Origin of the sequence: Pedobacter sp. PLR, from assembly GCF_026239675.1 — a bacterium.
Lineage (GTDB): Bacteria > Bacteroidota > Bacteroidia > Sphingobacteriales > Sphingobacteriaceae > Pedobacter.
This window is the reverse complement of sequence record NZ_JAPIVQ010000008.1, coordinates 57,672-173,014: the sequence shown is the minus strand read 5'-3', so window position 1 is coordinate 173,014 and position 115,343 is coordinate 57,672. Positions and strand designations below refer to the sequence as shown.

Annotated in this window: 108 protein-coding genes and 2 riboswitches (1 of these 110 only partly in view); of the genes, 70 read left to right on the top strand and 38 right to left on the bottom strand. The window is 41.6% G+C overall.

Annotated features, from left to right (window positions below; all coding sequences use genetic code 11):
• The 27 genes from OQX61_RS19970 to OQX61_RS19840 form a co-directional block, all read left to right on the top strand.
• Nucleotides 1-138: the final stretch of a sigma-54 dependent transcriptional regulator gene (locus tag OQX61_RS19970; protein WP_265843573.1), read on the top strand. 1,194 nt of this gene lie to the left of the window's left edge; only the last 138 of its 1,332 coding nucleotides appear in the window; its start codon lies off the left edge, out of view; the stop codon is at nucleotides 136-138.
• Between the two features lie 269 nt (nucleotides 139-407).
• Nucleotides 408-485: a potassium-transporting ATPase subunit F gene (locus OQX61_RS19965; RefSeq protein WP_073235656.1), complete on the top strand. Its 78-nt coding sequence runs from the start codon at nucleotides 408-410 to the stop codon at nucleotides 483-485.
• 8 nt (nucleotides 486-493) lie between these two features.
• On the top strand, nucleotides 494-2,212 hold the full coding sequence (gene kdpA, locus OQX61_RS19960) for a potassium-transporting ATPase subunit KdpA (protein WP_265843571.1): 1,719 nt from the start codon (nucleotides 494-496) through the stop codon (nucleotides 2,210-2,212).
• 143 nt (nucleotides 2,213-2,355) lie between these two features.
• Complete coding sequence (gene kdpB / locus OQX61_RS19955; RefSeq protein WP_265843671.1) at nucleotides 2,356-4,389, top strand: potassium-transporting ATPase subunit KdpB; 2,034 nt, start codon at nucleotides 2,356-2,358, stop codon at nucleotides 4,387-4,389.
• A gap of 49 nt (nucleotides 4,390-4,438) precedes the next feature.
• On the top strand, nucleotides 4,439-5,005 hold the full coding sequence (locus tag OQX61_RS19950; RefSeq protein ID WP_265843570.1) for a K(+)-transporting ATPase subunit C: 567 nt from the start codon (nucleotides 4,439-4,441) through the stop codon (nucleotides 5,003-5,005).
• A gap of 176 nt (nucleotides 5,006-5,181) precedes the next feature.
• A complete protein-coding gene (locus OQX61_RS19945; protein WP_265843569.1) occupies nucleotides 5,182-6,252 on the top strand; it encodes a porin in 1,071 nt (356 codons plus the stop codon).
• 136 nt (nucleotides 6,253-6,388) lie between these two features.
• Nucleotides 6,389-6,511 (top strand): hypothetical protein, encoded by a 123-nt coding sequence (locus OQX61_RS19940; RefSeq protein ID WP_265843568.1) that lies wholly within the window; start codon nucleotides 6,389-6,391, stop codon nucleotides 6,509-6,511.
• 6 nt (nucleotides 6,512-6,517) lie between these two features.
• Nucleotides 6,518-7,645 carry a universal stress protein gene (locus tag OQX61_RS19935; RefSeq protein ID WP_265843567.1) on the top strand — a complete coding sequence of 376 codons (1,128 nt, stop codon included), beginning with the start codon at nucleotides 6,518-6,520 and terminating at the stop codon, nucleotides 7,643-7,645.
• A 96-nt stretch (nucleotides 7,646-7,741) separates the two neighbouring features.
• Nucleotides 7,742-9,496, top strand: a complete 1,755-nt coding sequence (locus OQX61_RS19930; protein ID WP_265843566.1) for an ATP-binding protein — start codon at nucleotides 7,742-7,744, stop codon at nucleotides 9,494-9,496.
• Between the two features lie 59 nt (nucleotides 9,497-9,555).
• A riboswitch (cobalamin riboswitch) is annotated at nucleotides 9,556-9,748 on the top strand.
• A gap of 164 nt (nucleotides 9,749-9,912) precedes the next feature.
• Entirely contained in the window at nucleotides 9,913-12,231 is a 2,319-nt protein-coding gene (metE, locus tag OQX61_RS19925; RefSeq protein WP_265843565.1) for a 5-methyltetrahydropteroyltriglutamate--homocysteine S-methyltransferase, read from the top strand.
• 57 nt (nucleotides 12,232-12,288) lie between these two features.
• Nucleotides 12,289-13,293 (top strand): beta-ketoacyl-ACP synthase III, encoded by a 1,005-nt coding sequence (locus tag OQX61_RS19920; RefSeq protein ID WP_265843564.1) that lies wholly within the window; start codon nucleotides 12,289-12,291, stop codon nucleotides 13,291-13,293.
• Nucleotides 13,294-13,359: 66 nt separating this feature from the next.
• Nucleotides 13,360-13,746, top strand: a complete 387-nt coding sequence (locus OQX61_RS19915; protein WP_182959797.1) for an acyl-CoA thioesterase — start codon at nucleotides 13,360-13,362, stop codon at nucleotides 13,744-13,746.
• 83 nt (nucleotides 13,747-13,829) lie between these two features.
• Nucleotides 13,830-14,204, top strand: coding sequence for a hypothetical protein (locus tag OQX61_RS19910; protein ID WP_265843563.1), 375 nt, complete (start codon nucleotides 13,830-13,832; stop codon nucleotides 14,202-14,204).
• Nucleotides 14,205-14,396: 192 nt separating this feature from the next.
• The gene (locus OQX61_RS19905) at nucleotides 14,397-14,831 is read left to right on the top strand and encodes a hypothetical protein (RefSeq protein WP_265843562.1); all 435 of its coding nucleotides are present in this window, start codon (nucleotides 14,397-14,399) and stop codon (nucleotides 14,829-14,831) included.
• The gene (locus OQX61_RS19900; RefSeq protein ID WP_265843561.1) at nucleotides 14,831-15,469 is read left to right on the top strand and encodes an SCO family protein; all 639 of its coding nucleotides are present in this window, start codon (nucleotides 14,831-14,833) and stop codon (nucleotides 15,467-15,469) included. Before OQX61_RS19905 ends, OQX61_RS19900 begins: the two co-directional genes overlap by 1 nt.
• A gap of 4 nt (nucleotides 15,470-15,473) precedes the next feature.
• A complete protein-coding gene (locus OQX61_RS19895; RefSeq protein ID WP_265843560.1) occupies nucleotides 15,474-15,863 on the top strand; it encodes a hypothetical protein in 390 nt (129 codons plus the stop codon).
• 150 nt (nucleotides 15,864-16,013) lie between these two features.
• Entirely contained in the window at nucleotides 16,014-16,814 is an 801-nt protein-coding gene (locus tag OQX61_RS19890; protein ID WP_265843559.1) for an MbnP family protein, read from the top strand.
• Nucleotides 16,815-16,820: 6 nt separating this feature from the next.
• Entirely contained in the window at nucleotides 16,821-18,005 is a 1,185-nt protein-coding gene (locus OQX61_RS19885; RefSeq protein WP_265843558.1) for a cytochrome c peroxidase, read from the top strand.
• A 7-nt stretch (nucleotides 18,006-18,012) separates the two neighbouring features.
• Nucleotides 18,013-18,864, top strand: coding sequence for an MbnP family protein (locus tag OQX61_RS19880; protein WP_265843557.1), 852 nt, complete (start codon nucleotides 18,013-18,015; stop codon nucleotides 18,862-18,864).
• A 3-nt stretch (nucleotides 18,865-18,867) separates the two neighbouring features.
• The gene (locus OQX61_RS19875) at nucleotides 18,868-19,914 is read left to right on the top strand and encodes a cytochrome c peroxidase (protein ID WP_265843556.1); all 1,047 of its coding nucleotides are present in this window, start codon (nucleotides 18,868-18,870) and stop codon (nucleotides 19,912-19,914) included.
• A 59-nt stretch (nucleotides 19,915-19,973) separates the two neighbouring features.
• On the top strand, nucleotides 19,974-20,900 hold the full coding sequence (locus OQX61_RS19870; RefSeq protein WP_265843555.1) for a transporter: 927 nt from the start codon (nucleotides 19,974-19,976) through the stop codon (nucleotides 20,898-20,900).
• 154 nt (nucleotides 20,901-21,054) lie between these two features.
• Complete coding sequence (locus OQX61_RS19865) at nucleotides 21,055-21,633, top strand: RNA polymerase sigma-70 factor (protein ID WP_265843554.1); 579 nt, start codon at nucleotides 21,055-21,057, stop codon at nucleotides 21,631-21,633.
• A 73-nt stretch (nucleotides 21,634-21,706) separates the two neighbouring features.
• Nucleotides 21,707-22,744, top strand: coding sequence for a FecR family protein (locus OQX61_RS19860; RefSeq protein WP_265843553.1), 1,038 nt, complete (start codon nucleotides 21,707-21,709; stop codon nucleotides 22,742-22,744).
• 219 nt (nucleotides 22,745-22,963) lie between these two features.
• Nucleotides 22,964-26,485 carry a TonB-dependent receptor gene (locus OQX61_RS19855; protein WP_265843552.1) on the top strand — a complete coding sequence of 1,174 codons (3,522 nt, stop codon included), beginning with the start codon at nucleotides 22,964-22,966 and terminating at the stop codon, nucleotides 26,483-26,485.
• Between the two features lie 127 nt (nucleotides 26,486-26,612).
• The gene (locus OQX61_RS19850; protein ID WP_265843551.1) at nucleotides 26,613-28,298 is read left to right on the top strand and encodes a RagB/SusD family nutrient uptake outer membrane protein; all 1,686 of its coding nucleotides are present in this window, start codon (nucleotides 26,613-26,615) and stop codon (nucleotides 28,296-28,298) included.
• A gap of 87 nt (nucleotides 28,299-28,385) precedes the next feature.
• On the top strand, nucleotides 28,386-29,507 hold the full coding sequence (locus OQX61_RS19845; RefSeq protein WP_265843550.1) for a DUF5009 domain-containing protein: 1,122 nt from the start codon (nucleotides 28,386-28,388) through the stop codon (nucleotides 29,505-29,507).
• A gap of 92 nt (nucleotides 29,508-29,599) precedes the next feature.
• On the top strand, nucleotides 29,600-32,113 hold the full coding sequence (locus tag OQX61_RS19840; RefSeq protein WP_265843549.1) for a family 20 glycosylhydrolase: 2,514 nt from the start codon (nucleotides 29,600-29,602) through the stop codon (nucleotides 32,111-32,113).
• Nucleotides 32,114-32,315: 202 nt separating this feature from the next.
• Here the strand turns inward: OQX61_RS19840 and OQX61_RS19835 are convergent, their stop codons facing one another.
• A complete protein-coding gene (locus tag OQX61_RS19835; protein WP_265843548.1) occupies nucleotides 32,316-32,495 on the bottom strand; it encodes a hypothetical protein in 180 nt (59 codons plus the stop codon).
• A 131-nt stretch (nucleotides 32,496-32,626) separates the two neighbouring features.
• Nucleotides 32,627-34,396, bottom strand: coding sequence for a hypothetical protein (locus OQX61_RS19830; protein WP_265843547.1), 1,770 nt, complete (start codon nucleotides 34,394-34,396; stop codon nucleotides 32,627-32,629).
• A gap of 137 nt (nucleotides 34,397-34,533) precedes the next feature.
• On the opposite strand from OQX61_RS19830, the gene OQX61_RS19825 reads away from it, so the two are divergent.
• From OQX61_RS19825 to hemN, 4 genes are all read left to right on the top strand, one after another.
• Entirely contained in the window at nucleotides 34,534-35,718 is a 1,185-nt protein-coding gene (locus tag OQX61_RS19825) for a PAS domain-containing sensor histidine kinase (RefSeq protein ID WP_265843546.1), read from the top strand.
• Nucleotides 35,719-35,726: 8 nt separating this feature from the next.
• Nucleotides 35,727-36,785: a response regulator gene (locus tag OQX61_RS19820; protein ID WP_265843545.1), complete on the top strand. Its 1,059-nt coding sequence runs from the start codon at nucleotides 35,727-35,729 to the stop codon at nucleotides 36,783-36,785.
• Between the two features lie 84 nt (nucleotides 36,786-36,869).
• Nucleotides 36,870-37,340 (top strand): lactate dehydrogenase, encoded by a 471-nt coding sequence (locus tag OQX61_RS19815; RefSeq protein ID WP_265843544.1) that lies wholly within the window; start codon nucleotides 36,870-36,872, stop codon nucleotides 37,338-37,340.
• A 1-nt stretch (nucleotide 37,341) separates the two neighbouring features.
• Complete coding sequence (gene hemN / locus OQX61_RS19810) at nucleotides 37,342-38,700, top strand: oxygen-independent coproporphyrinogen III oxidase (protein ID WP_265843543.1); 1,359 nt, start codon at nucleotides 37,342-37,344, stop codon at nucleotides 38,698-38,700.
• Nucleotides 38,701-38,764: 64 nt separating this feature from the next.
• Here hemN and OQX61_RS19805 read toward each other — a convergent pair whose 3' ends face one another.
• The 9 genes from OQX61_RS19805 to OQX61_RS19765 form a co-directional block, all read right to left on the bottom strand.
• Entirely contained in the window at nucleotides 38,765-39,169 is a 405-nt protein-coding gene (locus OQX61_RS19805) for a group III truncated hemoglobin (RefSeq protein ID WP_265843542.1), read from the bottom strand.
• A 31-nt stretch (nucleotides 39,170-39,200) separates the two neighbouring features.
• Nucleotides 39,201-39,863, bottom strand: a complete 663-nt coding sequence (locus tag OQX61_RS19800) for a sulfite exporter TauE/SafE family protein (RefSeq protein WP_265843541.1) — start codon at nucleotides 39,861-39,863, stop codon at nucleotides 39,201-39,203.
• A gap of 20 nt (nucleotides 39,864-39,883) precedes the next feature.
• Complete coding sequence (locus OQX61_RS19795) at nucleotides 39,884-40,315, bottom strand: FixH family protein (protein ID WP_265843540.1); 432 nt, start codon at nucleotides 40,313-40,315, stop codon at nucleotides 39,884-39,886.
• A 4-nt stretch (nucleotides 40,316-40,319) separates the two neighbouring features.
• Complete coding sequence (ccoG, locus tag OQX61_RS19790; protein WP_265843539.1) at nucleotides 40,320-41,717, bottom strand: cytochrome c oxidase accessory protein CcoG; 1,398 nt, start codon at nucleotides 41,715-41,717, stop codon at nucleotides 40,320-40,322.
• Between the two features lie 2 nt (nucleotides 41,718-41,719).
• Nucleotides 41,720-42,514, bottom strand: a complete 795-nt coding sequence (locus OQX61_RS19785; protein ID WP_265843538.1) for a cbb3-type cytochrome c oxidase N-terminal domain-containing protein — start codon at nucleotides 42,512-42,514, stop codon at nucleotides 41,720-41,722.
• Nucleotides 42,511-42,678 carry a hypothetical protein gene (locus OQX61_RS19780; protein ID WP_265843537.1) on the bottom strand — a complete coding sequence of 56 codons (168 nt, stop codon included), beginning with the start codon at nucleotides 42,676-42,678 and terminating at the stop codon, nucleotides 42,511-42,513. Before OQX61_RS19780 ends, OQX61_RS19785 begins: the two co-directional genes overlap by 4 nt.
• Nucleotides 42,679-42,696: 18 nt before the next feature.
• The gene (gene ccoN, locus OQX61_RS19775) at nucleotides 42,697-44,808 is read right to left on the bottom strand and encodes a cytochrome-c oxidase, cbb3-type subunit I (RefSeq protein ID WP_265843536.1); all 2,112 of its coding nucleotides are present in this window, start codon (nucleotides 44,806-44,808) and stop codon (nucleotides 42,697-42,699) included.
• Nucleotides 44,809-44,884: 76 nt separating this feature from the next.
• The gene (gene ccoS, locus OQX61_RS19770; protein ID WP_265843535.1) at nucleotides 44,885-45,070 is read right to left on the bottom strand and encodes a cbb3-type cytochrome oxidase assembly protein CcoS; all 186 of its coding nucleotides are present in this window, start codon (nucleotides 45,068-45,070) and stop codon (nucleotides 44,885-44,887) included.
• Nucleotides 45,067-47,466, bottom strand: a complete 2,400-nt coding sequence (locus OQX61_RS19765) for a heavy metal translocating P-type ATPase metal-binding domain-containing protein (protein ID WP_265843534.1) — start codon at nucleotides 47,464-47,466, stop codon at nucleotides 45,067-45,069. Before OQX61_RS19765 ends, ccoS begins: the two co-directional genes overlap by 4 nt.
• Nucleotides 47,467-47,675: 209 nt before the next feature.
• Between OQX61_RS19765 and OQX61_RS19760 the strand changes: the two genes are divergently transcribed.
• Genes OQX61_RS19760 through OQX61_RS19740 form a run of 5 tightly spaced genes read left to right on the top strand, consistent with a single transcriptional unit; the run spans nucleotide 47,676 to nucleotide 56,812 of the window.
• Nucleotides 47,676-48,911, top strand: a complete 1,236-nt coding sequence (locus OQX61_RS19760; protein ID WP_265843533.1) for a Pycsar system effector family protein — start codon at nucleotides 47,676-47,678, stop codon at nucleotides 48,909-48,911.
• A gap of 6 nt (nucleotides 48,912-48,917) precedes the next feature.
• Entirely contained in the window at nucleotides 48,918-50,915 is a 1,998-nt protein-coding gene (gene ppk1, locus OQX61_RS19755; RefSeq protein ID WP_265843532.1) for a polyphosphate kinase 1, read from the top strand.
• A 14-nt stretch (nucleotides 50,916-50,929) separates the two neighbouring features.
• Nucleotides 50,930-51,811 (top strand): SdiA-regulated domain-containing protein, encoded by an 882-nt coding sequence (locus tag OQX61_RS19750; RefSeq protein WP_265843531.1) that lies wholly within the window; start codon nucleotides 50,930-50,932, stop codon nucleotides 51,809-51,811.
• A gap of 20 nt (nucleotides 51,812-51,831) precedes the next feature.
• The gene (locus tag OQX61_RS19745) at nucleotides 51,832-54,192 is read left to right on the top strand and encodes a GAF domain-containing protein (RefSeq protein WP_265843530.1); all 2,361 of its coding nucleotides are present in this window, start codon (nucleotides 51,832-51,834) and stop codon (nucleotides 54,190-54,192) included.
• 7 nt (nucleotides 54,193-54,199) lie between these two features.
• Nucleotides 54,200-56,812 (top strand): BamA/TamA family outer membrane protein, encoded by a 2,613-nt coding sequence (locus OQX61_RS19740; protein WP_265843529.1) that lies wholly within the window; start codon nucleotides 54,200-54,202, stop codon nucleotides 56,810-56,812.
• Between the two features lie 102 nt (nucleotides 56,813-56,914).
• Here OQX61_RS19740 and OQX61_RS19735 read toward each other — a convergent pair whose 3' ends face one another.
• A complete protein-coding gene (locus OQX61_RS19735) occupies nucleotides 56,915-57,760 on the bottom strand; it encodes a S1-like domain-containing RNA-binding protein (RefSeq protein ID WP_265843528.1) in 846 nt (281 codons plus the stop codon).
• Between the two features lie 86 nt (nucleotides 57,761-57,846).
• Here OQX61_RS19735 and OQX61_RS19730 point away from each other — a divergent pair, with 86 nt between their 5' ends.
• Both OQX61_RS19730 and OQX61_RS19725 read left to right on the top strand, forming a co-directional pair.
• Nucleotides 57,847-58,479, top strand: a complete 633-nt coding sequence (locus OQX61_RS19730) for an ATP-binding cassette domain-containing protein (RefSeq protein ID WP_265843527.1) — start codon at nucleotides 57,847-57,849, stop codon at nucleotides 58,477-58,479.
• Nucleotides 58,473-59,564 (top strand): hypothetical protein, encoded by a 1,092-nt coding sequence (locus OQX61_RS19725; RefSeq protein WP_265843526.1) that lies wholly within the window; start codon nucleotides 58,473-58,475, stop codon nucleotides 59,562-59,564. Before OQX61_RS19730 ends, OQX61_RS19725 begins: the two co-directional genes overlap by 7 nt.
• Before the next feature lie 30 nt (nucleotides 59,565-59,594).
• Here OQX61_RS19725 and OQX61_RS19720 read toward each other — a convergent pair whose 3' ends face one another.
• The 9 genes from OQX61_RS19720 to OQX61_RS19680 form a co-directional block, all read right to left on the bottom strand.
• Nucleotides 59,595-60,806 (bottom strand): HesA/MoeB/ThiF family protein, encoded by a 1,212-nt coding sequence (locus OQX61_RS19720; protein ID WP_265843525.1) that lies wholly within the window; start codon nucleotides 60,804-60,806, stop codon nucleotides 59,595-59,597.
• Nucleotides 60,807-60,810: 4 nt separating this feature from the next.
• Nucleotides 60,811-61,923, bottom strand: a complete 1,113-nt coding sequence (gene thiH / locus OQX61_RS19715; RefSeq protein ID WP_265843670.1) for a 2-iminoacetate synthase ThiH — start codon at nucleotides 61,921-61,923, stop codon at nucleotides 60,811-60,813.
• Complete coding sequence (locus OQX61_RS19710) at nucleotides 61,913-62,683, bottom strand: thiazole synthase (RefSeq protein ID WP_265843524.1); 771 nt, start codon at nucleotides 62,681-62,683, stop codon at nucleotides 61,913-61,915. The genes thiH and OQX61_RS19710 overlap by 11 nt, the downstream gene beginning before the upstream one ends.
• Entirely contained in the window at nucleotides 62,677-63,342 is a 666-nt protein-coding gene (locus tag OQX61_RS19705) for a thiamine phosphate synthase (protein ID WP_265843523.1), read from the bottom strand. Before OQX61_RS19705 ends, OQX61_RS19710 begins: the two co-directional genes overlap by 7 nt.
• On the bottom strand, nucleotides 63,339-64,121 hold the full coding sequence (locus OQX61_RS19700; RefSeq protein WP_265843522.1) for a hydroxymethylpyrimidine/phosphomethylpyrimidine kinase: 783 nt from the start codon (nucleotides 64,119-64,121) through the stop codon (nucleotides 63,339-63,341). Before OQX61_RS19700 ends, OQX61_RS19705 begins: the two co-directional genes overlap by 4 nt.
• A complete protein-coding gene (locus OQX61_RS19695; RefSeq protein WP_265843521.1) occupies nucleotides 64,103-64,699 on the bottom strand; it encodes a thiamine phosphate synthase in 597 nt (198 codons plus the stop codon). The genes OQX61_RS19700 and OQX61_RS19695 overlap by 19 nt, the downstream gene beginning before the upstream one ends.
• The gene (gene thiC, locus OQX61_RS19690) at nucleotides 64,700-66,583 is read right to left on the bottom strand and encodes a phosphomethylpyrimidine synthase ThiC (RefSeq protein ID WP_265843520.1); all 1,884 of its coding nucleotides are present in this window, start codon (nucleotides 66,581-66,583) and stop codon (nucleotides 64,700-64,702) included.
• A 78-nt stretch (nucleotides 66,584-66,661) separates the two neighbouring features.
• A complete protein-coding gene (gene thiS / locus OQX61_RS19685) occupies nucleotides 66,662-66,865 on the bottom strand; it encodes a sulfur carrier protein ThiS (protein WP_265843519.1) in 204 nt (67 codons plus the stop codon).
• Between the two features lie 63 nt (nucleotides 66,866-66,928).
• A riboswitch (TPP riboswitch) is annotated at nucleotides 66,929-67,016 on the bottom strand.
• Between the two features lie 113 nt (nucleotides 67,017-67,129).
• Nucleotides 67,130-67,690, bottom strand: a complete 561-nt coding sequence (locus tag OQX61_RS19680) for a ferritin-like domain-containing protein (RefSeq protein WP_265843518.1) — start codon at nucleotides 67,688-67,690, stop codon at nucleotides 67,130-67,132.
• A 307-nt stretch (nucleotides 67,691-67,997) separates the two neighbouring features.
• Here OQX61_RS19680 and OQX61_RS19675 point away from each other — a divergent pair, with 307 nt between their 5' ends.
• Nucleotides 67,998-69,152, top strand: a complete 1,155-nt coding sequence (locus OQX61_RS19675) for an MFS transporter (RefSeq protein ID WP_265843517.1) — start codon at nucleotides 67,998-68,000, stop codon at nucleotides 69,150-69,152.
• Between the two features lie 45 nt (nucleotides 69,153-69,197).
• Nucleotides 69,198-69,743, top strand: coding sequence for a hypothetical protein (locus tag OQX61_RS19670; RefSeq protein WP_265843516.1), 546 nt, complete (start codon nucleotides 69,198-69,200; stop codon nucleotides 69,741-69,743).
• Nucleotides 69,744-70,099: 356 nt separating this feature from the next.
• Here the strand turns inward: OQX61_RS19670 and OQX61_RS19665 are convergent, their stop codons facing one another.
• Entirely contained in the window at nucleotides 70,100-70,498 is a 399-nt protein-coding gene (locus OQX61_RS19665) for a YtxH domain-containing protein (RefSeq protein WP_265843515.1), read from the bottom strand.
• A gap of 186 nt (nucleotides 70,499-70,684) precedes the next feature.
• Here OQX61_RS19665 and OQX61_RS19660 point away from each other — a divergent pair, with 186 nt between their 5' ends.
• From OQX61_RS19660 to OQX61_RS19650, 3 genes are all read left to right on the top strand, one after another.
• The gene (locus OQX61_RS19660; protein ID WP_265843514.1) at nucleotides 70,685-71,845 is read left to right on the top strand and encodes an MFS transporter; all 1,161 of its coding nucleotides are present in this window, start codon (nucleotides 70,685-70,687) and stop codon (nucleotides 71,843-71,845) included.
• Nucleotides 71,846-72,039: 194 nt separating this feature from the next.
• On the top strand, nucleotides 72,040-74,412 hold the full coding sequence (locus OQX61_RS19655) for an ABC transporter permease (RefSeq protein ID WP_265843513.1): 2,373 nt from the start codon (nucleotides 72,040-72,042) through the stop codon (nucleotides 74,410-74,412).
• A 66-nt stretch (nucleotides 74,413-74,478) separates the two neighbouring features.
• Complete coding sequence (locus OQX61_RS19650; protein WP_265843512.1) at nucleotides 74,479-74,694, top strand: hypothetical protein; 216 nt, start codon at nucleotides 74,479-74,481, stop codon at nucleotides 74,692-74,694.
• A 25-nt stretch (nucleotides 74,695-74,719) separates the two neighbouring features.
• Here the strand turns inward: OQX61_RS19650 and OQX61_RS19645 are convergent, their stop codons facing one another.
• Nucleotides 74,720-75,601 (bottom strand): dihydrodipicolinate synthase family protein, encoded by an 882-nt coding sequence (locus tag OQX61_RS19645; protein ID WP_265843511.1) that lies wholly within the window; start codon nucleotides 75,599-75,601, stop codon nucleotides 74,720-74,722.
• Between the two features lie 32 nt (nucleotides 75,602-75,633).
• Nucleotides 75,634-76,104, bottom strand: a complete 471-nt coding sequence (locus tag OQX61_RS19640; protein WP_265843510.1) for a cupin domain-containing protein — start codon at nucleotides 76,102-76,104, stop codon at nucleotides 75,634-75,636.
• Nucleotides 76,105-76,220: 116 nt separating this feature from the next.
• Between OQX61_RS19640 and OQX61_RS19635 the strand changes: the two genes are divergently transcribed.
• Nucleotides 76,221-77,687, top strand: a complete 1,467-nt coding sequence (locus OQX61_RS19635; RefSeq protein WP_265843509.1) for a PLP-dependent aminotransferase family protein — start codon at nucleotides 76,221-76,223, stop codon at nucleotides 77,685-77,687.
• 65 nt (nucleotides 77,688-77,752) lie between these two features.
• Here the strand turns inward: OQX61_RS19635 and OQX61_RS19630 are convergent, their stop codons facing one another.
• Nucleotides 77,753-78,190 (bottom strand): DUF3995 domain-containing protein, encoded by a 438-nt coding sequence (locus tag OQX61_RS19630; protein ID WP_265843508.1) that lies wholly within the window; start codon nucleotides 78,188-78,190, stop codon nucleotides 77,753-77,755.
• A gap of 183 nt (nucleotides 78,191-78,373) precedes the next feature.
• On the opposite strand from OQX61_RS19630, the gene OQX61_RS19625 reads away from it, so the two are divergent.
• The 5 genes from OQX61_RS19625 to OQX61_RS19605 all read left to right on the top strand — a co-directional run bounded on the left by OQX61_RS19625 (nucleotide 78,374) and on the right by OQX61_RS19605 (nucleotide 83,115).
• A complete protein-coding gene (locus tag OQX61_RS19625) occupies nucleotides 78,374-79,081 on the top strand; it encodes a class I SAM-dependent methyltransferase (protein ID WP_265843507.1) in 708 nt (235 codons plus the stop codon).
• Between the two features lie 50 nt (nucleotides 79,082-79,131).
• Nucleotides 79,132-79,926, top strand: a complete 795-nt coding sequence (locus OQX61_RS19620) for a DUF3050 domain-containing protein (protein WP_265843506.1) — start codon at nucleotides 79,132-79,134, stop codon at nucleotides 79,924-79,926.
• A gap of 59 nt (nucleotides 79,927-79,985) precedes the next feature.
• Entirely contained in the window at nucleotides 79,986-80,372 is a 387-nt protein-coding gene (locus OQX61_RS19615; RefSeq protein WP_265843505.1) for a nuclear transport factor 2 family protein, read from the top strand.
• A 188-nt stretch (nucleotides 80,373-80,560) separates the two neighbouring features.
• Nucleotides 80,561-80,974, top strand: a complete 414-nt coding sequence (locus OQX61_RS19610; RefSeq protein ID WP_265843504.1) for a (deoxy)nucleoside triphosphate pyrophosphohydrolase — start codon at nucleotides 80,561-80,563, stop codon at nucleotides 80,972-80,974.
• Nucleotides 80,975-81,018: 44 nt separating this feature from the next.
• A complete protein-coding gene (locus OQX61_RS19605) occupies nucleotides 81,019-83,115 on the top strand; it encodes a prolyl oligopeptidase family serine peptidase (protein WP_265843669.1) in 2,097 nt (698 codons plus the stop codon).
• Between the two features lie 146 nt (nucleotides 83,116-83,261).
• On the opposite strand, the gene OQX61_RS19600 is transcribed toward OQX61_RS19605, so the two are convergent.
• Nucleotides 83,262-83,744, bottom strand: a complete 483-nt coding sequence (locus OQX61_RS19600) for a redoxin domain-containing protein (protein ID WP_265843503.1) — start codon at nucleotides 83,742-83,744, stop codon at nucleotides 83,262-83,264.
• Between the two features lie 106 nt (nucleotides 83,745-83,850).
• Between OQX61_RS19600 and lspA the strand changes: the two genes are divergently transcribed.
• Both lspA and OQX61_RS19590 read left to right on the top strand, forming a co-directional pair.
• Nucleotides 83,851-84,375, top strand: a complete 525-nt coding sequence (lspA, locus tag OQX61_RS19595; protein ID WP_265843502.1) for a signal peptidase II — start codon at nucleotides 83,851-83,853, stop codon at nucleotides 84,373-84,375.
• Between the two features lie 174 nt (nucleotides 84,376-84,549).
• A complete protein-coding gene (locus OQX61_RS19590) occupies nucleotides 84,550-84,984 on the top strand; it encodes a PepSY-like domain-containing protein (protein ID WP_265843501.1) in 435 nt (144 codons plus the stop codon).
• Nucleotides 84,985-85,055: 71 nt separating this feature from the next.
• Here OQX61_RS19590 and OQX61_RS19585 read toward each other — a convergent pair whose 3' ends face one another.
• From OQX61_RS19585 to OQX61_RS19565, 5 genes are all read right to left on the bottom strand, one after another.
• Nucleotides 85,056-86,402 (bottom strand): M56 family metallopeptidase, encoded by a 1,347-nt coding sequence (locus tag OQX61_RS19585; RefSeq protein WP_265843500.1) that lies wholly within the window; start codon nucleotides 86,400-86,402, stop codon nucleotides 85,056-85,058.
• The gene (locus tag OQX61_RS19580; RefSeq protein ID WP_222538354.1) at nucleotides 86,399-86,767 is read right to left on the bottom strand and encodes a BlaI/MecI/CopY family transcriptional regulator; all 369 of its coding nucleotides are present in this window, start codon (nucleotides 86,765-86,767) and stop codon (nucleotides 86,399-86,401) included. Before OQX61_RS19580 ends, OQX61_RS19585 begins: the two co-directional genes overlap by 4 nt.
• Nucleotides 86,768-86,983: 216 nt before the next feature.
• On the bottom strand, nucleotides 86,984-88,300 hold the full coding sequence (locus tag OQX61_RS19575; RefSeq protein WP_265843499.1) for a HAMP domain-containing sensor histidine kinase: 1,317 nt from the start codon (nucleotides 88,298-88,300) through the stop codon (nucleotides 86,984-86,986).
• Nucleotides 88,301-88,975: a response regulator transcription factor gene (locus tag OQX61_RS19570; protein ID WP_265843498.1), complete on the bottom strand. Its 675-nt coding sequence runs from the start codon at nucleotides 88,973-88,975 to the stop codon at nucleotides 88,301-88,303.
• 9 nt (nucleotides 88,976-88,984) lie between these two features.
• On the bottom strand, nucleotides 88,985-89,296 hold the full coding sequence (locus OQX61_RS19565; RefSeq protein ID WP_265843497.1) for a hypothetical protein: 312 nt from the start codon (nucleotides 89,294-89,296) through the stop codon (nucleotides 88,985-88,987).
• Nucleotides 89,297-89,537: 241 nt separating this feature from the next.
• Between OQX61_RS19565 and OQX61_RS19560 the strand changes: the two genes are divergently transcribed.
• Both OQX61_RS19560 and OQX61_RS19555 read left to right on the top strand, forming a co-directional pair.
• Nucleotides 89,538-90,173: a hypothetical protein gene (locus OQX61_RS19560; RefSeq protein ID WP_265843496.1), complete on the top strand. Its 636-nt coding sequence runs from the start codon at nucleotides 89,538-89,540 to the stop codon at nucleotides 90,171-90,173.
• 26 nt (nucleotides 90,174-90,199) lie between these two features.
• Nucleotides 90,200-90,793: a hypothetical protein gene (locus OQX61_RS19555; protein WP_265843495.1), complete on the top strand. Its 594-nt coding sequence runs from the start codon at nucleotides 90,200-90,202 to the stop codon at nucleotides 90,791-90,793.
• Nucleotides 90,794-90,895: 102 nt separating this feature from the next.
• Here the strand turns inward: OQX61_RS19555 and OQX61_RS19550 are convergent, their stop codons facing one another.
• A complete protein-coding gene (locus OQX61_RS19550) occupies nucleotides 90,896-91,606 on the bottom strand; it encodes a DUF4397 domain-containing protein (protein ID WP_265843494.1) in 711 nt (236 codons plus the stop codon).
• Nucleotides 91,607-91,722: 116 nt separating this feature from the next.
• Here OQX61_RS19550 and rpiB point away from each other — a divergent pair, with 116 nt between their 5' ends.
• The 5 genes from rpiB to OQX61_RS19525 all read left to right on the top strand — a co-directional run bounded on the left by rpiB (nucleotide 91,723) and on the right by OQX61_RS19525 (nucleotide 99,474).
• Nucleotides 91,723-92,178, top strand: coding sequence for a ribose 5-phosphate isomerase B (rpiB, locus tag OQX61_RS19545; protein ID WP_265843493.1), 456 nt, complete (start codon nucleotides 91,723-91,725; stop codon nucleotides 92,176-92,178).
• Between the two features lie 674 nt (nucleotides 92,179-92,852).
• Nucleotides 92,853-93,422: an RNA polymerase sigma-70 factor gene (locus OQX61_RS19540; RefSeq protein ID WP_265843492.1), complete on the top strand. Its 570-nt coding sequence runs from the start codon at nucleotides 92,853-92,855 to the stop codon at nucleotides 93,420-93,422.
• Nucleotides 93,423-93,485: 63 nt separating this feature from the next.
• Entirely contained in the window at nucleotides 93,486-94,442 is a 957-nt protein-coding gene (locus OQX61_RS19535) for a FecR domain-containing protein (protein ID WP_265843491.1), read from the top strand.
• A 131-nt stretch (nucleotides 94,443-94,573) separates the two neighbouring features.
• Complete coding sequence (locus OQX61_RS19530; RefSeq protein ID WP_265843490.1) at nucleotides 94,574-97,933, top strand: TonB-dependent receptor; 3,360 nt, start codon at nucleotides 94,574-94,576, stop codon at nucleotides 97,931-97,933.
• Between the two features lie 17 nt (nucleotides 97,934-97,950).
• A complete protein-coding gene (locus OQX61_RS19525) occupies nucleotides 97,951-99,474 on the top strand; it encodes a RagB/SusD family nutrient uptake outer membrane protein (RefSeq protein ID WP_265843489.1) in 1,524 nt (507 codons plus the stop codon).
• 72 nt (nucleotides 99,475-99,546) lie between these two features.
• Here the strand turns inward: OQX61_RS19525 and OQX61_RS19520 are convergent, their stop codons facing one another.
• On the bottom strand, nucleotides 99,547-99,714 hold the full coding sequence (locus OQX61_RS19520; protein WP_265843488.1) for a hypothetical protein: 168 nt from the start codon (nucleotides 99,712-99,714) through the stop codon (nucleotides 99,547-99,549).
• Nucleotides 99,715-99,717: 3 nt separating this feature from the next.
• Here OQX61_RS19520 and OQX61_RS19515 point away from each other — a divergent pair, with 3 nt between their 5' ends.
• Nucleotides 99,718-101,592 (top strand): alkaline phosphatase, encoded by a 1,875-nt coding sequence (locus OQX61_RS19515; RefSeq protein WP_265843487.1) that lies wholly within the window; start codon nucleotides 99,718-99,720, stop codon nucleotides 101,590-101,592.
• A gap of 39 nt (nucleotides 101,593-101,631) precedes the next feature.
• Entirely contained in the window at nucleotides 101,632-102,984 is a 1,353-nt protein-coding gene (locus OQX61_RS19510; RefSeq protein WP_265843486.1) for a PhoH family protein, read from the top strand.
• Between the two features lie 123 nt (nucleotides 102,985-103,107).
• Here the strand turns inward: OQX61_RS19510 and OQX61_RS19505 are convergent, their stop codons facing one another.
• The gene (locus OQX61_RS19505) at nucleotides 103,108-103,647 is read right to left on the bottom strand and encodes a DUF2807 domain-containing protein (protein ID WP_265843485.1); all 540 of its coding nucleotides are present in this window, start codon (nucleotides 103,645-103,647) and stop codon (nucleotides 103,108-103,110) included.
• A 265-nt stretch (nucleotides 103,648-103,912) separates the two neighbouring features.
• Between OQX61_RS19505 and OQX61_RS19500 the strand changes: the two genes are divergently transcribed.
• The 4 genes from OQX61_RS19500 to OQX61_RS19485 all read left to right on the top strand — a co-directional run bounded on the left by OQX61_RS19500 (nucleotide 103,913) and on the right by OQX61_RS19485 (nucleotide 106,686).
• Nucleotides 103,913-104,425, top strand: coding sequence for a hypothetical protein (locus OQX61_RS19500; protein WP_265843484.1), 513 nt, complete (start codon nucleotides 103,913-103,915; stop codon nucleotides 104,423-104,425).
• Nucleotides 104,426-104,483: 58 nt separating this feature from the next.
• Nucleotides 104,484-104,942 (top strand): DinB family protein, encoded by a 459-nt coding sequence (locus tag OQX61_RS19495; protein ID WP_265843483.1) that lies wholly within the window; start codon nucleotides 104,484-104,486, stop codon nucleotides 104,940-104,942.
• Entirely contained in the window at nucleotides 104,939-105,331 is a 393-nt protein-coding gene (locus tag OQX61_RS19490) for an antibiotic biosynthesis monooxygenase (protein WP_265843482.1), read from the top strand. The genes OQX61_RS19495 and OQX61_RS19490 overlap by 4 nt, the downstream gene beginning before the upstream one ends.
• Before the next feature lie 83 nt (nucleotides 105,332-105,414).
• Complete coding sequence (locus tag OQX61_RS19485) at nucleotides 105,415-106,686, top strand: ATP-binding protein (RefSeq protein ID WP_265843481.1); 1,272 nt, start codon at nucleotides 105,415-105,417, stop codon at nucleotides 106,684-106,686.
• 33 nt (nucleotides 106,687-106,719) lie between these two features.
• On the opposite strand, the gene OQX61_RS19480 is transcribed toward OQX61_RS19485, so the two are convergent.
• The gene (locus OQX61_RS19480; protein WP_265843480.1) at nucleotides 106,720-107,577 is read right to left on the bottom strand and encodes a DMT family transporter; all 858 of its coding nucleotides are present in this window, start codon (nucleotides 107,575-107,577) and stop codon (nucleotides 106,720-106,722) included.
• A gap of 132 nt (nucleotides 107,578-107,709) precedes the next feature.
• Between OQX61_RS19480 and OQX61_RS19475 the strand changes: the two genes are divergently transcribed.
• The 6 genes from OQX61_RS19475 (at nucleotide 107,710) to OQX61_RS19450 (ending at nucleotide 113,638) form a co-directional block, all read left to right on the top strand.
• A complete protein-coding gene (locus OQX61_RS19475; protein ID WP_265843479.1) occupies nucleotides 107,710-109,185 on the top strand; it encodes an arylsulfatase in 1,476 nt (491 codons plus the stop codon).
• Nucleotides 109,186-109,247: 62 nt separating this feature from the next.
• Nucleotides 109,248-109,613: a DUF6370 family protein gene (locus OQX61_RS19470; RefSeq protein ID WP_265843478.1), complete on the top strand. Its 366-nt coding sequence runs from the start codon at nucleotides 109,248-109,250 to the stop codon at nucleotides 109,611-109,613.
• Nucleotide 109,614: 1 nt separating this feature from the next.
• Complete coding sequence (locus OQX61_RS19465; protein ID WP_265843477.1) at nucleotides 109,615-109,995, top strand: PH domain-containing protein; 381 nt, start codon at nucleotides 109,615-109,617, stop codon at nucleotides 109,993-109,995.
• A gap of 193 nt (nucleotides 109,996-110,188) precedes the next feature.
• Entirely contained in the window at nucleotides 110,189-111,586 is a 1,398-nt protein-coding gene (locus OQX61_RS19460) for an aminopeptidase P family protein (protein ID WP_265843476.1), read from the top strand.
• Between the two features lie 127 nt (nucleotides 111,587-111,713).
• Nucleotides 111,714-113,123, top strand: coding sequence for a FecR domain-containing protein (locus tag OQX61_RS19455; protein WP_265843474.1), 1,410 nt, complete (start codon nucleotides 111,714-111,716; stop codon nucleotides 113,121-113,123).
• A gap of 29 nt (nucleotides 113,124-113,152) precedes the next feature.
• The gene (locus tag OQX61_RS19450; RefSeq protein ID WP_265843473.1) at nucleotides 113,153-113,638 is read left to right on the top strand and encodes a DUF4112 domain-containing protein; all 486 of its coding nucleotides are present in this window, start codon (nucleotides 113,153-113,155) and stop codon (nucleotides 113,636-113,638) included.
• 76 nt (nucleotides 113,639-113,714) lie between these two features.
• Here the strand turns inward: OQX61_RS19450 and OQX61_RS19445 are convergent, their stop codons facing one another.
• The 3 genes from OQX61_RS19445 to OQX61_RS19435 all read right to left on the bottom strand — a co-directional run bounded on the left by OQX61_RS19445 (nucleotide 113,715) and on the right by OQX61_RS19435 (nucleotide 115,102).
• A complete protein-coding gene (locus OQX61_RS19445; RefSeq protein WP_265843472.1) occupies nucleotides 113,715-113,963 on the bottom strand; it encodes a helix-turn-helix transcriptional regulator in 249 nt (82 codons plus the stop codon).
• 427 nt (nucleotides 113,964-114,390) lie between these two features.
• Nucleotides 114,391-114,582 carry a cold-shock protein gene (locus tag OQX61_RS19440; RefSeq protein WP_265843471.1) on the bottom strand — a complete coding sequence of 64 codons (192 nt, stop codon included), beginning with the start codon at nucleotides 114,580-114,582 and terminating at the stop codon, nucleotides 114,391-114,393.
• A gap of 64 nt (nucleotides 114,583-114,646) precedes the next feature.
• Complete coding sequence (locus OQX61_RS19435) at nucleotides 114,647-115,102, bottom strand: PA2169 family four-helix-bundle protein (protein WP_265843470.1); 456 nt, start codon at nucleotides 115,100-115,102, stop codon at nucleotides 114,647-114,649.
• Nucleotides 115,103-115,343 lie beyond the last annotated feature (241 nt).

Below are 115,343 nucleotides of genomic sequence, written 5' to 3'. Positions count from 1 at the left end.
AAAATGCAGGTGATAGAAAAACAGCACATTAATAAAGTGTTAAAACATACCAGAGGTAATAAAACGGAAGCCGCCAGGCTCCTTGGGATCGGTTTAACCACCCTATACCGTAAAATGGAAGAGTATAAAATCAGCTAAGACTGAAACCAGCAACCATTCATAATGATAAAAAACCCTTCCAAAATGGAAGGGTTTTTTTGTTACTGATTTTTCCAAATCTCTAAAAACACGGTTTGCTGACTGTAAATCAGCGGTTTGTAGAGTTAACTCCGGTTTTGGTATATGGATTGGCATAGGGGTACTAAAACAAACCAACATATGTTAACAATCGAATTACTTCTTGCCCTGCTCCTTATGGTCTGGGTATTCTACAAATCCATCGACTGGTTCGAAAAAATCTAAAAATTATGATCGCATTATTTCTTATCGCAATCGCAGTATTTATCTACATGGTATACGTGCTGATTAAACCCGAAAAATTTTAATTAAAGTTATGAACACTGAATTACTAGGTATTATTGCCACCTACGCCCTAACCTTGCTGATCGGAATACCTTTGGGTATCTATCTGGCAAAGATGTTTGCAGGGGAGAAAGTCTGGACTGACTTTCTAAAACCCCTTGAAAAAGGAATCTATAAATTATCAGGGATTAACCCTGAAGAATCCATGAACTGGAAGCAGCACATGAAAGCGCTGTTAATGATCAATATGGTCTGGTTGGTTTATGGATTTTTTGCACTGATTTATCAGGATAAGCTGCCTTTAAATCCAGATGGTAACCTTGGCCAGTCACCGGATCTTGCCTTTAACAGCATCATTAGTTTTGTGGTGAACTGTAACCTGCAACACTATTCAGGTGAAACCGGCGCAACCTATTTCACACAGCATTTTGTATTTATGTTCTTACAATTTGTGAGTGCTGCAACAGGTATTGCTGCTGCGGTAGTGCTGTTTAAAGCATTCAGAGACAAAACAACCACTAATCTTGGTAACTTCTGGGTATTCTTTACCCGTTCCATTACCCGCTTATTGTTGCCACTTTCTATAGTTGTTGCAACGATCCTTGCTTTTAACGGAACGACTACAAGTTATGAAGGTAAAGACCAGTTTGTCTCACTTCAAGGGGATACGGTGAATGTTTCCCGTGGTCCGGCGGCAGGTTTTGTAGCTATTAAACATTTAGGAACAAATGGTGGAGGTTGGTTTGGGGTCAATGGCGCGCATCCATTGGAAAACCCAAACTATCTCACCAATATGGTAGAAGTGATTTCACAGGTGATCATTCCAATCGCAATGGTCTTCGCTTTCGGATACTTTATCCGCAGAAGGAAAATGGCATGGGTGATCTTCGGAATTATGACTTTGGGGATGATGTTATTGCTCGTTCCAACCGTCATCTCTGAAACGGGAGGTAGTCCAAATATTGCAAAAATGGGGGTCAGTCAGCTCACAGGGGCCATGGAAGGGAAGGAAGTTCGCTTCGGACCAACGGCAACCGCTTACTGGAGTACGGTAACAACCATTATTTCTACCGGTTCGATCAACTCGATGCACGATAGTGCGATGCCTTTAACCGGCATGTATCAATTGATTGCCATGATGATGAACTGCTTCTACGGAGGCTGTGGGGTCGGGATCTTAAACTACTTCATCTTTATCATCATTGCAGTATTCATTTCCGGATTGATGGTGGGTAGAACACCAGAATTCCTGGGACATAAAGTAGAGGCAAGAGAAGTTAAAATTGCTTCCATCATCGCGCTTTTACACCCATTTATTATCCTGGTAGGTACCGCGCTTGCGGCTTATACGGTCACTAATTTTCCGGATGCGGACTGGGTGGTGAAACCGGCAAACTGGCTGAATAATCCTGGTTTCCATGGCTTCTCTGAAATGTTGTATGAAACCACTTCGGCAGCAGCAAACAATGGATCTGGCTTTGAAGGTTTAGGGGATAATAACATCTTCTGGAATGTGATGACAGGTTTTGTGTTACTTCTTGGACGTTTCCTTCCGATCATCGGTCCGGTGGCTATCGCAGGATTACTGGCTTCGAAGAAATATATTCCTGAATCCGCAGGTACCTTAAAAACAGATACGTTAACCTTCGGTGTGATGACTTTTGTGGTGATCGTCATTATCGCTGCACTTGCCTTTTTCCCGGCGCTAACGCTTGGTCCATTGGCTGAACATTTCAGCATGATCAAATAGGTAACAGTATTAGGTAATCCATAAAAAACAAAAATATGGTAATGAAACCATCAACGATAGCTTCATTACCATTGAAAAACAATAAGATCCCAATGAAACCATCAACGATAGCTTCATTACCATTGAAAAACAATAAGATCCCAATGAAAAATAAATCCAACATATTATTTGAACCTGCTTTAGTGAATACTGCATTAAGGCAATCGTTTATCAAACTTGATCCGCGTTTGATGATCCGCAATCCGGTAATGTTTACCGTAGAGATTGGAACATTTGTGATGCTGTGTGTCACCATCTATTCCATCAGTAATTCCAGTCAGGGTTCTTTCGGATATAACTTTGTGGTGTTTATCGTATTGCTGCTAACTGTTCTGTTTGCCAACTTCGCGGAGGCAATTGCCGAAGCAAGAGGTAAGGCTCAGGCCGATAGCTTACGTAAAACCAGGGAAGAAACCCCTGCAAAGGTCGTGTTGAGCGATGGCACTATTGAAATCCGCTCTTCTAATCAATTGAAAAAAGGAGACGTGTTTTTCTGTGAAACCGGAGATACGATCCCAACAGACGGAGAGATTATTTCGGGTATTGCGACTATCGATGAGTCGGCAATTACAGGGGAGTCTGCTCCGGTAATCAGGGAATCCGGTGGCGATAAGTCTTCGGTAACCGGTGGGACTAAAGTACTGTCTGACCATATTAAAGTACAGGTGAGTACCGCTCCGGGCGAAAGCTTTCTCGATAAAATGATCGCTTTGGTGGAAGGTGCTTCCCGTCAGAAAACCCCGAATGAAATCGCATTGACAATTTTATTAGCCGGTTTTACCCTGGTGTTTATCATTGTATGTATCACGCTGAAACCATTCGCTGATTACTCGAATACACCGATTACTATTGCATCGTTCATTGCACTTTTTGTATGCCTGATTCCAACTACGATTGGCGGTTTATTGTCGGCCATCGGTATTGCCGGAATGGACAGGGCTTTAAGAGCCAATGTGATCACTAAATCAGGAAAAGCAGTAGAGACAGCAGGTGATATTGACGTATTGTTGTTAGATAAAACAGGAACGATCACTATCGGTAACCGTAAAGCAACGCACTTTTATCCAACCGCCGGGATCATCATTAAAAGATTTACTGATGCCTGCGTATTGAGTTCTCTTGCGGATGAAACGCCGGAAGGAAAGTCGATTATTGAACTGGCTGCTGCACAGGATGCCAAACTGATCAGTACTGCCCCTGAAGGTTCAAAGTTCATCAAATTTACCGCAGAAACCAGGTCCAGTGGTTTAGATACTCAGGATGGCAGACGCATCAGAAAAGGTGCTTTTGACTCGATTAGAAACATTGTGCTTGCTGCGGGAAATCCTTTCCCAATGGACATTGAAGAACAGGTGAAAAGAATTGCCAGTAATGGCGGTACGCCGCTTGTCGTTTCAGAAAATGAGCAGGCATTGGGGGTGATTGAGTTGCAGGATATCATTAAACCAGGCATCAGCGAGCGTTTCGAACGTCTTCGTAAGATGGGCGTGAAAACTGTAATGGTGACCGGTGATAATCCATTAACCGCTAAGTTTATTGCACAAAAAGCAGGTGTAGATGATTTTATTGCGGAGGCGAAGCCTGAAGATAAAATGAACTATATCAAAGAAGAACAAGCGCTTGGTAAGCTGGTTGCGATGATGGGTGACGGTACCAACGATGCGCCGGCACTGGCACAAGCCGATGTGGGTGTGGCCATGAACAGTGGTACTCAGGCTGCAAAAGAGGCTGGTAACATGGTGGATCTGGACAACGACCCGACCAAACTGATCGAGATCGTAGAAATTGGTAAGCAATTGCTGATCACCAGAGGTACTTTAACCACTTTCTCTATTGCCAATGATGTGGCGAAATATTTTGCCATCGTACCGGCTTTGTTTATCGTGTCGATTCCTGCTTTACGTAGTCTGAACATCATGAACCTGCACAGTCCGGAAACGGCCATCTTATCAGCCGTGATATTTAATGCAATCGTAATTCCTTTGCTGATACCGGTAGCCCTGCGTGGGGTGTCTTATAAGCCGATTGGAGCCAGTGCATTACTACGTCGCAACTTGCTGATTTACGGAATAGGTGGGGTCATTGCTCCATTTATCGGAATAAAATTAATCGATATGGTGATCTCCTTAATGGCTTAACCGTCGCTTTTAAAGGATCGCAAAAAAAATAATATAAATATAAATTGTCATGAAAAAATACATCATACAATCACTAAGATTAACCGGCGTACTGATGGTACTGCTGTGTATCATTTATCCGGTTACCGTTGCTTTTATCGGGAAATTCAGTCCTGGTGAAGGAAGTGGAGAAAAAGTCACTAAAAACGGTAAAGTAGTGGGTTATGCTTTAATCGGTCAGTCCTTTACTAAACCAGAATATTTCTGGGGCCGTCCATCGGCAGTAGCCTACAATGCGGCAGGTTCCGGAGGTTCCAATAAAGGAGCAACGAATGCGGATTACTTAAAACAGGTGTCAGAAAGAATCGATACCCTGTTAAAATACCACCCTTATTTGAAAAAAGCAGATATCCCTGCGGATATGGTTACCGCTTCCGGAAGTGGATTAGACCCTGATATCTCGGAAACTGCGGCCATTATGCAGATCAAAAGAGTAGCGGCTTACCGCAAACTTAGCGACAGAGTTGTTGCGGAGTTGGTGGTGAAAAATACAGAAGGGCCTTTGTTCGGTCTGTTTGGTCCCTCAAAAGTTAATGTGCTCAAATTAAATGTTGCCCTTGATGAGTTAAAGAAATAAGTATCCCGCCCGATTGTGCTGCCTAAACGAATCGCGTTTGCCAAACCAGAAGGTTTGGCAGCATGAGAGGGAAGAAAAATTCAATTAAAAATGAAAGCATCATCAGCATACTACTCACAAACATGATGAATAGACTGATGATCGCTTCAAAACAGATAAAAAACAAATATATTTCAATGAAAAAATTTTTAACATTATCAGCTGTATTAGGCACTGCCCTTTGTACTTACGGTCAGGAAGAATCAAAGATTAAGGTCACAGGTTATGTAGAAACTTCTTATGGTTATGATTTCAATAAGCCATCAAACAACAACAGACCTGGTTTTATTTATTCCCATAACCGGAGCAATGAAGTGAATCTGAATTTAGGCTTTATTAAAGCAAATTACGACAATGGTGCAGTTCGTGCGAATATGGCCATTATGGCCGGCTCTTATGCCAATGCCAATTTAGCCGCCGAACCAGGTGTATTGAAGAATATTTATGAAGCAAATGCCGGTATTAAACTTTCAAAAACTCAGAACTTATGGATCGATGCAGGTGTGTTTTCTTCACATATTGGTTTTGAAAGTGCCGTATCAAAAGATTGCTGGGTACTCACCAGGAATATCTCTTCTGAAAATACACCGTATTTTGAGACAGGTGCTAAAATCAGTTACGGAACAGCAGATGGGAAGTTCAGTGCATCAGTGCTTTATCTGAATGGATGGCAGAGGATTACCCGTCAGGATGCAAATTCTCAGCCTGCCGGTGGTGTACAGTTAACCTGGAAGCCTACGGAAAAAATCACGGTAAATTATAGCAATTATTTAGGAACAGAAGGTGCAGATTCGGTACGTGTACGTCGTTTTTACCACAATGTTTATGGCATTTTTCAGGTAACAGAACATTTTGGTTTAACACTTGGATTAGACTATGGGACACAACAAAAAGAGAAAGGGAAATCCGCGAAAAATGAAGTGCTTTCTCCGGTAGCTATCGCTCAGTACCGCTTCAACTCAAATTGGGCAGTAGCTGGAAGGGTAGAGTATTATGAGGATAGAAACGGAATGTTAATCGCTACAGGAACATCAGAAGGATTTAAAACGACCGGTTATTCTTTAAATCTTGATTATGCACCGGTAACGAATGCAGTAGTTAGATTGGAAGGAAAACTTTACGACAGCAAAGACAAGATATTTATGCGTAAAGCAAGTGCTGTGAATTACAATGCAGCAGTAACAGCAAGTATTGCGGTTGCTTTCTAAATCATTCTAAATAAAAAGAACACTTTCATCATTTTGTTTCCCAAAAGCGCCGGATTTCCCCTGTCCGGAGATTTGTGGTGATTTCAAAATGATGAATGTGTTTTAAGAAAAAAAAGCGTAATTAATACGGATATTCATGAAAAAAAGAAATTACAATACCACTACTGTTAAACTTATACCAGTGCTAAGTGTTGCTTTGCTACTGGTGATGGTATTGTGGTATTTGATAGATCAGGCGTACGTGATTATTAAATGGTAAGCAAAGATGGACGATAACAAGTCGAGCACAGTAAAAGATTTTATAGACCTGGTAAAGCGTTCCCGCAGGGGGAAATTTAAGGTTTACATCGGCATGAGTGCAGGGGTAGGAAAAACCTATCGGATGCTACAAGAAGCTCATGCTTTGTTAAAAAATGGATTGGACCTGCAGATCGGCTATATCGAAACACACAATCGGGCTGAAACACATGCTCTCCTGGAGGGGATTCCTATCATTCCCAGACGCAAAATCTTTTATAAAGGCAAAGAACTGGAAGAGATGGACCTTCAGTCGATCTTAAATATTCATCCGGAAGTGGTCATTGTTGATGAACTCGCACATACCAATGTAGAGGGCAGTAAAAATACCAAGCGCTGGCAGGATGTGGTCGATATTTTAGAAGCAGGAATTAGTGTAATCTCGGCAGTAAATATCCAGCATCTGGAAAGTATGAATGCCGAAATTGAAAAGATAACCGGTGTAGCTATTAACGAACGGATTCCGGATAAAATTTTAGAGTTTGCAGACGAGGTTGTTAATATCGATTTGACAGCGGATGAATTGATTGATCGTTTAAAATCAGGAAAAATATATGATGAGACGAAGATTGCCAGAGCTTTAGGGAACTTCTTTCAGTCGGATAAGATCTTGCAGTTGCGGGAAATGGCCTTGAAAGAGGTAGCGCATCGTCTGGAAAGAAAAATAAGTATAGAAATTCCTAAGCAAATAAAATTAAGACCGGAGCGCTTTTTGGCCTGTATATCGAGTAACCATGAGACAGCGAAAACAGTGATTCGAAAAACGGCAAGGTTGGCTTCTTATTATAATTCCCCCTGGATTGTATTGTACGTACAGAATAGCAGCGAAAGTGGTAACAGAATTAAGTTAGATTTGCAGCGACATTTGATTAATAACCTAAAGCTAGCCACAGAACTGGGTGCAGAGGTGATCAAGGTGAAGAGTGATGAGGTTACCCAAACGATTATGAGAATTGCAGATGAAAAAGAAGTGACGACGATCTGTATCGGAAAACCGCATTTGAACCTTTTCCAAATCGTATGGCGAACGGCAATATTTAATCAACTTTTAAAGCATATCTCTACTACGGAAACCGATCTTGTCATTTTGTCTTAAATGGAGAAAAGACGAATCGATTTCAGCGCAGAAGACCAATAAAATACATCAGGATAACCTAATCAGCACACCATTCTTAAATAACAAAATAAAGTCATGAAAATAAAAACCAAACTTCGCCTCGGATTCGGATTCCTATTCGTTGTGGTGATCTTTTTTGGAGCAATTTCATTGTTTTACATGAATCAGATTTCCTTGAGCTCAAAGGTGATTCTGAAGGATAATTATGAGACCTTAAACTATACGAGTAATATGCGTGCGGTGTTGGATCAACACCCTTTGCCATTGTATGGCGCTGCAAAAGAGCAGTTTGATCGCTACATGGCAATGGAAGGTGAAAATGTGACGGAGAAAGGAGAAGGCGCTGCGGTTTCCAGTTTGCGTAAAGCATATCAGGCAATGCTGCTGCCGGGGGCTACTGAGGAACAGGTGCACAAGGCTGTGACAGCATTACGTGCGGAATTAAAGGAGATTGACCAATTGAACATGGCGGCCATTGTCCGTAAAAATGATGTAGCCCAAAAGGCGGTAGAAAAAGCAGCGATGTATGTGATCTTTGCAGCTTCTATTTGTTTCTTAATCCTGTTTTCTTTCATTGTAAATTTCCCTGGTTTCGTGGCCAACCCTTTAAGAGAATTCTCCGAAGCCATCCGGGAAATTAGTCGCAAAAACTATAAACAACGGCTGGAATTTAACGGTACAGATGAGTTTTCTGAACTGGCGGCTTCTTTTAATGCCATGACTCAGGAATTGAATAAATGGGAAAACAGTAACCTCTCCAAAATTCAATCTGAAAAGCGAAGAATTGAGGCGATTATTGAACAGATGCAGGATGCAATTATCGGATTGAATGAGAAAAAGGAAATCCTGTTTTTTAATAAAGTAGCAGCTGAGCTATTAAACCTGAACGGTCAGGAAGTGATCGGTAAAAATGCACAGGAATTAATGAAAAGAAATGACTTGCTGAACCGCATTCTCCAGGATAAACCAACGGAAAAACCGATGAAGATTTATGCCGATCAGAAAGAGTCTTATTTTCAATTGGAAAGAAGAGAAATTACAGTTCCTTCCTACGATGGGGAAGGTGATGTGGCCATGTCACAAACCGCAAAAGCAGCAGGTGAGGTGTATATTCTGAAAAATATCACGAAGTTTAAAGAACTGGATGAAGCTAAAACAAATTTCATCGCAACGGTGTCTCATGAGCTGAAAACTCCGATATCGTCTATAAAAATGAGCTTGAAACTAATGGACGATGAGCGGGTGGGGCCAATGAATGTGGAGCAGAAAGAACTGGTACAGCACATCAAAGAAGATTGTGGCCGCTTATTGAAAATTACCTCCGAACTTTTAGACCTGGCGCAGGTGGAAACAGGAAATCTGCAGCTGAATTTCGTGAAGTCTGACCCCCGTAAGATTGCCATTTATGCGATGGATTCCGTGCGTTTTCAGGCAGAACAGAAATCAATTGAACTGGAGCTGATCAGCAGGAATAATTTGCCTAAAATCTATGTAGATGTAGAGAAGACAGCCTGGGTATTGGTCAATTTCCTTTCCAATGCACTTCGTTATAGCGCTGAAAAATCTAAGGTGGTGATTCAGGTCATAGAAAATGCAGATCATATTGAGTTTTCAGTCCGTGATTTCGGAAAAGGAATTGAAGAAGTATACCAAAAAAGGTTGTTTGATAAGTATTTTCAGGTGCCTACAGATGGCAATAATAAATCTGGATCTGGTTTAGGACTAGCGATTTCCAAAGATTTTATAGAAGCTGAAAGCGGGCAGATTTGGGTGGAAAGTGCCTTAGGTGAAGGCAGTAAATTCTGTTTTTCATTGCCTATTGCCCCATAATATATACCAGGAGAGAGATTTTTCGCTACATTTGTTTTTAATAAGTTCTTTAATTTTTTCAATCATCAACCGGAAGAGGTTTTACTTAGCTGTAGATTAATAGGGAATCGTGTGTAAATCACGAACTGTCGCGCAACTGTAAGTAACACAAAAAGGTTTTTACCCATGGATGTCCACTGTTCCAGAAATGGAATGGGAAGGATGGTAAAAATGTTACAAGTCAGGAGACCTGCCTTTACCGAATTGACAATGCTTTCGCGAGATGAAGCATGGGTCAGGTAGGTGTATACCCCATACATACCTTTATGGTATGCCTGTGCCTATACATTTGTTTTTCCATATTCTTCTTTCGTCAGCATTGTGATTTCAGCACAAGAACTTTTAACTGATCTTTTCATCAATTAAAAAGCAAGACAATGCTAACAAACAATCCAGGCTACCCGCGAATAGGTAGTAACAGAGAACTCAAAAAAGCCTGTGAGCAATTTTGGGCAGGGAAGAGTACGCTTCAAAACCTCGTACAAGTAGGAAAAAACATTCGCCAGCAGAACTGGGAATTGCAAAAAGAACAGGGAATTGACCTGATTCCTTCTAATGATTTCTCCTTCTATGATCAGGTATTAGACCTGTCGCTAACCGTAGGAGCGATTCCGAAACGTTACCATGAGGTGATTTTGAATTCTAAAAATTCAGAATTGGACCTGTATTTCGCAATGGCCAGAGGCTATCAGAAAGACGGTCTGGACATTACGGCCATGGAAATGACCAAATGGTTTGATACCAATTACCATTATATCGTTCCTGAATTCACCAAAGACCAGCAGTTTAAATTATTCTCTACAAAATTATTAGATGAGTATAATGAGAGTAAAAGACTAGGGATTAAAACCAAACCGGTAATCATTGGTCCGGTGACTTATTTACTGCTTGGAAAAGAAAAAGAGAGTGGTTTTGAGAGAATTGACCTGATTAAAAACCTGTTACCGGTCTATATCGACCTGCTTAAAAAGCTGGAAGAACAACAGGTAGAATGGGTACAGTTTGATGAGCCATTCCTATCCTTAGATTTAACGGAAAAGGATAAAGCGGCTTTCAAATATGTATATGCAGAGATCAAGAAAGCTTTCCCTAAACTTAAGACCTTAGTAACTACCTATTTTGAAGCCTTAAAAGACAATACTGAACTGGCCCTGGCGCTACCTGTGCATGCCTTACATGTTGATTTGGTGAGAAACCCGGAACAATTGGAAAGTATTTTAGCGGCTATTCCTGCTTCACTTAAACTATCTTTAGGCGTAGTAGATGGCCGTAATATCTGGAAGAATGATTTCCGGGCTTCACTAAAACTGATTGAGCTTGCCAAAGAAAAATTAGGCGCCAACAGGTTGATCATTAGTCCTTCCTGTTCTTTAATCCATTCGCCATGCGACCTGGATCTGGAAACCAATGATGCCGTTTTAACCCCTGAAATTAAGCAATGGTTATCCTTTGCGAAACAGAAAGTAGCAGAAGTGGTGACGCTGAGACAACTGACTAAAAATGACCCGTTTGCATTGCCTGAGCTGGAAAGTAATATCCAGGCACATGAAAATCGTAAAACTTCTGCGTTAATCCATAATACTGCAGTCAAACAACGTGTAGCAGGAATTACCGAGCAGGATGAGCACCGTTCAGAGCCTTATGCGGTAAGAAGTATTGCACAAAAGGAAGCCTTGAAATTACCTTTCTTCCCGACTACCACAATTGGTTCCTTCCCACAAACTCCAGAAGTAAGAAGTTGGAGAGCGAAGTATAAAAAAGGATTGTTGAGTCAGAAAGAATACGATGATCTGATTGCTGAAGAAACCAAAGAAACCATTTTATTCCAGGAAAAAACAGGGATAGATGTGTTGGTACACGGCGAATTTGAACGCAATGACATGGTTGAATATTTTGGAGAACAACTGGCAGGATTTACGTTCAGCAAAAACGGTTGGGTTCAAAGTTATGGCAGCAGATGTGTGAAACCACCAATCATTTATGGCGATGTATACCGTCCGGAACCGATGACGGTGAAATGGTCGGCTTATGCTCAATCACTAACCAGTAAATGGGTGAAAGGGATGTTGACTGGTCCGGTAACGATACTACAATGGTCCTTTGTCCGCAATGATCAGCCACGCTCAGAAACCTGTACGCAAATTGCATTGGCGATCAGAGATGAGGTGGTCGATTTAGAGCGCGCAGGCATAAAAATTATCCAGATTGATGAGCCTGCAATTCGCGAAGGATTGCCGCTGCGGAAGGCAGATTGGCCCGATTATTTGCAATGGGCGGTACGTGCATTCCGTATTTCGGCCAGTGGTGTCGAAAATGAGACACAAATTCATACACATATGTGTTATTCTGAATTTAATGACATCATTCAAAATATTGCTGACATGGATGCCGATGTCATCACCATTGAATGTTCGCGTTCTCAGATGGAATTATTGGATGCTTTTGCAGACTTTAAGTACCCAAATGAAATAGGACCAGGGGTTTATGACATTCATTCGCCAAGAGTTCCCTCCAAAGAAGAGATGGTTTTTCTGCTTGAAAAAGCCCGCGCAGTGATCCCTGCAGCCCAACTTTGGGTGAATCCGGATTGCGGTTTGAAGACCAGACATTGGGAGGAAACAAAAAAAGCACTAATAGAAATGGTCGCTGCTGCAAAAGTACTGCGGGAATATGTTGAAGAAGCTGTAACTTTGTAAAAAAAATATAACAGGCAAGTTGCATGCTTGCCTGTTTCAATAGATACAGCACACAGAATGAGAATACGTAAAAATGCGGTGATAACCGGAGTTGGTGGTTATGTTCCGGAAACTGTTTTGAGCAACCATGATCTGGAAACGATGGTAGATACCAACGAAGAGTGGATCGTGTCCAGAACAGGGATCAGGGAGCGAAGAATAGCAAACGATGTGAATATGGCCACTTCGGATATGGCTACAATAGCCTTGTTGAGGTTAATGGAAAATGGGAATGTAAATCCGGATGATATAGACTGTGTGATTGTATCTACATCAACTCCAGACTATGTGATGGTTTCTACAGGGAGTATGGTGTGTGAAAAAGCAGGCCTGAAAAATGCCTGGGGTATCGATACCAATGCCGCTTGTAGTGGTTTTCTTTATGCATTGACTTTAGGGGCAAGTATGATTGAAAGTGGCCGTTGCAAACGCGTTGTGGTAATTGGTGCCGATAAAAACAGTTCGATCATTAACTATAAAGACCGCAATACCTGCATTCTTTTTGGTGATGGTGCCGGAGCAGTTTTATTAGAACAAACAGAAGAAGAAGTTGGATTAATTGATAGTTTTTTCAGAACTGATGGTAGCGGTAAGGAAAACCTTATTGTAACTGCCGGTGGCTCTAAATATCCTGCAACTCAGGAAACATTAGATCAGAAATTGCATTATGTGCGTCAGGATGGTCGTGTGGTGTTTAAAGCAGCAATTCAGGGCATGACAGATACTTGCAGAGAAATCTTAAGAGCAAATGATCTGGACATCAAACAAATCAACTATCTGATTCCTCACCAGGCTAATCTAAGGATCATCCAGGCCGTTGGAGAGCAATTGGGTTTAACGGAATCGCAGGTAAAAGTGAATATCGAGCGTTACGGAAATACCACTGCTGCAACTATTCCATTGGTTTTATGGGATTTTAAAGACGATTTCAAATACGGCGATAAACTATTGTTAACCGCATTTGGTGCTGGATTCTCATGGGGTGCTACCTATTTAAAATGGGGCAAACTAAGAGGGAAATAGTATTTCTCCCGAAGGGAAACGATTAAAGAAAATTAAATGATAGTAGAAGATAGCATTAAAGATAGCATTACTGTAGAAGACAGAATTAAGGCTTCTGAGACACGGATTTTTAAAGCTGTGTTTCCTAATACAACCAACCACTACGACACCTTATTTGGCGGAACTGCCATGCACATGATGGACGAGGTGGCTTTTATCACCGCTACACGTTTCAGCAGACAGATCATGGTGACCGTAAGCAGCGACAGGATTGATTTTAAAAGGCCTATTCCTGCCGGAACCATTGTTGAGCTTATCGGTACCGTTACGCATATCGGAAATACCAGTTTAAAAGTGAGAGTCGAAATATATGTGGAGCAGATGTACTCCGAAGACCGTGAAAAAGCGGTTACCGGAGAGTTTTCATTTGTAGCCATTGACGAACACAAGAAACCGATTAAAATATTAAAATAATCCATTGAAAAGCAGGCTCCGGTCTGCTTTTTTTATGCTTTTCCTTGTAAAATCCCCGTATTTGTTCCTTATCTTTGCGCCAGATGTTTATCAAACCAACAGCCATATTGCTTTTGCTCAGTTTACTTACCCTAAACTTTGCCAATGCTTTTGTATTTGCTGGCTTTGAAATGAATCAGCGCTATATCGCCGCTGAACTCTGTGTGAATAAAGATAAACCCCAATTGCAATGTAACGGGAAGTGCTATTTAATGAAAAAGTTAAAACAAGCACAAGACAAGGAACAAAAGCAGGAAAGACAAGCACAGAAAACACAAATTCAAGACGCATTAGTGGTTACGCCATTGGTGTTTAAACAATACCCTTTCGCGGAAATTACACGCCACGTTCCTGTTTCTACCGGAATGCCACAGGCGATTCGTAACTCCATTTTCCACCCTCCTCAATTTATCGGATAATCAACAGATGATAGATGACTGATTTTAAGATCAGCTGTCTGCTTTTTGAATGCGCTGTTTTTTGATGCGCTTCATATGCTGGTCTTTTTTTAGTTTTCTTTTCTTAGGAAGGAGAGGCATAGGTCTGTCTGTTCCCGGGTCATGAAACTAGAAAATCAAGACCTATATACCGGTATTATTAAAAATTTTAAGATGAAGAAATTAGTTGGAGCAATGCTACTGGCAATTACTGCTGTGGCCTGCACGCAACCTGTAGATTATAAAAAAGAACGCGATGCAGTCATGAAATTTCATGATGTTGTGATGGGCGACCATAGTACGATTGTAAACTATCAAATGAAACTGGATACGTTACAGCAAAATATGGCGGTTTTGAAAACAAAGTATCCGGAGATTGATACGCTAAAAGAAAAGGAAACCATTACTGCTCTTTTGAAAGACCTGACTGCTGCTGAAGATAGTATGAATGATTGGATGCATAAATTTGAACCGGATATCACCGGTAAATCAAATGAAGAAGCCATTCATTATTTCCAAAAGGAAAAAGCGAAGATTGTGGCGGTCGACAGCCTGTATAAAAAAGAGATTAAATCATCGGAGGATTACTTCAGTAAATTCAGGAAATAATGAGGTTAATTTTAGCAGGCCTGGCTGGCGCTATGTTGTTTCTTTTTAGTTGTAAAGAACAACCAAAAAGATTGCCTTTTTTACAATTGGAGCAGACAGAGCGCCTGGTTGATGGCAAGACGGTGATAGATAGTGTTTTCAGGACGATTCCGGCCTTTAAACTCTTTAATCAGGATAGTGTAGTGGTGACGGAGAAAGACTTCAATGGAGCGATCTATGTGGCCGATTTCTTTTTTACTTCCTGTCCGACGATTTGTCCGACGATGCACCGTAACCTGATGAAGGTTTATGAGAAGTATAAAGGCAATCCCGAAGTGAAACTGGCCTCCCATACCATTGATGTGAAGTATGATACGCCTTCCAGAATGAAAGCTTACGCAGAAAAACTAGGTGTGAAAGGCACACAATGGGAATATTTATGGGGCAGCAGAGACGAGATTTATGCCCTTGCAGCGCGCAATTACCTGGTTTCTGCACAAGAAGATCAGAAAGCACCCGGTGGTTTTATACATCAGGGATACCTGGTGCTGGTAGACAAAGAAAAACGCATCAGAGGTGCTTATGACGGGACACTGGACGCGGAAGTTAAGCAATTGATGACCGATATGGATATCCTGTTAAAAGAGTATAAAAAATAAGCTCATGTTCAAACGCTTTACCGCAGTCGTTTTATTGATCACCTTGCTACTGGCTCAGTTCAGCAGGGTCTTCGTATATGCGGGTTTTGAGCTGAATGAGCAATATATTGCGACGGTACTTTGTGAAAATAAAGATAAACCGGCAATGCATTGTAATGGAAAATGTTACCTGAGCAAAAAGCTGAAACAGGCAGAGGAAAAAGAAAAGAAACAAGAAAGAGATGCACAAAAGAAAAATGCGCAGGATGTTTTCTTTTTGACGTCGGTTGCTTTGCCTGTCCTTCCTTTTGCGGTAGCGCAAGCTCAGTTTCCTTTAGAAATTGCTTTTGATCTCCCTGAACACAGTACTGAGATTCCTCATCCGCCCCCCGGCAGACGCTTCATTTTTTCTTAAAAACATGACGGCTTTCCTCTGCTCAGGATGATACATACCCTGGTCAGCGCATAACAAGCTCTGTTTTCCAATAATTGTCAATTAATTACAAAAAAAAATGCCGCTCTTCCGGCTTAACGGAAGGGTTATGGCCATGCCATTTCAAATAAAATGAAAAAAATACTTACCCTAATTACGTTATCAGCATTGCTGTTCAGCGCTTGTTCAAAAGATAAAGACCCTGTTAATGCCGTAGAAGGCAATGGTACAACGACCCTTACTTTCGATGCAAGGTTTGGAAATCAGGATTTTGCATTGAATACCGACTTTACAACAGCCGGAAAGACTTTTAACTTCAATAAATTCAGGTACTGGATCAGCAACGTTGTTTTAGTGAATACCAATGGCGAAGAGGTAAAAATCCCGGCCTCGTATTTTTTAATGGAAGAAACGGGTGTAATCTCCCTTGCAGGCGTAAATAACGACCTTCCTACAACAATTTATCCAGCCACTAAAAGAGAAAATATCCTGTTGAAAGACCTGAAAGCAGGGGATTATAAAACGCTGAAATTCTCTGTAGGGGTAGATCCAAAATACAATGATAACCTCAGCTTACTGTCAGGCGAACTCTCTCCTTTAAACGGGATGACCAATGTTTCCTGGATGTGGCTGACCAGCTATATTTTTACTTCCGCAACAGGAAAAGTAACGGAGGGCCCGACTTCAAAAAACTTGAAAATTGAAACCGGTTTGAATGTAAACTACAAGACAGTAGTGCTGGATTTACCGCAGACTTTAAAAGTTACGGCGTTAAAATCATCAGGAATTACTTTAAATGTAGACCTGGCAAAAGCGTTAGAGGGGATAGATGTGATGACTACTCCGGTAGTAGGCGCAGCACAAAGTGCTACAATGACTGCTGTGGCGGTTAATTACAGTACAAAAGTATTTACCGTAAAAACTGTGAACTAAAAGATCATGCGTTCTAACCTGGTTTCTTTTTCTTCTGGTTTACCTGGCCCTTACTTTCGGTTTTCCCGTTTTCCAGTCTATGGTTTCAGGATTTCCGGCTTGCCGGGTTATGGCTTTCAGATGGGTTTTCGGGCTGCCTGCTTGCTGGTATTGACCGCGCTGCTGTTGATTTCCTGTAAAAAGGAAGTGCCAGCCGTTTTGACGGAGGATGACTTACATGCTGTTGAATTACTACGGCCCGCAAACTTTCCTGCAATAGTAGAACAGCCCGATAATCAGTTAACAGCAGAAGGAATTGAACTGGGAAGGAAGTTGTTTTACGACGTTCGCTTATCCGGCAACAACCGGATTTCCTGCGCTTCCTGCCACCATCAGGATTTGGCTTTCTCGGATGGACTGGCTTTAAGTTCTCAGGGTTTTTCCGGAAAACAGCTGAGCCGACATGCCCCGGTTTTGTTTAACCTGGCATGGGCAGATCAGGGTTTGTTCTGGGATGGAGGGGCTAAAAATCTGGAATCCCAGGCTTTCGGGCCATTAACCAGTGAAGAGGAAATGCACCAGGATCTTTATGAACTGGAAGCAGAATTAAAGGCGATACCGGATTATGTGAAACAGTTTAAACAGGTTTTTAAATCAGAGATCAGGTCTGCCGATGTGGTGAAAGCACTGGCGCAATTTCAGCGGACTTTGATCTCTGGCAATTCTGCTTACGATCAGTATATCCGTCAGGAAAAATCAGCTGTGCTGAACGAAGAAGAACGCCTTGGGATGAACCTGGTTGCTGAAAAGTGTGGTAACTGCCATTCCGGAGCCTTGTTTACAGATCAAAGTTTCCATAATAACGGTCTTGACGATCATTTTCCAGACGACAAAGAGGGGATTTATCAGGGGCATTTCAGAGTGAGTTTTAACCCTTCCGATTTAGGGAAGTTTAAAACGCCATCGCTGAGAAATATCCTGCTAAGCGCTCCTTATATGCATGATGGAAGATTTAAAACCCTGGAAGAGGTATTGGATCATTACCAGTATGATATCAAGATATCTTTAACTACTGATGTCAGCCTTTTTCAGAACCAGGGAAAACCTGGTATTCCAATGTCGAAAGCCGAAAGAAAAGCCATCATCACCTTCCTGAATACACTTACGGATCAGGAATTTATCACCAATACAAAATTCAGTGCAATTAAATAATAGCAACATGAAAAACACAAACATCATTATAGCAACCTTACTTTCTGCGCTCAGCTTTAGCTTCGCCGGATGTTCTAAAAAAGACAATCCTGCACCTGAGTTTCAGGAAACAAATCTGGCACCATTATCTATCGAGTTCGACAATATTGTAGGGGCCAGAACTTTCACGTTAAACAATACTGGAAGTCCATATAAAAATGCCGCAGGAGAGGAGTTTACCATTTCCTTTTTACAGTATTTCATCAGCAATATTAAAGTAGAAACAGCGGCAGGGAAAAGCTATACGGTAAACCCTGACAGTAGTTATTTCCTGATTAAAGGTGCAGATAAAGCCTCGCGATTTGCGAAGGTAAGCGTGCCTGAAGGAGATTATACCAAACTTACTTTTACGTTAGGTGTGGACAGTTTACGCAGTACGATGCCTATTGATAAGCGTACAGGTGTATTGGACCCTGCTGCGGGTGGCGATCATGAAAACGGTGGCATGTATTGGGGCTGGAATAACGGTTATATTTTCTTTAAATATGAGGGTAATGCTAAGGTCATTTCCGATGACGCCAATGGCGATCCTACCGGTAAAAAGCAGTTCAAATACCATATTGGCTTTTTTGGCGGCTATTCTGTACCGACCATCAATAATATCAAAGTGATTACCATGGATTTAAATGCCGCAGGTATCGCCAGAGTCAGAAAAGACAGACAAAGTAATGTGCATCTTTTTGTGGACCTGATGAAGGTTTTTAACGGAAAGAAAGCCTTTAGTATTGCCGAACATCCAAACGTAATGTTTAATGACTTTAGCAGCACGGTGGCAGGGAATTATGTAGAAATGTTCAAGCACGATCATACTGAAAATTAATCCATGATGACAAAGAAACACTGGATGGTTTTACTGGTTTTTGGCTTGTTTGTGCTGGCCTGTAAAAAGGACCATCCGATTAAAGAAGAAATAGAGAAGTTCCTGGGGTTTCAAAAGCCTTCAAACTTCCCGGAGCCGGTGTATAATTTCGCCAATAACAAGGTGACCAAGGAAGGTTTTGAGCTGGGAAGGGCCTTGTTTTATGAGCCAGGACTTTCCCGTAACAATACCATCAGTTGTGGATCCTGCCACATTCAGTCTTCTGCATTTACGCAGCATGGGCATGATGTGAGCCATGGAATTGACGACCGTCTGGGTACGCGAAATTCCCCGCCAATTATGAACCTGGCCTGGAGCAAGGTCTTTATGTGGGGTGGTGGTATTTACGACCTGGATCTTCAGCCGGTCGCGCCAATTACCACACATGAGGAAATGGATGAAAACCTGGAAAATGTATTGAATAAAATCAGGGCAGTACCGAAGTATACGGCGATGTTTAAACAGGCTTTTGGTACGGAAGAAGTGACTACCACGAGGTTTATGAAAGCACTTTCTCAGTTCATGGTGATGTGTGTGAGTAGCAATTCAAAGTATGATCAGGTGATGCGCAAAGAAGGTGCTGTTTTTACTGCTGAAGAGCAGGAAGGATATGTGCTGTTCAAAGAGAAATGTGCCTCCTGTCATTCTGAACCGCTGTTTACTGATGGCTCTTTCCGGAACAATGGCCTGGGAACCAGTGCTGTAAATGACCAGGGGTTATACGCTGTAACGCTGATTCAGACCGACCGTTATAAGTTTAAAGTGCCTTCCCTGAGGAATCTTAAATATACGGCTCCTTATAGCCATGATGGTCGTTTTTTATCCCTGGATGGGATGTTGGAACATTACAATTCGGAGGTTAAAGATACACCAAATCTGGACCCTTTACTCCGTAAAAACGGCAGGTTAGGAATTGAGTTGACGACAACAGACAAACAGAGATTAACCGCGTTCTTAGGGACGCTAAATGATGAGGTATTTATCAATGATAAACGCTTTTCAGAACAATAATATAGAAGAACTTACAATAATGGAGCATAGCAATACTATGCAATAATAGCTGGAAGAAAATGAGAAATAAAATAATATTGGTTACCGTATTGATGCTTTTTGTAGTTACCGCAAGTCGGGCTTGTGACATTTGTGGTTGTGGTGTAGGAAGTTATTACCTGGGGATTTTGCCGGAATACAATAAGCGTTTCATCGGATTAAGGTATCAACATAAAACCTTACAAACCCACCTGGGGCCATTGGGAGAAAGAACGCCAATTACAGCCGATGAAACATACCAGAGTATGGAGCTTTGGGGAGGATGGAATTTCGGCACTAAATTCAGGGTCCTGGCCTTTGTTCCTTATAATTTTAACGACAGGGTAAGTCAGACAGGAAATGGCACTAAAACGGGTTTAGGAGACATCGCTTTAATGGGTTACTATAAATTACTGGACCAGACGGGAACGCTTGGTGATCGTTTACTGGTGCAGTCGGTTTGGATTGGTGGCGGAATAAAAGTGCCTACCGGAAGATATGAACCAACCGAACGTTTAGCGGTTAGTGAATCTCCTAATAACTTTCAATTGGGGACGGCCAGCACTGATTTTACCATAAATGCAGCCTACGATATCCGCTATAATGACCTGGGCTTAAATGCAAATGTCAATTATAAAATGAACACGGAAAATAAGTATGACTACCGCTATGGCAATAAACTGACCGCTAATTTGCTGGCCTATTATAAATTCAGGGTCGCAGAGAAAATAACCATTGCACCAAATGCAGGAGTATTGTATGAAACCGCTCAAAAAGATGTAGAAAATAATAAGTATGATGTGCAGGTTTCCGGTGGTTATTCTTTATCAGCGGTGGCAGGTGTAGAGCTGGCTTTAAAGGGCCTGACGCTGGGTGCAAATTACCAAAACGTACGTGCACAGGACCTGGCGGCTGGTAGAGCTAAAGCAGGGAATCGCATGATGGTTCACGTTTCCCTTCCTTTTTAATAATAAATTGTCTATTTAGTAAATAAACCTCAGCAGGAATTGTCAATCCTGCTGAGTCATTGGCTTATACCCTGTAAAGAATTTGTTATAAACCTTCGGTTTTAATTGTTAAGTTTGTTAGAGCCAGACCTTAACTAACCTACTTTGACGAATTATGAATCTCTCAATTCTGACCGATGACGAATTGATCGTTCTTTTTAAGCACGGCAGTGAATCTGCGTTCAAAGAAATCTATAGTCGTTATTGGAAATCGGTATTCCAGATAGCCTATAAAAAGGTACACCATAAGGAACTGGCCGAAGAACTCACACAAAACCTATTCGTGGAACTTTGGAGAAAACGGGAAGATATCACGGTTATCTCTATCAGCAACTACCTTTTCGGAAGTCTGAAGTACAGCATCATCAATCATTATAGAGCACAGCTGGTCAGGGCAAAGTATCAGGATCACCTCAAAGTGCAGCACAATGACAGTGTAGACAATACCGATTACCTGTTGATGTTGAACGAACTGACGGATGCACTCAGTGAGGGTATCGCACGATTGCCTAAAAAAACCGGAGAAGTTTTTAAACTGAGCAGGATAGAGCATTATTCCGTAAAAGACATTTCCAGAGAACTCAATATTTCTGAAAAAGCAGTAGAATACCACATCACGCAATCGCTTAAATCTATGCGGTTTCACCTAAAAGATTACCTCTTTCTGCCCTTATTCCTAATGCTGTTTCTATAGGCACCAATAAATATTTTATTTTTCTTTAGGGATCGCGCTGCTTTAGCTGACATATAGTTTAAAAGCTATAATAATGAGTAGAGAAGCATTTCATCTTTTATTGGACCGGTATCTGGAAGGAACATGCACGGCAGAAGAAAAACGTGTCGTTGAAGAGTTGTATGGGATGTTGGATAAAGCCGATCTGGAAGAAATTAATCCCAGGGAAATCACCACAATTGAACAGAAACTCTGGGATCGGATCCATACGGATATTTCTACAGGATCGGAACCAGTTCCTGAAATTCAGCGTTCAGGAGTTTGGCGCTGGACTGCTGTTGCTGCCGCGATTACCGGCTTCTGTTTAATCACCGGATATTTGTTCTTTAAAGAGCAGGTTTCCAGTCCTCAGTTTATCTCTGCCGGCTTATCAAATGATATTAAACAACAGCTCAACCTGGATGGAAAACCGAAAAAGGTAATCTTCGAGGATGGCAGTTATGTGCTGCTGGAATCCAATGCCAGTATTAAATACCCAAGCCATTTTTTGAAAGATAAACGGGAAGTGGTGCTGGAAGGGACAGGTTTCTTTCAGATTAGTCCGGATGCTTCCAGACCTTTTATGGTGTACAGTAAAGATGTGGTGACCAAAGTTTTGGGAACCAGCTTTGAGGTGCGCGCAAATGCGGACAACAGTGCAACGGAAATTGCGGTTAAAACCGGCAAGGTGGCCGTTTCTCCAATTTACAGCCGACTGGATCTGGTAGACGACATTTTGGGGCATACGAAAGAAGTGATCCTGACCCCGAATCAAAAAACGGTTTTCAAAGCCGCGGACCATAGTTTTGAGCAAAGCCTCGTGACTGATCCTGAACCCTTATATGTAGCAAATAAAACGGAAGTTAAAGAACTGTTCTCTTTTAATGATGCACCACTTGCGGAGGTGGTTGCAACACTTAAAAAGACTTACGGGATAGACTTCCAGATAGAAGATCAGTCCTTGCTGGACAATACTTTTACCGGTGATCTTACGGAACAAAACTTATACAATAAACTGGATTTTCTCTGTGCTGCTGTAAAGGCATCTTATGAGGTTTCCGGAACAACCATCATCATTAAAAGTAAAAAATAATGCCCGTTAAAACCGGGATTGCAATTAACCTAACCTAACCAACCTAACCAAATGCGTATGAAAAAGAGAAACTTTTACTAGAAAAAAGGCTATAAAAAAACTGACAATGTTGCGGAACATTGCCAGTTAAAATGATTTTGAACGAAACTTTCACATTAACGAACAAAAACTTCTAAAGGTATGAATAAAAAGCGATTTGTTGCTTTAATAATAACAGCAATGCGGATATCTGTAAGCCAAATATTTCTTGTCATCTTGTTCAGCTGTAGCACCTTTGCGAAAAACGCGGAGGCTCAGGGTGTACTTAACAAAGAAATTTCTATAAACATTACCGAAGGTAAAATCAAACAGATCTTAAAGGAAATACAAAGCCTGACTCAAGTGAAGTTTATTTACAGCCCTTCGGCGATCAAATCTGAGCGGATCACCTCTTTAAATGTGGTCAACAAGCGGCTGGGAGATATTCTGGCTGAGGCACTGGGGCCACTGAATATTACCTACAAGGTAGTAGATCAACATATTTTATTGTATGATAAAGGTAGTCTTGCTGCGGTTGAAGCCGGGATAGAAAAACCGGCAGTCACCATCAAAGGACAGGTGACCTCTGTGAAAGGAGAGACCCTACCCGGAGTTAGTGTTAAAATAAAAGGGACCGGGATTGGAGCGATGACCGATACAAACGGTAATTATGCCATTAGTGCAAGTTCTGCAGACGTGACCCTGGTTTTCACTTACATCGGTTTTATGACCAAAGAAGTGCCTGCTGCAGGTAAAACACTAGTTAACGTACAGCTAACTGAAGAACCTACTTCCCTGGGGGAAGTGGTGGTGGTAGGATATTCTACACAAAAGAAGAAAGACCTGACTGGTGCGGTTTCGGTTGTCAACGTGTCTGAAATGCTCAAACAACCAGCAGCCTCAGTGAATAATTTGTTACAAGGACAGGCTTCAGGGGTGACTGTTTTAGGCTCCGGACAACCGGGAGAAGAGCCTCAGGTAAAGATCAGGGGAATCAATACTTTCGGAAACAACAGCCCTTTATATGTGGTGGATGGCGTGCCAACAGAGAGTGTTTCTGATATTAATCCCAATGATATTGAATCTGTACAGGTCTTAAAAGATGCTGGTGCAGCTTCTATTTATGGTTCCCGGGCCGCAAATGGGGTGATTGTGATCACCACTAAAAAAGGTAAGGGGAAAGTGCAGGTGGCTTATGATGCCTATTATGGAACACAACGTCCGAAAACAGGAAATGTATGGAGCATTCTGAATCCGAATGAAATGGCCACATTGAAACGTCAGATGCTGATCAATTCCGGAGAAACAAACCTGAATGATGATTTGTATGGAAATGGCCCTACCTATGTAGTTCCGGATTATATCCTGCCAAAGGGTGCTATGGAGGGAGATCCTTCCGTAAATCCGGCGCTATATAATGTAAAACCATTTTTTACTTCGGATGCAGAATACAAGGAGTTTTATCGCATTACCAGGGCCAATAAAACCGGAACAAACTGGTATGAAGAGATCTTCAGTCCGGCACCGATTACCAGCCATAATGTTTCTGTTAGTGGTGGTTCAGACCTTGGGAATTACCTGGTTTCTGCCAATTATTTTAACCAGCAGGGAACCCTGATGAACACATATCTGGAGCGATATACCCTGCGTTCAAATACACAGTTTAATATCGGGAAAAAGGTGAGAGTAGGTGAAAACCTTTCTTATTCTATCAGTAATAACCCTAAAATTGGAGGTTTAACCGGCGATAATGCCATTGGTCATGCTTTTAGAGAACAGCCAATCATTCCGGTACATGACATCATGGGGAATTTTGCCGGCTCTTATGGTGGCGAACTCGGAGATGCTTATAATCCGGTAGCAATGCTCAGCAGAACAAAGAACAATAAGGCCACTGATAACCGGTTATTTGGTAATGTATTTATTGAAGCCGATCTCCCTGCTTCACTTACTTTGAGAAGTTCTTTCGGTGGTTCTAATTCATCTGGAAATAGTCGCGCATTTGTCTATCCCCAATATGAAAATGCGGAAAATAACACCAGTAATTCTTATTCAGAATCATCTTATGCGTCTTTTGATTATACCTGGACCAATACCCTTGCTTTTAACAAGCAAATAGGTGTGCACAGCCTGAAAGCTTTGGTTGGTACAGAATATTTGCGCAACCGTTACAGTACAATGAGTGGCAGCAACAGAGGTTATTTTTCTTTTGATCCGAACTATACCAACCTGACTACAGGTAGCGGGCCAAAAGATGCCAATAGCGAGCGGGTTTCCAGTGCGATGTTCTCTTTAATCGGACGTGTAGATTATACTTTTAAAGACAAATATCTATTTGGTGGTACCCTGAGAAGAGACGGCTCTTCTAAGTTTTTGGAAAATGTCTATGGCTGGTTTCCGGCAGTAAGCGGGGGATGGCGGATTTCGCAGGAATCGTTTTTAAAGGATGTAACCTGGATTTCGGACCTTAAAATCAGAGGTGGATGGGGTGTGATGGGTAACCAGCTAAATGTGTCCGAAGGAAATTCATTTGATACTTATAGTAGCGATATCGCACCTTCTTATTATGCAATAGGCGGAGGGAATAATGTAGTTTCTGGTTTCTATAAAAACAGAACCGGTAATCCGGGTGCGAAATGGGAGAAAAACACCAATGCCAATATTGGTATTGATGCGACTTTATTTGAGGGTAAACTGGAGGTTTCTGCAGATTACTATAGAAAGAATATTACTGATTTATTGTTTAATCCGGAAATGATCGCCACAGAAGGAGCGTCCAGTACGCCGTTTTTGAACATTGGCAAAATGAAAAATGAAGGATTGGATCTGGCCATTACCGGACGTACCAATATTGGTAAAGATTTTAAACTGAGTGCAACGGCTACGATTACTACTTACAATAACCTGATTCAAAAGGTTTCCGGTGATGCCGACTATTATGATCTTGATGCCCGCCGTTTTGATGGTAGTAATATCGTTCGTAACCAGGTTGGTCATTCTGTAAGTGAGTTTTTTGGTTACAAAGTGGCCGGTTTCTGGCAGTCGCAGGAAGAAATTGATGCGGCAAACTTAAAAGTGCAGCAGCAAAGCTCAGACCCAAATGCAGTGTATCAGAATGCTGTTGCTCCCGGCCGTTTCAAGTATGAAGATGTGAATGGCGATGGCCTGATTAATGCAGACGACCGTACTTTTCTCGGTAATGCCAACCCGGATTTTAGCTATGGTTTGAACCTCGCGATGAATTATAAAGACTTCGACATGAGCATGTTCTTTTATGGGGTTCAGGGAAACTCGATCTGGAACCAGGTGAAATGGTGGACAGATTTCTCCTCTTCTTTTGGAGGCGCAAAAAGTCATACTGCACTCTACAATTCATGGACACCTGACAATAGAAATGCGAAGGCGCCAATTCAGGAAAAAGAGCAGTCCTTTAGTTCTAATGGGGTACCCAACTCTTATTTTGTAGAAAATGGCTCTTACCTGCGACTTAAAAACATCCAGATTGGTTATACCCTGCCGGAAAAGACTTTGCAGAAATTTGGGGTAGGCAGATTAAGGGTTTACCTTTCTGCTGCAAACCTATTCACCATCACTAAATATTCTGGTATTGATCCTGAAATTGGAACTTCCAGCGAAACGGACAATCAAACCGCTTTTGGAGTGGATGACGGTGCTTACCCAAGTCAGCGGACCTTCCTGCTGGGTTTAAATTTGAAATTTTAATCATTAACAGTTTAGACAGATGAAACTAATGAAAAAATCAACATATCTATTGTTAACTGTACTATTCTTTACAGGACAATCATTTTTTTCTTGCAAGAAAGCTTTAGAACAACCGCCCCTAGGATCATTGACCAAAGAAATTATTACGAACAAAAATGGGGTGAATAATTTATTGATAGGTGCCTATGCGGCCCTTGATGGCATGGCTGGTGGAAATTCCGCGCTTGGTGGTGGGGATGCTTATGCAGGTTCTCCAAGTAACTGGATATTCGGCGCCATTGCCGGCGGCGATGCTTCCAAAGGAAGTGATGGAAGTGACCAGCCGGGAATAGATCCTATTGCCAGGTTTTATGCCGATGCCACAAATTCTTTTTTTAATGGTAAATGGAAAGCATTATATGAAGGGGTAAAAAGAACAAATGATGTGTTATCTATCTTATCGCAGGCTACGGATCTAACCGCTGATGAACGTATTCAGATACAGGCACAGGATAAGTTTTTACGTGCACATTATTATTTTGAGTTGAAGAAAATGTGGAATATGGTACCCTGGATTGATGAAACGACGACGATTTTTAACCAGCCTAACAATACGGACATCTGGCCAAAAATCACGGAAGACCTTAAATTTGCCTATGATAATTTGCCGGCAACACAGTCGGAAATTGGCAGGGTCAATAAATGGGCAGCAGGGGCATACCTTGCCAAAGCCTATTTATATCAGCATAAATTTACAGAAGCCAGAGAGCTGTTCGATGTCGTGATCTCTTCCGGAGTAACCAGTAGTGGTAAAAAATACAAACTGAATGAAGAATTCGCAGATAACTTTAAACCTAGTAAGGAAGACAATTCCGAAGTGGTTTTTGCGATTCAAATGTCAGCCAATGTAGATGCCAATGGTCCTTCTCTGGGGAATAATGGCGATATGCTGAATTTCCCTTACGGGGAAAGTCCTTTTGGTTGCTGTGGGTTTTTTCAGCCCTCTATCGATCTGGTTAATCATTTTAGAACGGATGCGCTGACCGGGCTTCCGTACCTGACCACTTATAACGATCATGCTGTGGAAAATGATATGGGAATTAAAGGTGCAGAACCTTTTCAGCCAGATCAGGGGACATTAGATCCGCGATTGGACTGGACGGCAGGAAGACGTGGGGTTCCTTATTTAGACTGGGGAAATTATCCTGGAGAACCATGGATCAGAGACCAGCGTTACGGAGGTCCTTATGGCCCAAAAAAGAACATTTACTGGCAGGCAACAAGGGCAACAGATGAGGATAAAACCACCTGGGCACCGGGTTCTGCAATCAATTACCTGGTGATTCGTTTTGCCGATGTGTTGTTGATGGGAGCGGAAGCCGAAGCCCAGGCAGGAAGTTTGTCTAAAGCTCAGGAATATGTAGATATTGTGAGGGCGCGTGCCGCAAATCCTATTGGTTGGGTGTATAAATACCAGGATGAAGGAAATCCTTTAGGAGGATTTTCAACCACACCAGCTGCTAATTATAAAATAAATGAATATCCAGCCGGTGATTTTTCTGGCAAAGGAAAAGCCTATGCTTTATCAGCTATTTATTTTGAGCGTAAAATTGAGCTGGCCATGGAAGGTCATCGTTTCTTTGACCTGGTACGTTGGGGAATAGCAGACACAGAACTGAATGCCTATTTTAACTACCAGGGGAAAATAACTTCTGATGTTAGAAATGGAAAATACATAAAAGGGAGAAATGATATTTACCCGATTCCACAGCGACAAATTGATTTGAGCCGCGCCAATGGTGCAGCTGTTTTAAAACAGAATACAGGATATTAAAACCGGTTATTCCGGGGTATATTTAATGAAGGAGTGGCGTTGCCACTCTTTCATTCCTGTTAAACTTAACTATAACTTCTTAATTTGATGAACCAACCACAACGTTTTTTATCACTGGATGTATTTCGGGGGATGACGGTCTGCTTTATGATCATTGTGAATACGCCCGGAAGCGGAGCCCAGCCTTTTTCTATGCTTGAACATGCCGCATGGCATGGATTTACCCCCACAGATCTTGTCTTTCCTTCTTTTCTTTTTGCAGTAGGTAATGCCATGAGCTTTTCTATGAAAAAGTTTGCGGTAATGAATGACAGCGCCGTGCTTACTAAAATATTTAAACGAACACTGCTCATCTTTCTGATCGGTTACCTGATGTATTGGTTCCCGTTTTTTCATTACAATGAGGCCGGAGGAATCAGCTTTTCTCCCATTGGTAATACCAGGATTATGGGGGTCTTACAGCGGATTGGCTTATGCTATGGCATTGTTTCTTTAATGATTCATTATTTGTCGGCCAGGTGGGTGGTTGTCCTGAGTGTGTTGTTTTTAATCGGCTACTGGCTGGTGTTGCTGGTTTTTGGAGATTCAGGCGATCCTTTAAGTATGACCGGAAACGCAGGGCAGCATCTTGACCAGTTTTTATTAGGTAATGCACACTTATACCATGGTGAAGGTATTCCTTTTGATCCCGAAGGTATTTTGAGTACCATTCCATCTTGTGTCAATGTGATTATAGGCTATTTTGCAGGTAAGTTTATTCAGGAAAAAGGCAAGGGCTTTGAAAGTATTGCCAAATTGTTATTAGCAGGGGTAGTACTGGTATTCCTTGCCTGGTGCTGGAATTTTTCCTTCCCGGTTAACAAAAAACTATGGAGCAGTTCTTTCGTATTGATTACCTGTGGCCTGGATCTGATGATCATCGCAGCATTAATTTACCTCATTGAAGTAAAGTCTTTTGTGAAATGGACCGGCTTTTTTACTGTGTTCGGTAAGAATCCGCTGTTTATTTATATTGTAGCTGACTTACTGTTGATTATCGTAAATACGATATTTCCGAATTCTGATTTTAATGGTTGGATCAATACCGTGTTTTTTCAGTCAATTGCTCCCGGCCCCTTAGGCTCCTTGTTGTTTGCCATCTGCTTTATGCTGGTGTGTTGGCTGATTGGATATATTCTGGACAAGAAGAAAATATACATCAGGGTTTAAGCTGTGGTTTTTAAAATAAATGAAATGATTCCTCACTAATAAATGGAGCTATTTCTCCTGCAAATAGCTCATAAATTCAAAGACATATGCATATGAAACTTTATATCCTTGCTTCTTTTTTAATATTCAGCAGCTGTAGTATTGCTGTTGCTCAGGAATCAGCCCCCTTCTCTGCTGCTGATCTGGGCCTGAACTGGGAGCAGACGAATCTTAAAGATGCGCTGGTACTGACCATAAAAAATAATGGTAAAACTCCTTTACCAGCTACCGGCTGGAAAATTTACTTCAATTCCAGGGAGTTGAAAGTCCTGGGAGCAGATACGCTTGTGGCTGATGTGAAGCTGGTAAACGGGGCCTTATTCCGTTTGTCACCAAAGCAGTCATTTAAGTCTATTGCTCCCGGAGCAGCAATTAAACTCCATTTGACAACGGAAGCGATGCCTAACATCACAGAAAGACCTCAGGGTTTTTACCTGGTTTGGGATCAGAAACCTGATCAGGGTACCACCATTAAAAACGTGGTATTTCAGCCTTTCGCTGCGCATTTGACACTAGAACAGGAAGTTGCCGCGAAAGCTTACGAGGAGAATAAAAAGATTAAAGACATTCCTGAAAATAAACTCCCATTGGTTTTTCCTACACCGGTACAGTATGTTAAAGGGGATGGTGTTTTTAACTTAACCGCAGATGTGCGTGTTGTGGCCATACCTGCTTTTGCAAATGAAGCTGCATTACTGTCCGCGGAAATTGCCGGCATGTTGGGCGAAAAAACAGGTGCTAAGACAAAGCCAGGTGCTGGAGAAATCGTTTTCCTGTTGGATGGTAAACTGGGCAGGGAAGCTTATAACCTAAGCATTAGCCCAAAGAAAGTAACTATTGCTGCCTCAACTCCGGCAGGGGCTTTTTATGCGATACAATCTTTGAAAAGTATGTTTCCTGCAAATGCCGGGGCAAAGGTGAAAAAGGAGATCAATTTGCCCGCAGCTGAGATTCATGATAGTCCGAGGTTTGATTTTAGAGGGTTTATGATGGATGTAGGCCGGAATTTTCAACCTAAATCCGAGGTATTAAAGGTGCTGGATTTAATGGGTTTGTATAAGCTGAATGTCTTTCATTTTCACCTGACAGAAGATGAAGGCTGGCGTTTAGAAATCCCCGGATTGCCGGAGCTGACTGCTGTAGGTGGACAGCGCGGTCATTCGGTAGGGGAAGCTTCACAAATTTTACCCGCTTATGGCTCCGGACCTACGCCTGGCCTAAACTCAGGAACAGGCTTTTATACGAAAGCAGATTACATTGAAATTCTTAAATATGCTACAGCTAGACATATCCGCGTGATTCCTGAAATTGAAACGCCTGGTCATGCCAGAGCCGCCATTAAAGCAATGGATGCCCGATATCAGCGCCTGATAAAAGCAGGAGATAAGGAGGCCGCTGAATATTATTTGCTTAGGGATTTAAAAGATGAGAGTAAATACCGTTCCGTGCAGGGCTTTGATGACAACGTGATCAATGTAGCCTTACCTTCCAGCTATAACTTCCTGGAAAAAGTAACCAATGAGTTGATCGCTATGCATCAGGAGGCAAATGCACCATTAACCACCATCCATTTTGGTGGAGATGAGGTTCCTGCAGGGGTATGGGAGAAATCACCGGCTGCGGCTCAACTGGCGATCACCCACCCGGCAGTTAAAGGAACCGATGAATTGTGGTTTTACTTCTTTAGTAAGCTGAATAAAATGTTGCAATCCAAATCACTGTATTTATCCGGATGGGAAGAAATCGGACTCCGTAAACAAGCGCTAAACGGGGAAATGAAAATGCTGCCTGAACCTCGCTTTTTCAAGGAGAACTTTCATGTTGATGTCTGGAATAACCTCCATGGCAATGAGGATCTCGCTTATAAAATGGCAAATGCGGGTTACAAAGTGGTCTTAACCCCGGTTACCAATTTTTATATAGACCTGACCGTGAATAAAAGCTTTGAGGAAACCGGACAAAATTGGGGTGGTTATGTAGATGTGGACAAGCTTTTCTATTTCATTCCTTACAACTATTATCAGAATGTAAAAGAAGATGAAGAAGGGAATCCTGCGGATCCGGAGCGTTACAAAAACAAAGCGCGCTTAACAGCGACGGGCAAATCAAATATCGTTGGCTTGCAGGCGCCATTATGGAGTGAAAATATCAAAACTCCGCTGCAATTTGAATATATGTTATTGCCTAAATTGTTGGGATTAGCAGAACGTGCCTGGGCAAAAGATCCGGATTGGTCCAGGGAACAAAATCCGGAAAAAGGGAAACTGTTATATGATCAGGCCTGGTCGGAGTTTGTAAATGTTTTGGGTAAAAAAGAATTGCCGAGATTAAGTTATTATGCAGGTGGTTTTAACTACCGTATTCCAACTCCGGGATTAGCCGTTAAGGATGGCCAAATCGCCGCAAACCTGCAATTACCGGGCTTCATCATCCGTTATACGACTGATGGCAGTGAGCCTGAGGCCAGCAGCAAAATCTATGCTGTTGCGATACCTTTCAAGGCTGGGGCAAAGTTTCGGGTATTTGATACGACAAATAGAGGAGGACGAAGTATCCAGGTCAATTGACAGGATCTTAGGGAAATAGCGCATGAACATAAATGGCTATAAACAAAAAAACAGGGATGAATCGGAGAGATCTATCCCTGTTTTTAATAATGGCTGACCCACCACAGATCAACCTAAACCAAACAAACTGATCATATAACGGATATTGGTATTAAAAAGTTTTAGGCTTGAAAAATAAAAACAATTTAATGACAATATGGTCTTATTCTTTATCGTGATATAAGAATTCCATCCCTTCAGGAGTGATAGAGGCAGCGTGCTGAACGCGGTCCCGGTTGATGTGGATGTATCCTAATCTTTCTAATTCTTCATACTCTTCTTCCATTCCTCCTAAAATCGAAGAACTGACTTGCTGATCAATGATGCCCAGTAATGATTTCATAGCTTCTTTTTCCATGGTGTTTTTGATTATAGTATCGAAATTCCTTTTTAACTAATATAGTAAAAAAATGCATTTCATGAAAGCCAGGGAAAGCTATATGTCTTTTATTGCATTAGGGGTGTTTCTGCCGTTTAACCCAAACTTTTCTCTGCGATTAGCAGTTGTTTTAACATAGCTTCAACAGATAAGCTGTCCTGGAATTTTAATTCAGGAATCAGCGCACGATAGTAAGCGATACCATCCAGCAACTGCATTTTAAACTTGTTGAAATACTTATCTTTTTTAGCCGTTATTTCTTCCAGCTGACTGGATATGTCTTTTTTCAGATAGTCGACATATAAATTGAGTTCGTTGACGAATAAGTTCGGACGGACAACATCTGCAAGCAGATTTTCACGACCGTAAATGTGGTTGATCATCTCTTTAAGAGAGTATTTACCCTGAAAGAAGGCAAGGTTTGGCCCCGGACAAATGCTGACGGCCTTATTTTCCTTTGGTTTCAAAATGCCAACTTTCAAATAGGTAGAGGCACAAAGCCCTTCACATAGACATACTTTTTCCGTAATGGCTTCAAACTGGCGTTGGTAATTAACTTCCGTAAGCTCCTGTTCTTTGAGTTGTTTTATTTTCAGGTTCTGATATTCTCTGGATGCCGTGCAAATAGGTTCTGCAGTAAATTCGGTATTGGTACATAAGAATTTCTTGGTGCAGGGACTGCCTGGACGTCCTTTTTCTATGCGTTGGAGACGTTGTTCTTCCGCTGTGCTTTTTTTGAAATTATTGAAAAGGACCCCTAATGGCGAGGAATTGCTCAGATAATAGTCATCCGCAACCGCTGTTGCCAAATGATTCAGGGTTTCTTCGTCTACATTTGTCGCTTCCGGCACCAATAGAAATGGACTGCCCCATCCGGCAGCATCCAGCTCGTAATAGTTGAGTAGAAACTGATGTTCTTCAGCGGTTCCAATTCCACCTTGTGCAGTAATGCGTTGCTCAGGTAGGGCTATTTCTTCAATTTCTTTGCTTTTCAGGGCATTATTATACATCTGGTGAAGCTCTTCTGCCAGTTCCCTGCGTTTCTGCTTAAATTCTTCCAGAATCGGGCCCAGTAAGAATCCTTCTGTAGCAAAGGCATGCCCGCCGCAATTTAGTCCGGATTCTACACGGAATTCAGATACCCATAATCCTTTTTTTGCCAGCATCTTCGCCTGAATTAATGCGGAACGGAAATCACTTACTTTAAGAATGATTTTCTTGGAAAACGCTCCGGTATGATTCGGGTAAAAGGCAAGGCATTTCTCCATGTAAGCATATAAGCGGGGGTTTAATCCTGCAGAGATGATCACCGAAGAATTCAAGGTGCTGTTGCTGAAACCGCGCATTGCGGCCAGTGCATCCGTAAAATCATCCCCTTTACTTTCCTGATTTGCGTTGTAATTTACCTTGTCCACTTTAGACATAATATTCACATCTATCGCCCCGGGTACCATAGCCTGAAGCAATTCAGACTGTTCCGCTGTTTTCTGCGGGCCCTCCGGCAAGCTTTTCATTTCCTGATATTTGTGTTTCCATAGTGAATGTTCAGGCAACAGTTCGAAGTAATGACTGAGGTCTGTTCCTGCTTCGAAAGACTGCGTTTTTAAGGCCTCAAACTGATCTTTTACCTGCAGATCCAGTAAGTTGAGATAAGCGGTAATTCTTCTGGCCCTGCTGTCTTCTGCTGTTTTTTCGATCAGTGTAAATGTTCCTGCGGTTTGTTCCTCATGGTATTTTCTCATGCGCTCCGTCAGTTCATCATCTACGATGGAAACAACAGAGGAGATGCCATATCTGGCTACTTTTAAAGGTGTATCAATAGAATAGCCTAAGCCTAAGACGGGGATGTGAAAAGTATGGTTCATTGGATCAGATAAATAGTACTTGAATCGCAAATGAACAGACTATTTAATTTTAAAAACATGATATTAGTCACACTTTTGTATGATTGAGGTTATTAGCCCTGTGCAATCGTTATTATTATATTTGTAAAAAGTACAACATGGAAGAGGCAAGGTTATTAAAGGCCATTATTGAGACTGCTATTGATGGAATTATTACCATTGACGACAGGGGTAAAATTGAAAGCCTTAATCCGGCCGCATTAAAGTTATTCGGATACTCTTTCGATGAAGTAGAAGGGAAGAATATTTCCTTTTTGATGCCGGAACCGGATAGAAGCGGACATGATGGTTACATTCACCGTTATCAATCGACCGGAGAAAAGAGAATCATTGGAAAAGGCAGAGAGGTTAAAGGTCTGAGAAAAGACCGGAGTACTTTTCCTTTTCGCCTGGCCGTTAGTGAAGTGCAGTATGAAAACCGTATCATTTACACCGGATTTATCCATGACCTTTCCAAAGAAAAAGAAGCAGAAGAACGCCTGAAAGAATACGCTGCCGAATTAGAAGAACTGGTAGAAGAACGTACGAAATCTCTCAAAAAAACAGTAACAGCTTTAAGTGAAGCAAAAGAAGAGGTCAGCCTTTCTCTTGAAAAAGAAAAGGAACTCAATCAATTGAAAAGTAGGTTTGTATCCATGGCCTCCCATGAATTCAGAACACCATTAAGTTCCGTACAGCTTTCAGCCTCGCTGATTGATAAGTACGCAGAGCCATATGATAATAAAAACATCAGTAAGCATGTCAGTAAGATCAAAAATGCGGTGAGCAATCTGACCACAATATTGAATGATTTCCTTTCTCTGGAACGTCTGGAAGCTGGAAAAGTGGAGCCTACCTTTACTCCTTTTGATCTGGTTACACTAGCAGAAGAGATCACGGAAGAAATGCAAATGATGGCGAAGCAAGACCAAAACATCATTTATCAACATACCGGACTGGAAAGCACGGTGCTGCTGGATCCCAATCTGTTAAAGAATTGTATGATCAATCTGATCTCCAATGCAATTAAATATTCAGGTGAAAACACTTTTATCGAATTTAATACCGAGATTACGGGAACACAGTGTGTAGTGACGATAAAAGACAATGGAATCGGAATTCCTGAATCAGACCATAAACACTTGTTTCAACCATTTTTCCGTGCCCATAATACAGGAAATATCCCGGGAACAGGATTAGGACTGAATATTGTACACCGTTATGCATCGCTGATGAAAGGCGAACTGTATTTCGAAAGTACCATCCATACCGGGACTAAATTTGTTTTGTCCTTTAATAAATAAAAACACGAATGAAGAAGACACTGATACTCATTATAGAAGATAACGATGACATCCGGGAAAGTACTGCGGAGATATTGCAGCTGGCAAATTACGACGTGTTGCAAGCCGTTAACGGGCGGACAGGAGTCGATCTCGCCATGAGTCATCTACCCGATGTGATCTTATGTGACATCATGATGCCGGAGCTGGATGGCTACGGGGTCCTTTATTTACTCCATAAAAATGAACAAACGGCAACCATTCCTTTTATCTTTCTGACGGCAAAAGCCGAGCGGGTGGATATGCGGAAAGGAATGGAAATGGGTGCTGATGATTACCTGACCAAGCCCTTTGACGATGTAGAATTGTTAAATGCCATAGAAAGCAGGCTCAGCAAAAGAGATAAACAACAGATTTTTTATAGCCAGTCGCTCGAAAAACTGAGTGTCTTATTCAGTAATACTTCCGGTTTACAGGAACTGGAAAAAATAATCGCTGCAAGGAAAGTTCGTGGCGTTAAAAAGAGACAGGTGGTATATTATGAAGGGGATAACGTTTCCGGCGTTTACCTCGTGATGAATGGAAAGGTGAAAACCTTTAAGTTAAGCGAGGATGGACGGGAGCTGCTCACCGGAATGTATGGCACTGAGGATTACTTTGGGATTACTTCTTTACTGCTCAATGCACCCTACAAAGAAACCGCTGAAGCGCTGGAGGATAGTACGGTATGTATGCTGCCAAAAGATTTAATGGATGATTTACTTAGCCGTTTTCCTGATGTAGCCCGACAGTTTATTCAATTGATTTCTACTAACCTACAGGATAAAGAGGAGCAGTTGTTGCAACTGGCTTACCATTCTGTGAGAAAACGAATGGCCGAAGTATTGGCCAGATTATGCAAGCAGGAAGAACAAGGGCTCGAACTGGTCCTGAGAGTTTCCAGAGATAACCTGGCAGCGATGGCTGGTATGGCCACTGAAACGGTAAGCCGGATCCTCAGTGATTTTAAAGATGAAGGCATCATAGAAAGAAAAGGCAGTCAGATCATTGTTCTTGATCAATTGAAACTGCAACACATGAAAAACTGACGAGAATCACTTTTTCAACTGATCTAACTCATTCCCCCTGCTATTGCTTCCTGCTAACTTTGATTATTAATAAATCGAACCAGCATGAGAGTTGTCGCATATAGCATAAAGTCATTTGAAAAAGAACCACTGGCCATCGCCAATAATAAAAAACACGATATTACACTGATATCCAATTCTTTGGGTTCGGAAACAGCTTCTTATGCCGCAGGTAAAGAAGCGGTAATCGTATTCAGTGAAGATGATGTTTCTGCTCAGGTAATCAACCGGTTAGCCGATCTTGGGGTGAAATTTATCGCGACACGCTCCACCGCAACCCATCATATCGATCAGGAAGCTGCCAATTTAAGAAATATAAAGATTGCCAATGTTCCTTTAGAAGCGCTGATAGCACTTTCGGAAAAGGAATTACCCATGGCATTAGCTGTAGAAACCATTATCAACCTCGATAAATGGCAGCAAAAGAAGTGCCTGGGAAATGCCTGTGTATGCTCCAGATCCTGTGATCAGGTGCATCCTTTATTAAACCCGGATAGCAAACCTCATCATCATTAGTATGAATCATCTGATCTCAAAATATCATGTTGCTGCCCCACGTTACACCAGTTATCCTACTGTCCCTTATTGGAATGCTGCAGATTTCAGCGTAAATGACTGGGAAAAAGCCGTTACCCAATCCTTTAGAGAAAGTAATGACAAGGAGGGGATCAGTATTTATATTCACCTTCCTTTTTGTGAAAGTTTATGTACCTATTGTGGATGTAACACCAGAATCACCAAAAACCATAAAGTAGAATCGCCTTATATTGAAGCATTATTGAAGGAATGGCAGTTGTACCTGAATCTTTTTGTAACCAGGCCCTTAATTAAGGAATTACATTTAGGTGGTGGCACGCCCACATTCTTTAGTGCGGCGAATTTAAAGCTGCTGATGGATGGTATTCTGCAATATGCAGACTTACATGAGGAGGCTGAATTTAGCTTTGAAGCACATCCCGGGAATACGACTGATGCACATTTGGTCATCTTAAACCGCTTAGGATTCCGAAGATTAAGCTTAGGTATCCAGGATTTTGATCCACAGGTGCAGCTGGTCATCAACAGGATGCAAACCTATGAAGAAGTAGAACAGGTGACCTTGAAAGCAAGAGCTTTAGGATATACCTCCATCAATTACGACCTGATTTATGGTCTTCCACACCAACGGATTGAGGGACTTTCTGATACACTGGAGTCGGTATTGAAACTAAAACCAGACCGCATTGCTTTTTACAGCTATGCACACGTTCCATGGGTTAAACCGGGGCAAAGAAGGTATACCGAACTGGATCTTCCTTCCCACAAGTTAAAACAGGATTTGTATGAGCTGGGTTGTAAAACATTGAAAAATGGAGGCTACCTGGATGTTGGAATGGATCATTTTACACTTGTAACAGATAGTTTATATGAAGCCGAAATCAAAGGAAAACTACACCGGAATTTCATGGGATATACCCATCAATATAGTAAGTTAATGATTGGATTGGGGGTGTCTTCTATCAGTGATACCTGGACTGCTTTCGCTCAGAATGTGAAAACCGTTGAAGAATACCTGAAGATGGTGGATGAAGGGCAACTTCCGGTAGTAAAAGGACACTTGTTAAACGCCGAAGATATGGTTACACGCAAGCATATTCTGAACATCATGTGTAAAGGATATACCAACTGGACGGAAGCGGAAGCAGCTTCTCCGGAGTTTTCAGAAGGATTACACCGGATGCGCTGGCTGGCCATGGATGGCCTGGTATTCCTTTCTGAGGATAACCTGAGGGTTACTCCATTAGGGAAAAGGTTTTTAAGAAACATCTGTATGGCCCTGGATTACAGGTATTGGGCAGATCAGCCAAAAACAGAATTGTTCAGCCTTACCGGATAAAGATTTTAGTTTTACGTCTCAAATGTCAGAATTGGCGCCCGTGATAAACGGTCGCCATTTTCTTTTATAAGCCCCCGGGAGAACCCGCCTGTTTGATTTTGTATTGCATCAATTGTCCGATAGAAGAGGCTCTGGAGATCGCCTGATCTGCTACAGGCCCTTCAAAGTTAGTCTTAATAGTCTCTTCCCAGATTTTCATCCAGCGCTCAAAGTGTTCGCCATGTAAGGGTACTTCTTTGTTTAAGGCAATGTGCTTGAGCATCGGATTTCCCTTATAAGTGACCACATCCAATAAGATGGTTTCCCAGAAAGTCACCATCACCGGAATGTGCGCTTCCAAAGAGAAGTTTGCCGCTTTAAATACCGGTCCAATCACCTCATCTGTTAAGGCTTTATTGTAAAATCCGATCACCAGAAAACGAATGTCTTCCTGATCTTTAATATCTCTTTTTATAGGAGTAGTTGTCATTATGGTACTAATTTACGATGATTTCAGGTAATTACCTGCATTCTGCAACGCCCTGCGCTGTACTAGCCGGACTTAAATAGGGGATGTTTAACTCCATTCCTCTCAGGATAAACCAGATCCCCAGAAAGAGCATGAAGTAAGGAATCACGCGGTTGATCTTTTTACGGACTAAAGCACCGGTAAAACCGATACTGAGGGTAGCAATGAACATCAGAGGCAAGGTGCCCAGGCCGAACCAGATCATATAAATGGCAGAGCCACTTACACTACCCGTGTTTAAGGCGCCTGCCATGGCCAGATAAACGAAGCCACAGGGAAGAAAGCCATTGATCACACCAATGATCAAATGATTGGCTTTATGTTTTAAGGCGTAGCCAAATAGCTTATGGAAGGGTTTAAGGAATGCCGAAGGGGTGTTTTTGAGCATCTGAATTTTGAACAACCTGGAACAGGCCGCCATGACAATGAGGATTCCGCTAAATATGCTTAAGCCCTGTTGCAAACCTGCCATCCACAATTGTTGTCCGATTAAACCAATAATCAGGCCTAGAAAGCAATAAGAAAGAATCCTTCCCAATTGGTAAAGTAATTTATCCAATACCAGAAAAGCCCATCCCTGTTTTAAGGATGGGACGGCAAAGGCAAGGGGACCGCACATGCCAATGCAATGTACGCTCCCTAACAATCCAATCATGAAGGCGAGTTTTTCATTACTCATTCTACCATGACCTCCTGCTCATCCAAATAGGATTTACCTGCACTATTCCAGTTGATGATGAGTTTCCAGCGGCCTTTTGCAATGCCTGTTAAAGGAATTGCTACGCGATGCTGCTCATCAGTCTTGATTTGAATCACTTTATCCATCCGTTTATCCGATGTGCGGACCATATTTATTTTGCCTTCCGCAGCAGTTTTAAAAGTCAGGATAATCCCTTCGCTGCCGACCTGGATTTGAGGTCTGGCATGGTCGGTTTTGACCTGTTCTTTAAGCTGGTACTCTTTGTCGTAATTCAGTCCTTTCTCGTAATAATCGTTGTCTACCAGCGCGTCGGGGCTGCTGTTACACATCTTTATCGCAAGGATGATGATAAAGCTCATAAAGCAAGCCATACCTATCATCAGTTTTGTTCCCCAGTTCCATTTCATATCTTTAATCATTAAGCGGTGCGATGAAGGTAGTTTCAAATGTGTCCACTACTTTTCCATCCGACACCAGTTTAAAACCAATATCTGATTTGTATTTCTTTAATTTTCCTTGCGGCATAATCACAAAAAAAGTAAGTTTTGCTACGCCACCATAAGCGATGGTATCTTGTTTTTGAATATACTGAATTTTCACTTCAGGATCATCCGGTACGATTTCAAATTTCAGGCTTTTGCTGGTTTTATTGATCAGCTCTGCATTAAATAAGTTGCTTATTGCCTTTTCTTTATCTCTCATTTGATACAGTGTTCCGCTGGCACGTAGGATGGTAGTTTTAACGTCAGTTCTGGTGATCAGCAGGTAGGAAAGTACCGCAATCAGCGCAAATAAAACAGCGGAATAAGCATAGACCCTTTTGTTCAGTTTAAAAGGCTGTTTCGATTTAATCTCATCCTCAGATTTGAAGCCAATTAAACGCGTAGGACGCTGAATTTTCTCCATCACCATATCACAGGCATCAATACAGGCGGTACAGTTTACGCATTCCATTTGTGTGCCATTCCTGATGTCAATTCCCGTCGGACAAACCTGTACGCAAAGCTTACAATCGATACAGTCGCCACCAGTATTCACTGCTCCTTTTACACGTTTTTCACGCGGTTCTCCGCGCTCATAATCGTAAGCTACAATGATGCTCTGGTTGTCTAACAATACCCCTTGTAAACGTCCGTATGGGCAAACCACCGTGCAAACCAATTCTCTCATCCTGGAAAACACCAGGTAGAAAACCAGGGTAAATACACAGATCGAAATGAAGCCGCTTAAATGTAGTGAAACAGGCTCCGTGATGATACTGATCAGGGTAGGAGCGCTAATTAAATAAGACAGGAAAATGTTCGCAATAAAGAAGGAAATCAACAGATAGATCAAATGTTTAAACCCTTTTTTAAAGAACTTTTCTTGGGTTAATGGCCCTTCATCTAACTTTTTACGCTTGTTGGAATCCCCTTCAATCCAGATTTCTATCTTACGGAAAACCATTTCCAGGAAAATGGTTTGGGGACAGGCCCATCCGCAGAAGACCCGTCCAAAAACCACTGTAAACAATACGATGAATACGATAAAGGTTAGTATTGCCAACACAAACAGGTAGAAATCCTGAGGCCAGAAAATCACCCCAAAGAACACAAACTTCCGCTCTAAAACATTAAGCAACACCAATTGTTCCCCATTTAGTTTAATAAAGGGGGCGGCAAATAGTAAGGTCAGAAAAAAATAACTGACCACCGAGCGGTACTGATATAATTTTCCTTTAATCACCTTCGGATAAAGCCATTTGCGGGCCTGTCCGTCGTCGGTTAAAGTGGAGATCTGATCTCTGAAATGATCCGGGCTTTGTGACATAGTTAATCTTTTTTGCCCTGAGGAGCTTTCGCACCGGCAGGATTACTTCCTTGTATAGAAAGGATAAAATTGGTAATGTCTGATATTTGCTGGGCGTTCATAGATTTCTCCCAGGCCACCATTCCTTTTTCAGGAACACCATATTTAATGGTCTTGAAGATGTCTTTTGGAGTTCCGCCATGCAACCAGTATTCATCTGTTAAATTGGGGCCAACGCCACCTTCGCCATGTTCTCCGTGACAAGGTGTACAAACTGTTTTGAATAAAGCAGCTCCTTTTTGAATCATTGCCGGATCGTCGCTCTTTTCCATGTTGTTCTCGTTGATCTTAGGACCGCCCGAACCAGGCTTCTGAAGGAAAGCGATGCGATCTGCTTCCGCCTGGCGGAGTTCTACTGCATACTCTTCTTCCTGTAATTTTCCCCAGCCAAAAACATGGTAGTTGAGCATATATCCGATGGCAAAAATGATCGTTCCGTAAAACAAGACCATAAACCAGGCAGGAGTAGGGTTATCCAGCTCCGCAATGCCATCAAATTTATGTTCCATCATGATGTCTTTCTCCTCGGAAATAGGTCTCAATCCCATTAATTTGGTCCAGAATGATGGTTTCTCCACTTTTTCCACTGCAAGTTGCTCTTGCTCCAGTCTGTATTTTTCCCTTTCTTCTTCAGACGCGAATCTGGTGGGATGAAGAGTTTCCCTGATGTAGATTTTGATGACCCTCAATACCAGTATGGAAACTACAAGTATAAGTACTGCAGTGAATAGTAGGGCCCAAATTAGTAAATCTGTCATTGTTCATCGTCTTTTAAAGGTAATTCACTCATATATTTTATTTCTTCTTTTTTCATGGTCAGGAGGAGCACGCCGACTAGGATAAAAAAGAGTAGGAATATGCCAAGGGAGGTGATTAAATACACCTGGCTTCCTTCTACCTGATCTAAAAATTGCTTAAACATAGTTTTGTTGTTTAGGTTTTATTGTGCTTTAATGTCTATTCCCAGGCGTTGCAGATAGGCAATCAGCGCAATGATTTCTTTATCATCTTTTACTTTGATATTGTTCTGTCTAAGGTCTGCGGCAATCGCTTTGGCCTGTTTGTCCAGGGCGCGGTTTGCTTTATGCTCATAACCTTCGGCATAAGGAACACCTAAAGTCCGCATCGCATTAATCTTGCTGATGGTGGTGGTGGTATCCAGCGTCTGCGTAATCAACCACTCATAAGGAGGCATGATACTACCCGGCGACATCGTTTGCGGATCCAGCATGTGATTATAATGCCATGCGTTACCATATTTACCGCCTTCACGTTGTAAATCAGGACCGGTACGTTTAGAACCCCATAAATGCGGATGGTCGTATACAAATTCCCCTGCTTTACTGTACTCGCCATATCTTTCCGTTTCTGAGCGGAATGGACGAATCATTTGAGAGTGACAATTCACACAACCTTCGCGGATGTATAAATCACGTCCCTGTAATTCCAGCGGACTATAAGGTTGTACGGTAGAGATGGTCGGAATGTTCGATTTGATCGTGAACGTCGGCATCATTTCAATCATACCACCAATCAGGATGACAATTAAGGAAAGTACCATGAAAACCATTGGTTTACGTTCCAGCACCCTGTGGAATTTTTTCTCAGATCCCTGAGGAACATAATCTGCGGGTATTGGCATCGCTTCTGCCGGCTCATCTGCTAAAAGTTTACCTAAACGCACAGTTTTGATTAAGTTGTAAGTCATCACAATTACACCGATCAGATATAATGCGCCACCAATAGCTCTAAGCACGTACATAGGAAGAATCTGGATCACCGTTTCAAGGAAGTTCGGGTAACGTAGCATTCCGTCTTCTGTAAACTCTTTCCACATCAATCCCTGGGTGAAACCCGCGAAATATAAAGGCACTGCATAGAAAAGGATACCTAATGTTCCAATCCAGAAGTGGAAAGAAACCAGTTTTTTAGAGTATAATTCCGTTCTGTAGATTCTTGGAATCAACCAGTATAAAATACCAAAGGTTAAGAAACCATTCCAGCCAAGCGCGCCAACGTGTACATGTGCAACTATCCAGTCGGTATAATGGGCAATGGCATTGATCTGTTTTAAAGCAAGCATTGGTCCTTCAAAGGTGGCCATACCGTAGGCGGTAATTCCGACCACCATAAATTTAAGTCTGGAATCTTCTCTTACTTTATCCCAGGCGCCACGAAGCGTCAGCAATCCGTTGATCATCCCGCCCCAACTTGGTGCAATCAGCATGATCGAGAAGGCCACACCAAGCGATTGTGCCCAACTCGGTAAAGAAGTATATAATAAATGGTGGGGTCCTGCCCAGATGTAAATGAAAATTAAGGACCAGAAATGGAGAATACTCAGTTTATAAGAATAAACCGGGCGATTTGCCATTTTAGGAAGGAAATAATACATCATCCCCAGGTAGGGCGTGGTTAAAAAGAAAGCCACCGCATTGTGTCCGTACCACCATTGTACCAGTGCATCTTGTACACCTGCATACAGGTAATAACTTTTAAATGCGGATATCGGAAGCTGGAAGGAGTTTACAATATGTAAAACCGCAACGGTAACGAAAGTAGCAATGTAAAACCAGATGGCCACATACATGTGTTTCTCTCTTCTTTTGATGATGGTACCAAACATATTGACACCAAACACAACCCAGATCACCGTAATGGCAATGTCTATCGGCCATTCTAACTCTGCATATTCATGGGAAGAGGTCAGGCCTAACGGAAGGGTGATGACCGCCGAAATGATGATCAGCTGCCAGCCCCAGAAATGTATTTTACTGAGGACATCGCTGAACATCCTCGCCTTGAGGAGTCGTTGGAGAGAGTAGTAAACACCCATAAAAATCGCGTTCCCTACAAAGGCAAAGATTACTGCATTGGTGTGTAGCGGCCTGATCCGGCCGAAAGTTGTGTACTGGGAGCCCATATTTAATGCAGGTTTGAAGAGCTGCATGGCAATGAGCAATCCGACCGTCATTCCGATGATGCCCCAGATAATAGTGGCTACTGCGAAGTTCCTGACGATCTTGTTGTCGTAGTAAAATTTTTCAGTCATGTTAAAAATTGGATTGCTTGTTTATGGATGTAAAATTAGGTCGGTGTGCTTAGGTACAGAATGACATCAATTGTGGCTATGTGTGATCTTCATCACTTTTTATCTCTTCCTTCTGATCAGGAAGCTCATCATCAAAGAGAATCCGGACGGCGGGAGTATAGGTGTCGTCATTTTGACCCGTCTTGCTGGCCCAGAAAAAAGCGGCAAGAAAAATCAAAGCCAATAGGATACTAAAGCCGATCAGGAGGTAGAGGATGTTCATAAGAGCTGGTTTTTTTTGGCATACAGTCGCACTGCAATGCTGGTGAACAGGATGATCGTGATGGTGCTAATCGGCATCAATACCGCTGCAATCAGCGGAGAAAGCATGCCTTGTACGGCAAAATACAAGCCGATTGCGTTGTAAGTCAGTGAGATCCCAAAGCTGATGTGAATCACTTTTACGGCATCTTTTGCCTGTTTGATAAACATAGGGATCTTTTGAAAACCAGCACCGTCCAGAATGGCATCGCAACCAGGGGAGAAGTTGTTGATGTTATCGGTTACCGCAATACCCAGGTCGCTTTGTTTTAAAGCTCCGGCATCATTCAGCCCGTCGCCAAACATGAGTACCTTTCTTCCGGAATACTGCAGGTTACGGATGTAATCCAGCTTGTTTTGCGGACTCTGGGCAAAATGCATTTGCTGTGCCCTTGGAAAGAAGGGGATCAACGTTTGTTTGTCCTGATCCTGGTCGCCGGATAACAGGTGTAAATCTGCATCTTTTCCCAGTTTGAAAATCAGGTCTTTAAATCCGGATCTCCATTGTTGTTTGGAGCAGAAAAACCCCAGGTACCTGTTGTTGATAATGATATGAACAGCGGCACCTTGTGCAGGAGTCTTCATTTTTAAGCCAAGGAAAGAAGCACTACCCAGTTTCAGTTCATTTCCATTGATGTTACCTGTAATTCCGCGGCCCACCTTTTCCATGTATTTTACAGCTGTATATCTGGAAGGTCTGTTCAGCCATTTCACCAGCTCCCTGCTTAAAGGGTGACCCGAGTTCCTGGCCAGGTCGTTTACCCATTGTTTTTCTTCGTCTGTAATCTCTCCTTCAAAGGTAAAACCTGTGTTTTCCGGATTGGTAATGGTCCCGGTTTTATCGAAAACAAAGGTGTTGATACGCGCCAGTTCTTCAACTACAGCAGTGTTTTTAAGGTAAAACTTGTTTTTATCGAAGATGCTGAGTACGGCTGAAAGGGTAAAAGGAGAGCTTAAAGCCAGGGCACAGGGGCAGGCGATAATCAGGACTGCAGTAAAAGAAGCCACTGCTTTTGTCGGGTCACCATGGAGCATCCACCAGGCTGCGGCGCCAATGGCGATACTCAGTAAAATGATGCTAAAATACTTGCTGGCCCTGTCAGCAAAGGTCCTGATCATGGTTTTGTCGCCAAAAAAGGCCTCGTTATTCCACAGTTGAGTGAGGTAACTTTGGGATACGGGCTTGACGACTTCCAGCTCAATTGCCCCTTTTAATTGTCTTCCGCCCGCATAAACGACTTCACCCAGTATTTTTTGCACCGGTATAGATTCTCCGGTTACAAAGCTATAGTCCATTTCTGCTTCTCCTTTTAATAAGATGGCATCTGCCGGAATGATTTCATTGCTGCGGATGAGGATTCTATTGCCTACTTTCAATTCGTTTAATGGGAGTGGTTTTTCTTTTTCTCCTTCGATCAGGGTGACTGCAACGGGGAAATAAGAACGGTAATCTCTTTCAAATGAAAGGTGATGGTAAGTATGTTGCTGCATCCATTTCCCGATCAACAGGAAGAACACGAGTCCGCAAAGCGTATCTACAAATCCAGCTCCGGTATTACCTATGATTTCCACTATTGAGCGGATAAACATCACGGCAATCCCTAAAGCCAATGGAAAATCAAGGTTTAAAATGCCGTTTTTAAGGTTGGTCCAGGCAGAAATGAAATAATCACGACCACTATAGAATACTACAGGGACCGCAAAGGCCAGGTTTAGCCAGCCAAAGAAGGTCCTGAACTCTTGTTCCAGCGCACTCAATCCGAAGTAATCCGGGAAGCTCAGCAACATTACGTTTCCAAAGCAAAAACCTGCTACGGCAATTTTGCGGATCAGGTGGCCTTCCGAATGATCTGATTGTTGTTTTTTGACCACATCCTGTAGGCTGATGAGGGGCTCATAACCAATAGAAGCGAGGATTTCTATCAGTTTCCGTAAGGATAGCTCCTGATTTTTGAAGGTGACGACCACCTGCTTTTTAAGGAAATCAATCCGGGATTGCATCACACCAGGATTGATCTGATGTAAATGTTCGAGCAACCAGATACAGGAGCTACAGTGAATGGCAGGGATATAAAGTGTGATGACACTCACCTTATCATCGCTATAGTCCACTAACTTCGCGGCAATAGCCGTTTCATCCAGGTATTCAAAATGTGAGCTGGTGTTTTTCTGTGTTTGTCCGGGTACATCGTTGTACGCGTAGTAGTTACCCAGGTTGTGATTCGAAAGCAATTGATAGACACCTTTACAGCCCAGGCAACAGAAAGATCTGCTGTCCAGTAGATAAGGCGTATTTGGAAGATCATCACCACAATGATAACATTGGGTTTCCTGGGCTATGTTTTTTTCTTTAATCATAGGGGCAAATTGATGCTGTCAAAGTTCTATCTTCCCCCCAGGTTTAAATATGATGATGGTCACGTTATGCCCTGATATAAATCAGAAAAACGTTCGTAATGACATCTTTTAAACTTTCTATTTAATATGAAAATTAAAACCCTCATATTTATATGATCAACCACAAATAGAACAAATTGTTTTATGAATGAAAAACAAATAAATACTGCATGAATTACAGGGAGATATTAGATCAGTTAAGGCTACATGTAGCAAGTGTATTTCAGGCACAAAGTGATTCCAGACTGATTTACCACAACTTAAATCATACGGAACAAGTGGTAGAAAATGCCGTCAAAATTGCAAACCATTACCAACTTACTGATGAAGATTTCTTCGTGGTGGCTGCTGCAAGCTGGTTTCACGATCTGGGATATTTCTTCGATTGTGCACATCATGAAGCCAGTGGAGCGGGTCTTGCAGGTGACTTTTTAAAAGAAAAGGGCGTTAGTGAGGAGGTGAATATTAAAATAGTGAAGTGTATCCTCGCCACTAAAATGCCTCAGCAACCGGAAAGTTTACTGGAGCAAATTGTATGTGATGCTGATTTGTACCATTTAGGAAGCGATAGCTTTAAAGAAAGAAATAAACTGATGCGTAAGGAAGCGGAAGCTTTCTGTGCTAAAGCATTGGATAAAGATGAATGGAGACTGAAAACCATTCAATTGTTTAAAACACACCATTACCATACGGCCTATTGTCAACAACTGCTGAATGCAAAAAAAGCAGAAAATCTGGCCGCGCTGGAGAATAAAGCCGAAGCAGCAGAAAAGGTAGTGGAGAATCCTTCGGTATTAATCTCAGCAAATCCGACTATTATAACGGAAAAGACGATCCCTTTGGAAGTAAAAAAAGAAAAAAAGAAAAAGAGTGACCGCCCTGATAAAGGAATTGAAACCATGTTCAGGATCACTTCCGGAAATCACCAGAGGTTGAGTGATATGGCGGATAATAAGGCGCATATTATGATTTCCACCAACTCCATTATCCTGTCGGTGATACTGAGTATCCTGTTGCGGAAACTGGAAGATAACCCACATTTAATCATTCCCACTTTGATCTTACTGATCATTTGTGTGGTGACTATGGTGTTCTCTATTTTAGCTACCCGTCCATCCATTCCAAAAGGGGTATTTACTCCTGAAGATATCGCTCAGAAAAGAGTAAACCTCTTGTTCTTCGGTAATTTCTATAGAATGTCTCTTCCGGAATATGAAGGAGGGATGCTGAAAATGATGGAAGACCGTGATTTCCTTTATGGAAGCCTGATCCGGGATTTATATGCTCAGGGTGTGGTTTTAGGTCGTAAATACCGCCTTTTAAGGGTTGCCTATAATGTGTTTATGTTTGGAATTATCGCCTCTGTACTGGCCTTTATTACGGCATCAGTTTTAGTTACCTTATAAGTCAATATGGACGATGCTGTTTATTTTAACCGGGATTTAAGCTGGCTGAGCTTCAATGAGCGCGTGCTCATGGAGGCAGGAAGACCGGCAGTACCCATTTTAGAAAGAATCCGCTTCCTGTCGATCTATTCTTCTAATCTTGATGAATTTTATCGGGTGAGGATGCCCGTTATGATGTGGGATTATGAGCTGGCAAAAGCGAAGATAGATCAACAGCAACAACGCTATGGCGAGATTATCGGAACACAGATTTTACCTGCACTGGAAGCTCAAAAGGTATATTGGCTGTATAATAAACCAATTCCAGCGGCTATTTCCGGAAAGGTAACAGAACTCTTTTTCAATGAGGTACTGGCTTATATCCATTCGGAATGTATTGATCGGGGACTGGCAGATTTCTTTGCTGAAAATAACAAGCTCTATCAGGTGGTTGTGCTGCGAAACCCCGCAGGAGAGGAGCGTATGGAGCTGATCAGTATTCCTTCCGAAGATTTACAACGTTTATATGCGATTCCGCTTGATGGAGCGCAGTACGTGGTTTTTCTGGAAGATATCATCAAATATAATCTCTCTTACTTATTCCCTGATGATAAAATTCAGGGGGCTTATAACCTTAAAATCACCCGTAATGCCGCATTAAAAATCGGCCAGGATTATTCCGAAGACATTACTATTGCCCTTGAAAAACAATTGGAAGCCCGTGATTTTGGCTTTGCTACCCGTTTTCTTTTTGAGCCGGGAATCCCCTTAAGAAACCTGTACCGGGTCATTTATGCACTAAACCTGCAAAAAGCAGCTCTAGTACAGGGAGGAAGCTATCATAACCTGAAAGACCTCAGCGCTTTTCCTTTAGATGAAACCATTTTTGGCTATCCCAAATGGCCAGCCTCAAGGGCAGTAAAGATTGCAGAAAAAGAAACTTTATTCGACCATATGCTCCGTAAGGATATACTGGTCAATGTCCCCTATCAGAACTACGATGCGGTATTGCGCTTTTTCAATGAAGCTTCGAATGATCTCCATGTCAACGAGATCTATGTAACTTTATATCGGGTTGCCCGCAATTCAAGAATTGTAAACGCATTGATGACCGCTGCTAAAAACGGTAAAAAGGTGGTCGTGCTGGTTGAGCTGAAAGCCAGATTTGATGAAGCAAATAACATCAAATGGGCCAAACAAATGAAAGCAGCAGGGGTGAAGATCATCTATAGTAGTCTTGACCTTAAGGTTCATGCTAAGGTTGCCCTGGTGAAGAGGATGATCAAAGGAGAAACTCAATATCTGGGGCTTTTAGCTACCGGAAACCTGAATGAAAGTACCGCTAAATTCTATACTGATCATATCTTACTGACTGCTCATCAGCCGATGTTGCAGGAGCTGGAACTGCTGTTTGATTTTTTGAGCAGGAAAGATAAGACCGCCCTGGTAGAAGAGCCAATTGACTTTAAGCACCTGCTGGTTGCGCAGTTTAACCTGCATAAAGATTTCCTGGACCTGATTCAACGCGAATTAACCCATGCGAAGCAAGGTTTACCTGCCGCGATTACGATCAAACTGAACAACCTGGAAGAGCAGATCCTGATCGCTAAATTATACGAGGCCTCACAGGCAGGAGTCAAAATACAGCTGATCATCCGCGGCATCTGCTGCCTGGTTCCCGGACAACCAGGGCTCAGTGAAAACATTAGGGTAAGAAGAATTGTAGATCGTTTCCTGGAACACGGAAGGATCTTTATCTTTGACAATAATGGCCATGAAGAAATGTATATGGGCTCTGCAGATTGGATGAACCGCAATATTTACAGCAGAATTGAAGTTTGCTTCCCTTTATATGACGCAGAATTGAAACGTCTAATGAAGGAAATTATTACCTTGCAGCTTCAAGATAACATTCAGGCCGTAAATATCAACAGCAAACTGCAGAATGAAGAAATCAATGGTTCGCCTGCAATACGTTCTCAGGAAGCTATTTATCATTTGTTACAAGCGTTTAATAAGGAGTAAATGGACCTATATTTATGAAAAGAATCTATACTAAATTATTATATATAATGCCTCTTGTGGCATTAATCGCGTTTTATGCGTGTAAACCCGCTGCTTCAAAATTTAGTAATCCAGTAGGTTATGACCTGGAGCATCCGGAGAAATTCAATATGCCGGAAAGCTTGCTGGAAATCTCAGGAATTGCCTTTTATAAAGGTTTACCAGATACCATCTATTCCATACAAGATGAAGAAGGTAGTGTATTTCGCCAAAAATGGGGTGTCAAACAGCAAAAGAATGTTGGTTTTGCGGGTAAAGGTGATTATGAAGACATCGCTATTTTCAGTGAAAAGGTATTCGTCCTAAAAAGTAACGGCCAGCTTTATTCCTTTCCTTTTTCGGAAACGGTAAAAGAAAAGACAGAGCAGCTGAAAATACATAAGAAATTGGTGCCTAAAGGGGAGTATGAAAGTTTATATGCCGATCCGGAAACCAATAAAGTCTATGTTTTGTGTAAATCATGTCCGGTAGATAAGAAAAAGAAAACCGTAACAGGTTATGTGTTAAACTACGAGTCTAAATTAGACAGCCTGATCCCGGAAAGTACTTTCAGCATTGACCTGGAGCAATTAAAAGCACTCAATCCGAAGTTAAAAGCAAGTCTGAGTCCTTCGGCATTAGCGAAAAATACAAAGACAAAAGAATGGTACATCCTCGCGTCCGCCAATAAACTATTAGTTATTGCAGATGAAAACTGGAAAGTAAAAGAAGTACACCGCCTGAATTCTTCCATATACAATCAACCGGAAGGCATAGCTTTTGATAAAGATATGAACTTGTATATTTCCAACGAAGGGGATGAACTGACCAATGGAAATATCCTTAGGTTTAAATACACGACATCAGTAAAAAAGTAAAACAATAAACAGCACGAAAAATGCAAGCTATCACGCTGGATTTGAACAATAGTATTACTGGCTTAAAAGAACGTCCCCCATTGGGAGCAGAGATTAAGTTGTCTTTGCAGCCGTTTATCACTTTCGTGGAAGAGAAGGCAAATACTGAAAAGACTGCGAAAATTAACTTCTACCGCTATATTCTTGAACAATTTAAACAATATCCTGAGCTGAAGGATCCCATTCCAATGGAGAATGTCCGGAAGTATAATACCTTGTTTGAATTGATTTATACCGCATTATCACCTATTATTAACGAAGAAAAAGAACATTTCTGGGCGATTAGTACCCCATTGATGCCTTGCTTTCATTATGGTACCAACGCATTCTATAACGTATTGCTGGAGCCTTCTACCTGCACCTTAAAAGCCGACCTGTCACTTCCTTCAAAATCAGAAATGAAGAAAAGCCTGCTGTCTGCATTTTATAATATGGTGCTGCACCGTTTTTATAACTTTTCATTAACAGCCAACGAGTTTACGGTAAATTCAATTGTTGATCCGGAAACAAAACTGACTAAATATTACCGCTTAAATGTGGATACGCGGTTTCTTACGATTACCGCAAATGTGGAATTGCCGGAGTATGACCTGAATATTGTGAAGGATTATATCCAGGATGAGACCAATACCCTCGATATACTGACTAAGCTGATCCCACCTGACATTTTCACGGTTGAGGGTATTTCTATCGTAACCTTAACCGATGTAACAGGGGAGTATGCGCTGGAATCGATTAAGAATGTGATGATTGATCATCACGAATCAAAGAACGTAAACTATGGTAAGGAGATCAGTAATGCCCTAAAAGCATTGGCAGGGTCTGAGCATCTGGAATTCGGTCTGCTGCCTTATCTGAAGTTAAATAATAAGCTTCTGATCAATGAAAAGTCTGGCTTTCATAGCATCCTGATCAAGCTGGCTGAAGAGGCCGGATGGAAGGATGAGGAAGAATTTGACCTGGTACAGGACTATTTAAAGCATCCAAGAACATTGATCTTTCCAGAAATCACAGCCGAAGAACAGGAGAAATATCCGATACTTCGTTTGTTATGGGCAAAAGGAATCAAGTCCTATGCTTTATTTCCTTTGTATTATAATGCGAAACTGGCAGGCTGCCTGGAATTGTATACTAAAGAATCCAGTCATTTTAATGGCAATGCCCTCACCAAGTTAGACCTTGCTTTTCCTTTATTAGCACAGCTATATCAAAATATTATCGCCGATTTCAATCAGGAAATCGCGGAGATTGTAACCGATAAGTTTACGGCCTTACAGCCTTCCGTACAATGGCGTTTCAATGAGGCTGCTTATCATTACCTCCGCTCTGGCGGAAAAAAGCGTAACCTGCCTGTAGAACAGGTTTTCTTTAAGAATGTACACCCTTTTTATGGGGCTGTAGACATCAGGAATTCCAGCATATTGCGAAATATGGCAGTCCGCAAAGACCTGAGTGTGCATTTTGAAATGCTTCAAAAGACACTGGATATCATTAAAAAGAAAGTATGTGAATCGCTGGAAGATGAGCTTCCTAAAAAGTACGAAATCTGGAGTCAATCCAGGTTTGAAGACCTGACCGACCGCGAGATTCTCAAAACAGAAGATTACCTCCAAAGGCAGATTCCTTCGGCTTTAGTGCATTTAAAAGACACCCATCCGGAGCTGAAGCCGATTATAGACGAGTACTTTACCTGGACTGCTGTAGACGGAAAAAGCTATGAGCACCGCGACAGGTACGAAAAGAGCCTTCAGATGATCAATCTGGCAGTAACCAGGCATTTAGATGTGTTTAACAGAGAAATTCAGGAGATTTATCCTTGTTATTTTGAAAAGTTTCGCACCGATGGGGTAGAATTTGACATCTATTTAGGTCGTTCTATTGCCCCGGATACCGATTTTTCGGAGGAAATCCTTTATCAATTCCGGCTGAAACAGCTGAAAGTACTGGCAGAAGTGGCACAAACCAGTCATAGTTTAGCCCCTTACTTTTCTTTACCACTGGAAACTACGCAATTGATTTTCGTCTATGAGAAGCTGATTGACATCAGTTTCAGGATCGATGAACAACGCTTTGATGTAGAAGGTAGCTATAATATCCGCTACCAGATGGTCAAAAAACGAATAGATAAAGCCCATGTAAAGGATACTACTGAGCGCATTACCCAACCTGGAAAAATAGCCATCGTCTATTTCAACAGCTGGGAAGCCAGGGAGTATCTCGGATATATCAAAACGCTTCAGGAGATTGGTTTGTTGAACGATGACCTGGAGTATCTGGATATTGAAGAATTGCAAGGAGTAGAGGGATTAAAAGCCCTCAGAATAGGAGTAACGCTTAAATAAATTCAATATGCGTTTTAAAAAGGAGCTGCAAGCGGCACTAATCATTAATATGGCGCTTGGAGCCATCCCTGCTGTGGGTTTCGCACAACGCACAGTAAAATCAGATTCTATTACCGTAGCCATCGCGCCGGAATATGATAAAGTCAGTAATTTTCACCGGTTTTGGTTAGGAGAAAGCTATCGTAAGCTATGGGCAACGCCTGTAACCTTGCGGATTATGGAGCTCCAAAAGGAAAAAGGCGGACTGAAAATCACCAAATTAGGTGGTGGTATGCAGACCCGTTCCCTACGTCTGGCAGATCCAACAGGAAAAGAATGGGTATTGAGAACCGTTCAGAAATATGCAGACCGGAGCTTGCCGGAAAACCTGAGGGCAACCATTGCCAGAGATATTACGCAGGATCAGGTGTCTACCAATCACCCTTTTGCAGCCTTAATTGTGCCACCATTGGCAGCGGCACTGGAATTACCACATGCAAAACCGGAAATGGTGTATATAGCTGATGATCCGGGACTTGGCGAATACCGCAAGGACTTTGCAAATGCAGCCTATATTTTCGAAGAAAGATCCCCTTCTGAGGAGAAAACCGACAATACAGAGAAGGTACAAAAGAAAATCCAAAAGGATAATGATACTAAGGCAGACCAGAAACTGACCCTTAGGGCGCGTTTGCTGGATTTCCTGTTGGGAGATTGGGACAGGCATGAGGACAACTGGCGTTGGGCCGGTGATAAAACCGTAGATGGAACCACTTATACGCCGGTACCCCGCGACCGCGACAAGGTATTCTATAAAACTTCCGGGGTATTTCCCTGGATTCTGAGCCACCAATGGCTTAAATCTCACCTGCAACCCTATTCTCCAACAATCAGAGATGTAGACCACTGGAATTTTAATGAAAGATATTTCGACAGGTACTTCCTGAATGAATTAAACGAAGAAGACTGGAAAGAAGCCGTGAAAGAGGTGCAGGATAAGATGACGGATGAACTGATTGCTAAAGCCTTCAGGGAAATGCCTGATCCGATCTTTAAGCAATGTGGTGCTGAGTTGATTGCCAATTTTACCTCCAGAAGAAATCAACTGGAAGAACTGGCCTTACATTACTACCGTTTTCTATCCATTAATGTAGATATCCCTGCTTCCGATAAGACGGAATACTTCGATGTAAAACAGGAAGAAGATGGAAAAATCAAACTACATGTATTTAATATCAAGAAGGATGGCAGCAAAGGACGTCGCTTTTTTAGCCGTACTTTCGATCCTCAGGTGACCAAAGAAATCCGTTTATTCGGATTAGGTGGCAAAGATGTTTTCAATGTGCAGGGTAAAAATGAATCGCCGATAAAAGTGAGAATGATCGGTGGAGCTGAGGTTGATGACTTTAAAATAGCCGAAGATGTGCCAAATAAATCAGGACTCTTCATCTACGACCGTTCCGATGAAACGAATATACTTCCCCAAAAAGGATATGCTAAACTAAGGCTGGCTAAAGATTCAGCAGTCAACGAGTTCAATAAAAACGGCTTCTTATACGATAGGAAAGGGATTCTTTTTGATGCGAATTACAATATCGATCAGGGAATTCAGGTTGGATTGGGCTATATCTTAGAGAAACAAGGCTTTAGAAAATCGCCATATGCGTCTAAACAAGAGATCTGGGCGCATTATTCTACCGGAAGAAAATCCTTTATTCTGGACTACAAAGGCGATTTCAAGAAAGCAATCGGCAATAACGACCTTAACATCGGGATCAATATGTTAGGTCCTAATAACCTGAGTAACTTCTTCGGTTTAGGGAATAACACAGTTTATCAGAAAGATGATCATGATGACCTACCCGGCGCTCATGAACGGGAAGATGGGATCTCTTATTACCGTAACCGATACAACTACCTGAATGCCAATATTAAGTTGAAAAGGGCCCTGGATAAGTCATGGACGGTAGAAGCTGGGCTGTTATTGTCTTACTATACCAGTGACCGCGAGGAAAATGAGGAACGCTTTTTGAATGATTACGATGCCTTACATCCAGATCAGGAAGTGTTTGCTAACCGCTTCTATGCAGGTTTAACCGCAGGTTGGGCCTATGATACCCGTAATAATATTGCGATCCCTACGAAGGGGGTTTTCTGGAAAACCACTATTTCTGCGCAACAACGCGTTAATGGGGGGGACGAGCGTTATGGTGTCCTGAATACGGAATTCCGCTTTTACCTGAATCCGGGGAAATCAGGGTTCGTGATCGCCAACAGGATTGGTGGCGGAACTACAGTAGGAGATCCGGCATTCTTTCAACACATTCAGCTGGGTGGTGTAAACAGCCTTAGAGGCTTCAACAGCAGACGTTTTACAGGGCGTACGGGTTTATATCATAACCTGGACCTGAGAATGAAGTTGTTTAACTTTACTTCATACCTGGTGCCCGGAACAGTAGGCATGATCGCTTTTAATGATGTGGGTAGGGTATGGCAACCAGGAGAATCCAGCGGCAAGTGGCATCAGGGCTATGGTGGTGGATTATATGTGATGCCAGGGGATCAGTTCCTGATTCAGGGAACACTGGGCTTCTCCAAAGAAGCGACAATGCCTTATTTCTCTGTAGGATTTAATTTCTAATCAGGTATTTTATGTTCTGGTAGAACACAAGAGTTTTAAACCCAAAAAAGCCGGTTCTTTCTGGAAAGAACCGGCTTTTTTGGGTATTATATGGAAAGAAGCTTAGTCTGCTTCTTCGTCTACGAATAACTTGATTTCGTGATCAGAGATGGTGATTAAACGGTCTCTGTATAAACCACCAATTACTTTCTTGAAAGCACTTTTGCTGATTTTAAAACGGTCGTAGATATCATCCGGTGCACTTTTGTCACCTAAATGAACGATACCACCACAAGCTTTCAGTTCATCCAGGATCACGTCTTTGTTCTCCAGGATATGACCATAACCCATTGGTTGAAGGCTTAAATCTATTTTACCTTCTACACGAATCTTTTTGATCCATCCTTTTCTGACTTCTCCGGGATTTAACTGGTCAAACAGTTCGTTAGTATACAACAGACCAATGTATTTATTGTCTACAATGGCATTGTAACCCAGATCAGAGCGGTCAATGATCAATAAACTCACTTCATCACCTTCTTCAAGGTCGATGTCCTGATCTTCCACATAGTTAGTTAAGCGGGAAGAGGCTACCATACGGTCATTGCTCTCATCCAGGTACACATAAACTACGTGGTTATCACCTTTAAACATCGGGCGTTTCTGCTCACGTTGAGGAACATAGATGTCTTTGTCGATACCAAGATTCATGAAAACACCATCTTCACCATCATCAACAACAGTTAGGTAAGCGAAATCACCTACGCAGGCTAAAGGTTTTTTAGTAGTACCCATCAATCTGCCGTCTTTGTGCATATACACGAAAACATTGATGTTTTCCCCAACTTCGATGTTTTTAGGGACATCTACGTATGGTAAAAGCACCTCTTTATCACCTTCGGTTAAGATGAGGCCGTGTTCAGTTTTATTTATAATTCTTAGATCGTTATATCTTCCTATTTCTATCATGTTCTTGCAGGCATTTTTGCAAAGGTAGCGATATAGGCAGTAACATATCTATGATAGCCGCATCTAAATGTAAAAAATAAACGAAATTGATCAGACTCGCGTTACAGGATATTGATAAAAAGTACGGGAATCATACTATATTTTCTTTTGAGAAATGGGACCTTGATCATGGTGTTTACTGGCTTAAAGGAGGAAACGGCACCGGGAAGACCACCTTGTTTAAAATGATTGCCGGACAAATTCCTTTCGAAGGTATGCTGACTTTAAATGACATTAGTCTTAAAAATCAGCCGGTTAACTATAGATCCATGATCAGTTATGCGGAGGCCGAGCCGCAATATCCATCCTTTATTACCGGAAATGAACTGCTAAACTACCATATTGATGTTCGCAATGCGGGTAAGGAGGCTTCCGTATTATTAGTGGAAGCCTTAGGTATGAGCCGTTTTATGGACCAAAAAGTAGGAAGTTATTCCAGCGGAATGCTCAAAAAACTCTCCCTGATCTGTGCATTTGTTGGCGATATACAACTTTATATCCTCGATGAGCCATTGATTACCATAGATAAAGATGCCGCAGAGGTACTTTATCAGCTCATTAAAACCTACCATGAAAAGGGTTGTTCCTTTTTGCTTTCCTCTCATCAGGAACTGGAAATGAATCATTTGCCGATAAAGCAGGTGTTTAAAATTGTAGACCGTCAGCTACAGCCATGCTAAAACTGATCTTAAAAACCTTAAGCAAAGAGTTCTATGCGGCACATGCCGGCCTCTTTCTCTTTGGTTTTTACCTGGCTTTTGGGGTGGTAGAAGGTTCGCAGCTGTTGAGTTACCATAAAACATTAATGTTGATGGTGTATTCTTCTCCGCTGATCCTGGCTTCTGTATTTTTGTTTTGGCTGCTTTATGTACTCAAATGCTTGTTTTTCATTAGAAAACAATTAAAGTTAGCGCAGTATCATTTTGTGTTTCTTTTGGCAACTGCCGGGAAGAAAAAGCAATTCAGACTGTGGCTGAAGGTGTATGTTGTGTTGCTGTTACCAATTTTAGGTTATATCATCCCCTTCATTTATGTAGGGCTAGCCGAAAGGCACTTTATCGGGGTATTGGCCACGATTAGTTTTGTAATCATTCTGTTAAGTACCGTATCCGGATATATGTTCCGGATCATTAATTATAGCCATGTTCCGGTAAAGGTTTATTTTTCCTTCCCTTGCCCCCAATTGAAGAAACCTTACTGGACATGGCCTTTATATTACCTGTTAACCGGGCAAACGCTCATGCTGTTCGGGAGCAAAATCCTGTCTTTTTCTTTGTTTACCCTGGTGATGTGGGTGTTTGCTGATGTCTCAAAAGATCTGAGGGTGGCCTTGATCGGCATATTAGCAGCAGTACTTTCTCATAGCATGCTCATTCAGGTGATGCTCAGACAAGAAATGGATCAGCTTTCGTTTAGCAGGAGCCTGCCGATAAAGTTAAGGACCAGAATAGGGCAGAATCTGCTTGTTTTTCTGGTTCTTTTTCTACCCGAGATCTTCTTTTATCTGTACCGGTTTGACTGGCAAGTCCAACCCTTTTTAGTCGGATTACTGTTTGGAATGGCCGGATTGATGACCTTAAGAATGGTGCTGTATTGGATTAAACTAGACCTGGACCGCTACTTCAAATGGCTATTGGCTTTCTTCTTTGTCAACATGTTTGTGATCCTGAGTGGTTACGCAGTAGCCTTTAGTCTGTTGATGTTAAGTGCTTACTTTCTTTACTTTTTCTTCTTTTATTACCGGACTGACCTTCAGGAAGTATAAAGCGTTTTTATCTGAACTAAAGCATGAGTATTATTGGTTTAACAAGCTGACAATAAATAAGTCTTCTGTTCTTTTTGTGCCGACAATTTTTGTGGCCATCCTGCTTTTTCCGCCGGAAGTACAGCAAAATACCAGGCGGTTTTGAAAAGGCAACCCGTCGATTTTCTCCGCCAGATCATATAGCGAAATGTGAATCCCACCAATGTTGTGCGCTTCAAATTCATGAGCTTCCCGAACATCTATCAGGCAGAAAGGCACCTTGTTTTCTTCCCAGTCCAGGAGTTCTTTTGGAAAAACTTCCTGATACACCACCGCTTTATTTTTACTTTTTTGTTCAGGAGGATTGGTACTCAGGGCTTGCTGTTTTGTGTCCGTTTCCTGTTGATTTGTACCCAGGTCCTGTTGATCTGTAACCAGGCCCGGCTGACTGCTGTCCAGGCCTTGCTTACCGGTATTAAGATCAGACTGATCAGTTTTGTTTCCCTGCTTAGCGGTTGTTTTAAGATCCTTTTCAGGGTCTTGATTTTCTGGTTGAATATTGAAGAGCTGCATATCGTTGTTTAGTGCATTGAAGATAAGGAGTTTTCCGGAAAGACAATCGCCAAAACCACAGATAACTTTGATTGCCTCATTGGCCATGATACTTCCAATAATACCTGGCAAGGGACCAATTACACCACTATCACCACAATTTGGGCTGTCCTGACTTAATGGAGGTTCAGGGTAACAACATCGATAATTGGGACCTCCCTGATAATTAAACACAGAAACCTGCCCTTCAAAACGAAAAATAGAACCAAATACCAGCGGTTTTTCAAGGGAAACGCAACTGTCATTGACAAGGTAGCGCGTAGGGAAATTGTCCGAGCCATCAATTACAAGGTCATACGCCCTGATCATATCAGCGACGTTTTCTGCGCTTATATGAAATGGATAAGCCTGTAATTTTAAACCAGGGTTTAGCAGTTTTAGCCGCTCTACAGCGGTTAAAGCTTTGTTCATGCCGATGTCCCGTTGCTGAAAAAGGATCTGCCTGTGTAGGTTGCTTTCTGCTACCGTATCCCCGTCGATGATCCCGATTTCACCTATGCCGGCACCGGCAAGGTAGAATAGGAGGGGGCAGCCCAGTCCGCCGGCACCAACAATTAACACCGAAGCTTCTTGTAGTTTTTGCTGCCCTGCTATACCCAATTCTTCCAGCAAAATCTGCCTGTTGTATCTTCTAAGTCCTTCGTTTTCCATTGTTTTATTTCATTAAGCTCAAGTCCCAATCCTTCCATACGGCCTCATAACCTTGTTTATGAATCATTTCTGCGATTTCTGTAGCCGTTCTTTCATCGGATATTTCGAATTGCTCTAAGGATTGCGGCGCTACGGCATAGCCACCCGGATTGGTTTTTGAACCCGCACTGATGGAAGTGATCCCTAGTTTGATGATATGGTCACGAAAAACCTCGGACTCCCTTGTAGAAATCGACAACTCTACCTCTTCATTAAAAAGTCGGTAGGCGCAGATCAGTTGTACCAGCTCGCGGTCATTCATGACCACCTTCGGTTCTAATCCGCCGCTAAAGGGCCTTAACCGCGGAAAAGAGATGCTGTATTTGCTTTGCCAGTATTTCTTTTCCAGGTAATCCAGGTGCATTGCGGTGAAAAAGGAATCCGTTCTCCAGTCTTCCAGGCCAATCAATACGCCCAATCCCATTTTATGAATGCCAGCCTCACCTAAACGGTCCGGGGTGTCTAAACGGTATTGGAAATTGGATTTTTTACCCTTTGGGTGATGTTTTTTGTAGTCTTCCTCATGGTAAGTCTCCTGGTAAACCAGTACCGTGTTCAGTCCGTAGGGGGTCAGTTCCTGATAATCAGCCAGGTCTAAAGGCTGTACTTCCATGGAAATATGTGCGAAATGAGGCCTGATCAGTTCTAAAACCTTTTTAAAGTAGTCGGTATGAACGGTTTGATTGGCTTCTCCGGTCACTAATAACACATGATGGTAGCCCATTTCTTTGATTACGGCCACTTCCTGCATGATTTCCATGGGGGAGAGTGTCTTGCGTTTCACCTTGTTATCATAGCTGAAACCACAATAGGTACATATATTGTTGCATTCATTGCTCAGGTAAAGCGGCACATACATCTGTATGGTGTTCCCGAATCGCTTTAAAGTAAGCTCCTGACTCAATTGCGCCATTCTTTCCAGATAAGGAGCGGCCGCAGGCGAGATCAGGGCTTTAAAGTCCTCTAATGTCCTTTTTGAAGCGTTTAAAGCCTGCTCTACATCGCTGCTGGTCTTCGCATAGATACTTTTGCTGGTCTCTTCCCAGTTCTGGTTTTGAAAAATCCCGTTAAATCTCATCTTCAAGGAAAGCGGTTAATGGGCTGCTCGCAACAGCCTGTGAATTTATACTGCCTAATCTGGCGAGATAGGCCATTCTGCCTGCTTCAACGGCTATTTTAAAGGCCTCAGCCATGAGTACAGGGTTTCCGGAGACAGCGATTGCAGTGTTCACCAATACGGCATCAGCCCCGATTTCCATGGCTTTTGCAGCATCAGAAGGGGAGCCTATTCCGGCATCAATCACGACGGGTACCCGACTCTGACTGATGATGATTTCCAGAAAATCAATGGTTTTTAGCCCTTTGTTACTGCCTATAGGCGATCCCAGAGGCATTACTGCGGCAGTGCCTACATCTTCCAGTCGCTTACAAAGCACAGGGTCTGCATGGATATAAGGGAGAACTATAAAACCGAGTTTAGCCAGCTCTTCCGTGGCTTTTAAGGTTTCAATAGGGTCTGGCATCAGGTATTTGGGGTCCGGATGGATTTCCAGCTTAATCCAGTTGGTTTCCAGTGCCTCTCTGGCCATTTGGGCAGCAAAAACCGCTTCTTTGGCATTTCTAACCCCTGAAGTATTAGGGAGCAGGTTTAAATGAGGGTGGTTCAGGTGCTTCAACAAGTCGTCTGCGCCGTGGTTTAAGTCTACCCGTTTCAGGGCGACAGTGACCAGCTCTGATCCTGAGGCCAGTAGTGCGGCTTCCATAGTTGCGCTGGAACTGAATTTTCCGGTACCTGTAAACAGGCGGGAATGGAAGGTTTTATCTGCTATTTTTAACATGATTCAATAGGGTTTAACAGGGAAGGGAAAGGGTGATTTTGGAACTCCTGGTAGAGCTGTCTGATGAGCACATCAGCATCCTTTTTATTGGTAAGGACGCCCGAAAGTGCCAGTCCGTAAATGCCGGTTTTCAGCAGCTCCGGAAGGTCGTCTGGAGTAATGCCGCCAATGGCGATCACAGGGATGTTGATGTTGGCATTTCTCACCTGTTCCATGATCTTTTTGTAACCTTCCAGACCGAGAATAGGGCTTAAATTCTTCTTGGTGCTGGTAAAGCGATAAGGGCCTAAGCCAATATAATTCGCACCTTCTGCAACTCTTTTTTGTAAGTCTGCAAAAGTATTTGCAGTGCCGCCGATAATTTTAGTATTACCTACTAGTAATCTGGCTTTTATGATGCTTATATCATTTGATCCTAAATGTGTTCCATAGGCGTCAACGACCTTCGAAACCAAGGGAAAGTCATTGATGATTAATTTGCTTGCAAATTTTTTGCAGAGGTCATTTGCAGCTTTAGCGAGGTTTAAAACCTCGGTTTCCGGCTGGTCTTTTACGCGAAGCTGGATCCATTTTCCACCAGCCGAGAGCACTTGCTCAATGGCTTCCAAATGGCTGCATTCTGCGCCGGATTGGGAGATATAATGTAGTCTGTCTATCATGAGTTATGGTAGCCTAAAAGGCCGGTATTACTGTTTAAAAATTTTTCGATATACTGCTTGCCTGATCCGCAGGATTCCGGGACTGAATTACCCAAAGCAAGTTGGGCGGTAATGGCAGAAGAGAGGACACATCCGGAACCATGTTTTGCAGAGACGAAAGAAGTGCCGGATTTGAATTCCAGTCGTTCTTTTTGCTGGAAGAGGTAATCGGTGCCTGGAGTAACAGGGTGGTGTCCGCCTTTGAGTAAAACCGCGCAGTCCTCCGACCAACTTTGACAAAGCTCCTCAACTTCCCGATCATCGCCTTTCAGCTCCTGCATCTCCAAATAATTCGGAGTAATCAAATACAGCTGTTTTAAGACACTTTTAAAAACTTCCGCCTCTCCATTCCAATCATGGAAGTTATAGCCGGCACTGGCCTTTAAAATAGGGTCCAGCACGATTTTAATCCCGGGATCAAATGAATTTAAAAATCCACAAACCGCTGATAAAGTTTCCAGGTCTTTGATCAAGCCGATTTTAACGGCCCGGATCGGGAATTTTTCAATCAGAGGTTGCAGCTGTGCAATGATCTGCTCCGTTTCCAGCCAATCGTTTTTCAGGAATTCCGTATCTGTCTGAACGGTCAGGGCCGTGCAAACTCCAAATCCGTAAACCCGATTTGCTTCGAAACATTTCAGGTCGGAGAGCAAGCCGGCTCCGGCGCTAGGGTCGAGGCCGGCAATACTGATTACGTAAGGTCTGTCTTCAGACCTGCTTTCTATCCTGTCGTTTGACATGCTTTCTTTATTTTTTTGAAAGTTTGTAAGGCCTGTTCCGGAGCATTCCATAGTGCCCCTAAAACTGCTGCCCCATCAAAATTCATTTGTTGAACCTGGCTGATATTTGCAGCAGAGATCCCGCCCAATGCAATCACTTTTGTATCCGCAGAACGGATCAATTGAAAATCCCCCGGAATGACTCCCGGATAGTTTTCTTTGGATATACTTTGAAAAACAGGACCTAAAAAAGTATATTTAAAGCTTTTTAAATCAGGTATATGATCAATTGAATGTGTAGAGGTACTTAAGGTAGCTGAGGGTTTGTCCTCAAAAACCGAATGCAAACCCTGCAAGCGTTCATGCTCCTTGAAATGAAACCTTTGGATGTCAAAATCAGCGGCCAGCTCATGGAACTGATGCAAGGCAATGCGCACACGGAACTCCGGACGTATCCCGGCAAGTAACTGCCGGTAAGCCGCTTTTCCGGAACGCTCCTTCCTCAGGTGAAAGCGCTGCATACCCAGGTCAAACAGACCATTGATCAGCTGCGCTTCCCCCTTGAAAAAGCTGGGTTTTGAAATGACAATCAGTTCCAATTACAAATAAATTTCACTTCCTTTTTCTGCAAACTCTTTAGACTTTTCGGCCATCCCCTGATTTAAGGCTTCCGTTTCTTCCAGGCCTTGCTTCGCGGCATAGTCCCTCACATCCTGCGTAATTTTCATCGAGCAGAAGTTCGGACCGCACATCGAACAGAAGTGTGCGATTTTAGCACCATCCGCAGGAAGCGTCTCATCATGAAACTCTTTTGCCGTATCCGGATCCAGGGAAAGGTTAAACTGATCTTCCCATCTAAATTCAAACCTCGCCTTGCTCAGGGCATTGTCGCGATATTGTGCACCAGGGTGCCCTTTGGCTAAATCTGCGGCATGCGCAGCAATCTTGTAAGTGATCACCCCGTCTTTTACATCTTTTTTATTCGGCAATCCGAGGTGTTCTTTTGGCGTCACATAGCAAAGCATCGCGGTACCGAACCAGCCGATCATCGCTGCGCCAATGGCAGAAGTGATGTGGTCATAGCCAGGGGCGATATCTGTTGTCAGCGGACCTAAAGTATAAAACGGCGCTTCCGAACAATGTTCCAGTTGCTTCTCCATGTTCTCTTTGATCAGGTGCATCGGCACATGGCCCGGACCTTCGATGATGGTCTGGATATCGTGCTTCCAGGCAATTTTCGTCAACTCTCCTAAAGTTTCCAGTTCTGAAAACTGTGCCTCGTCATTTGCATCGGCAATACAGCCCGGACGCAAACCATCGCCAAGAGAAAAAGCTACATCATAAGCTTTCATGATTTCACAGATTTCCTCGAAATGCGTGTACAGGAAACTTTCTCTGTGGTGCGCCAGACACCATTTTGCCATGATAGATCCACCGCGGGAAACAATTCCAGTGACTCTTTTTGCCGTCATCGGGATATAACGAAGCAATACACCGGCATGGATCGTGAAGTAATCCACCCCTTGTTCTGCCTGTTCGATTAAGGTATCTCTGAAAATTTCCCAGGTCAGGTCTTCGGCCTTACCGTTTACTTTTTCTAAAGCCTGGTAAATCGGAACCGTCCCAATCGGAACAGGAGAGTTGCGGATGATCCATTCCCTGGTTTCATGAATGTTTTTACCGGTACTAAGGTCCATAATCGTGTCTGCACCCCATCTGCAAGCCCATACGGCCTTTTCTACCTCTTCTTCGATAGAAGAAGTCACCGCAGAATTCCCGATGTTAGCGTTGATTTTAACGAGGAAATTCCGGCCAATGATCATCGGCTCTAATTCCGGGTGATTGATGTTACAAGGGATAACTGCCCTGCCGGAAGCCACTTCCGAGCGCACAAACTCAGGTGTGATGTATCCTTTTGGCGTATTTGCTCCAAAACTATGACCCTGATGCTGGTGTGCCATTACCCCATATTGCGCACCAAGTTGTTCGCTCAAAAGATCAATCCTTTGATTCTCCCTGATGGCGATATATTCCATTTCTGCGGTAATAATTCCTTTTTTCGCATAATGCATTTGCGAAACATTCATGCCTGTTTTAGCTCTGTAGGGCTTATTCAAATGAGAAAAGCGGAGTTCATTTAACTTGTCATCTGCCAGTCGCTCCTGACCATAATCAGAAGAAATCTGATCCAGCTGATCAACATCTGCTCTTCCGGTAACCCAGGTTTCCCTCAGTCTCGGCAATCCTCTTTTTACATCGATATCCGCATTCGGATCGGTGTAAGGACCGCTGGTGTCATAAATTGTAACCGGAGGGTTGACTTCTGTAGCGCCAAAACCGTTATGGATTTTAGTCTCACTTAAAGTAATTTCACGCATCGCTACCTGGATGTCATGAAGCTGTCCCGGGACAAAAATCTTTTTTGAGGCCGGAAAAGGAGTGCGGCTGATGACTTGCTCAGTTGGCGTTTTTTCTTGTTTCATATTGTCGGTTTCTTGGTGTAGAAAATGAATAGGTATTTGTAAAAAAAAAAAAGGTGATTTTGAAGGAAGAATAGGGGCTTAGCCACCTTGAGTGGCTTTAATGACCGTTAACCGGTCGCCATCCCGCAACAGCCGTTCCGGCCATTCCGCTTTTGAAATGATGGTTTGATTGATGGCCACAGCAATTCCCTGAACAGGAATCTGTAATACTTCTGCGAGCAATTGTGCTACGGAACAAGTTTCGCTAATCGGATAGTTTTGTTGATTTACAGTTATTTCCATTTTTTTGATAAATAGGAAAAACTATAGGCATGACCTTTTTACAGGCATGAAAAGACGGCAAACGGATTTGCTTCTACTTTTCCCTTCGTCAGTACTAACTGCATCAGGTTCAAAGGGTATTTCTCAGCGCAAGGCACCCCTAAAGTTTTTTTGTAAAACTAGACTTTTTTTTTGGAAAACAAAATCCGGGGGTAAAAAAACAAGCCCCTCAGGAAATGAACCTGAGGGGCCTGGACTAAAGATGTAAGAATAAACATTGCCTGATTATTCAGCGGCAGCCTGTTCGTTGATAAACTCTTCAGCAATCTCCGTTAAGGCTACATCTGTTTCTTTTTCATTGTCGAGAGTTTGTTGTAGCAATTCCGCTATTTCGGTATGGCCCATGTTTATGGCAAATGTTCTCAGGGTGCCATAAGTAGCAATTTCATAATGTTCCACTTTTTGTGCGGCGAGGATTAAAGCGGCATCACGTACCAATGTACCTTTCTCCGTATCCGCAATGATGGTATTTGCCTCTTCTATCAGGCCAGCCATTGCATCACATTTTTTAGCCTGAGCTTTTTCGCCCAGTTGCTCAAAAACCTTTTCCAGTATGTTAATATGCCTGTTTGTTTCTTCGGTATGCTTTTCAAATGCGGCGGCCAGCTCTGTACTGGTAGCGGCTTTTTGCATTTTTGGTAAAGCTTTAGATAAGTGTTTTTCGGCCCAGTAAATGTCTTTCAGCTCATCGATAAAGAACCTGTGGAATTCAGAATTCTCCATTTTATCATTTTTTGCCATTGAATTGGCTACAGTTTTAGTACTGCCACTTTTTGTAGTTGCCATAATTCGTTTTTCTTTAGGTTCGACTTATGCCCCCTATAAACTAGTCCAACGCAAAATTTGTTTAAAGGTTCATTAGAAATAATTCAGTTTTCTTTCTTAAAGACAGCATAGTTTATCCCTGACATTTCTTTCGGAATCAAAATACAGCCGGTCTGGTGTACAGGATCTGTTACTGTCTTTCCTTATCTTATGGTACACGAAGGCAACTTATTTAAAAAACAGGTTTTGAAATCCTGGTTTTGTCCGGGGAAATTCTGGGAATGGTCCAAAATGATTGCTTACTTTTGTGAAATAATTCTTGCATCTAATGATTTCTAAGCAAAAACACCGTTTCTTTTTAAGTCTTTTCTTTTTCATGTCTGGTTTTAGTTTTGCCACCTGGGCATCAAGAATTCCAACGATAAAGATGGCATTCGATCTGAATGAAGCGGAGTTGGGCAGTGTATTACTGGCCTTGCCCATAGGATCATTACTTGGATTACCGATCTCTGGCTGGTTGATTTCCAGATTCAACAGTAAAGTACCACTGGCTGGTGGATATGCGTTAAACGCCTTTTCTCTGGCGCTAATCGGTTTTGCACACAATATCTATAGCCTGGTAGGCGCAGTTATTCTATTCGCTTTTACCACCAGGATCTTTAATATTTCTGTGAACACGCAGGCTTTAACCTTACAGAAGCAATTCGACAAAAAGATCATAGGCTCTTTTCATGGCTATTGGAGCATCGGTGGAATTGCAGGGATTGGCCTGTCTACGTTTTTACTGGCGATTGATGTATCTATTCAGCTTCATTTTGTGATTGTAGCAGTTGCTATGCTGGCAATTACGATCTACTCTTACCAGTTCCTGTTGAGTGGTGACCGTGCTAAAACCGGTAATAAACTGATCCTGAGTAAACCTGATCCTTACATTTTTTACCTTGGGATTGTCGTGTTTTTATGTGCAATTTGTGAAGGAGGGATGTTTGACTGGAGTGGAATCTATTTTCAGGAAGTGATTAAAGTGGAGATATTCACTTATGGCTACCTGATATTTATGACCTTCATGGCAGCTTCAAGGTTCTTGTCAGACATCATTATTGGCAAAATCGGAATGCCGAAAACCTATATTATGAGTGCTGCATTTATCGTTTCAGGGATTAGTCTGGCGATTATCTTTCCGGTTTTCTGGCCTGCAATGATTGGTTTCTCTTTGGTAGGTTTTGGAACGGCATCAATTATTCCGATGTCTTATGCCCTTGCCGGAGCCTCAAAAAAATACTCAGCAGGCATGGCCATTTCTATCATTGCCACGTATTCGATTACAGGCATGCTGTTAGGCCCCCCTTTAATCGGTTATCTGGCGCATGCTTTTAACCTCAGGGTTTCCTTTATCATTTTTGCTATTTGTGGATTGATGCTCATTCCGATCACCAAAATGTTCTTCAATCACCAGAAACTTACAAATAAAGAAGGCGAATAATTTCTTTTGTTCTTATTTAACCTTACAACCCACCAAACCAGTTAAATGAAAAGATTTTTGATAGTTGCTTTATTGCTTTTTCCAGTGCTTATGATCAAAGCGCAGCAGATTACTGCTGCAAATTTTGTGCTTTCCAAAAAAGGAATTCGGTCGATTCAGTTGCTGCTGGATGATAAAATAGAAGTGGTGGTCACCGGCGCAGGAAGAATCAAATATATCGGGACGACTGACGGTTATCCTATTGAAAATATTGATCAAATGGGACCGCGCGTTGAGTACTATACAGATTTTGATATCCATGATGAAAAGGGAAAATTGAAATCTATTGGCAATGTGGCGTTTAAATACAACAATAACTTCGATATTCATGATGTTAAAGGCACGCTGAAATCGGTTGGCGATATCAAAATTACTTATTATAACACCTTTGATATTCATGATCCGCAAGGTCGTGTAAAATCTATTGGTAAAGTTCAGATCAAGTATTACAATACATTTGACATTAATGACAGGTTTGGTGATATCAAATCAATCAGTGGCAATACGGAAGAGTTATCCGTAACGACCAGACCGATCTTATTTCGGCAATAAAGATCAATCATATTTAAGTTTCTTTTTGACTTCCCTCCTGCGTTCGGGATACCTCCGGATTGCTGCCGTATTGTACTCATATTTTATTAATCCTTGATACATCCTTAATAGGTGGTTGATAGGTCCTTGATAGGTCTTGAGGACCTTTCAAGGATGGTACAAGGACCTGTTAAATATGAAGAAAATGTGAAGGTAATAGGGAAGCATGTCGAACTCATCCCGAACTCAGATTGAAGAGCGCGTAGCTATCCGGAGCCCCTTGATTCAGAAAAAGACCATGTAAATCAAAAGCCTATTCGATTACAGCGTAAGGAATAGGCTTCTGATATTGATAAAAGGAAGGTTGAAGGGGGAGACTAGCTGTTTAGGGTTTTTTCTACAGTTAGTTTTGCGTCGGATTCCAGATCCTTTGCTTTAGATTTTAGCTGGTCCACAATGTCCCCAGCAGCATTTAAGGCTTCTTTTGATTTTGTTTTTGCTTTTTCAAGGGCCTGATCTTTAAGTTCAGCCAATTGATCCGCTTCTGACAACACTTTACTTTTCACCAGGTGTAATTTGTCTTTCGCAGCATCAGAAAGATCTTTTGCTTTATCCGATATTTTCGTTCTGATATCCGCGCCTCTTTCTGGTGCAAACAAAACACCTATTACAGCTCCAATCGCTAGTCCGGCTAACAATGCTACTACTGGCAAAGTCGAATCAGTTTTTTGCGCGCTTAATGAAGACAGTGCATTACGATAATTATTGTATTTCATGGGAATAGGTTTTGTGGTTCCATCTAATTGGATGATAACCTGTGTGATATAGGAACAAGTGTTCTTCCAAAGTGTTTGAAAAAAAACAAATTATCCCGATTCTATTTGACAGAATGAAGACGAAATAAAGCAAATGATTTAGCTAATTTTGCATTGTGTATTTATTACACTAACTCACAGTTGATTATGAAGAAAAGCTTACTAACTTTAACGCTTGGCGGACTAGGAATCGGCATTACAGAATTTGTAATGATGGGCCTGTTGCCAGATATTGCCAAAGATTTAGCCATTACCATCCCACAGGCAGGACATTTGATCTCTGCCTACGCACTAGGGGTAGTGGTAGGTGCACCATTATTGGTGGCCATTACCGGGAGTTATCCTCCAAAAAAGATCCTGATCGCTTTGATGGTGATGTTTACTGTTTTTAACGCTTTATCAGCTTTTTCTCCGGATTATACCATGATGCTTGCTGCGCGGTTTCTTGCCGGACTTCCTCATGGTGCCTTTTTTGGTGTAGGATCTGTAGTTGCCAGTCGGATTGCCGGAAAAGGTAAGGAAGCCCAGGCGGTTTCCCTAATGTTTGCCGGTTTAACGATTGCAAACGTGGTAGGGGTTCCTTTGGGAACTTATATAGGTCACCATTATTCCTGGAGATATACTTTCGTAATCATCGTGATCGTAGGCTTAATTACGCTTTTAAGCTTGAAATTATGGATGCCTAATCTTTCTGCAACTAAAGATAGAGACCTGAAAAAAGAATTGGCGTTTTTCAAACTTCCTGAAGCCTGGCTGATCATTTTGATGATTGCTATTGGTACCGGAGGGTTGTTCTCCTGGTACTCTTACATTGCGCCTTTACTTACCGATGTTTCCGGGTTCTCTGCGGATTCCATCACTTATATTCTGGTGCTTGCCGGTTTAGGGATGCTCGTGGGTAACTTTATCGGTGGTAAACTGGCAGATCGGTTCTCGCCGGCGAAAGCTTCAGTTTCTCTTTTGATAGCCATGGCGGTTTCTTTATTTATCGTCCATTATATTTCTTATAACCAGACCCTTTCCTTAGTGATGACTTTCATTACCGGTGCAATTGCTTTCGCAGTAGCTGCCCCGATACAAATGTTGATGATCAATACCGCTAAAGGTTCTGAAATGATTGCCGCCTCAGTGAGTCAGGCGAGTTTTAATATCGGAAATGCTTTAGGTGCCTTTTTAGGAGGTTTACCATTGGCTGCGGGTTATGATTATACTTCTCCGGTTTGGGTAGGAACAGTGATGGCTTTAACAGGTGCTGTTTTTGCCTGGTTACTGATTTCCAGAACTAAAAGACTGGCTATAGCATCTTAATGTTGAAAATATAAGATAGAATGGATATCTATAAATCCATTGATCTTCTTTTTACAGCGGACTGTTCATAACCGAACAGTCCGCTGTTCGCTTATGGACATCTTCTCCGGTAAAATAGTGTATTTTAGGGCTTAACGCAACATTCATCAGTATGGCATATAGATTGGCTATGGGATGTGAAAATACCTATTCTTATGTTTCAACATCACCTGCTACTGATTTACCGGAATTTCAAAAGATATAAAAGTTCGTTTTTAATTAACCTGCTTGGGCTTACTGCTGGTCTTTGCTGTACGCTGTTGATTTACCTCTGGGTAATGGATGAAATGCGTATGGATAAGTTTCATGTCCATAATGATCAGCTCTATCAGGTGATGGAAAATGAAAAAACTGCCTCGGGAATCAATACAAGAGACGCTACATCAGGATTACTTGGTGAATCTTTGGTTAAGGATATGCCGGAAGTGGAGGCAGCAGTGACGGCTTCCCCGGATTTTTGGCTTGGAGAAAGCAAGGTGAGTATGGGGAATAACCCGGGTATAAAAGCCTCAGGGAAGTTCGCCGGAAAAGACTTTTTTAAACTATTTTCCTATCCACTAGTGGCTGGAAACACCAGCCAGATGCTGACCGGCAAAAATAACATTGCCATTTCCGAAGGATTGGCAAGAAAGCTATTCAGTAGTACAGACGTATTGGGAAAAGAAATGATTTGGAGTAACTCTGAAATGGAAGGGGATAATCATGCGCTCATTTCCGGTGTTTTCAAAGATATTCCTGCAAATTCTTCTGAACACTTTGATTTTCTGATTCCTTTAGAGGTGCTTTTTAGAGATTCTACCTATTTGAAATGGGGTAATCTGGGTCCAAATACTTTTCTTTTACTGAAAAAGGGGACCGATCCGGCGCAGTTTGGGGCTAAAATTGAAGATTTTATGGCTAAAAAAGGTCACCCTTACCGAAGGTTGTTTATTCGCCCTGCTACGGATGCTTACCTATATGGGAAGTATGAAAACGGCGTGGTTACCGGCGGAAGAATTGATTATGTCAAGCTGTTTTCTTTGATTGCTGTTTTTATTCTGGTAATCGCCTGTATCAATTTCATGAACTTATCTACAGCAAAAGCTTCCAGAAGAATGAAGGAGGTAGGGATTAAGAAAGTGATGGGTGCGAGTCGTAAATCGTTGATTCTTCAATATATGTCGGAATCTGTAATGCTGACTGTGTTGTCATTGTTCCTTGCATTGTTGTGTGTAGAGCTGTTTTTGCCACAATTTAATGCCATTACCGGTAAAACGTTAAGCCTTCATTTCGACCTAAAAATGGTTGCGGTATTGTTGGCGATCACCCTGTTTACGGGTTTGTTTTCCGGAAGTTATCCCGCATTATACTTGTCAGGATTTAATCCGGCAGCAGCGTTAAAAGGGAAATTGGGCAACACGATGGCCGAACTCTGGACTCGAAAAGGCTTAGTGGTTTTTCAGTTTACACTTTCCGTGATTCTTATTGTTTCTGTCTTTGTCATTTATAAACAAATAGAATTTGTACAGACTCAAAATCCAGGATTTAAAAAGGACAATGTGATGTATTTTGAGACAGAAGGAAGGTCACAGGATAACATCGGTTCTTTCCTTAGGGAAATCAGAAAGGTTCCCGGAGTCCTTAAAGCCGGGGGAATGGACCGGAACTTTTTAGGGGACCTCAGTGCCACCACAGGTGATTTCAACTGGGAGGGCAGGAATCCAAAAGAAATCATCAAATTCCAGAAAGGAAAAATTAGTGCGGATATGGTGGAGACTTTGGGCATGCAAATGGCCGCAGGAAGAAGTTTTTCTGATCAGTTTGGTGCAGATAGTGCGAAGGTTTTAGTCAATGAAGCCGCGATAAAAGTAATGGGGATCAAAGATCCGGTGGGTAAAACATTTGGGATCTGGGGTAAGGATTATCAGATTGTTGGCGTGATCAAAGATTTTAATTATGAATCCTTGCACCAGGAGGTGAGACCTATGTTTTTTAAATTCGCAGACAAGGATTTGACGCGGATAATGATCAAAATGAAAGCCGGATCAGAAAAAGAAACCATTTCCGGGATTCTGGAATTCTATAAAAAGTTTAATCCCGGGTATATCCTGAATTATAGATTCCTGGATCAGGATTTTCAGGATCAATATGTTTCTGAGGCCCGGGTAGCCATTTTATCCAGGTATTTCTCTGCTATAGCTGTGATCATTTCCTGCCTTGGTTTATTCGGATTAGCTACTTTTACTGCCGAAAGAAGATTGAAAGAGATTGGCATCAGGAAGGTGTTAGGTGCTTCAGAAGCAAGTATCATCATGATATTATCAAAAGATTTCACGAAACCAGTCATAGCAGCCATCCTGATCGCTTTGCCAGTTAGCTTTATCATGACCCAATATTGGTTAAATACCTTTGCCTATCGTATAGAATTGCAGCTCTGGTATTTTGTTGCCGCAGGATTACTGGCCTTGTTGATTTCCTGGTTAACGGTAGCGATTCAAGCGGTTAAGGCCGCAACAGTAAACCCGATTCAATGTCTTAAAGCAGATTAACTTTGGTCTTAAAATAGAACTTCTTATATTTGAATGCTATGTTTTTTTTGCCATAGCATTCAAAATATGCCGGAAATACTCCTGATTTGTGTCTTGTTAATTCCTCAGACCGTGGCCGGTGTCCTTGCTTTTAGTATGGGCAGGAGTTTCTGGTTTTGGTTTTTCATTTCTTTCCTGATTCCCATCATTTCGCTGATCGTTTTGCTATTTATGGACGAAAAAGGAAGTACTGCTACAAGTTATGAACTTGCAGACCATGTTCGCGAAAGAGATAAAGTCTGAGTACTTCTCAGTTGCTTTTGTGTGTTTACGCGCAACCTTCCAGTAAAACCTTCAATTCTGCTATTTCTTCCTGTGTCAATGGTTTCAATGGACCCCGGAGGTGTCCTGCGTCTTCTCCCAATAACTCCAGTCCGGCTTTGATGGATTTTGGTAATCCTTTTGCCAGTAAGAATTTCAAAAGATCTAACTGTTTGTAAAACAGATCCTGTGCTGTCTTTAAGTCGTTTTTGTTGATCGCTTCATATAGGGCAATATTAAGTTCTGGAATCAGATTACTTGCCGCAGTACACCAGCCGAGGGCTCCGGCAGCAAATGCACCCAAAGCCAATGGATTGGAACCATTAAAAAAGGCCACTTCTTCACCCAGATCCTTACGTAAAGTATGCATCCGTTGAAGGTCTCCGGAACTTTCTTTAATCATCGTCACATTTGGAATCTCCAATAGCTTTTTCAGTAAGGCCGGCGACATGTCTACACCACCTGTTGCCGGGTTGTTATAAGCCATAATCGGTATAGAAATGGCTTTTGCAACCGCTTCATAATGAGCGAAAATCTCTTTGTCGTTGAGTTTCCAATAGCTCATTGGTAAGATCATAACCGCATCAGAACCTGCTTTTTCGGCAAATTTAGCATGATAAATGGTTCTTTCCGTAGTCAGGTTAGACACGCCGGTAAGGATAGGAACCCTTCCTGCGACCTGGTTGATAGTGGCTTCGGTGAGCGCTTCTTTTTCTTCGTCACTAAGGTAAGGCATCACTCCGGTGCTGCCTAATGGAGCTATGGCATGAGTGCCGGCAACGACCAACCGTTCCAATAGTCTTTTGAAAAGAGGAATGTCAATTTGTTCCTGTTCGTTAAATGGGGTAATAGGATAGGCGATGATGCCTTTAAATATGCATTTGTTCATGTTTTTATAATTTAATGGGGTTAAAGGATGTATTAGTCTCTGCCTTCTTCTTCGCGAAGGGCTACACCTAAGTGCTGCAACTGTGGGGCGTTTTCACAGGCAATGTATTTTGCCGGGTTTTTATCGCTCGTATTTTGATGCCTATGCCATGCCCATACCGGGATGTAAACTGCGTCTCCTGCCTGCCATGCTACTTTTTCACCTTCAATTTCCGTATATCCTTCTCCTTCAATCACGAATAAAACAGTTTCGTAAGTGTGACGGTGTTTGTTAGTCAGCTGTCCGGGTAAAAGTCCGCCGATGGTCATGCTCACATTTCTTGTGGGTAGGTCTACAAAAAATACCGGATGCTTTCTTTCAGATGAAAACTGGTTGTGAACCCCTGCCTGCTCTACATTCTTATGGATGAATTTCTCCGGGCGTTGGTAATTTGGACGTGCAAAAGTTTGATGAAAATCTTTTGATGATAGTGGATTGCTGTTTTCTTTTGTTACTGTACTCATGATCTTATCGTTTAATGGTGAATTCTTTTTAACTATTTATTCGTTTTGACACTGCAAAATTTGTTTATTTTTGGTGGACTAAAATCATCCAGTTTTCACTAAAACTAATGGGCCAGATGTTAAGACCTTGGAAGACCGTATTAAATATTGAATTGGGGAGAGAAAAGTCTGTTTTTCAGCAAATTGCTGATGGACTGATCGCAGAAATCCTCAAAGGCAGACTGAAACCAGGAATGTCCTTACCGGGAACCAGGATCCTCGCAGAGGATATAGGCGTAAACAGGAAAACAGTGGTCCTTGCTTATGAGCAACTGATTGCAGAAGGCTGGCTGGAAGCTATTTACAAAAAAGGAACCTTCGTTTCTGAGAAACTCCCTAAGCAAAAGATCCGCCGCAAGCAAAAAAATGAAGACAGCATTTCTTCCCTGAAGAACTTCTCTTTTACGGCATATAATGCGGGAATTCCTATAGATATTCCTACAGATGTGCCATTGATCGTATTTAATGATGGTTTACCCGATGTTAAACTTGCGCCTTTGGATGAGCTGGCCAGAGCTTACAAAAGGATATTTCAGCAGAAGGCCAGGTGGCGTATGTTGGGTTATGCCAATGAAAGAGGAGAGGAGCGACTCCGGAGCGCTATATCGACGATGTTGAGCATGGATCGGGCCTTGAATTTCAATGTCAATCAGCTCTGTATCACCAGAGGAAGCCAGATGGCCCTCTATTTAACTGCTCAGGTTTTAGTGAAGCCGGGAGATTTCGTAGCCATTGAAAATCCCGGATACAGACCTGCATTTGATGTATTTAAGCATGCAGGAGCGATTATGTTGCCTGTTGCTCTGGATGAACAGGGCATTGATGTACAGCAGTTGGAACAGCTTTGCAAGTTGCAGACCATAAAAGCGGTGTATGTGACTCCTCACCATCAATTTCCCACTACCAGAAGTATGAAAGCAGATCGGAGGTTGCAGTTGCTGAACCTTTCTAATCAGTATGGTTTTGCAATTGTAGAAGATGATTATGACCATGATTATCATTTTGGAAGCAGAAATTTGCAGCCATTGGCAAGTTATCTGGATGCGCATAACGTAATTTATATCAGTTCTTTAAGTAAGTTGATTGCACCTGCGGTAAGAGTTGGCTATGTGGCTGGTCCGGAGCATTTTATCGATTCTTTAGCTGCATTAAGGATGACTATCGATCGTCAGGGAGATCCGGTGATGGAAAATGCTGTTGCCGAACTGATGGAAGAGGGATTGGTCAATAAGCACGCAAAAAGGGCTTTAGGGGTATATAGGGAGCGAAGGGGCATGATGGCTAAATACCTGGACTTATATATGAAAGAAGTCGCGGATTATGAACTTCCGGAAGGTGGACTTGCTTTCTGGCTGGTCTTTAAGAAACCGATAAATACTGTTGAGCTGGCAGAACAGTTGCTGAAAAATGGGGTACAGGTGATTTCCACAGAAAGGTTTTCTTTTGATGAACAGCCTTTAAATGCATTGCGATTGGGCTATGCTTCTTTGGAAGCCGAAGAAATGGAGCGCGGCATCAGATTGATTGCCGCTTTGCTACGTTAATGACTTGTTTTTCGCAAGGCATCAGATGTTTTTAAGGAAATATCACTTATTTCCGCTTAGAACTCTTATTTCCCGCAAGACATCAATGGAATTGATAAACTAAAAAGGGAAATTAACAGGCACAAAGGAATATATGTCCTGGTATCCTCTTTTGCGAAACCAGTTCCTTTAACACTTTTCATCATACCGATGTATTTGAAATCGCCAATGGCACGTAAAGAAAAGATTCCGGCAATGAAATAAGTAGCAATATGGATATAGACCATTGGAATAAAGGTTCCGGTAATTCCGGTATTGGCTACCGTAATGAAAGCAAAAACTACCAGTCCAAGGGCAACCATTAATGTGCCTGTTTTACCAGGTTGTAAGGGTTTTTCTCCGTTAGAGCATACAGGGAGTGCATTTTCCAATGCCCAGGTGCCGCCAAATGCCCAATAGATATGTAAAAAAGCCAGGAAAAGAAAAATCATTGCATTGATTGCAACCAGGAAAAACATCATCATAGTTATAGCTAAAAAAGGGCCGCAATATCGCAATACTTTCGGTTTTCATACTATAGACAACAGAAAAATATTATCAATTCTTTTTCGGGTTGCGGGAAAATGGTCGTTTTCATTAGAAATCCGGTAGGTAACTTTATTTCCCCGTACTTGTTTTATATCTTGTAGCACAAATCGAGTGATAAAATGATCATTCAATTTGATACTACGGATTTAATCAGCTCAATTATGGAAAATAAAATGAATGAAGACGAATTGAAAGAAGTCGGTAGTCAGTTGAGTTCGCCAAAAGGTGAAGCCGGGAAGAAAACCGGAGAACGGATGGCTGTTTCAAATGAAAATATGATCAAGCGTACGATTGATGCCATGAAACTTGCGGATCAACAGCAGGTGCTGGAAATCGGACCTGGAAATGGAACGCACCTTGCTATGCTTATGGCACAGGCAAAAGGACTACATTATACCGGAATCGATATTTCTGAGACTATGATCGGAGAGGCGACCCGCATTAATCAGGAATTGGTAGCTACCGGTGGAGTCACCTTTTTTTTATCGGATGGTGTACATATCAATTTTCCTGACCAGACTTTTCATAAGATTTTCACGGTTAATACGCTGTATTTCTGGAAAGACCCCAAAGCTTATGCTACAGAGATTTATAAAGCGCTAAAACCAGGCGGTTACTTTTGCATCGGTTTTGCCGACAAAAATTTCATGGAACAACTGCCCTTTACCAAGTGGGATTTTCAATTATACGACACGCAGATGGTAAAAGATTTACTGGAAGAGGTGGGTTTTGAAGTGATAAAAGTATGGGAAGAGAAGGAGCAGGTGACAAATAATATAGGTATGGATGTGAAAAGAGACATTATTGTCATCACTGCCGGTAAATAAACAGCGGTAAATAATCGTACTGAATGTATACATTTGCATTTTTTACGACCATGGAAAATATAACAAATACCACATTAGAAAAAATTCAACAACATATTGAGCCTTTGAGACAGGAAATTATCCAGCATAAAGTTTATGGTGTGATCAATGACCTGGAAGATTTAAGGATCTTTATGGAATATCATATTTACGCAGTCTGGGATTTTATGTCCCTCCTGAAGGCTTTGCAGATCAACCTGACCTGCACCAGCATTCCATGGTTTCCGGTGGGTTCGGGCAATACCCGTTCCCTGATCAATGAAATCGTAGCAGGTGAAGAGTCCGATGTGGATGCCCTGGGTAATAAGAAAAGTCACTTTGAAATGTACCTGGATGCCATGGAGCAATGTGGAGCAGATATCAGCGCGATTGGCAGATTTATCGATGCCTTAAAATCAGGTGAAACGATGAATGCAGCTTATCAGGCTGCAGGAACTCCGGTTGAGGCCAGAGATTTTGTTGATTTTACCTTTCAGGTGATTCATGGAAAACAAGCACACGTACAAGCCAGTACTTTTACTTTTGGTAGGGAAGACCTGATTCCAAATATGTTTTTAACCATGGTTAATGACTTGAATCAGAAGTTTCCGGATCAGATTTCTTTGTTTAAATATTACCTCGACAGACATATTGAAGTGGATGGAGATCACCATAGCCACCTGGCATTGGAAATGACTGCTGAACTTTGTGGCATAAATGAGGCACATTGGATCGCAGCAGAAGAAATGAGTATGGAGTCTTTAAGAAAAAGAACCAGACTTTGGGATGGTGCGTATCAGGCCATCATGAACCGTAAAAAACAATAGAAAATCGGCGCATTTTTACCATCTTAGCAGTTCAACAAACAAGACGAAGCTAATTTTTTATGAGTTCAGTATCATTTTTTAAAAGACAAGAAGAAGAAGCCATCCGCCTTTCGAGGATGGACTCAAATATGGCCATCTCTAACCAGGATGTTGCAGGAGTTGCCAAATATTGGATGGATGATATCATTGTGATCTCCGGTGAAGGGGGACAGTATTCAGGTAAAGCGAAGTTATTGAAAACATGGAAAGAGATGTTTGCAGGCAAGCCGCCTTTGTTCGAGCGTATTCCTTCGGCGATTGTGATTGGTGACAGCGGGATTTTAGCCTGGGAAACCGGTGCCTGGAGTTATAAAACCGAATCATTCAGAGGCAATTATTCAGCCATGTGGCGCAAGATTGATGGCGTATGGTTGACACAGTCAGAATTGTTCGTTTCTCTGGACTAGCCCTTTTAAAATCTAAGGGAGAATTATTGAACTCCTTTGGACTAGTAATTGGATTTTTAGGATTAATAATTTTAAATCCGCTTATTGACCATTTAATAATGGAACAATAAGCGGATTTTTTAGTTTCAATTATTCAGTCAGGTCCTGAAAGCGCTATTGATACCGCCATTCTTTAATTATCTTCGGCTATGATTGAAGTTTGTTGTGCAATTATTGTGAATGAGGCGGGTAGGGTGCTGGTTACTCAGCGTAGTGCCACCATGTCTATGCCCTTGAAAATGGAGTTTCCAGGGGGTAAGATTGAACCTGGCGAAAGTCCGGAAGATTGCCTGATCAGGGAAATAAAAGAAGAGTTAGACCTTACTGTTGAAATTATCAGTCCCGGGCCCGCTTCTCCCTATCAGTATCCGGAGTTTTCCATCCTTCTGCTACCTTTTTTATGTCGTATTGTTGCCGGAACAATTCTCCTGAAAGAGCATGCGGCTTACGCTTGGATGGAGCCTTCAGATTTACTAAATTGCGATTGGGCCGAAGCGGATATTCCGATTGTTCATCAGTATCTGAATCCTTCAAATAATACTTCATTATTAACGAATAAATAGAATTTATGAAAAACTCAGGCAAAGGGTTAATATTTCTCGCCGTTATGCTTCCATTCGTTGCGGAAGCCCAGCTGAGTAATACCCCAAAAACACCTATGATTTACCCTGAAACGAAAAAAGAAAACGTAAAAGACACTTACTTTGGTACTACTGTAACAGATCCTTACCGTTGGTTGGAAGACGACCGGTCGGAAGAGACTAAATTATGGGTAGAAGCACAGAATGCGGTGACTAAAGAATATCTGGCGAAAATTCCTTACCGGAATGACATCAAGGAACGCCTGAAAAAACTGTTGAATTATGAAAAGTATTCTCAGCCATTTAAAGAAGGTGGCTATACTTATTATTACAAGAATACAGGCCTACAGAATCAGAGTGTGTTATACCGCCAGAAAGAAGGTGGCGAACCGGAGGTTTTTCTTGATCCCAATACATTTTCAAAAGATGCAACCAGTTCTTTGGCAGGTGTAAACTTTTCAAAAGATGGAAGCATGGTGGCTTATCAGGTTTCAGATGGAGGTTCCGACTGGACAAAAGTGATCGTATTGAAAGCAAGTGATAAATCTGTAGTTGGTGAAACACTGACCGATGTGAAGTTTTCAGGAATCGCCTGGCAAGGGAATAATGGTTTTTACTACAGTAGCTATGATAAACCAGCAGAAGGAAGTCAATTATCGGGACTAACTCAATACCATAAACTGTTTTTTCACCAGTTGGGTACTGCCCAAAAGGAAGATCAATTGATTTTTGGTGGCGACAAAACCCCGAGACGTTATATCGGTGCCGGTTTAACGGAAGATGAACGTTACCTGATCATTTCTGCGGCAAATTCTACTTCTGGTAATGAGTTATATCTCAAAGACCTTAAGGCTAAGGATGGCGCAATTGTTCCTGTAGTAGCTAATTTTGATAAGAACCATAATATCATTGATAACATTGGAACGAAGTTGTTCATCTATACTAATCTGAATGCGCCTAACGGTCGTGTGGTGACAGTAGATGCTGCTAACCCTGGTGTTGAAAACTGGAAAGAGCTGATTAAAGAGACTGAAAACGTATTGAGTCCTTCTACAGGTGGTGGTAAATTGTTCGCCAATTATATCAAAGATGCAGTATCAATGGTCTTGCAATATGATATGAACGGCAAAATGGAGCATGAAATCAAGCTTCCTGGTATCGGAACAGCCGGTGGTTTTGGAAGTAAAAAAGAGGATAAGGAGTTGTACTATACTTTCACTTCTTATGTGTATCCATCAACGATCTTTAAATATGCGATCGCAAATGGTAAGTCGGAGGTTTATAAGAAATCCGGAGTGGATTTTGATCCTTCGAATTATGAGTCTAAGCAAGTATTTTATCCTTCAAAAGACGGTACTAAGGTACCAATGATCATTACCTATAAAAAAGGCATTGTTCTGAATGGTAAAAACCCTACTGTTTTATATGGTTATGGAGGTTTTAATGTCAGTCTGACTCCGGCATTTAGTACGGCTAATATTGTACTGATGGAGCAAGGTGGTGTTTATGCAGTAGCCAATCTGCGCGGTGGCGGAGAGTATGGTGAAAAATGGCACCTGGCTGGAACGAAATTACAAAAGCAAAATGTTTTTGATGATTTTATTGCTGCGGGAGAGTTCCTGATTGCCAGTAAATATACTTCAAAAGATTACCTGGCGAGTATGGGCGGTTCAAATGGCGGTTTGTTGGTTGGTGCTACGATGGTGCAGCGTCCTGACTTGTTTAAGGTGGCCTTCCCTGCGGTAGGGGTAATGGACATGCTTCGTTACCATAAATTTACTGCTGGTGCAGGTTGGAACTACGATTATGGTACAGCTGAAGACTCAAAAGAGATGTTTGAATACCTGTACAAATATTCACCGGTTCATGCTTTAAAACCAGGGGTTAAGTATCCTGCAACATTGATTACAACTGCTGATCATGATGACCGTGTGGTTCCTGCTCACTCTTTTAAATTTGCAGCAGCCTTACAAAGAGATCAGGCTGGTGATGCACCGGTTTTAATCAGCATACAGACCAATGCCGGTCATGGGGCAGGAAAACCAACCGATAAGGCAATAGAAGAGATTGCTGACAGATGGGCTTTCCTGTTTTATAACATGGGGGTTAATTATAAAAAGTAACCGGAAATGATAAATAAAATGAAAATGCCAATTGATACTTTCAATTGGCATTTTCATTTATTAAGTTGTCAAATGATATCCATAACTTTTTATCATTATCATTTGACAACCTCTGATCACTTGACAGATGGATGTGTTTGAATTCCTTATTTCATTAGATTAAGGAATTTGGGCACATCTTTTTCATTACTGGAGAATAAGATCAGTTTCTTATCTGCTCCGTATAGGTATAAAGATGGGTATTGTCTGGGATGAAATAACGGAATGAAAACATAGTCCTTGTCTTGTAGGGTTGTCACGTTTTTCATGGTTTTTAAAGGTTTTGCGAAAGTATCTACGAAGTAATTGATGGAACGAAATACGTCCTGAGAAACCAGGTACAAGTTAACATTGGAAAGCTCTTTTGTATTTTTACTTAGGTTTCCAGCTACTTTCTGACAATGTTCACAGGTGGCATCAAAGAACATGATCAGTGATTTTTTACCTTTTGGGATCTGGTCAGTAGAAAATTTAGCGGCATTCTCCTTGTAAAAAACAGCATTAGGCATTGTTGATCCTGGTACCAGTCCCTGCGCAAATGCGCCAATTGAAAATGCAGTGAATAAAAGGGAAAAGAAAAGTGATTTCATAAGTTCTTTTTATTGATTAATATTGGCAATATCGCGTTCTCATTTGAAGAATGTGTCATTTGAATTAAAAAATACTATTCCCACATTTATCAATTGAGGTGCCAAAATGGAAAAAAGTAAATTTAGTGGTCTGGCGGGTAAGGTGCTGATCTTAGTAATTATATTGTTAAATGTGGGCTGTGATCAAATCAGCAAGTCTATTGTCAGAGAACACATAGATTATTATGAAAATATAAAACTTTTCAGTGAGTACATCACGCTGACTAAAGTTGAAAACTCCGGTGCTTTTTTGAGTATGGGTGATTCTCTTCATTCGGGAGTTAAATTTGTCCTGCTTTTATTGATGCCTGTAGCGGTTTTAGTAATGGGTGTTTATTTCGTGTTCACCAGAAAGGACCTGAGTCCTACCATGGTTTTTGGGGTTTGCTGTGTGATTGGTGGTGGGATTGGTAATTTATATGACAGAATCCTTTATGGATCAGTCACAGATTTTCTGCACATTGATTTTATTGTGTTTCAGACCGGTGTTTTTAATGCCGCAGACCTATCAATTATGGGCGGAATGCTATTGATTATTATCGATTCTTTCTATAGGAAAAAAGCAGGGCATAAGCTGCATCCTCAGGCTTAGTAACGTATTCTTTTACAGGCATTGGAAAATCATTTTCATCCTTAGGGATTAAAATAATCGCGTTCAAATGGCTGTTTAAGCGTTAAAGAACACTATTGTTTTGCTTAATTTGATTTGCCGGTAAATTTAGGCGCTTTCTTTGTGGTATGGCAGGGAAACATAAAATCATTTACCATGAAAAAAAGACTATTATTAGCAGTAGCCATGTTGTTCTCCGGCCTCACTTATGCACAGGATATTCCGGCAAAAGACGTTCCTGTAGCCGTGCGGAATTCCTTTCAGAAAGTTTTTCCAAATGCTACAAAAGTAGAATGGGAATTGAAGGGTGATTTGTATAACGCAGATTTTGATATCGGCAGACGTGATCATGAAGTCTGGTTTACGAACAAAGGATCGATCGTTAAACATAAAAAAGAAATCACATCGAAAGAGCTGCCGGCAGCAGTATTAAATGTGATCAAGAAGAACTATAGTGGTTATAGAATCGATGATGTTGATCAGTTTGAAGAAGGAAAAGTATTCCTTTATAAAGTAGAATTCAAGAAAATCGGAGAAGAAAAGAAAGTAGTTTTTGACGCGAAAGGAAACGTAGTCAACAGAATATTATAGGGAGTCTTTTTTATAGGGACAACACAAACACCAAACGTCATCATGATTTTATTCAGGATGACGTTTGGTGTTTATGGACGAATTTCAATGTCAGACTTTGCTTCTTTTTTACTTTCTTTGGTCGGTTCTTTAACTGTTATTGAATAGTGTGGTTCCTCTTGTTCTTTTTTAGCGGGGATCTTCTCCACTGGTATCGTTGGAGGCTGTAGTTTCGCTTTTTTATCTGGTGTTACAATTGGAGGTGGGAATTTTATGTTATCTATTTTTATAGTTCCTGATGTTTTTTTAACTGGTTTTTTATCGGGTCTTACTATTGGAGGGGGAAACCTCACTTTAGCTGCTTTTGTTGGAGGCGCCGGAGGAACTGCAGGAACGGGAGGAGGAGGAGGGGGCGGTTGAACAGCAGGCGATTTCGACGCTGGTGGTACTCCGCTGCTTTTAGTAGTTTTCTGTACTTTGGTCTTAACAGGTTCCTGGACTCCTGAAAAGGGTATTGGTTTTAGTGTTTCTGCTGAACCAATGTTGCTGGTTACTTTTTCCGGATATAAATCTACCAGACTATAATCTTTGGTGAAAGCCATGGTGGATGTACCCAACATTACGGCCGCAATTGGCAATGCGAGCAGGAGTTTGAGCCTTGCTCTTCCTGTTGATTTCTCTTTGTTTAACATGTTGATTCTTTGTTTTAGTATGGATTGATTAAAGATGTGGTTACTCAAAGGGTTGGCTTCCATTCCAAAAGAATTTTTAATCAGAAATAAAGCATAATCATATTTTTCAATTTCTTTTAAAGTGGTCTGTTCATCTGCAATGTATTCATGTAATAGTTTGATGTCTTTTTTGATTAAATAAGTGATGGGATTAAACCAGTTCAGGATCTGAATGACTTCGAAAAAGATAATATCCAGGCTATGTCGTTGACGAATGTGTACCAATTCATGTTTCAGGATAGTTTCTTTTCCCTGGATGTCTGGTTGGATGAACAATAGATTGAAAAAGGAAAAGGCTACGTTGTGCTGGTTTAAACTAATATAGGTGACCTTGTCTTTCTGAAACCGATCAGACCTTTTGGATAAGGCGAAAATCTGGTATAGGTCTCTCAGCAACTTTAAACTGAAGGCGATTGCCACCCCGACATACAGGAGGTAGATTGCTAAGTTCAGGATTGAAAATTCGGGTTCATTACTGCTGGTTCCGACTAAAATACCCCCTACCTGTTGATCAACTCCGGTTTCAAATAGCTGATTCAGGTATCCCATTTGTAATAAGGGTAAGCTGAAGGCCATTAAAGTGCTGAGGATCAGAAAAAACCTGTTGGCAGAATAAAATGTTTCTTTGTGCAACAGCAAACGGTAACAGCCGTAAAAAACGGCGAGGTATAAATTAGCCTCCAGGAGATAATAGAACCAGTTCATCATTTCTTGTTTTTAAGTTTTTCAGCCATCTGTATTAATTCATCCAACGCCTCCATATCCATGTTTTTTTCTTTTACCAGAAAAGACACCAGACTTTCATAGGAGTTTTCAAAATAATTGTTCATTACTTTATCAAATGCGAAGTGTTTGTACTGGTCTTCCGTGATAACCGGGAAATAGATATGTGTATTACCAACGGCCCTATGGTCAATGAAACCCTTGCCTTCTAATACACGGATCACGGTGGAGACGGTATTGTAAGCAGGTTTAGGTGGATCCATTTTTTCAATCACATCTTTAGTTAAGCCTTCTTTTATTTCCCATAAAATCAACATCACCTGTTCTTCTGCCTTAGTAAGTTCTCTCATTTTATTACCTGATTACAATTGTTAAATAAAGGTACTACTATTTTTATAGTTAGCAAACTATTTATGTAGTTTTCTAACTATTTGTATAGTTCTTTACGTAATCATCTGTAATACAGGTGTTAGGTTTCACAAAAGCAATGCGAATTTGTTGAGGCTATGGTGAGTGGAGATAGTGGAGTATAATGTATTGTAGTTGGATAAGTGCTTGAAGGTTTTTTAGCTGGATGGAAAGATTAACGTAAAAGTAGTGCCTTCTTTTACCTTTGAGCTCACCTGGATCTCAATATCATGGTATAGTGCAATACTTTTAACGATGGAAAGACCAAGACCATAGCCTACATTTTCAGAAAGGTTTGCTTTTCTAAAGCGGTCAAAGATGAAATCCAGGTCTTCTTCGGCAATTCCAATTCCAGTATCCTGAATGGTGATGGAATAGGCATCTTCAGGAGTAAAACCGTCGGTAATCAGAATGCTCCCCTGATAAACATTGTATTTAATAGCATTATTGATCAGGTTGTAGAACAGTTGGAACAGTAAATCCTGATTCACATTTGTCAATAGCTGATCCACTTTCAGTTCAACTTTGAGTTCAATTTCCTGATCTAGTAACCGATGGCTGATTTCTTCCATCACTTCATTGATAATCACAGAAGGCTGGACACTGGCAGATTTTACGAACTGCTGGTTTTCAATTCTGGAGATCAGCAGGAGAGAATTGGAAATTTTCTTGAGGCGGCTCAATGTTTTCATCATCTCAATAATTTTCAATACGACACTTTCCGGAAGATTCTCGTCTCCCAGTAGGTTTTCCATCTTATTTTGAAGGATACTGATCGGGGTCATGAGTTCATGAGAGGCATTGGCCGTAAATTCTCTTTCCTTTTCAAAAGCTTCATTGATTTGATCCATCAGAAGAATCAGTGATTCATCCAGGTACTTAAAGTCTTGTGTAGATGTGGGAACCGGGGGAGAATAGTCTTTGAATGGGAATTTTCTATTGATCAGTTTACTTTTTATGATTTTACCTAAAGGTTTGATGAGTATCCGCGTAAAGATGAGGTCAATCAAAAGGGTGAGGGCAATCAGGCCCATTAGCACATATAAGGCGGTTTTCTGTAAAGTTTTATTGTATTGATTGATGCTGGATATGCTCTTTCCAATTTCCAGCAGGTAGTTTTTCTGGTCGTATCTGAAAGTATGAATGAGAATTCTGTAGGTGAGTGTATCTCGTTCTACAACGCGCTGAGCTGTTTTTATGGTGTCAATGAAGGTGTTTTTAGCAGCTGGCTCCAAAGCAATATATTCTTCCTTAAGCATGGTATAACTCCCATAGCTGTCATCTCCCTGCAGGTAGTGTTCGATACCATTTTTCTGCACCACATTAATTACTTTGTCTTGTTGACTTCTAAGCGAGAAATTGGTGTATTGGGAAACAATCCGGTTGACCAGAAAAGGTAGTGATAAGACAAATAACAGGACAACAGCCAGTTTGGAGCTGGTAATAAACAGGATGAGCTTGGATGATAATTTCATTTATTTTCTGATTCTGTAACCTACGCCACGGACGGTCTCGATGAAATCGGCTGGTGCCCATGCATTCAATTTCTTTCTGATGTTCTTGATGTGAGCATCAATATAGTTGGAGTCGTAATCGTCGTCTGCAAATGTACCCCAGATGTGTTCACTGAGCTGCATTCTGGTCAGTACCCGGTTGTTGTGCAGGAAAAGATAACTCAGCAAATCAAATTCTTTTCTGGATAATTCTATCTGATTTTCCTGGAAAAGGAGCAGTCTTTTTTGCAGATCTACCTGAAAATCACCTAATGGTAACAATTCCTCTTTGACATTGAATTTACGACGGGCAATGGCTTGCATTCTGGATTGTAGCTCTAATAAAGAGAAAGGCTTTGGGAGATAATCATCGGCACCCAGGTCTAGTCCGGCAATGCGGTCTTCCAGATTCCCTCTGGCCGTCAGAATGATATATGCGGCATCCGGGTTGTGTTTTTTTGCTTTAGGCAATAAGGTCAGGCCATCGCCATCAGGAAGTCCGAGATCCAGCAGGATAAAGTCGTAGCTGTTACTTTCCATTTTCTCCAAACCATCGTGAATGGTATGGGCCAGGTCACAAATATAGAAGGCCTTTTTCAGGAAGTCTTCCATTTCATAGGCCAGCGTTTTTTCATCTTCTACAATCAGGACTTTCATGCGGGTTGTTTAGTCTTTTCTTCTTCTATCATCCCTTGAAGGACGTTCTCTCTTTTCAGATTCTCTTTTTCCTGGTTTTACTTCTCCGGGTTTTTCCTGTCTTCTGGATTGAGGTACTTCTTTGACATCTGGTTTTTTCCTTTCCTTACCACGTTCTTGTCTTTTACCTCTGTTATCCTGATAAAAATTTTCATTTGAACTGATGGTATTCTCTTTGGGAAACAGGGGTATAGCGGGTTTGTCGCTGGCAAAAGTGCCAAAGGGAAGTCCTGCGAAAAGTAGGGCTGCGGTATATGAACGTAAGGATTTAATAGTGCTCATGATGTAAATATATGGAAAGTTTGCCTCTTGCGAGGCAAACCGGCCCCCCTCATTAAAACATTGTGTGTGTGTTTTATTATCTGCGCCACTTGTATTGAATGATACGAAGATGCGGTGCGAAGATGAAATTAAGATGAAAAAGGAAATTAAAGTAAATAATTTCAAAAATTCATGTTCATTTCATGTTGGCTATAGACATTTGAATCAACAAACACACAAATGAAACATTAAATACAAGGTTATGAAAAAGTTAATAGTATTAGGGCTACTTGGCGTAATTGGATGGATGCCCTTTAAGGCTTCGGCACAGATCAGTGTCAGTTTGAATATTGGTTCTCAACCTTTATGGGGACCTGTAGGTTATGACCATGTAGATAATTATTATTTGCCGGATATAGAATGCTATTATGATGTGCCGAGACGTCAGTTTATATATATGGATGGCGGTCGCTGGATTTATTCTTCTAATCTACCTTCAAGATATAGAGGTTATGACCTGTATAGCGGGTATAAGGTGGTGATAAATTCAAGAAATCCTTACCGCAATTTTGACCATCACCGCGTTAGCTATGGCCGATATAGAAATAACAGGAGTCAGCATGTGATCAGACATAGTCAGGATTCCAGGTATTATGTCGTAAAAGGACATCCTTATTATGGCAGAGGCGAGAGACACGTTTACAGAGATAACGATAGAGGGCACAATAATTGGAAAGGTAATAAGAAATACGACCGTGACAATGGCCACCGCTATGAGAGCAGAGAAAATGGTCGTGGAGGTCGTGGAGATAGATATGAAGGTGGCCGTGGCGGCCGTGGTGGTGACAACAAGCATGACCGCGGTGGTAACAGGGGACATGGAAGAGGCAGAGATTAATCATTTGATTATAAAACAGCATTAATATGAAAAAGCTAATAATATTGAGTTTGCTTGGAGTAATGGGGATTTTACCCTTCCGTGCAGCTGCGCAAATCAGTGTAAATATAAATATTGGATCACAGCCTTTATGGGGCCCGGTAGGTTACGACCATGTGGAATACTATTATTTGCCTGATGTGGAGAGTTATTACTATGTGCCTAAACAACAGTTTGTCTATCAGGAAAGAGGAAGATGGATCTTCTCAAGATCCCTGCCTTCAAGATATAGGAATTACGACTTATATAACGGTTATAAGGTAGTCGTGAATTCCAGAGATCCTTACCGCAATTTTGACAATGACCGCCGCCAGTATGCGAGGTACAAAAATGTACGTACGCAACAGGTGATCAGAAATAGTAATGACAAAAGATATTATGTGGTGAAAGGGCACCCACATGGAATGCCTCCCGGACAGGCAAAGAAATATCCGGCCAGAGTCTCAAGGCCACAAGCGAGAGATAGCAGAGGAAATGAAAGATTAAACCGCACAAATGAAAGGGATAATCGTGGAAATGATCAGACTAAAAATGGAAATGAGCGCGGGAAACGCGGGAATGACAATGGTCGTGGTCATTAACAATAACACACACAAATAAAGACTAAGGGATTCAGGGGTGGATCCCAATTAAACGGGCCCTCCATTTTAATGGAAAGGCCCGTTTTTCTTGTGTGCTTGTTTTTATTTATAGCTGATCAGTTTTGTGATCGCTTTCTGCTCCAGTCCTGTTGGAGTAACCATTCCAATACTCAGGATGGTGTAAATATTTCCAGCTTTAAGGTCTGCGTCTGCTAATTCTGAGATCACCAATCCTGTTCCTTTTTCTTTGATTTGAAGGGTTTGTTTTTTAGCTTCAACCTCAATAAAATCGCTGCTGGCCTGATAGGTCTTATCGCCAACCAGGATCGCGCCATCCTTGATGACCAGGTCTAATGCTCCTGCATCTGGAGAAAGGTTGATGAAACGGATCGATGCTTTATCCGTTGGCATTTTGGTGATGATATCATTGATTACTAAATAATCTAGTTTGTCTTCTTTTCCGATTAGAAAAAGGGAGTAGGCCTTATTGTTTTCCAGGGTTACCTTTTTGGTAATCAGGCTTTCTGAACTACTCGCAGTGGTGAATTTAACGGAGTTTTCGCCTGTGTTGAGTCTTAAATAAGACAAGGCACCTCCAAATGGAATCGCTCCCTGATTGGCCAGTCCGTTATTGATATAGGCATTGTAAGTAGCAGGAGTAGGTGAGGTGTTGACTAACATTAATGAGGCTGATTCCGGAGTTGGTGTTTCTTTAGTGGAGCAGGCCGCCAGAAATAAGGTGCTCAGCGTTAATAAAGTGCCGGTCATCAGTTTGTTTAGGTTCCCGGTAATTTTGATTGTAGAAAGATTCATATGGAATGTTTTTTAGAATGTTATTCGTTAAAACGAGATGAGCTGGCGAAACGCTACAATAGTTCTGGTAGATTAGTATTATAGGAATTGGGAATGAAATTTGCGTGCCTTGCGTTATGAGAGTTATTCTAGGTTCGGACCATGCAGGGTTCCCGTATAAAACGATATTAGCTGCGACTTTGAAAGATGCAGGATATGAGGTGCTTGATCTGGGTACACATACTGTGACGCCAAGCGATTACCCTGATCATGCTGCTGTGGTAGCCGAAGCCATCATGAATAAAGAAGGTGAGCGGGGGATTTTGATTTGCGGAAGTGCGGTAGGGGTGAGTATTGCTGCTAATAAATTTAAAGGTATTCGTGCCGGAGTATGTCATGATACGTATTCCGCACATCAAGCTGTAGAGCACGACGATGTTAATATTCTGTGTTTAGGTGCAAGGGTGATTGGTTTGGAGCTGGCAAAAGATATTGTTTTTACTTTTTTAAAAGCAACGTTTTCGGGAGAAGAGCGTCATGTGAAGCGTTTGGATAAAATCACAGCGATAGAAGCAGAATGGGGGCTGAAATAGCTGTGATAGGCCGTGGATCCGGGGTGTGTAAAACCTGTTAGTAACCTGTTGATAAGATGTGGAGTGTGTGTTAAAAATTATTTGTAAATATCTTTGCATTAGATCATTATAGTTCGTAAATTAGATGTATCAAAACAGAAGTTCTTTAGCTGTTTGAAAGAAAGACTTCAAAAAGAATATGTGCCGAAGGGCAAAAGATTCTGAAGATTTCAAAGGATTAGTAAAAGATCAGATTCAAAGGAGACGGAGAAAATGATGCTTAAAATACCTAAACTGTGAAGCAAAGGTATATTCACTGGATTCGGGACAAACATTTAAAACTCTCCATTATTCTACGGAACGATGAGAAAATTAAATTTCAGAGGGATCGAAGTTGAAACATACTAAGAGGACCAAAGAAGGTTAAATGACAGAAAACTTGATGCATATTCGATGCTACGGCAACGTATATGTGAAAACGGAGAACCAAATCGCTAGAAGAGGGACTCCGTTTTCTTTTTGCCCGGAATTTTGGGCTGCCTCCGGATTCAGCGTTGGGGGATTCAAATCAGCTTATACTCAGGCGCAATAAGTGTTAATCCCTTTTAGCAGCTTAATTATTAAAAAAAGATTTCTTAACATTAAGGGAATATGACTGCGGTAACTTTGGAAAAATTACCTGGGGGAATATTCAAATGCGATCAGAGACTGAATTGCTTTCGCTGCTACAGCGCGGATCACATCAAGCAATGGAGGATATTTACCTGCGTTATTGGGAGGATGTTTTGGATGCTGCCTACAAACGTGTGCAGGATGAAGAAATTGCTCAGGACATTTGTCAGGAGATTTTCATCTCCCTATGGGAAAACCGGGAAAGTATTCAGTTGAAGGGTGCCCTGGGGGCCTATTTTCTTGGCGCGGTAAAATACCGCGTGATCAATTACTTTCGTTCTTCTCAAATAAAAGAAAAGCACAAGGAAGACCTGCGTCTTTTGATCGGTGCTGAAACCGAATTGTCCGCCGCTCAGGGTTTAATACTCAAAGAGCTTCAGCAGCAGGTGGACGAGGCAATTCAGGAGCTACCTGAAAAAATGAGGGTGATATTCTCCATGAGCAGGCAGGAGGAGAAATCTATCAGGGAAATTTCTGAGGAACTGAACCTTTCTGCTCAAACGGTGAAAAATCAAATCTCTTCGGCATTAAAAGTGATGAAGAAAAGACTGTCTTACCTCCTTACCTTGGCTATTTTTATGTTGTTCATCTAATCTTAACCTAAGCATAACATCTTTGGTTAGTACCTTTTTTCTTTTCATTTGACTTAGTTGTAGATGACAAAGGAAGAACAGGCGCAATTGCTGCTCAATAAATATTTAAAGGGGGAAGCCAGTCCGGAGGAAAGGACACAGGTAGAACAATGGTATCAGTCCTATGAGGCTCAGGATACTTTAGCAAAGGGAAGGAAATCAGAAGTGGCCGCTGGCATACTCTTGAATCTCCAGCGCGAAATGGAGCCTGAGAAGCAGATAAAATCTTACCGTCTTTTTGCTTTATACCCTTTAGGTAAGATTGCAGCGGCAGTATTATTTGTTTTGGCCGGCGCTATTACCTGCTGGTCGGTTTACAGAACACCGGTGGTTAAAGAAAGGTTTTTCACTTTGAACACAGCTGCCGGGGAGCAGAAAATTGTTGTTTTCAGAGATGGTTCAAAGGTGACCATGGCACCGCTTGCGCAGCTGGTATATCCACTGAAATTTAACCGGAGCAACAGAACCATTTCGCTGACCGAAGGTGAGGCCTTTTTCAATATCGCCCATGAGGAAAACAGACCTTTCATTGTGAAAACCAGTAACAACCTCTACACTAAAGTGCTGGGGACTTCCTTTCGGATCAAATCTTTTAAAAAGCAACACGATATTTCTATTCAGGTAGCCACAGGAAAGGTGGCCGTTGGAAATGCACATCAGGTATTTGGTACACTGGTTAAGGGACAGGAAATCTCTTATGATAAAGTAAACCAAAGGGCAGTAATTAAGCAGACTCCTGTTAAATTATTGGTCGATCTGAAGTTCGAAGGTATCCCGTTGGAAGAATTAATTAATAAGCTGGAATATGCTTATAGCATCCATATTTTACTGAGTAGTCCTGAGTTAGGGAAATTGAAATGTACCGGAATCTTTAATACCAGGCAAAGCCCTGAGGAGATTCTGGAGATCATTTGCAGTCTCCATCGATTGAAATTCAGGACCAGCGAAAATCACAAAACTTTTAATCTGTATAGAAAATGAAGAGATAAGGCGGCTCAATAAACCGGCGCTGATCAGATTGGTGCCCGTAAATGTTAAAACCGGATTCCTAACCAGAATTACCAAACCGGAACAATTAAACCCAAAACCAATGTTATGAAACAACGAAAAATATGAAAAAAAACTTATTAAAGAGGTCATTAGCGCTCTTCAAAGTCATGAAATATTCAGTGTTAACTTTCTTTATACTTTCCACCTTTTGTGGGGCATTATTTGCCTCTTCCACAATGGCGCAGGCATTAGAGAAAAGCAGGATTACAATTAAGGTTGGCCCGAACCGTGCTACAACCGCGATGCTTAAAGAAATAGAAGCCGGTACGGGACTTCATTTTGTATATAATCCGGACGCAGTACGCGACCATCAAATCAAAGAAAATGTGGCTTTAAAAAATGAACGCGTTTCTTCCTTACTTACCCTGATGGGTTTTAATTTCCAGGAAAAAGGCGGTCACATCATCCTGAGGAAAATCCCTGTTCCTCCGGCAAAACCGGAGCGTAACGTTACGGGAAAGGTAACCGATTCTTTAGGTATAGCGATGCCGGGTGTATCGGTGAAGGTGTTAGGGACGGCTAAGGGGACTACTACCGATGTAAATGGTAAATACCTGATCACGGTTGGAGAAAATGCGACTTTATCTTTTTCTATGGTTGGTTACAGCACGCAAACATTGAAAGTTGCTGAAAACCAGGAGCTCAATGTCGTGCTGATGGAAGATAAATCGCAATTGTCTGAGGTGGTGGTAGTTGGTTACGGAACGCAAAAGAAGGCAACGCTTTCAGGTGCTGTGAGCGCGGTTTCTTTAGACAAAGTATCTTCAAGATCAATGAATAATATCGGGGAGGTATTGGCTGGAAAAGCGCCGGGGGTAATTGTGACCAATGAAGGTGGTGACCCGACTGCGAGTCCCAGGGTGAACATTCGTGGCTCTGGAGGGATCAATGGAGAGAGCGTACTTTATGTAGTAGATGGCTCTATATTTCCGGGAACACCAGTGCTTAATCCAAATGATATTGAGTCGATCTCTGTACTTAAAGATGGTGCTGCCGCGATTTATGGCGCCAGAGCATCAGGTGGAGTGGTTTTAATCACTACTAAAAAAGGAAAAACTGGTAAGATGGAAGTCAGCATTGATGCGAAAACAGGTACCCAAAGTGCCTGGAAAAAGTTAACGCCATTAAATGCGGAACAACGAGCTATAGTGGCAGAAACCGCTGCTAAAAATGGTAAAACGACTTTGCTTCCTGCTTTTGATACGTCGAAATATCCGGAAGGAAGAATTACCCGTACCAATTGGATGGATGAGGTTTTCAGAACCGGAAAAACTCAGGATTATAACCTTGGTGTTTCTGCTGGATCTGAAAAATCAAGTATGTATTTAAGTTTCAATTACCGTAAAGCTGATGGGATTGTTTTAAATACGGAGGTAGAACGCTATAATTTCAGAATCAATTCTGATCATAAACTGACTCCCTGGTTGAAAATAGGAGAAAATCTTTCCTTTAGCAGCACGAACGGTCAGGGCGCAAACACGAGTAGTGATTATACTGGTGCGCTCTTATCCGCGATATACTTCCCAGCTAATGGAACGCCATATAACCCGGACGGCAGTTTCGCCGGTTTACCTGGTGGTGCTTTTGCCGGTGATTATGGAGATATTGTGAATCCTGTTGCGGAATTGAAACGTATAGACATCAACAGACCTCAAAATGTGCTCTTAATCAATCCCTATGTGATTTTAGACCTTGCAAAGGGCTTAACTTTTAAATCTAATTTTAGCTTAACGAAGGAATTTAACAATAGAAAAATCTTTACACCAAAACGTCCGGAAGTTGGAAAACCTTTACTGATTAATTCATTGGAAGAGGGTTCTGCCAGGAAAAACGACTTGTTAGCAGAGCAGGTTTTGAACTATAAAACAGCATTCGGTAGTCATCAGTTAGATTTTACGGGAGGATTCTCTTTCCAGAAAACCAGGTATGACGAGTTTTATGTAGTAGGAAAAGGTTTTGATGATGAATCGCCTTCTAAAAGATATCTGGTGAATGCTTCGGTATTTGAACCGGCAGTGAGTGGGATGCAGAGAACGGCATTGTCTTCCTTGTTTTTGAGAGCGAATTACAATTATCAGGAGAAATACCTGTTGTCCCTGATTGGTCGTCGCGATGGAACATCTATGGTGCCCAAATCGGAGAATAAATATGCAGATTATTACTCTGTTTCCGCAGGTTGGGTGTTGACGAAAGAGAATTTCCTGTCGGAGATTACCTGGTTAAATGAGTTGAAATTGAGAGGTAGTTATGGGGTTCTCGGTAACCTGGGAAGCTTATCTCCTACGGATGTGAGTCCCTTACTGAGTAGAACCTTGTCGTATTTTGGTCAGACACCTGCGGTTGGTAATGGCTATGTGTCTACCGTGCTGGAAAATCCTGACCTGACCTGGGCGCAATCTAAACAGACCAATTTTGGGCTGGATCTGGGGATCATGAAGAATACATTCACTTTAACAGCTGATTATTTTATCAAAAATACGGATAGAATGATTTTCACTAAACAGCTTCCGGGAACAGCGGGTTTAAATACGCAAACTATTAATGCGGGTTTGATCAGGGATAACGGGATTGAGCTAGGTCTCAATTATAACAGCGACAGGAATAAGGCATTTAACTATTCTATTGGTGCAACATTGACCAAAGTGAACAATAAAGTGATTAAACTGGCTCCGGGTTTGGAAAGCTTTCCAGTGGATAAGAACTTTAGAAACGAGCTGGCACCCTTGTTCATCAAAGAAGGACAGCCTTTATACAGTTATTATGTTTTGAAAACTCAGGGGATTTTCCAGACTCAGGCCGAGGTGGATGGTTATACCAATGCCAAAGGGGAAAAGATTCAGCCTAAGGCAAAACCAGGAGATTTTAAGTTTGCGGATTTAGACCAAAGCGGTTCTATTGATGGTGGCGACCGTTATTTTGCGGGTAGTGCTTATCCGGATTTTACTTACGGCTTCAGCTTTAATGCCGGTTATAAAAACTTTGACCTGAATATCTTCGCACAGGGAGTTTATGGAAATAAGTTGTTTAACGCCGTGAAAAGAACGACTTATAGTGCCAGCGGCCCTTCTTATAATAAATTAACAGGTATTCTGGATGCCTGGTCGCCGGAAAATCCTGGTGGAAAAGTGCCAATCATTTCTACTTCCGATGACAATGGAAACTTTAATGCCTCTGATTTTTACATTGAAAATGGTTCGTATTTGCGTATCCGCAATGTGACCCTGGGTTATACGCTCCCTAAATCCCTTACCAATAAGCTGAGAACAGGTGCTATCCGTGTTTACGGGACGGCAAACAACTTGTTTACCATTACTAATTACTCCGGTTTTGATCCGGAAATAGGAATGGATAACTACGGTATGGATGTCGGCAGGTACCCTCAGGCAAGAAGCTTCCTCTTTGGTCTTAGTGTGAATTTATAGTTTTAAAAGAAAGAAAAATGAAAAGAAATATAAAGTATGTTGCCATTGCAGCACTGGTAATTTTAAGCTCCTGTAAAAAACAGCTTAATATCGATCCGGAAGGCGCTCCATCTGCTCAGAATTTCTGGAAAACACCGGAAGATGCAGTTAAAGCAGAAAACGGTTTGTATGAGAAGTATAACGAAGAAGATTTTTATGGCAGAGGGATGTTCTGGTTTATCAATGCCAGCGATGATATGGTAACCGGTAGAAACAAGCCTGAGGCTGATAACATTAAAAACTTTAATAAAACTTATGTTGGTGGTGGATACACGGAGACGCAATGGTCTATGCGTTATGCGGTAGTTAAGCGCGCCAATGACATTATTAAGTATGTTCCGGCCATTCAGATGGATGAAAAACTGAAGAAGCAAGTGATCGGTGATGCTTATTTTAATGCTGCATTGGTGTATTTCCAACTGGCAGCCAATTATGGAAATGAGAAAGCCGGAGTACCAATTGTAAGTCCGGATACTGATCCTTCAAAGGCGATTCCGCGAGCGAAGAACGTGAATGAAAACTATGATTATATCATTCAGTTGTTTTTGAAAGCAGCAGATCAATTGCCTTTGTTTTCGGAGTTGAAAGCCACAGATTACGGGAAAGCACATAAAACTGCCGCATGGGCGTATTTGTCGAAGGTTTATCTGTATAAAAAGGATTATCCTAATGCAGTAAAATATGCAGATATGGTGATTAATTCCGGACAGCATGATTTGGTGATGACCAGGTTTTCAGATGTTTTCAAAGCCTCAAACAATTGGTCAAAAGAATACATCTGGTCCGTAGTGTGTACGCCTAGCGGTGGTGGTACGGGTTGGGGAAGTAAGCTTCCTGGTGTCATGTTGACCAATAAAGGTTGGGGTATTTACAATGGATGGGGGTATTACCTGCCAACAAAGGAACTATATGATTCGTATGAAGCGAACGACCAGCGTAGGGAGGCTACCATTTTAAAAACCGGCGATAAGTTCTTTTACTTTGGTCAGGAGCGTAGTTTTACAAAAGATGGTGGGGCCACTTCTGATTATCAGTTTAAAAAATATATGGAGCCTTTTTCTTATGAGAATCCAATACCAACCCATGTGAATCCGAACGGGGATAACGGGACAACGGATTTGAATGTTCCTTTGATGCGTTTTGCAGAAGTCTTGCTGATCAAAGCGGAAGCTGCCATTATGATCAGTGGAGCTGGAGCAGGGGATACCGAACTCAATAAAATCAGAGTTCGTGCAGGTTTAATCGCGAAATCAGGAATGAATCTGATGGATTTGAAGCGGGAACGTCGTAGTGAGCTGGCTGGTGAATGGGCAGATCGCCACAGGGATTTAGTGAGATGGGGCGATGCAAAGGCTGTTTATGCTTTACCCTTACACGATTCACAAGGAAATGTGATTTGGCCATCCAGAGTATTTAATCCTGAGGTGCATGATGTCTGGGCTGTTCCACGAAGAGAAATCGACAACAGTGGCGGTGTGATTACTCAAAACCCGGGCTGGTAAATCAGCAGGTTTTAACCTGATTTTTTTAGCGTTAGTTTTTTACGCAACATTACATGAGGGATAGACGCCCTATTATCCTGAAAGCAGCAGCAGTTTTGGTTTAGAGCCAGACTGCTGTTGCTTTTCAAAATTGTTCTTTTTCAGTAATTCTTTTAGATCATCTTCTTTTTTACCTACGAATTTGTTCTTTTGATCTGCAGCAGATTGCTTGTCATTTGAATAAGATTTGATACAAAACAAAATATGGATATAAAAAATATCATTCGCACTGCAGTTTTTGCAGGAGTCTTATTTGCAATGGATGCCAGAGCACAACATGCTTTAAGTTTTAATTCCGGTCATAGTCACAATGATTATCACCAGAATATTCCATTATTGACCGCTTATTATGCGGGGATGGGCGCTATTGAAGCAGACGTTTTTCTGAAAAACGGAGTCTTGTATGTGGCCCACGATCCTTCAGAAATTAAGGCGGATGCCACATTGAAGGGCTTTTATCTGGAGCCTTTGGCTAAGTTGTTCCGGCAGAATGGCAATAAAGCTTATGCCGATGCAAAGATGAAACTACAATTGGTGGTTGATATTAAAGAGAATCATCCAATGGTCCTGGCACAACTGATCAAAGATCTTTCCGCTTATCCGGGAGTTTTCAATAATCAAATGAATCCAAATGCGATTCGTATCGTCATTAGTGGTGATATGCCTAAACCTCAGCATTTCGTTGATTTCCCGGACTATTTATCTTTTGATGGCAGGCCGAATATCAATTATACCGCTGATCAATTGAAAAGAATAGCGATGATCAGCGATGATTTGAAAAATTACACCTCCTGGAATGGGAAAGGAAACCCGACTCCTGTTGATCTTGCAACATTGAAGTCATTAATTGATGCTGCACATTTGAAACAGAAACCGTTTAGATTTTGGGCAACACAGGACAGTCCTAATACCTGGATCGTTTTGGAAAGGCTGGGTGCCGACTGGATAAATACGGATCAACCGGGGAAACTAAAGGATTTTTATGTTCATAAAGATAAACTGACTTATACCAATCCGGTTGCTTATCCGGTTTATACGCCGGAATATAAGGTGGACGGACTGCCTAAGCCGGTTAAAAATGTCATCCTGTTGATTGGTGACGGGATGGGGCTGGCACAGATTCATGCAGGTTATATTGCCAATCACGGACAGTTAAACATGAGTAATGTCCGTAATATTGGTTTTTCTCAAACGGCTGCTGCCGATGCAGGAAATACAGATTCTGCTGCGGGTGCGTCTGCAATTGCTACAGGTGGAAAAACGAATAACCGATATATCGGGGTTGGACCTGATGGAAGAAAAATGATCAATCTGGTAGATACACTGGCTGATTATGGGGTTAAAAGTGGGATTATCAGTGTTGGTGACCTGACTGATGCGACTAATGCGGCATTTTATGCACACCAGATAGACCGGGCAATGTCACAGGAGATTGCGGCAGATTTATTGCAGAGCAAGGCCGAGATTCTGCTGGGCTCTAATCAAAAGAGTTTTCTGAAAAATAAGGATGTCGAATTGATGAGCAAGTTGAAAGCGCAGGGTTTTCAATTGAGTACTCAAGCCACAGATTTCTTTAAACATGGTCAGGGGAAACATTTGGTTTTATTACCGGATAGTGCCATCAGATCTGTAAAAGATGGACGTGGGGAGCTGCTAAAAGAAAGTTTACAGCATACTTTGAAAATCTTGTCGGCGAATAGTAACGGTTTTTTTATCATGGCTGAAGGTGCTCAGATTGACCATGGTGGCCATGTGAACGATTTGCCTTATGTGGTTACGGAACTTCATGATTTTGATAAGACCGTTGCCGCTGCATTACAATTTGCAGATCAAAATAAAGAGACTTTAGTACTAATCACTGCTGATCATGAAACCGGGGGCCTAACTTTATTGGATGCTTCAGCAGAAAAGGGGATGGTGACCGGCTCATTTAGTACAAATGACCACACGAATATTATGGTCCCTGTGTTTGCATATGGTCCCGGATCAGCAGAATTCAAGGGAACTTATCCGAATAATGAGTTGTTTTATAAATTGCTTAAGGTAATGGATCTGAAGAAGAAAAAGAAGGTCAGGTAATTGTGGTAGATTTCCGGAAAATCGCTAAATTTAAGAACCATGACTAAACCATCCTTAAAGCGTAATTCTGTGAAGAAAAAGATATTTGTGCTGGATACTTCAGTTATCCTGTACGATCATAATGCCTTCAATAATTTTCAGGAACATGATGTGGCGATCCCCATACAGGTGCTGGAGGAGCTGGACAACATGAAAAACGGGAATGAAACACGCAATGCGGAAGCCAGAAGCTTTATCCGTTTGATGGACCAGGCTTCCGGAGATAAAATCATGAATCATTGGATTCCTTTGAAGGGTGTTAAGCAGGGGCATTTTAAAGTGGTCATGGATAAGAAACCTGCGCTTTATGATGCTGAGGCTATTTTTGGCGCAGGGAAATTTGACCACCGTATTTTAAATGCAGCACTGAGCTTGCAGGAAGAGTTTCCGGAAAAGAAGGTAGTTCTGGTCTCTAAAGACATTTGCTTGCGGCTAAAGGCGAAATCTGTGGACCTTCATGCGGAAGATTATGAAACAGGGAAAGTCAAAAATGTAGCTGCATTGTATACCGGAAAAACAATTCTTCCAAATGTAGAGGCGCAGCTTTTTGAGGCTTTGAAAAATGAAGGGAGTATTTCAGCTGCAGAGATGAAGCTGACAGCGGATGGCGGAAATCATTTTTATATTCTGAAAAGTAAACGAAAAACTCAGACGGCCTATTATGAGGTTCAGACCGACCGGCTGATCCGCCTGAAGTCTCAAAAGGTTTTCAATATTTCTCCAAGAAATGAGGAGCAGTGCATGGCGATTAATGCTTTAATGAATCCGGCAGTGAAGCTGGTGACCATTCAGGGGAAAGCAGGGACAGGGAAAACGTTAATCGCGATAGCCAGTGCTTTGGAAATGCGTAAAGATTACCGGCAGATTTATGTGACACGGCCTATCGTTGCCTTAAGTAACAAAGATATCGGCTTTTTGCCGGGTGATGCAAAATCAAAGATTGATCCTTATATGGCGCCAATATGGGACAACCTGAGGTTTATTAAAGAGCAGTTTCAGCATGATCCTAAAACCCAGGCAAGGATTGAGGAGTTTGTCCAGACAGAAAAGATTTTGATCGCTCCGTTGGCTTATATCAGGGGGAGAACGCTGACAAAGATCTTTTTCATTGTAGATGAAGCGCAAAATCTGACCCCGCATGAGATCAAAACCATTATCTCCCGCGCAGGCGAAGACACTAAGATTGTGTTTACAGGGGATATTTACCAGATTGATACGCCTTATCTGGATGCAGAAAGTAATGGTTTATCCTACCTGATTGAAAGTGCGAAAAATCATCCGCTATATGCACACATTACCTTAGATAAAGGGGAGCGTAGTGAGCTGGCTAATCTGGCTAATGATTTGTTGTAGCGGCTTTTTTCAATAGTACATTTCTTATATACCAAAAAAAACCGCTCTCCTTCTGAACGGTTTTTCGTTTTTTAGCTGAAGGAACCTGCCTTCATGATGTGGTCGGGGCTATAATCCTGGTCATTACAATTTTGCAATGACGAAACCGGTTAGGTTTAATCTGGTTTCATCATTTCTAACCAATTTGTGTTCAGTTGATGATCCGCTTAGTTTCAAATCAGACGCTCCATCCATCTCTGTGTACAGGCTTCCGATAGTCGCATTCACCTTTGCTTTAGCGTTATCTTTCAGGAAGATCTGAAGTACAGCAAGGTCAAAGTTGCCGCGGGTTCTTATGGTGGAAGTTTGCGCCGCATCAATTCTTTGGAGGTCTTTTACATGTACATAAATAGTGCTTTTATCAGTAGAATTGATGTACAGGGTGTAGCCTTTTTGCTGAACGGTAGTATTGCTGCTTTGAACTTCATCATAACTGTTGATGCTTTCTTTGTTTCCCTGGATCAGGACTACATTTGCATTTCCGGTTACCACTACTTTATTGAATTTTACAGTAGCACGGTTACTTGTTGGCGATTTCTCTTTAGCAATAGTAGTGAAAGCTGAAGAAGTTAAAACGATAGCTGTTAAAGCTGTAGCGAATAGGGTTTTGATGGAAGTTTTCATATCTTTTGTTTTTAAGTTTTTTAAGGTTTTTTGTAGTTAAGACCAGCTCAAATGAGAAAGGTTACTGCAGTTTTTGGCGCTTTAGACCATATCAAAAGAACGGTCGACAAACCGCCGGAACTTCTCGACCAATCGACGAAATTATTTTCGTCGATGTTATTCAGGTTATCGTCATCTTTTTAGGGGCTTTATGATTACTTACCATAGGTCAACAATGAGGGGGGAAATAAACAGGAAATTTGACCCATCATAAATCATAAATGACATGGGACATCTGATCAGGAAAAATTCATTAGCTGTAAATGAAATCTTAAATAGGGTAAACAGCGAAAAAACATATTTCGTTTACACAGATAAGGGTGTGCGTATCCTTAAGCTTGTTGTACTTTTATTATTGGCTTTTGTGATTGGTAATCGTTTTTATCAGCCTGATGCTGATGTGGTTAAGCTGAGGCCTGTTGATGTGGTGACCGGGAAGCTTGTTTTTGGCGCCCCATTGAAAGATGTAGATCTTATCGATTTATCGTCAGTAAGGTCTTTTATGAAAAAGAGAACATCCGCAGAATTGAAAATTAAAGGATTGGTTTCTACAGTTGCAGCTAACGGACAATTGGAAATGATTCTTGATGATGGGAGCTTACTTAAAGTGAACCATCAAATGAAAATAGAGGAGGCTGGAAATTTAGCAGCCAGGAAAGTAGTGATGGCTGGAAAACTATATAAAACAGCAGATAAAGCAACGCTGATCTATGATGCCGACAGTTTAACAGTCTTATAATTCTTTGAAGAATTGTTTTCGGAAATTTTTATAACTTGTCCTTCATAGATTCAGATTTATGAAGGATTATTTTTTTAACCTGTTGGCTTTTGACTATTGGACAAATGTCAGGCTAATTCAATCCATGCAGGCGGCTGAGGAGATTCCGCAACGTGCAAAAGATCTTTTTAACCATTTACTCGCTACAACAAGGGTATGGCGGAGTCGGATGGTTGGAGAAATGCAGGATGTGGAAGTCTGGGAAAAGTTTGATGAAAAGGACTGGCAGCAATTGCTGGATCAGAATTATCAGCTGATGACAGGTTTTCTGGAACAGCTGGACGCAGCAGACCTTCAGCGCAAAGTGCGTTATTACAATACCAAAGGAATCTCTTACGAGAGCCTGATATCGGATATCTTAACCCACCTGATTGTTCATTCCGCCTACCATCAGGGACAAATCGTTAGCCTGATGAAGCCTTTCTTCAGTACAGCCCCTGACCTGATGTACATCACTTACACCCGCGAAAAGAAATGATTTTAGAAGTCGCCATATTAGAAGTTATTCCGCAACAGACACTTTCTTTTGAGAAAGATTTTGAAAAAGCATCAGCTATCATTAGCAGCATGAAAGGATACCACGGACATCAGTTGCAAAGATGTCTGGAGGTTTCAAACCGATATCTTTTATTGGTGAACTGGGAGGAGTTAACAGACCATACCATCGGTTTCAGGCAGTCCGCAGCATATCTGGATTGGAAAGCATTACTGCATCAGTATTATGATCCTTTTCCAACCGTGGAACATTATGAAATGGTTTATTCCGGTTCGATCACAAATCTTAGCTCTGGATCTGCAAATTTTAATCCTGGATCCTTGAATGAGCAGTCTGACGATGCTGAGCAGAGTCGTTCGGCTGCGGTGTAAAAACAGGTATAGATTCTAATCCTAACGTTGATAAAGAATAGACAAAAGCTTAAATTTGAATTTCAAACTCCAATTAACTCAGCATGGCCAATAATGTAAATATCACTTCCACAGGGATTAAAAAAGTTTTGCGTCTTTATAATGAAAAACAGGCGCTTGCAGAGTACATCTGGAATGGTTTTGATGCAAAAGCGGATACCATTTTGATTGATTATACTTTTAATGCGCTTGGTAGCATAGAAAGTTTGAAAGTCGCTGATAACGGGTATGGGATCAACTTTTCTTTATTGAAAGATAAGTTTAATCCATTCTATGAATCCGAAAAAGCACTCGAACAACGAATTCAGCTACATAAATCGACGATGCATGGAAAGAATGGGGTTGGTAGACTTACCTTTTTTACTTTTGCGCATGCGGCGGAATGGAATACGACCTATGAAGAAAATGGTTTGTTGAAAAACGGGAGCATTAAGGTCGCAGTCGGAGAATTGAATAATTATGAAGCGAAGCTTTTAGCGGAAGATGTAAAGGGGAAATCCACAGGTACTACCGTTTCATTTTCTAATGTACAGTTTTCAAAAGAAGCAATGGAATTGAGTATCATTCCTTATTTACAAGCAGAATTCTGCTGGTTTCTGGAGCTGCACAAAAACAGGGGTTTTTCTATTGTTGTCAATGGCGAACCTTTAGCTTATCAGGAAAATATCATTGATCAGGAAGATGGTCTGGTTTTTAGATATCCGGAAAGCAATACCATATTTAAAGTGAAATTCATCCAATGGAAGGAATCACTGCACAAGGAACTGTCTAAGAATTACTTTGTCAATGATAAAGGTCAGGAAGTTTATAAAGACTACACTACGCTGAATAAGAAAGCCGATGAGTATTATCATAGTGTTTTCATTGAGAGCGAGTTCTTTGATGAGTTTGATTTTAGCAGTTCTGATTATGAGGCACAGGTAAAGCTGTATGCCCGTACAAAATCTTCTCCGGAGTATAAGTTTCTGATCAAAAAGGTAAACGAGCTGTTGAGAGCCAAAAGAAAACCTTTCCTGAAAGAATTTTCTAGTAAACTGATGGAGAAGTATGCCATGGAAGGGGTATTACCTCAGTTTAGCGAAGCGGATGCCGCGCAAAGGACGGACCTGATAGAGACCCTAAAAGTGATGTATGAGCTGCAGCCAAAGTTGTTTAGTGGACTGAGTATTGATCAAAAGAAAGCTTTTGTCAGGTTAACCCATGTGTTACTCAATTCTAATGAAAGAGGACAATTGTTCCGGGTAATCGAAGGAATCGTAGAACTGGAAGCTGAAGAAAAAGAAGAGCTATTGAGCTTTTTAGCACTCCATGATTAATAGTTCATGGAGCGGTTTTTCAGAATAAATCTTTTATAAGGTTTCTTTTTTGGAAGTCAGGGTTGCACCAGCACTGGCAATCACGACTAAAGCAACGGCAAGGTATTCAAAAAGAGAAAGGTGTTCATGTAGAAATACTATTCCTGCTAAAGAGGCTACAGCAGGCTCCATACTCATCAAAATACTGAAAGTACGTGCCGGCATTTGACCGAGGGCACTCATTTCTAAAGTGAAAGGAATGGCACTTGATAAAAGGGCTAATGCAGCACCAAGTAATAATAAGGTGGGTGTGATTTCGCCGAATCCACCACCGATAAATCCAAAAGGAACCACAAGCAACGTTGCAAAAATCATGCCCACAGAAACGGCATCGCCACCTTTCATAATCTTGGAAATCCGGCTACCCAGTACAATATATGCTGCCCAGAATCCTCCGGCTAATAAGGCCAATAGTACCCCGATCAGGTCTAATCCCTGGTTAGACCATGGTGCAATTAAGGCAATTCCTACAGCAGCAAGCAATACCCAAAGGTAATCCAGTCCGCGTTTAGAATTGAATACGGCCAGTAACAAGGGGCCGATAAACTCAAGGGTAACACCTAAGCCCAGTGGAATCCGCTTAATTGCCATGTAAAAAATCACATTCATCGCACCCAATGCCAAACCATAAGGAATCACAGCTTTCCATTGCGCTTTTGTGAGTTTAAATAAGTTTGGGCGATTTACCAGCAACAAAATAATTGCCGATAATCCGATACGTAGCGAGGCTGTGGCAGTAGGGCCAATGGCCGGAAAAAGTCCTTTTGCGATCGCTGCGCCCGCCTGAACACTGATGATGGCCAATAACACTGCGGGTAATGGAGGGATATTAAGCAGGCTATGTTTTTTCATAATGTGGAGGTCTTAAGTGGGGTAAATCAGACGTTTAGCTGATAAATTTGAAATATTGTCCCGAATTGGGAGCGCAAAATTACGAAAAGCAGACGACAATATTTTAGGGATCTTTCTATATCTTAGACAGCAATGAAAAAACCCGTCGTATTTTTAGGAATTCTTGTTCAATTTATTTTCGGATTGATGCCAGTTAATAATGGCTTTGCTCAAAAAAAGCCAAATGTCATTTACATTTATGCTGATGATTTAGGGTATGCAGAAATCGGAGCTTACGGGCAACAGAAGATCAAAACTCCCAATCTGGACCGCCTGGCAAAGGAGGGGATGAAATTTACTGATCATTATACCGGGACGCCGGTTTGCGCGCCTGCCAGGGCCATGCTCATGACTGGTAAACATGCTGGTCATGCTGATATTCGTGGCAATTACGAACTTGGTGGTTTTCCGGATAGTGAGGAACGAGGCCAGTTGCCCTTAAAGGAAGGGACTTTTACTGTAGGTCATCTGATGCAGCAGGCAGGTTATAAAACAGGTCTGGTTGGTAAATGGGGACTGGGGATGAATGGAACTTCTGGCTCTCCCCTGAAGCAGGGATTTGATTATTATTATGGATTGCTGGATCAAAAACAAGCACATAGTTTTTATCCAACACATTTATGGGAAAATGACCAGCGGGATACGCTGGACAATACTTTTATAAATGTTCACCGGGCGCTGGATCCCAAAAAAGCTACAGCTAAAGATTTCGATTACTATAAAGGGAAGGTTTATGCCCCTGAAAAAATGACGGAAAAAGCATTGTCGTTTATCGATCAGAATAAAGAAAATCCTTTCTTTTTATATCTTCCATATCCATTGCCCCATGTCTCTTTACAAGCGCCGGACGAATTTGTGCAGCCTTATATCGGGAAATTTGAAGAGCAGCCTTATTACGGGCAACAAGGATATGCGCCAAACAGGTATCCATATTCAACTTATGCGGCAATGGTTACTTTTTTAGATACTCAGGTAGGGATCATTATGGAGAAAATCAAAGCATTGGGATTAGATGAAAATACGATCATTATGTTTTCCAGTGATAACGGTACAACTTTCAACGGGGGGGTGAATGCGACCTATTTTAATAGTGTGGACGGCCTTAGGGGGTTGAAAACAGAGGTGTATGAAGGAGGAATCAGGGAGCCGTTTATAGCGAGGTGGCCTGGTAAAATTAAGGCTGGTTCCCGGAGCAATCTGATCTCTGCACAATTTGATCTTTTAGCAACAATGGGGGAGTTAACCGGACAGAAAGTCGAAAATACAGATGGGATTTCTTTTTTACCCACTTTACTGGGGAAAGCAAAACAACAGGGAAAACATAAATATTTATATTGGGAATTTCCTGAAAATGGAGGTCAGGTAGCCATTAGAATGGGGGATTGGAAAGGTGTCCGAACCAATGTGAGGAAAGATCGGGATAGCCCCTGGCAGATCTATCATTTGAAAACTGACAGAAGCGAAACTAAAGATCTGGCAGCAAGTCATCCGGACCTGGTCGCGCAATTTCAAGCCATTGTAAAAAAGGAACATCAGGACTCCCCGGTGAAAGACTGGAATTTTTTGTAAGGCAAAAATTATTGGCTTGCTTCTCCTGATTTTATTATATTTTTATACAAAATTAAACCGTTATGAAAAAGTTTATTACGCTTCTGTTTTTCGCCGGACTGGCTATTGGAGTTCAGGCTCAGGAAAAAACAAAAAAAGCAACCACTGTCCTGAATTTTGAAAAACCACATGTGGTAGAAACCGCTTGTGGGGAATGTAAATTCGGCCTTCCGGGAAAAGAATGTGATCTTGCGGTACGAATCGATGGTCATGCTTATTTTGTAGATGGCTCTGATATTGACGATCACGGTGATGCACATGCTAAAGATGGTTTCTGCAATAAAATTAGAAAAGCAGAAGTGACCGGAAAGGTCGTAAACGGCCGGTTTAAAGCCAGTTCTTTTAAATTATTGAAAGCCGAAACCTTAAAACCAAACACTAAAATATAATATGGGATTATTCTCTGCCCTGATGGGCAATGCAGGTATTGTAAATAACGATCAGTTGAAGCAGGATTATCATAAATTGCTAACTGAAGGTGAGGAAATTGAACTGGGATTTAAACTGCTCAGGGATACCTTTATTTTTACTTCAAAACGCCTTATTCTGGTGGATATACAAGGACTTACAGGCAGTAAAACGGAATACATGTCTGTTTCGTACAAAAGTATTTCCCGTTTTAGTGTAGAAACTGCCGGGACTTTTGATCTTGATGCAGAACTTAAAATCTGGATTTCCGGTGAAGCTCATCCTAGTATCAGAAAGAAATTTAACAAGTCAGTAAATGTGTTCGATGTACAGAACGTACTGGCCTTTCATGTATTGAAATAAACATTTTGTTAAGGGCTACTTCTCTTTGAGGTAGCCTTTTTTATTGGAAAGCGGTCTTTCCTGCATCGCAAACCTCTTAATCATTTGGCATATGCGCCAATTTGATCTTCCCCCGCTCTTTATTTCGTTGAAAAAGATAGAATACTTGCAGCTAAGCGCTAACTTTGAACAAGCAGTTAAAAACCATTAAAATATGTTTCATAAAGACGAATATATAGCAAGAAGAAAACAACTCTCTGAACAGTTTAAATCTGGAATTTTGCTTTTTCTGGGAAATGAAGAAAGTCCGATGAACTTTTTGGACAACACCTATCACTTTCGACAAGACAGCACATTTTTATATTACTTCGGGATTCCGGAACCACAGCTTGCCGCGGTGATAGATCTGGACGAAAACCAGGTGACTCTTTTTGGCGATGAGATGAGTATGGATGCTATCGTTTGGATGGGCAGACAAAAAACACTTTCAGCCAAAGCGGAAGAAGCAGGAGTTACCAGGCTTTCTCCTTTTCAACAATTGGATCAATACCTGACCAAAGCAAAAGGGCAGGGTAGAACCATCCATTTTCTACCACCTTATCGCGCAGAGCATAAAATAAAACTGGCAGAAATGCTGGATATAAAACCGGTACAGGTACAAGAAAATGCCTCAGTTCCTTTTATCAAGGCTGTAGTGGCGCAACGTTCGGTAAAATCAGCACTGGAATTAATCGAATTAGATAAAGCCTCGGTGATTTCTGCAGATATGCACCTGAAAGCGATGCAACTTGCCAGACCAGGTATGACTGAAAATGAGTTGGCAGCAGCCGTTCATCAGGTGGCTTTAACCTCTGGCGGACAGCTTTCTTACCCCATCATTTTAACGGTAAACGGACAGATTTTACACAATCATTATCATGGCAATATCTTAAAAGAAGGTGATATGGTACTGAATGATTCAGGGGCAGAAACGCCTATGGGTTATGCTGGTGACCTTACGCGCACCTTCCCGGCGGGTAAAAAGTTCCTTCCGGAGCAAAAAGATGCCTATAATATTGTACTTCATGCCTACCAGCAGGCAGTTGAAGCACTAAAACCTGGTGTCAGGTATATCGATGTGCATTATCAGTCTTGTTTAAGTCTTGCTGAAGGATTAAAAAATCTTGGTCTGATGAAGGGAAACCTGGAAGATGCAGTGGCCAGAGGCGCACATGCTTTGTTTTTTCAATGTGGTACGGGGCATATGATGGGATTAGATGTTCATGATATGGAAAATCTTGGCGAACAATATGTAGGATATACAGATGAACTTCAGAAAAATACCACACAGTTTGGCTTAAAGTCACTTAGACTGGGGAAAGCACTGGAAGAAGGGTATGTTGTAACTGTAGAGCCAGGGCTATATTTTATTCCTGAATTAATCGATCAGTGGCAGGGCAGTAATGAGTTTTCAGAATATATCAATTACGATAAAGTACAGGCTTACCGGAATTTTGGTGGCATTAGAGTAGAGGATGATTATGTGATTACCACTGATGGCTATAGAAAACTGGGTAAAGACCTGGCGATTTCGGTAGAAGAGGTAGAAGAAATCAGAAGTACTGCGTTTTAATACAAACGTTTGTGTTAAACTATTGTTATAAGTATTAATTGTTCTATTCCTGATTAATTGAGTACGAAAAACTTGTACTCAATTAATCAGGATGACGTTAAAATAATCAGGACAACGCTAAAAATTTATGGGGATTAAAACACCGGAAGACTGGAATGAAAAAGAAGTACTGATCAAACTGAAAGCAGGAGATGAGGTTGCCTTCGGGAAACTTTATGCGCATTTCAGCGAAAAAATATACGGGCAACTGCTATACCTCTTAAAAGATCAGAATTTAGCAGATAAATTGGTTCAGGATTTATTTTTAACCGTATGGGATAATAAGAATACGATTTCCCTTAAGACGGCTTTCAGGATTCAGCTGAATACTACAGCAGAAAAGCTGGTGTTTGATTATTTCAGAAAATTTGTCAGTGATGAAGAAACAGAGCTTTTGATGGCACATTTCGGAACACTTTCTGAAAAAGAATTGCGTTTACTGATTCAAAAAGCTTTATCTGATGAGTTACCTCAGGATTTTTTCGATGTGCGCTTAAAAAAACATATCGCTGATCTTTACCCCTTATTGAGTTCAGTGATTAAGTCTGCTGATCATAAGATAAAGCTCATTCCATTTTATAAACAAAGGTCTTTCGCTTATCTCGCAATAGCCTGTCTCGCTTTATTGGTAACAGGTTTTATGTCCTTGTTTTATCGGGAATTCAGGGCTTCAAAATTTGATGATCCGGTTACAGGCTCAGCCTCTTATGGCATTGTTCCGGGGAGTAATAAGGCCTCGCTTTTATTGCCAGATGGACAAACGATTAACCTGAGTGAGTTTAAAAGCGGATTACTGATCACTGAGTCAGGAATTACGTATAACGATGGGACTGAGTTGCCGGTTTTCACTGATGGCATGGATTTCACCCTTAAAACCCCAAATGGAGGTCAATATATGCTGACGCTGTCTGATGGGACTAAGGTGTGGTTAAACGCCGCCTCTTCCCTTAAATTTCCAGGTGTTTTTTCAACGCAAAAGATACGGAAGGTGGTCCTTAATGGGGAAGCTTATTTTGAGGTCGCTGCCAATGCTGCAAGTCCCTTTGTTGTGAAGTCGGCCAGGCAGTATGTAAAGGTATTAGGTACGCATTTTCAAGTCAGTAGTTATCCTGATGATGAAGTTGTTAGTACTGCTTTGTTGAGTGGTGCTGTGCTGGTTGATCATCCGGGAATAGGAAATAAAGAAACGGTATTGAAACCCGGACAGCAGCTTATACTGACCCCATCAGCCGCTAAAGTGGAAAATGTTAATGTAGCAGAGCTGGTGGCCTGGAAAAATGGATCGTTTGTATTTAAGTCGGAGCCACTGGGAAGTATCATGAAAAAGATCAGCCGCTGGTATGATGTTCCGGTTGTGTATGAGAACGTTGATCAGAATCAACTATTCAGTGCAGAATTTTCCAGGTTTGGTGAGCTTTCAACAGTATTGAGTCAGCTCGAGCTGTCAGGGGCAGTTCATTTTAAGCTGGAAGCGAAACGGATTGTGGTGTTGAAGTAAAAAAAATCATGAGGTAATGTTGTTCTAAAATGGCAGAAAAAGCACTGAATATCCAGGGGATTCCCAATACGCCCACCATTCAATTTGTGAGGAAACTGTCTTTTTTGATGGATGAGCAGTTTCGGATTCCGGGAACAAAATATCGTTTTGGACTAGATCCAATATTCAATCTGATTCCTTTTGTTGGTGATCTGACCGGGTTTTTAATTTCCAGCGGACTGGTATTGGCTATGGCAAGTAAGGGGCTGACAAGTAAAATTGTGGTATTAATGTGTATTAATATTCTTTTAGACAGCGTTTTTGGTGCCATTCCGGGTATCGGTCAGGTTTGGGATTTCTTTTTTAAATCCAATACCCGCAATATGAAACTTATGGAACAGTATTATTTAGAAGGTAAACATCAAGGTAGCGGAAAAAGTACAATCCTTATTGCAATTATAGCGATTTCTGTAATTTTCATCATCCTGTTAGTGGCTGTCTGGTTCCTGATCTCCCTGATACTGAGCTGGTTCTAAACAGCGCATATAAACTGATGAATGAAAATTTTAAAATCAAACCCCCGATTGATCAGTTTATATGCTTTATTTACTGTTAACTGTAGTTTTCCCGGATGCTTTCATTTGGGATGAAATCCTGAGGGCTACAGCCGAACTCTATAGCTATTTTATTGAGTTGATCATAGGTGTACATGGCTGGCCATCTTTCTCCCTCAATCTGTCCGATATAACCATCAGAAACTTTCAGAACCATGGCAATATAGGTTTGCCCCTTGTTTCTTTCTTTTCTGATCGTTCGTACTTTACGGACAATTTCTAGTTCAAATTTCGATTTTGTATTCATAATGAGCGCAATAAATAAGAAAAGAATAGTATTGATTTTTATGACTAAGTATCAATAAGTGTATTTGTCTTTTCGTTATGTGGTGTGGTTAATTTGGTTGATTGTATTAGCTTGTAGTTCGTTTATGTCTGATATGCTGTTTATGATTTGTAATTTAATTGGTTTTAGGTGGTTCAAAGTAATAGGATGCTCAATTCTGTTTTAATTCTAAACTAAAGTTAAGTATTTAAATAAATTATTATACAAAAAACAATAATTAATAATTATGTTTTGCAGGTATTTTTAATAGCTGGCCATGGTTATATTTTGCAGGATAAGGGTTCCCCTGGCCGGAGTAGTAGTTGCAAAGGTAAATGGGCAAAAAAAAGGGCCTGCAAGAATATAATAATTGATGCAGGCCGTGTTTTAGGGGGAAAGAAATGAAAGATTAACTTTTTCTTACGTTTACTGCATTTAAGCCCTTTTTACCGTCAGCTACTTCGTAACTTACGGTATCATTCTCACGAATAGGTTCTTTTAATCCTGAAGAGTGTACGAAGATTTCGGCACCGCCATCTTCAGGGACAATAAATCCGAATCCTTTTGTTGCATTAAAAAATTTCACTGTTCCTTTTTGCATGGTGTAAAGTTTGTGGTTTCTATTAGACTGATTAAGGAATCTGCAAGCATTGATGTCCTTTTGGTTATACAATTTGGTTGCTTAATATTTTGATATGATGATGAGCACTGGTTAGTCGCGCTTGTTGGTTTGTTAACAGGCGGCGTATGTCAATATACAATCCTTCGGTTTTCAAAGCAGTCTGATAAGCTTTTTGTGCGGCAACTTCCCAAAATTCACAATGACTAAGTATGCTTTCCCGGTCCGGTCCTGTAAATGGAATTTTAATAGCTAACCAGGCATGGTGGACTTTTCCGGCAGTACTGGTTCCCGCTGTTGGCTGATCATCAATTGAAAGGATTTTTCTCTTCAGGTCTGCCTTTAGCTGGTGACTTTCCTGAATCATTTCATTAAAGTGCTCAATCAGGTCGGCATCTCTTTCTTCTAATTCATCTATTGCTTTTTCATAATCTAAAATGCGGTCATTGTGAATTTCAATCAGATCATTTAGAATTTCCAGGTTTACCTTATTATTTTCCATAGCAATTTTATTTATTTCACCGGAACAAGCAATGTAGAGAAATGTTTATAGTTTGAAATGATTTGGGAGCTTAGGGCTTGATTTCAGGTATTTTACACTCTTATGTCTGGTGTTTTTACTTTTTTATTTTCAGTATAAATACGTAACTATGTATGGTTAATTAGCTGGAATAATTTTAATAACCTGCCTGGTTTCCTCCTGGCAGCGCATTTGATTTTTTTATCGCAGAAAAACACTTTCA

Coding starts and splice junctions, on each gene's coding strand:
- kdpA (WP_265843571.1), top strand. CDS start 494: ATGAACACTGAATTACTAGGTATTATTGCCACCTACGCCCTAACCTTG.
- OQX61_RS19565 (WP_265843497.1), bottom strand. CDS start 89,296: ATGAGCACTATTAAATCCTTACGTTCATATACCGCAGCCCTACTTTTC.
- OQX61_RS19895 (WP_265843560.1), top strand. CDS start 15,474: ATGTTCAAACGCTTTACCGCAGTCGTTTTATTGATCACCTTGCTACTG.
- OQX61_RS19615 (WP_265843505.1), top strand. CDS start 79,986: ATGAGTTCAGTATCATTTTTTAAAAGACAAGAAGAAGAAGCCATCCGC.
- OQX61_RS19880 (WP_265843557.1), top strand. CDS start 18,013: ATGAAAAACACAAACATCATTATAGCAACCTTACTTTCTGCGCTCAGC.
- OQX61_RS19665 (WP_265843515.1), bottom strand. CDS start 70,498: ATGAAATACAATAATTATCGTAATGCACTGTCTTCATTAAGCGCGCAA.
- OQX61_RS19945 (WP_265843569.1), top strand. CDS start 5,182: ATGAAAAAATTTTTAACATTATCAGCTGTATTAGGCACTGCCCTTTGT.
- OQX61_RS19450 (WP_265843473.1), top strand. CDS start 113,153: ATGGCAGAAAAAGCACTGAATATCCAGGGGATTCCCAATACGCCCACC.
- OQX61_RS19750 (WP_265843531.1), top strand. CDS start 50,930: ATGAAAAGAATCTATACTAAATTATTATATATAATGCCTCTTGTGGCA.
- kdpB (WP_265843671.1), top strand. CDS start 2,356: ATGAAAAATAAATCCAACATATTATTTGAACCTGCTTTAGTGAATACT.
- OQX61_RS19935 (WP_265843567.1), top strand. CDS start 6,518: ATGGACGATAACAAGTCGAGCACAGTAAAAGATTTTATAGACCTGGTA.
- OQX61_RS19930 (WP_265843566.1), top strand. CDS start 7,742: ATGAAAATAAAAACCAAACTTCGCCTCGGATTCGGATTCCTATTCGTT.
- OQX61_RS19515 (WP_265843487.1), top strand. CDS start 99,718: ATGGATATAAAAAATATCATTCGCACTGCAGTTTTTGCAGGAGTCTTA.
- OQX61_RS19710 (WP_265843524.1), bottom strand. CDS start 62,683: ATGTTAAAAATAGCAGATAAAACCTTCCATTCCCGCCTGTTTACAGGT.
- OQX61_RS19625 (WP_265843507.1), top strand. CDS start 78,374: ATGATCATTCAATTTGATACTACGGATTTAATCAGCTCAATTATGGAA.
- OQX61_RS19735 (WP_265843528.1), bottom strand. CDS start 57,760: ATGATAGAAATAGGAAGATATAACGATCTAAGAATTATAAATAAAACT.
- OQX61_RS19550 (WP_265843494.1), bottom strand. CDS start 91,606: ATGAATCTTTCTACAATCAAAATTACCGGGAACCTAAACAAACTGATG.
- OQX61_RS19555 (WP_265843495.1), top strand. CDS start 90,200: ATGAAAAAGCTAATAATATTGAGTTTGCTTGGAGTAATGGGGATTTTA.
- OQX61_RS19900 (WP_265843561.1), top strand. CDS start 14,831: ATGAGGTTAATTTTAGCAGGCCTGGCTGGCGCTATGTTGTTTCTTTTT.
- OQX61_RS19640 (WP_265843510.1), bottom strand. CDS start 76,104: ATGAGTACAGTAACAAAAGAAAACAGCAATCCACTATCATCAAAAGAT.
- OQX61_RS19785 (WP_265843538.1), bottom strand. CDS start 42,514: ATGACAGATTTACTAATTTGGGCCCTACTATTCACTGCAGTACTTATA.
- OQX61_RS19645 (WP_265843511.1), bottom strand. CDS start 75,601: ATGAACAAATGCATATTTAAAGGCATCATCGCCTATCCTATTACCCCA.
- OQX61_RS19840 (WP_265843549.1), top strand. CDS start 29,600: ATGAAACTTTATATCCTTGCTTCTTTTTTAATATTCAGCAGCTGTAGT.
- OQX61_RS19560 (WP_265843496.1), top strand. CDS start 89,538: ATGAAAAAGTTAATAGTATTAGGGCTACTTGGCGTAATTGGATGGATG.
- OQX61_RS19705 (WP_265843523.1), bottom strand. CDS start 63,342: ATGATAGACAGACTACATTATATCTCCCAATCCGGCGCAGAATGCAGC.
- OQX61_RS19445 (WP_265843472.1), bottom strand. CDS start 113,963: ATGAATACAAAATCGAAATTTGAACTAGAAATTGTCCGTAAAGTACGA.
- OQX61_RS19885 (WP_265843558.1), top strand. CDS start 16,821: ATGCGTTCTAACCTGGTTTCTTTTTCTTCTGGTTTACCTGGCCCTTAC.
- OQX61_RS19670 (WP_265843516.1), top strand. CDS start 69,198: ATGAAAAGATTTTTGATAGTTGCTTTATTGCTTTTTCCAGTGCTTATG.
- OQX61_RS19655 (WP_265843513.1), top strand. CDS start 72,040: ATGTTTCAACATCACCTGCTACTGATTTACCGGAATTTCAAAAGATAT.
- OQX61_RS19630 (WP_265843508.1), bottom strand. CDS start 78,190: ATGATGATGTTTTTCCTGGTTGCAATCAATGCAATGATTTTTCTTTTC.
- OQX61_RS19635 (WP_265843509.1), top strand. CDS start 76,221: ATGTTAAGACCTTGGAAGACCGTATTAAATATTGAATTGGGGAGAGAA.
- OQX61_RS19965 (WP_073235656.1), top strand. CDS start 408: ATGATCGCATTATTTCTTATCGCAATCGCAGTATTTATCTACATGGTA.
- OQX61_RS19495 (WP_265843483.1), top strand. CDS start 104,484: ATGAAGGATTATTTTTTTAACCTGTTGGCTTTTGACTATTGGACAAAT.
- OQX61_RS19860 (WP_265843553.1), top strand. CDS start 21,707: ATGAGTAGAGAAGCATTTCATCTTTTATTGGACCGGTATCTGGAAGGA.
- OQX61_RS19835 (WP_265843548.1), bottom strand. CDS start 32,495: ATGAAATCATTACTGGGCATCATTGATCAGCAAGTCAGTTCTTCGATT.
- OQX61_RS19890 (WP_265843559.1), top strand. CDS start 16,014: ATGAAAAAAATACTTACCCTAATTACGTTATCAGCATTGCTGTTCAGC.
- OQX61_RS19780 (WP_265843537.1), bottom strand. CDS start 42,678: ATGTTTAAGCAATTTTTAGATCAGGTAGAAGGAAGCCAGGTGTATTTA.
- OQX61_RS19610 (WP_265843504.1), top strand. CDS start 80,561: ATGATTGAAGTTTGTTGTGCAATTATTGTGAATGAGGCGGGTAGGGTG.
- OQX61_RS19465 (WP_265843477.1), top strand. CDS start 109,615: ATGGGATTATTCTCTGCCCTGATGGGCAATGCAGGTATTGTAAATAAC.
- OQX61_RS19585 (WP_265843500.1), bottom strand. CDS start 86,402: ATGATGAACTGGTTCTATTATCTCCTGGAGGCTAATTTATACCTCGCC.
- OQX61_RS19530 (WP_265843490.1), top strand. CDS start 94,574: ATGAAAAAAAACTTATTAAAGAGGTCATTAGCGCTCTTCAAAGTCATG.
- OQX61_RS19605 (WP_265843669.1), top strand. CDS start 81,019: ATGCTTCCATTCGTTGCGGAAGCCCAGCTGAGTAATACCCCAAAAACA.
- OQX61_RS19800 (WP_265843541.1), bottom strand. CDS start 39,863: ATGATTGGATTGTTAGGGAGCGTACATTGCATTGGCATGTGCGGTCCC.
- lspA (WP_265843502.1), top strand. CDS start 83,851: ATGGAAAAAAGTAAATTTAGTGGTCTGGCGGGTAAGGTGCTGATCTTA.
- OQX61_RS19870 (WP_265843555.1), top strand. CDS start 19,974: ATGAGAAATAAAATAATATTGGTTACCGTATTGATGCTTTTTGTAGTT.
- OQX61_RS19680 (WP_265843518.1), bottom strand. CDS start 67,690: ATGGCAACTACAAAAAGTGGCAGTACTAAAACTGTAGCCAATTCAATG.
- thiS (WP_265843519.1), bottom strand. CDS start 66,865: ATGGAAATAACTGTAAATCAACAAAACTATCCGATTAGCGAAACTTGT.
- OQX61_RS19875 (WP_265843556.1), top strand. CDS start 18,868: ATGATGACAAAGAAACACTGGATGGTTTTACTGGTTTTTGGCTTGTTT.
- hemN (WP_265843543.1), top strand. CDS start 37,342: ATGAATCATCTGATCTCAAAATATCATGTTGCTGCCCCACGTTACACC.
- OQX61_RS19700 (WP_265843522.1), bottom strand. CDS start 64,121: ATGTCAAACGACAGGATAGAAAGCAGGTCTGAAGACAGACCTTACGTA.
- OQX61_RS19525 (WP_265843489.1), top strand. CDS start 97,951: ATGAAAAGAAATATAAAGTATGTTGCCATTGCAGCACTGGTAATTTTA.
- OQX61_RS19600 (WP_265843503.1), bottom strand. CDS start 83,744: ATGAAATCACTTTTCTTTTCCCTTTTATTCACTGCATTTTCAATTGGC.
- OQX61_RS19905 (WP_265843562.1), top strand. CDS start 14,397: ATGAAGAAATTAGTTGGAGCAATGCTACTGGCAATTACTGCTGTGGCC.
- OQX61_RS19575 (WP_265843499.1), bottom strand. CDS start 88,300: ATGAAATTATCATCCAAGCTCATCCTGTTTATTACCAGCTCCAAACTG.
- OQX61_RS19910 (WP_265843563.1), top strand. CDS start 13,830: ATGTTTATCAAACCAACAGCCATATTGCTTTTGCTCAGTTTACTTACC.
- OQX61_RS19940 (WP_265843568.1), top strand. CDS start 6,389: ATGAAAAAAAGAAATTACAATACCACTACTGTTAAACTTATACCAGTG.
- OQX61_RS19865 (WP_265843554.1), top strand. CDS start 21,055: ATGAATCTCTCAATTCTGACCGATGACGAATTGATCGTTCTTTTTAAG.
- OQX61_RS19455 (WP_265843474.1), top strand. CDS start 111,714: ATGGGGATTAAAACACCGGAAGACTGGAATGAAAAAGAAGTACTGATC.
- metE (WP_265843565.1), top strand. CDS start 9,913: ATGCTAACAAACAATCCAGGCTACCCGCGAATAGGTAGTAACAGAGAA.
- OQX61_RS19725 (WP_265843526.1), top strand. CDS start 58,473: ATGCTAAAACTGATCTTAAAAACCTTAAGCAAAGAGTTCTATGCGGCA.
- OQX61_RS19470 (WP_265843478.1), top strand. CDS start 109,248: ATGAAAAAGTTTATTACGCTTCTGTTTTTCGCCGGACTGGCTATTGGA.
- OQX61_RS19490 (WP_265843482.1), top strand. CDS start 104,939: ATGATTTTAGAAGTCGCCATATTAGAAGTTATTCCGCAACAGACACTT.
- OQX61_RS19855 (WP_265843552.1), top strand. CDS start 22,964: ATGCGGATATCTGTAAGCCAAATATTTCTTGTCATCTTGTTCAGCTGT.
- OQX61_RS19745 (WP_265843530.1), top strand. CDS start 51,832: ATGCAAGCTATCACGCTGGATTTGAACAATAGTATTACTGGCTTAAAA.
- OQX61_RS19505 (WP_265843485.1), bottom strand. CDS start 103,647: ATGAAAACTTCCATCAAAACCCTATTCGCTACAGCTTTAACAGCTATC.
- OQX61_RS19510 (WP_265843486.1), top strand. CDS start 101,632: ATGACTAAACCATCCTTAAAGCGTAATTCTGTGAAGAAAAAGATATTT.
- OQX61_RS19650 (WP_265843512.1), top strand. CDS start 74,479: ATGCCGGAAATACTCCTGATTTGTGTCTTGTTAATTCCTCAGACCGTG.
- OQX61_RS19765 (WP_265843534.1), bottom strand. CDS start 47,466: ATGATTAAAGAAAAAAACATAGCCCAGGAAACCCAATGTTATCATTGT.
- thiC (WP_265843520.1), bottom strand. CDS start 66,583: ATGAAACAAGAAAAAACGCCAACTGAGCAAGTCATCAGCCGCACTCCT.
- OQX61_RS19830 (WP_265843547.1), bottom strand. CDS start 34,396: ATGAACCATACTTTTCACATCCCCGTCTTAGGCTTAGGCTATTCTATT.
- OQX61_RS19805 (WP_265843542.1), bottom strand. CDS start 39,169: ATGACAACTACTCCTATAAAAAGAGATATTAAAGATCAGGAAGACATT.
- OQX61_RS19660 (WP_265843514.1), top strand. CDS start 70,685: ATGAAGAAAAGCTTACTAACTTTAACGCTTGGCGGACTAGGAATCGGC.
- OQX61_RS19460 (WP_265843476.1), top strand. CDS start 110,189: ATGTTTCATAAAGACGAATATATAGCAAGAAGAAAACAACTCTCTGAA.
- ppk1 (WP_265843532.1), top strand. CDS start 48,918: ATGGACGATGCTGTTTATTTTAACCGGGATTTAAGCTGGCTGAGCTTC.
- OQX61_RS19485 (WP_265843481.1), top strand. CDS start 105,415: ATGGCCAATAATGTAAATATCACTTCCACAGGGATTAAAAAAGTTTTG.
- OQX61_RS19440 (WP_265843471.1), bottom strand. CDS start 114,582: ATGCAAAAAGGAACAGTGAAATTTTTTAATGCAACAAAAGGATTCGGA.
- OQX61_RS19435 (WP_265843470.1), bottom strand. CDS start 115,102: ATGGAAAATAATAAGGTAAACCTGGAAATTCTAAATGATCTGATTGAA.
- OQX61_RS19950 (WP_265843570.1), top strand. CDS start 4,439: ATGAAAAAATACATCATACAATCACTAAGATTAACCGGCGTACTGATG.
- OQX61_RS19535 (WP_265843491.1), top strand. CDS start 93,486: ATGACAAAGGAAGAACAGGCGCAATTGCTGCTCAATAAATATTTAAAG.
- OQX61_RS19500 (WP_265843484.1), top strand. CDS start 103,913: ATGGGACATCTGATCAGGAAAAATTCATTAGCTGTAAATGAAATCTTA.
- OQX61_RS19820 (WP_265843545.1), top strand. CDS start 35,727: ATGAAGAAGACACTGATACTCATTATAGAAGATAACGATGACATCCGG.
- OQX61_RS19920 (WP_265843564.1), top strand. CDS start 12,289: ATGAGAATACGTAAAAATGCGGTGATAACCGGAGTTGGTGGTTATGTT.
- OQX61_RS19760 (WP_265843533.1), top strand. CDS start 47,676: ATGAATTACAGGGAGATATTAGATCAGTTAAGGCTACATGTAGCAAGT.
- OQX61_RS19475 (WP_265843479.1), top strand. CDS start 107,710: ATGAAAAAACCCGTCGTATTTTTAGGAATTCTTGTTCAATTTATTTTC.
- OQX61_RS19815 (WP_265843544.1), top strand. CDS start 36,870: ATGAGAGTTGTCGCATATAGCATAAAGTCATTTGAAAAAGAACCACTG.
- OQX61_RS19795 (WP_265843540.1), bottom strand. CDS start 40,315: ATGAAATGGAACTGGGGAACAAAACTGATGATAGGTATGGCTTGCTTT.
- ccoG (WP_265843539.1), bottom strand. CDS start 41,717: ATGTCACAAAGCCCGGATCATTTCAGAGATCAGATCTCCACTTTAACC.
- OQX61_RS19740 (WP_265843529.1), top strand. CDS start 54,200: ATGCGTTTTAAAAAGGAGCTGCAAGCGGCACTAATCATTAATATGGCG.
- ccoS (WP_265843535.1), bottom strand. CDS start 45,070: ATGAACATCCTCTACCTCCTGATCGGCTTTAGTATCCTATTGGCTTTG.
- OQX61_RS19590 (WP_265843501.1), top strand. CDS start 84,550: ATGAAAAAAAGACTATTATTAGCAGTAGCCATGTTGTTCTCCGGCCTC.
- OQX61_RS19845 (WP_265843550.1), top strand. CDS start 28,386: ATGAACCAACCACAACGTTTTTTATCACTGGATGTATTTCGGGGGATG.
- ccoN (WP_265843536.1), bottom strand. CDS start 44,808: ATGACTGAAAAATTTTACTACGACAACAAGATCGTCAGGAACTTCGCA.
- OQX61_RS19720 (WP_265843525.1), bottom strand. CDS start 60,806: ATGGAAAACGAAGGACTTAGAAGATACAACAGGCAGATTTTGCTGGAA.
- OQX61_RS19825 (WP_265843546.1), top strand. CDS start 34,534: ATGGAAGAGGCAAGGTTATTAAAGGCCATTATTGAGACTGCTATTGAT.
- rpiB (WP_265843493.1), top strand. CDS start 91,723: ATGAGAGTTATTCTAGGTTCGGACCATGCAGGGTTCCCGTATAAAACG.
- OQX61_RS19675 (WP_265843517.1), top strand. CDS start 67,998: ATGATTTCTAAGCAAAAACACCGTTTCTTTTTAAGTCTTTTCTTTTTC.
- thiH (WP_265843670.1), bottom strand. CDS start 61,923: ATGAGATTTAACGGGATTTTTCAAAACCAGAACTGGGAAGAGACCAGC.
- OQX61_RS19620 (WP_265843506.1), top strand. CDS start 79,132: ATGGAAAATATAACAAATACCACATTAGAAAAAATTCAACAACATATT.
- OQX61_RS19570 (WP_265843498.1), bottom strand. CDS start 88,975: ATGAAAGTCCTGATTGTAGAAGATGAAAAAACGCTGGCCTATGAAATG.
- OQX61_RS19580 (WP_222538354.1), bottom strand. CDS start 86,767: ATGAGAGAACTTACTAAGGCAGAAGAACAGGTGATGTTGATTTTATGG.
- OQX61_RS19540 (WP_265843492.1), top strand. CDS start 92,853: ATGCGATCAGAGACTGAATTGCTTTCGCTGCTACAGCGCGGATCACAT.
- OQX61_RS19480 (WP_265843480.1), bottom strand. CDS start 107,577: ATGAAAAAACATAGCCTGCTTAATATCCCTCCATTACCCGCAGTGTTA.